102 protein-coding genes (2 of these 102 cut by a window edge) are annotated in these 115,343 nt (G+C 52.2%); 51 read left to right on the top strand and 51 right to left on the bottom strand.

The window, feature by feature from the left end:
- From nhaC to LY264_RS19225, 3 genes are all read right to left on the bottom strand, one after another.
- Positions 1-1,369: the 5' portion of a Na+/H+ antiporter NhaC gene (gene nhaC / locus LY264_RS19235; protein ID WP_048226419.1), read on the bottom strand. It extends 83 nt beyond the left edge of the window; only the first 1,369 of its 1,452 coding nucleotides appear in the window; its start codon is at positions 1,367-1,369; its stop codon lies beyond the left edge, outside the window.
- Positions 1,370-1,522: 153 nt separating this feature from the next.
- Positions 1,523-2,527 (bottom strand): LacI family DNA-binding transcriptional regulator, encoded by a 1,005-nt coding sequence (locus tag LY264_RS19230; RefSeq protein ID WP_008783828.1) that lies wholly within the window; start codon positions 2,525-2,527, stop codon positions 1,523-1,525.
- A 167-nt stretch (positions 2,528-2,694) separates the two neighbouring features.
- Positions 2,695-3,144 carry a GNAT family N-acetyltransferase gene (locus LY264_RS19225; RefSeq protein WP_008783829.1) on the bottom strand — a complete coding sequence of 150 codons (450 nt, stop codon included), beginning with the start codon at positions 3,142-3,144 and terminating at the stop codon, positions 2,695-2,697.
- 124 nt (positions 3,145-3,268) lie between these two features.
- Here LY264_RS19225 and pdxR point away from each other — a divergent pair, with 124 nt between their 5' ends.
- Both pdxR and LY264_RS19215 read left to right on the top strand, forming a co-directional pair.
- Positions 3,269-4,738: a MocR-like pyridoxine biosynthesis transcription factor PdxR gene (gene pdxR / locus LY264_RS19220; RefSeq protein WP_048226416.1), complete on the top strand. Its 1,470-nt coding sequence runs from the start codon at positions 3,269-3,271 to the stop codon at positions 4,736-4,738.
- A 192-nt stretch (positions 4,739-4,930) separates the two neighbouring features.
- On the top strand, positions 4,931-5,644 hold the full coding sequence (locus tag LY264_RS19215; protein ID WP_048226414.1) for a GNAT family N-acetyltransferase: 714 nt from the start codon (positions 4,931-4,933) through the stop codon (positions 5,642-5,644).
- A 52-nt stretch (positions 5,645-5,696) separates the two neighbouring features.
- On the opposite strand, the gene cbdX is transcribed toward LY264_RS19215, so the two are convergent.
- The 13 genes from cbdX to puuD all read right to left on the bottom strand — a co-directional run bounded on the left by cbdX (position 5,697) and on the right by puuD (position 18,559).
- Positions 5,697-5,786, bottom strand: coding sequence for a cytochrome bd-II oxidase subunit CbdX (cbdX, locus tag LY264_RS19210; RefSeq protein ID WP_071444626.1), 90 nt, complete (start codon positions 5,784-5,786; stop codon positions 5,697-5,699).
- A gap of 13 nt (positions 5,787-5,799) precedes the next feature.
- Positions 5,800-6,936 carry a cytochrome d ubiquinol oxidase subunit II gene (gene appB, locus LY264_RS19205; protein WP_048226412.1) on the bottom strand — a complete coding sequence of 379 codons (1,137 nt, stop codon included), beginning with the start codon at positions 6,934-6,936 and terminating at the stop codon, positions 5,800-5,802.
- A gap of 11 nt (positions 6,937-6,947) precedes the next feature.
- A complete protein-coding gene (appC, locus tag LY264_RS19200) occupies positions 6,948-8,492 on the bottom strand; it encodes a cytochrome bd-II oxidase subunit 1 (protein ID WP_048226410.1) in 1,545 nt (514 codons plus the stop codon).
- Between the two features lie 89 nt (positions 8,493-8,581).
- Positions 8,582-9,439, bottom strand: coding sequence for a hydrogenase expression/formation protein (locus tag LY264_RS19195; RefSeq protein WP_048226480.1), 858 nt, complete (start codon positions 9,437-9,439; stop codon positions 8,582-8,584).
- Positions 9,439-9,840, bottom strand: coding sequence for a hydrogenase-1 operon protein HyaE (gene hyaE / locus LY264_RS19190; protein WP_048226408.1), 402 nt, complete (start codon positions 9,838-9,840; stop codon positions 9,439-9,441). The genes LY264_RS19195 and hyaE overlap by 1 nt, the downstream gene beginning before the upstream one ends.
- 5 nt (positions 9,841-9,845) lie before the next feature.
- Positions 9,846-10,427 (bottom strand): hydrogenase 1 maturation protease, encoded by a 582-nt coding sequence (hyaD, locus tag LY264_RS19185; protein WP_048226406.1) that lies wholly within the window; start codon positions 10,425-10,427, stop codon positions 9,846-9,848.
- Positions 10,424-11,158: a Ni/Fe-hydrogenase b-type cytochrome subunit gene (hyaC, locus tag LY264_RS19180; protein WP_048226405.1), complete on the bottom strand. Its 735-nt coding sequence runs from the start codon at positions 11,156-11,158 to the stop codon at positions 10,424-10,426. The genes hyaD and hyaC overlap by 4 nt, the downstream gene beginning before the upstream one ends.
- A gap of 18 nt (positions 11,159-11,176) precedes the next feature.
- Complete coding sequence (hyaB, locus tag LY264_RS19175) at positions 11,177-12,970, bottom strand: Ni/Fe-hydrogenase large subunit (RefSeq protein ID WP_048226403.1); 1,794 nt, start codon at positions 12,968-12,970, stop codon at positions 11,177-11,179.
- The gene (hyaA, locus tag LY264_RS19170; RefSeq protein ID WP_103015322.1) at positions 12,967-14,094 is read right to left on the bottom strand and encodes a hydrogenase 1 small subunit; all 1,128 of its coding nucleotides are present in this window, start codon (positions 14,092-14,094) and stop codon (positions 12,967-12,969) included. The genes hyaB and hyaA overlap by 4 nt, the downstream gene beginning before the upstream one ends.
- A 208-nt stretch (positions 14,095-14,302) precedes the next feature.
- The gene (locus tag LY264_RS19165) at positions 14,303-15,583 is read right to left on the bottom strand and encodes an NAD(P)/FAD-dependent oxidoreductase (protein ID WP_048226399.1); all 1,281 of its coding nucleotides are present in this window, start codon (positions 15,581-15,583) and stop codon (positions 14,303-14,305) included.
- 2 nt (positions 15,584-15,585) lie between these two features.
- Positions 15,586-17,073, bottom strand: a complete 1,488-nt coding sequence (puuC, locus tag LY264_RS19160; RefSeq protein ID WP_048226397.1) for an aldehyde dehydrogenase PuuC — start codon at positions 17,071-17,073, stop codon at positions 15,586-15,588.
- Between the two features lie 138 nt (positions 17,074-17,211).
- The gene (puuR, locus tag LY264_RS19155) at positions 17,212-17,769 is read right to left on the bottom strand and encodes an HTH-type transcriptional regulator PuuR (protein WP_003830877.1); all 558 of its coding nucleotides are present in this window, start codon (positions 17,767-17,769) and stop codon (positions 17,212-17,214) included.
- A gap of 25 nt (positions 17,770-17,794) precedes the next feature.
- Positions 17,795-18,559, bottom strand: coding sequence for a gamma-glutamyl-gamma-aminobutyrate hydrolase (gene puuD, locus LY264_RS19150; protein ID WP_043015313.1), 765 nt, complete (start codon positions 18,557-18,559; stop codon positions 17,795-17,797).
- A gap of 212 nt (positions 18,560-18,771) precedes the next feature.
- Here puuD and LY264_RS19145 point away from each other — a divergent pair, with 212 nt between their 5' ends.
- Together LY264_RS19145 and LY264_RS19140 are read left to right on the top strand one after the other, a co-directional pair.
- Positions 18,772-20,190 (top strand): glutamine synthetase family protein, encoded by a 1,419-nt coding sequence (locus LY264_RS19145; RefSeq protein ID WP_003830879.1) that lies wholly within the window; start codon positions 18,772-18,774, stop codon positions 20,188-20,190.
- Positions 20,191-20,533: 343 nt separating this feature from the next.
- Positions 20,534-21,922, top strand: a complete 1,389-nt coding sequence (locus tag LY264_RS19140) for an APC family permease (protein ID WP_048226395.1) — start codon at positions 20,534-20,536, stop codon at positions 21,920-21,922.
- A gap of 186 nt (positions 21,923-22,108) precedes the next feature.
- On the opposite strand, the gene LY264_RS19135 is transcribed toward LY264_RS19140, so the two are convergent.
- Together LY264_RS19135 and LY264_RS19130 are read right to left on the bottom strand one after the other, a co-directional pair.
- Positions 22,109-24,331, bottom strand: coding sequence for an EAL domain-containing protein (locus tag LY264_RS19135; protein ID WP_071692500.1), 2,223 nt, complete (start codon positions 24,329-24,331; stop codon positions 22,109-22,111).
- A gap of 504 nt (positions 24,332-24,835) precedes the next feature.
- Positions 24,836-25,948, bottom strand: coding sequence for an agmatine deiminase family protein (locus LY264_RS19130; RefSeq protein WP_048226392.1), 1,113 nt, complete (start codon positions 25,946-25,948; stop codon positions 24,836-24,838).
- A gap of 402 nt (positions 25,949-26,350) precedes the next feature.
- Here LY264_RS19130 and LY264_RS19125 point away from each other — a divergent pair, with 402 nt between their 5' ends.
- Positions 26,351-26,914 (top strand): DJ-1/PfpI family protein, encoded by a 564-nt coding sequence (locus LY264_RS19125; RefSeq protein ID WP_048226390.1) that lies wholly within the window; start codon positions 26,351-26,353, stop codon positions 26,912-26,914.
- 56 nt (positions 26,915-26,970) lie between these two features.
- Here LY264_RS19125 and LY264_RS19120 read toward each other — a convergent pair whose 3' ends face one another.
- A complete protein-coding gene (locus tag LY264_RS19120) occupies positions 26,971-27,717 on the bottom strand; it encodes an SAM-dependent methyltransferase (protein ID WP_048226389.1) in 747 nt (248 codons plus the stop codon).
- Positions 27,718-27,727: 10 nt separating this feature from the next.
- Positions 27,728-27,985 (bottom strand): YjhX family toxin, encoded by a 258-nt coding sequence (locus LY264_RS19115; protein WP_003021255.1) that lies wholly within the window; start codon positions 27,983-27,985, stop codon positions 27,728-27,730.
- Positions 27,986-29,305: 1,320 nt separating this feature from the next.
- Between LY264_RS19115 and pepT the strand changes: the two genes are divergently transcribed.
- From pepT to LY264_RS19095, 4 genes are all read left to right on the top strand, one after another.
- Positions 29,306-30,562: a peptidase T gene (gene pepT / locus LY264_RS19110; protein ID WP_048226387.1), complete on the top strand. Its 1,257-nt coding sequence runs from the start codon at positions 29,306-29,308 to the stop codon at positions 30,560-30,562.
- Positions 30,559-31,920 carry a C4-dicarboxylate transporter DcuC gene (gene dcuC / locus LY264_RS19105; protein WP_048226385.1) on the top strand — a complete coding sequence of 454 codons (1,362 nt, stop codon included), beginning with the start codon at positions 30,559-30,561 and terminating at the stop codon, positions 31,918-31,920. Before pepT ends, dcuC begins: the two co-directional genes overlap by 4 nt.
- A gap of 322 nt (positions 31,921-32,242) precedes the next feature.
- A complete protein-coding gene (locus LY264_RS19100; RefSeq protein WP_048226383.1) occupies positions 32,243-32,872 on the top strand; it encodes a DUF2913 family protein in 630 nt (209 codons plus the stop codon).
- 98 nt (positions 32,873-32,970) lie between these two features.
- On the top strand, positions 32,971-33,207 hold the full coding sequence (locus tag LY264_RS19095; RefSeq protein WP_020996594.1) for a hypothetical protein: 237 nt from the start codon (positions 32,971-32,973) through the stop codon (positions 33,205-33,207).
- 101 nt (positions 33,208-33,308) lie between these two features.
- Here the strand turns inward: LY264_RS19095 and LY264_RS19090 are convergent, their stop codons facing one another.
- On the bottom strand, positions 33,309-33,938 hold the full coding sequence (locus tag LY264_RS19090) for a LysE family translocator (protein ID WP_048226381.1): 630 nt from the start codon (positions 33,936-33,938) through the stop codon (positions 33,309-33,311).
- A 109-nt stretch (positions 33,939-34,047) separates the two neighbouring features.
- On the opposite strand from LY264_RS19090, the gene LY264_RS19085 reads away from it, so the two are divergent.
- The 3 genes from LY264_RS19085 to foxA all read left to right on the top strand — a co-directional run bounded on the left by LY264_RS19085 (position 34,048) and on the right by foxA (position 38,290).
- Entirely contained in the window at positions 34,048-34,953 is a 906-nt protein-coding gene (locus tag LY264_RS19085) for a LysR substrate-binding domain-containing protein (protein ID WP_048226379.1), read from the top strand.
- A gap of 123 nt (positions 34,954-35,076) precedes the next feature.
- Positions 35,077-36,060: a helix-turn-helix transcriptional regulator gene (locus LY264_RS19080; protein ID WP_008783852.1), complete on the top strand. Its 984-nt coding sequence runs from the start codon at positions 35,077-35,079 to the stop codon at positions 36,058-36,060.
- A gap of 121 nt (positions 36,061-36,181) precedes the next feature.
- Positions 36,182-38,290 carry a ferrioxamine B receptor FoxA gene (foxA, locus tag LY264_RS19075; protein ID WP_100247269.1) on the top strand — a complete coding sequence of 703 codons (2,109 nt, stop codon included), beginning with the start codon at positions 36,182-36,184 and terminating at the stop codon, positions 38,288-38,290.
- A 431-nt stretch (positions 38,291-38,721) separates the two neighbouring features.
- On the opposite strand, the gene LY264_RS19070 is transcribed toward foxA, so the two are convergent.
- From LY264_RS19070 to LY264_RS19055, 4 genes are all read right to left on the bottom strand, one after another.
- Positions 38,722-39,231: a hypothetical protein gene (locus LY264_RS19070; protein WP_240498926.1), complete on the bottom strand. Its 510-nt coding sequence runs from the start codon at positions 39,229-39,231 to the stop codon at positions 38,722-38,724.
- A gap of 183 nt (positions 39,232-39,414) precedes the next feature.
- Positions 39,415-40,509, bottom strand: coding sequence for a 4Fe-4S binding protein (locus LY264_RS19065; protein WP_048214839.1), 1,095 nt, complete (start codon positions 40,507-40,509; stop codon positions 39,415-39,417).
- A 220-nt stretch (positions 40,510-40,729) separates the two neighbouring features.
- The gene (locus LY264_RS19060) at positions 40,730-42,118 is read right to left on the bottom strand and encodes a diguanylate cyclase (RefSeq protein ID WP_048226374.1); all 1,389 of its coding nucleotides are present in this window, start codon (positions 42,116-42,118) and stop codon (positions 40,730-40,732) included.
- Between the two features lie 79 nt (positions 42,119-42,197).
- Positions 42,198-42,830, bottom strand: coding sequence for a LysE family transporter (locus LY264_RS19055; protein ID WP_003830900.1), 633 nt, complete (start codon positions 42,828-42,830; stop codon positions 42,198-42,200).
- Between the two features lie 265 nt (positions 42,831-43,095).
- On the opposite strand from LY264_RS19055, the gene yahO reads away from it, so the two are divergent.
- Positions 43,096-43,371, top strand: a complete 276-nt coding sequence (yahO, locus tag LY264_RS19050; RefSeq protein ID WP_032942474.1) for a DUF1471 family periplasmic protein YahO — start codon at positions 43,096-43,098, stop codon at positions 43,369-43,371.
- A 32-nt stretch (positions 43,372-43,403) separates the two neighbouring features.
- On the opposite strand, the gene prpR is transcribed toward yahO, so the two are convergent.
- Positions 43,404-45,014: a propionate catabolism operon regulatory protein PrpR gene (gene prpR / locus LY264_RS19045; protein ID WP_048226372.1), complete on the bottom strand. Its 1,611-nt coding sequence runs from the start codon at positions 45,012-45,014 to the stop codon at positions 43,404-43,406.
- 253 nt (positions 45,015-45,267) lie between these two features.
- Between prpR and prpB the strand changes: the two genes are divergently transcribed.
- From prpB to prpE, 4 genes are all read left to right on the top strand, one after another.
- A complete protein-coding gene (prpB, locus tag LY264_RS19040; RefSeq protein WP_048226370.1) occupies positions 45,268-46,149 on the top strand; it encodes a methylisocitrate lyase in 882 nt (293 codons plus the stop codon).
- A gap of 80 nt (positions 46,150-46,229) precedes the next feature.
- Entirely contained in the window at positions 46,230-47,399 is a 1,170-nt protein-coding gene (prpC, locus tag LY264_RS19035) for a bifunctional 2-methylcitrate synthase/citrate synthase (RefSeq protein WP_032942476.1), read from the top strand.
- A 40-nt stretch (positions 47,400-47,439) separates the two neighbouring features.
- Complete coding sequence (locus LY264_RS19030; protein WP_048214832.1) at positions 47,440-48,891, top strand: bifunctional 2-methylcitrate dehydratase/aconitate hydratase; 1,452 nt, start codon at positions 47,440-47,442, stop codon at positions 48,889-48,891.
- 40 nt (positions 48,892-48,931) lie between these two features.
- Positions 48,932-50,818: a propionate--CoA ligase gene (gene prpE / locus LY264_RS19025; protein ID WP_048226368.1), complete on the top strand. Its 1,887-nt coding sequence runs from the start codon at positions 48,932-48,934 to the stop codon at positions 50,816-50,818.
- 94 nt (positions 50,819-50,912) lie between these two features.
- On the opposite strand, the gene LY264_RS19020 is transcribed toward prpE, so the two are convergent.
- The 3 genes from LY264_RS19020 to LY264_RS19010 form a co-directional block, all read right to left on the bottom strand.
- A complete protein-coding gene (locus LY264_RS19020) occupies positions 50,913-52,166 on the bottom strand; it encodes an MFS transporter (protein WP_048226366.1) in 1,254 nt (417 codons plus the stop codon).
- Between the two features lie 51 nt (positions 52,167-52,217).
- Complete coding sequence (locus LY264_RS19015; RefSeq protein ID WP_048226365.1) at positions 52,218-55,301, bottom strand: beta-galactosidase; 3,084 nt, start codon at positions 55,299-55,301, stop codon at positions 52,218-52,220.
- Between the two features lie 121 nt (positions 55,302-55,422).
- Positions 55,423-56,505 (bottom strand): LacI family DNA-binding transcriptional regulator, encoded by a 1,083-nt coding sequence (locus LY264_RS19010; RefSeq protein WP_020996590.1) that lies wholly within the window; start codon positions 56,503-56,505, stop codon positions 55,423-55,425.
- Positions 56,506-56,670: 165 nt separating this feature from the next.
- Between LY264_RS19010 and LY264_RS19005 the strand changes: the two genes are divergently transcribed.
- Complete coding sequence (locus LY264_RS19005; RefSeq protein WP_231912267.1) at positions 56,671-57,279, top strand: class I SAM-dependent DNA methyltransferase; 609 nt, start codon at positions 56,671-56,673, stop codon at positions 57,277-57,279.
- On the opposite strand, the gene LY264_RS19000 is transcribed toward LY264_RS19005, so the two are convergent.
- Together LY264_RS19000 and LY264_RS18995 are read right to left on the bottom strand one after the other, a co-directional pair.
- Positions 57,276-58,226 (bottom strand): GlxA family transcriptional regulator, encoded by a 951-nt coding sequence (locus LY264_RS19000; RefSeq protein ID WP_048226363.1) that lies wholly within the window; start codon positions 58,224-58,226, stop codon positions 57,276-57,278. The two genes, LY264_RS19005 and LY264_RS19000, sit on opposite strands and share 4 nt — an antisense overlap.
- Positions 58,227-58,244: 18 nt before the next feature.
- Complete coding sequence (locus LY264_RS18995; protein WP_048226361.1) at positions 58,245-59,021, bottom strand: MBL fold metallo-hydrolase; 777 nt, start codon at positions 59,019-59,021, stop codon at positions 58,245-58,247.
- Between the two features lie 383 nt (positions 59,022-59,404).
- Here LY264_RS18995 and LY264_RS18990 point away from each other — a divergent pair, with 383 nt between their 5' ends.
- The 3 genes from LY264_RS18990 to LY264_RS18980 all read left to right on the top strand — a co-directional run bounded on the left by LY264_RS18990 (position 59,405) and on the right by LY264_RS18980 (position 61,010).
- Entirely contained in the window at positions 59,405-59,650 is a 246-nt protein-coding gene (locus LY264_RS18990) for a YmjA family protein (RefSeq protein WP_003021350.1), read from the top strand.
- A gap of 86 nt (positions 59,651-59,736) precedes the next feature.
- Positions 59,737-60,213, top strand: a complete 477-nt coding sequence (locus LY264_RS18985; RefSeq protein WP_003830914.1) for a cold-shock protein — start codon at positions 59,737-59,739, stop codon at positions 60,211-60,213.
- A gap of 239 nt (positions 60,214-60,452) precedes the next feature.
- Entirely contained in the window at positions 60,453-61,010 is a 558-nt protein-coding gene (locus LY264_RS18980; RefSeq protein ID WP_230319988.1) for a hypothetical protein, read from the top strand.
- Between the two features lie 235 nt (positions 61,011-61,245).
- Here LY264_RS18980 and LY264_RS18975 read toward each other — a convergent pair whose 3' ends face one another.
- Complete coding sequence (locus tag LY264_RS18975; RefSeq protein WP_003830918.1) at positions 61,246-61,548, bottom strand: putative quinol monooxygenase; 303 nt, start codon at positions 61,546-61,548, stop codon at positions 61,246-61,248.
- A 135-nt stretch (positions 61,549-61,683) separates the two neighbouring features.
- The gene (locus tag LY264_RS18970) at positions 61,684-62,496 is read right to left on the bottom strand and encodes a DNA-binding transcriptional regulator (protein ID WP_048226474.1); all 813 of its coding nucleotides are present in this window, start codon (positions 62,494-62,496) and stop codon (positions 61,684-61,686) included.
- A gap of 191 nt (positions 62,497-62,687) precedes the next feature.
- On the opposite strand from LY264_RS18970, the gene LY264_RS18965 reads away from it, so the two are divergent.
- From LY264_RS18965 to mmuM, 9 genes are all read left to right on the top strand, one after another.
- Entirely contained in the window at positions 62,688-64,352 is a 1,665-nt protein-coding gene (locus LY264_RS18965; RefSeq protein ID WP_048226359.1) for a bifunctional 3-(3-hydroxy-phenyl)propionate/3-hydroxycinnamic acid hydroxylase, read from the top strand.
- A 1-nt stretch (position 64,353) separates the two neighbouring features.
- A complete protein-coding gene (gene mhpB / locus LY264_RS18960) occupies positions 64,354-65,298 on the top strand; it encodes a 2,3-dihydroxyphenylpropionate/2,3-dihydroxicinnamic acid 1,2-dioxygenase (RefSeq protein WP_048226357.1) in 945 nt (314 codons plus the stop codon).
- A gap of 28 nt (positions 65,299-65,326) precedes the next feature.
- Positions 65,327-66,193 (top strand): 2-hydroxy-6-oxonona-2,4-dienedioate hydrolase, encoded by an 867-nt coding sequence (mhpC, locus tag LY264_RS18955; RefSeq protein ID WP_048226354.1) that lies wholly within the window; start codon positions 65,327-65,329, stop codon positions 66,191-66,193.
- A gap of 9 nt (positions 66,194-66,202) precedes the next feature.
- Positions 66,203-67,012 (top strand): 2-keto-4-pentenoate hydratase, encoded by an 810-nt coding sequence (gene mhpD / locus LY264_RS18950; RefSeq protein WP_048226352.1) that lies wholly within the window; start codon positions 66,203-66,205, stop codon positions 67,010-67,012.
- The gene (mhpF, locus tag LY264_RS18945) at positions 67,009-67,959 is read left to right on the top strand and encodes an acetaldehyde dehydrogenase (protein WP_071692498.1); all 951 of its coding nucleotides are present in this window, start codon (positions 67,009-67,011) and stop codon (positions 67,957-67,959) included. Before mhpD ends, mhpF begins: the two co-directional genes overlap by 4 nt.
- Complete coding sequence (mhpE, locus tag LY264_RS18940; protein WP_001013515.1) at positions 67,956-68,969, top strand: 4-hydroxy-2-oxovalerate aldolase; 1,014 nt, start codon at positions 67,956-67,958, stop codon at positions 68,967-68,969. The genes mhpF and mhpE overlap by 4 nt, the downstream gene beginning before the upstream one ends.
- Before the next feature lie 69 nt (positions 68,970-69,038).
- Positions 69,039-70,250 carry a 3-(3-hydroxy-phenyl)propionate transporter MhpT gene (gene mhpT, locus LY264_RS18935; RefSeq protein ID WP_020996588.1) on the top strand — a complete coding sequence of 404 codons (1,212 nt, stop codon included), beginning with the start codon at positions 69,039-69,041 and terminating at the stop codon, positions 70,248-70,250.
- Positions 70,251-70,524: 274 nt separating this feature from the next.
- Complete coding sequence (mmuP, locus tag LY264_RS18930) at positions 70,525-71,928, top strand: S-methylmethionine permease (RefSeq protein WP_071692505.1); 1,404 nt, start codon at positions 70,525-70,527, stop codon at positions 71,926-71,928.
- A complete protein-coding gene (mmuM, locus tag LY264_RS18925) occupies positions 71,915-72,847 on the top strand; it encodes a homocysteine S-methyltransferase (protein WP_048226349.1) in 933 nt (310 codons plus the stop codon). Before mmuP ends, mmuM begins: the two co-directional genes overlap by 14 nt.
- 110 nt (positions 72,848-72,957) lie before the next feature.
- On the opposite strand, the gene LY264_RS18920 is transcribed toward mmuM, so the two are convergent.
- From LY264_RS18920 to LY264_RS18880, 9 genes are all read right to left on the bottom strand, one after another.
- Entirely contained in the window at positions 72,958-73,362 is a 405-nt protein-coding gene (locus tag LY264_RS18920; RefSeq protein ID WP_048226346.1) for a hypothetical protein, read from the bottom strand.
- Positions 73,337-74,803 (bottom strand): PAAR domain-containing protein, encoded by a 1,467-nt coding sequence (locus tag LY264_RS18915; protein ID WP_071692497.1) that lies wholly within the window; start codon positions 74,801-74,803, stop codon positions 73,337-73,339. Before LY264_RS18915 ends, LY264_RS18920 begins: the two co-directional genes overlap by 26 nt.
- 7 nt (positions 74,804-74,810) lie before the next feature.
- Positions 74,811-75,503 (bottom strand): hypothetical protein, encoded by a 693-nt coding sequence (locus tag LY264_RS18910; protein ID WP_048226342.1) that lies wholly within the window; start codon positions 75,501-75,503, stop codon positions 74,811-74,813.
- Between the two features lie 232 nt (positions 75,504-75,735).
- A complete protein-coding gene (gene fbpC, locus LY264_RS18905) occupies positions 75,736-76,782 on the bottom strand; it encodes a ferric ABC transporter ATP-binding protein (protein ID WP_000192349.1) in 1,047 nt (348 codons plus the stop codon).
- An 11-nt stretch (positions 76,783-76,793) separates the two neighbouring features.
- Positions 76,794-78,872, bottom strand: a complete 2,079-nt coding sequence (locus LY264_RS18900) for an ABC transporter permease (protein WP_008783887.1) — start codon at positions 78,870-78,872, stop codon at positions 76,794-76,796.
- Positions 78,873-78,940: 68 nt separating this feature from the next.
- Positions 78,941-79,972: an ABC transporter substrate-binding protein gene (locus LY264_RS18895; protein WP_003830932.1), complete on the bottom strand. Its 1,032-nt coding sequence runs from the start codon at positions 79,970-79,972 to the stop codon at positions 78,941-78,943.
- Positions 79,969-81,273, bottom strand: coding sequence for an MFS transporter family glucose-6-phosphate receptor UhpC (uhpC, locus tag LY264_RS18890; protein ID WP_048226339.1), 1,305 nt, complete (start codon positions 81,271-81,273; stop codon positions 79,969-79,971). Before uhpC ends, LY264_RS18895 begins: the two co-directional genes overlap by 4 nt.
- 85 nt (positions 81,274-81,358) lie before the next feature.
- Positions 81,359-82,900, bottom strand: a complete 1,542-nt coding sequence (locus tag LY264_RS18885; protein ID WP_048226338.1) for an MASE1 domain-containing sensor histidine kinase — start codon at positions 82,898-82,900, stop codon at positions 81,359-81,361.
- Positions 82,900-83,529: a response regulator transcription factor gene (locus tag LY264_RS18880; protein ID WP_048226336.1), complete on the bottom strand. Its 630-nt coding sequence runs from the start codon at positions 83,527-83,529 to the stop codon at positions 82,900-82,902. Before LY264_RS18880 ends, LY264_RS18885 begins: the two co-directional genes overlap by 1 nt.
- A gap of 337 nt (positions 83,530-83,866) precedes the next feature.
- On the opposite strand from LY264_RS18880, the gene tauA reads away from it, so the two are divergent.
- Genes tauA through tauD form a run of 4 tightly spaced genes read left to right on the top strand, consistent with a single transcriptional unit; the run spans position 83,867 to position 87,286 of the window.
- A complete protein-coding gene (gene tauA, locus LY264_RS18875) occupies positions 83,867-84,829 on the top strand; it encodes a taurine ABC transporter substrate-binding protein (protein ID WP_003830936.1) in 963 nt (320 codons plus the stop codon).
- Between the two features lie 14 nt (positions 84,830-84,843).
- Positions 84,844-85,611, top strand: a complete 768-nt coding sequence (tauB, locus tag LY264_RS18870) for a taurine ABC transporter ATP-binding subunit (protein ID WP_048226334.1) — start codon at positions 84,844-84,846, stop codon at positions 85,609-85,611.
- Positions 85,608-86,438, top strand: a complete 831-nt coding sequence (gene tauC / locus LY264_RS18865; RefSeq protein ID WP_048214813.1) for a taurine ABC transporter permease TauC — start codon at positions 85,608-85,610, stop codon at positions 86,436-86,438. The genes tauB and tauC overlap by 4 nt, the downstream gene beginning before the upstream one ends.
- Complete coding sequence (tauD, locus tag LY264_RS18860; protein ID WP_048226333.1) at positions 86,435-87,286, top strand: taurine dioxygenase; 852 nt, start codon at positions 86,435-86,437, stop codon at positions 87,284-87,286. Before tauC ends, tauD begins: the two co-directional genes overlap by 4 nt.
- Positions 87,287-87,363: 77 nt before the next feature.
- Here the strand turns inward: tauD and hemB are convergent, their stop codons facing one another.
- A complete protein-coding gene (gene hemB / locus LY264_RS18855; RefSeq protein ID WP_048226331.1) occupies positions 87,364-88,338 on the bottom strand; it encodes a porphobilinogen synthase in 975 nt (324 codons plus the stop codon).
- 500 nt (positions 88,339-88,838) lie between these two features.
- Here hemB and ehaB point away from each other — a divergent pair, with 500 nt between their 5' ends.
- Positions 88,839-91,763: an autotransporter adhesin EhaB gene (ehaB, locus tag LY264_RS18850; RefSeq protein ID WP_048226329.1), complete on the top strand. Its 2,925-nt coding sequence runs from the start codon at positions 88,839-88,841 to the stop codon at positions 91,761-91,763.
- A gap of 89 nt (positions 91,764-91,852) precedes the next feature.
- Positions 91,853-92,476: a hydrogen peroxide resistance inhibitor IprA gene (gene iprA / locus LY264_RS18845; RefSeq protein WP_048226327.1), complete on the top strand. Its 624-nt coding sequence runs from the start codon at positions 91,853-91,855 to the stop codon at positions 92,474-92,476.
- A 1-nt stretch (position 92,477) separates the two neighbouring features.
- Here iprA and ampH read toward each other — a convergent pair whose 3' ends face one another.
- Positions 92,478-93,635: a D-alanyl-D-alanine-carboxypeptidase/endopeptidase AmpH gene (ampH, locus tag LY264_RS18840; RefSeq protein ID WP_048226325.1), complete on the bottom strand. Its 1,158-nt coding sequence runs from the start codon at positions 93,633-93,635 to the stop codon at positions 92,478-92,480.
- 384 nt (positions 93,636-94,019) lie between these two features.
- Between ampH and sbmA the strand changes: the two genes are divergently transcribed.
- The gene (sbmA, locus tag LY264_RS18835; protein WP_003021430.1) at positions 94,020-95,240 is read left to right on the top strand and encodes a peptide antibiotic transporter SbmA; all 1,221 of its coding nucleotides are present in this window, start codon (positions 94,020-94,022) and stop codon (positions 95,238-95,240) included.
- Positions 95,241-95,255: 15 nt separating this feature from the next.
- Positions 95,256-96,359 carry a DUF1615 domain-containing protein gene (locus LY264_RS18830; protein WP_048214809.1) on the top strand — a complete coding sequence of 368 codons (1,104 nt, stop codon included), beginning with the start codon at positions 95,256-95,258 and terminating at the stop codon, positions 96,357-96,359.
- Here LY264_RS18830 and LY264_RS18825 read toward each other — a convergent pair.
- Positions 96,344-96,667: a DUF2755 family protein gene (locus tag LY264_RS18825; protein WP_032942507.1), complete on the bottom strand. Its 324-nt coding sequence runs from the start codon at positions 96,665-96,667 to the stop codon at positions 96,344-96,346. The two genes, LY264_RS18830 and LY264_RS18825, sit on opposite strands and share 16 nt — an antisense overlap.
- A 264-nt stretch (positions 96,668-96,931) precedes the next feature.
- Between LY264_RS18825 and LY264_RS18820 the strand changes: the two genes are divergently transcribed.
- Complete coding sequence (locus LY264_RS18820; protein WP_003830949.1) at positions 96,932-97,150, top strand: DUF2754 domain-containing protein; 219 nt, start codon at positions 96,932-96,934, stop codon at positions 97,148-97,150.
- A 23-nt stretch (positions 97,151-97,173) separates the two neighbouring features.
- On the opposite strand, the gene ddlA is transcribed toward LY264_RS18820, so the two are convergent.
- The gene (gene ddlA / locus LY264_RS18815) at positions 97,174-98,268 is read right to left on the bottom strand and encodes a D-alanine--D-alanine ligase (RefSeq protein WP_048216351.1); all 1,095 of its coding nucleotides are present in this window, start codon (positions 98,266-98,268) and stop codon (positions 97,174-97,176) included.
- Positions 98,269-98,569: 301 nt separating this feature from the next.
- Between ddlA and LY264_RS18810 the strand changes: the two genes are divergently transcribed.
- From LY264_RS18810 to adrA, 5 genes are all read left to right on the top strand, one after another.
- Entirely contained in the window at positions 98,570-99,766 is a 1,197-nt protein-coding gene (locus LY264_RS18810) for a multidrug efflux MFS transporter (protein ID WP_048226321.1), read from the top strand.
- A gap of 248 nt (positions 99,767-100,014) precedes the next feature.
- Positions 100,015-100,257, top strand: coding sequence for a sigma-S stabilization anti-adapter protein IraP (locus tag LY264_RS18805; protein WP_048226319.1), 243 nt, complete (start codon positions 100,015-100,017; stop codon positions 100,255-100,257).
- A gap of 104 nt (positions 100,258-100,361) precedes the next feature.
- On the top strand, positions 100,362-101,777 hold the full coding sequence (gene phoA / locus LY264_RS18800) for an alkaline phosphatase (protein ID WP_048226318.1): 1,416 nt from the start codon (positions 100,362-100,364) through the stop codon (positions 101,775-101,777).
- A 97-nt stretch (positions 101,778-101,874) separates the two neighbouring features.
- On the top strand, positions 101,875-102,195 hold the full coding sequence (psiF, locus tag LY264_RS18795) for a phosphate starvation-inducible protein PsiF (RefSeq protein ID WP_003830956.1): 321 nt from the start codon (positions 101,875-101,877) through the stop codon (positions 102,193-102,195).
- A gap of 91 nt (positions 102,196-102,286) precedes the next feature.
- Positions 102,287-103,402 (top strand): diguanylate cyclase AdrA, encoded by a 1,116-nt coding sequence (gene adrA / locus LY264_RS18790; RefSeq protein WP_122984024.1) that lies wholly within the window; start codon positions 102,287-102,289, stop codon positions 103,400-103,402.
- A gap of 17 nt (positions 103,403-103,419) precedes the next feature.
- On the opposite strand, the gene proC is transcribed toward adrA, so the two are convergent.
- Entirely contained in the window at positions 103,420-104,229 is an 810-nt protein-coding gene (gene proC / locus LY264_RS18785; protein WP_008783907.1) for a pyrroline-5-carboxylate reductase, read from the bottom strand.
- 207 nt (positions 104,230-104,436) lie between these two features.
- On the opposite strand from proC, the gene LY264_RS18780 reads away from it, so the two are divergent.
- From LY264_RS18780 to ppnP, 5 genes are all read left to right on the top strand, one after another.
- On the top strand, positions 104,437-104,892 hold the full coding sequence (locus LY264_RS18780; protein ID WP_048214806.1) for a YaiI/YqxD family protein: 456 nt from the start codon (positions 104,437-104,439) through the stop codon (positions 104,890-104,892).
- A 186-nt stretch (positions 104,893-105,078) separates the two neighbouring features.
- Positions 105,079-105,624, top strand: a complete 546-nt coding sequence (aroL, locus tag LY264_RS18775) for a shikimate kinase AroL (RefSeq protein ID WP_008783910.1) — start codon at positions 105,079-105,081, stop codon at positions 105,622-105,624.
- A 26-nt stretch (positions 105,625-105,650) separates the two neighbouring features.
- On the top strand, positions 105,651-105,842 hold the full coding sequence (gene yaiA, locus LY264_RS18770) for a protein YaiA (protein WP_003021472.1): 192 nt from the start codon (positions 105,651-105,653) through the stop codon (positions 105,840-105,842).
- Positions 105,843-106,088: 246 nt separating this feature from the next.
- Positions 106,089-106,766, top strand: a complete 678-nt coding sequence (locus LY264_RS18765; protein WP_003830963.1) for an AroM family protein — start codon at positions 106,089-106,091, stop codon at positions 106,764-106,766.
- Between the two features lie 71 nt (positions 106,767-106,837).
- Positions 106,838-107,122, top strand: coding sequence for a pyrimidine/purine nucleoside phosphorylase (gene ppnP / locus LY264_RS18760; RefSeq protein ID WP_003021477.1), 285 nt, complete (start codon positions 106,838-106,840; stop codon positions 107,120-107,122).
- Between the two features lie 50 nt (positions 107,123-107,172).
- Here the strand turns inward: ppnP and rdgC are convergent, their stop codons facing one another.
- Positions 107,173-108,084: a recombination-associated protein RdgC gene (gene rdgC, locus LY264_RS18755; protein ID WP_003021479.1), complete on the bottom strand. Its 912-nt coding sequence runs from the start codon at positions 108,082-108,084 to the stop codon at positions 107,173-107,175.
- Positions 108,085-108,175: 91 nt separating this feature from the next.
- Here rdgC and mak point away from each other — a divergent pair, with 91 nt between their 5' ends.
- On the top strand, positions 108,176-109,084 hold the full coding sequence (mak, locus tag LY264_RS18750; protein WP_048214805.1) for a fructokinase: 909 nt from the start codon (positions 108,176-108,178) through the stop codon (positions 109,082-109,084).
- 27 nt (positions 109,085-109,111) lie between these two features.
- Here the strand turns inward: mak and araJ are convergent, their stop codons facing one another.
- From araJ to sbcD, 3 genes are all read right to left on the bottom strand, one after another.
- A complete protein-coding gene (gene araJ / locus LY264_RS18745; RefSeq protein ID WP_071692504.1) occupies positions 109,112-110,284 on the bottom strand; it encodes an MFS transporter AraJ in 1,173 nt (390 codons plus the stop codon).
- Positions 110,285-110,476: 192 nt separating this feature from the next.
- The gene (gene sbcC, locus LY264_RS18740) at positions 110,477-113,620 is read right to left on the bottom strand and encodes an exonuclease subunit SbcC (protein WP_048226314.1); all 3,144 of its coding nucleotides are present in this window, start codon (positions 113,618-113,620) and stop codon (positions 110,477-110,479) included.
- Positions 113,617-114,819, bottom strand: coding sequence for an exonuclease subunit SbcD (sbcD, locus tag LY264_RS18735; RefSeq protein ID WP_048226312.1), 1,203 nt, complete (start codon positions 114,817-114,819; stop codon positions 113,617-113,619). The genes sbcC and sbcD overlap by 4 nt, the downstream gene beginning before the upstream one ends.
- Before the next feature lie 190 nt (positions 114,820-115,009).
- Between sbcD and phoB the strand changes: the two genes are divergently transcribed.
- Positions 115,010-115,343 carry the start of a phosphate response regulator transcription factor PhoB gene (gene phoB / locus LY264_RS18730; RefSeq protein ID WP_003830970.1) on the top strand. It continues 356 nt past the right edge of the window, so the window shows 334 of its 690 coding nt (coding positions 1-334); it begins with the start codon at positions 115,010-115,012; its stop codon lies off the right edge, out of view.

Below are 115,343 nucleotides of genomic sequence, written 5' to 3'. Positions count from 1 at the left end.
AGGCGAAGAAGATTGCGGCATAGCACTGAATCGCCCATGGCAATAAATCCAGCGTGCTCACTCCTAATGTCGTGGCCATATAAACTCCAGCAGCGGTCCACGGCAACAACGGCTCAATGACGGTGCCAGCGTCTTCAATAGTGCGGGACAGATTTTTGGTATCCAGTCCCATACGACGATATGCGTCTTTAAACAGTTCAGCTGGAACCAGAAGAGCCAGCTTGCCGTCGCTTGTCGCTCCGGTCACCAGAAGGGTGGTACCAATGGTTGCCGCAATTAACTGACCGACACTGTGAATGACCGTCAGTAAGCGGTTAATGATAATGTTGAGCGCGCCGGTTAACGTTAAGGCACCGGCAAAAGAGAATGCGCAAAATACCAGAAGGATAGTGCTCATCATTGAGAACATTCCGCCGCGGTTCAGCAGGCGCGGAACATCAGCAATAATGCCCTCACTCCCTTGCGGGAACATAGTAATGTTAAATCCATCTATAAAGGCATCCAGTCCCTGCTTGATGCTGAGTCCTTGCATGACAACGCCCAGAATCAGGGCTAATACGCATGCACTCAGCATTAAAGGAATGACTGGCTTTTTACGAATCGCGCCCCACAACACAATAACTGGCGGCAAAATCAGAATGATATTGAAGTGGTATAGCGACTCCAGAGCGTTGACAATATCGGTAACCCGTTGCGGCGTGGCGACCTCGCCGAGCATATTGCTGTGGCCGGCAATAAGATAAACCACGGCGGCAAGCAGAAAGCTGGGAATAGTGGTCCACAATAAGTGCTGGATATGCTCGAAAAGGGTGGTATCTGCAACAATGGCCGCAAAGTTGGTGGAGTCTGACAGCGGCGATATCTTGTCACCGAAGTAAGCGCCAGAAACAACGGCACCTGCCGCTGCTGCCATCGAGACATCCAGTCCGGCGGCAACGCCCATCAATGCTACGCCAACCGTTCCGGCGGAACCCCAGGAGGTTCCGGTACACACCGATACGACGCTGGTCAAAAAGAAGGCGGCGATGAGAATGTATTCGGGGCTGATGAGTTTAAGTCCCCAGTACACCATGTAAGGGATGGTGCCGCTGAACATCCATGTACCAATCAGGCCGCCGACACAGATAAGAATCATGATAACCGGCATTGCTTTGGCGAGTTTATCAACCACCGAATTAATGATGTCTTCCCAGCAATACCCTTGCCACCAGGCCATGCCCGCGGCGACTGCAGCAGAACATAGCAACAAAGGCTCAATACGTAGCCCCATGATGCCGTAGCCAATAATTAACAGCAGTAGCATGGCTAAAATAGGGATCACTGCCAGTCCAAATGAGAGTGTTTTTTTCTGATTTTGAGAGGCATTCATTCATGAATCTCCAGTCTGTAAGGTCGCTCAAGAGTAGAGAACACCCTTTTGCCTGACTGTGATCGCTCATTGGCCCTCATGTAAGCGATTACATGAAGACGTTAAACTTGAAGTCGATCACAATTCAGGGGCTTGACGATTTACGCATTGATTTCAGAGAGAGGGGGGAAGAACAGAATCGCGGATCACTAAATCCGCAGTGAAACTATTCACGCTGGGACGCTGAGTTGCGCCCTTAAAAAGCTGTATCGCCAGCTGCGAAGCGCAGCGAGCCATGCGCTCAACGGGATAATGCATTGTTGTGAGTGCGGGGTAGAGATAGCGAGCCATCACCACATCATCAAATCCAACGATCGAAAGCTGCTGCGGAAGTGTAATTCCCTGCTGATGGAGGATGCGCATAATCCCGGCGGCCATTACATCATTAAACGTCACTGCTGCGGTGAAAGGAATGCCGCAATTAAGCAGCTGGTGTGCAGCGCGTTCGCCACCTTCTTCATTAAAGGGCACGCTAATCACCCAGTTTTTATCTGGCGTAATGCCATATTCGGCCAGCGCCTGGCGATAGCCTTCCAGCCGCTCACGGCGATCGATAATCGGTAAATCACTTGTCACGCAGGCAATACAACGGTGCCCCTGTTCCAGGAGATGTAGCGTGGCTGTTTTAGCTGCCTGACTATTTTCCAGCCACACGCAGCGATTGGCCATCCCGGCAATATAGCGGTTCACGACCACCATGGCAGGAAAATGAGCGGCATATCGCAACAGTTCCTTTTCAGACAGTCTACTGGCATGGACCACAATAGCTTCACAGCCCTGGTTTATCAGAAAATCGAGTCCTGATTTTTCCATTCCTTCATCGTGGCCACCGCTGCATACCATCAGCCGAAATTGCTGCTGGCGTGATACTTCTTCCACGCCTCGGGCAAGCCTGGCAAAAAAGGGATCGGCAAGGTTGCCGGTCAATAACCCGAGCATGTCACCGCTGCGTTTCGCTAATGCAATAGCGGCGGCATTGCGATGATAGTTCAGTTCGCGCATGGCTTTTTCAACACGCTCACGCGTCACGGGTTCAACCCATGCGGTTTGATTAATAACACGTGAAACTGTTGCGGTGGACACTCCCGCTAACTCTGCAACATCCTTTATCGTTGCCATGCTGGCTCTTTACCTTTTTGATTCTTAAGAATTTGCTTATCGCTGGGCCTTTTCCTTATCTTATTCAGGTTGGGGGGATTTGTCACCGAGACATCCTCTGAGTATATCTACTCAGAGGCTTATTTTTAGTACTGAATAATTAAATACTATCCTGAGTATTATTATCCTTACATACGATATTCGATCATCCCGCTCTTTTGGGCCACCCAGTCATACAGACGTTGTCCACGGAGATTGGTTTCATGCGTATGCCAGTATAATCTTGACGCGTGGTGTTTTTTGGCTTGTTGTTGGACATACTCGATAAGCTGTTTACCGATATGTTGACCACGTACCTCTTCGCTAACAAATAAATCTTCGAGATAGCAATAGTTGGATTCTGCCCATGTTGAACGGTGAAAGAGATAATGCACCAGTCCCACTATTTTTCCATCATATTTGGCAACAGCACAATAAACAGGTTCGCTCGGGGTAAGGAAACGCTCCCACGTTAATTTTGTTACTTCATCTGAAATTTTAGTGCGATAAAATGTTTGATAGTTTATCCATAAAGGAAGCCAGCTGGCGTAGTCTTTTTGTTCTGCACTTTCAATAGTAACGGTATTCATGTTAATCATATATATCCTGATATTTTATACGAGTAATGTGTTAGTATGATGATACTAAGAACTTTATAAATTCTCGTAAAGAGACACTTTCGATATATTGATAGGATCCACTTTTAGTATAAAGGTTAATACAATGAAGAAAAACAATGCGCCTTTATTTCAAGGATTTGTTTTAGGAAAAGGCGCGGTTAAGGAGCAGGTTTACCACATCCTCCGCGATCACATCCTCGAAGGGCGATTGCCGCCAGGAACAAAAATGCCGTCAACCAGGGCATTGTCCGAGATGATGTCAATTTCACGAAACTCAGCGATCGCCGGTTATGACAGGCTATTAGATGAAGGGTATATCCAGACCCGTAAAGGGTCTGGAACATATGTCTCACATAATATTCCGGATCGGAGTATCAGCAATAGCTATCCAAAGATAGCGTCGGGGGGCGTCGTCTCGCCTGATGAACAGGTTCACAGCCGAAATAATCCTGTTCGCGATTTGTGGTCAAATGAGTATGAAGGGCGCGGCATGAACCGCCTATTTGCGGTTGGTGTCGGGTGTACGGATCTCTTCCCGCATGCGTTATGGGGAAAGCTACTGCAACGTGTCTGGAGACAATCCCGGCATCAACTGGGCGCTCACACTCATCCTTGCGGGTACCTTCCTTTGAGAAAAGCGGTTTGCCGCTACATTAAAACAACGCGTGGAGTGAACTGTAACGAAGATCAGATAATCATCGTAAATGGTATTCAACAGGCATTGAACATTACTGCACGAGCATTGCTGTCGGCAGGAAGTGACGTTTGGCTGGACGACCCGGGTTACAAAGGCGCTCGCGGAGCCTTCATGTCAGTTGGCGCGATGGTGAGGCCGGTACCGGTAGATAGCGAGGGAATGAACGTCCGCTATGGTATTGATCATTTTCCTGACGCTAAGCTGGCCTATGTCGTCCCGTCGGATCAATATCCATTAAGTGGAACGTTAAGTTTATCCCGGCGTTTTGAGTTGCTGGAATGGGCGAAGTCGAATCAGGCATGGATATTTGAAGATGACTATAATAGCGAGTTCCGTTATGCCGACCGTTCTTTACAAGCTCTGCAAGGATTAGATCAGAATCAACGCGTAATCTACGCCGGAACATTTTCTAAAATGATGTACCCGGAATTCCGTTTAGGTTTTTTAGTTGTCCCGCCGGGTTTACAAGAACAGATTATGGTGACGAAATATTTTTCCGATCTTGGCACCAGTTATCTTGAACAGGCTGTGATGGCGAATTTTATTGAGGATGGTCACTATGCCAGTCATGTGCGCCGAATTCGTAAGGCATGCTATGAAAGAAGAACTGCGCTGGTCAATGCTATTCAAGAATACCTGGCTGATAAAATGATTGTGCAGCCTTCTGACTCTGGCGTCCATATTGTGTGCTGGCTACAAAACGGATTAACCGGAAATGAAGTTGAGGAGCAAGCCAGATTACTAGGGATGGGAATACTATCACTAAGTCGTTATTACCAGAGAGATGTATCACGACAGGGGATTTTGATTGGTTTTGCAAATCATCCGGTAGAGGCAATTGTTGATGGGATTCGTCGTTTGGCTCAGGTTATTTAAATTATAATTTATTCAGCTCTTAGCATTAATGCAGTAAATACGTTTCTTTCGCTACGGGCAAAAATATAGAGTTTGTTTTTTGTACAATTAAATAGTGTGGATCCGTTAAAAACACGCATTGTGGTTCTTTTGGGCCGCTCAGTTTGATCATACCCTGCGCTGGTTTAGTTCTGTTTTGTAAGAGGTACAGATATGCCGGGCGTCTTTAATCAATTCCAACAACCCGTAGGTATGACTTTGTCTGACTGGAAAGGCGCACCCTTTCCACAGGCTCAGCAAATTACAGGTCGCTATTGTAAGCTTGAACGCATTAACACCGAACGCCATGCAAAAGAGTTGTATGAAGCGTACTGCGAAGCAAGCGATTGTCGCGACTGGACATATCTGGCGGTCGGGCCTTTTGAAACTTTTGATGCCTTCCTGGTTTATTTAAAAAACATGGAAGAACAGACAGATCCGATGCATTTTGCCGTGATCGATTTAACCAGTATGAAACCTGTTGGGACGTTTGCTCTTATGCGGATTGATCCCGCAAATGGTGTGATTGAGGTAGGGCATGTTTCTTACTCCGTACGCATGAAACGCACACGAATTTCAACGGAAGTCATCTCATTGCTTTTAAAGTACGTTTTTGAGGATCTGGGCTATCGCCGCTTTGAATGGAAATGTGATGCCTTCAATGCGCCTTCCCGTGGGGCGGCGGAGCGCTTTGGCTTCAGTTTTGAAGGCATATTTCGTCAGGCTGTTGTCACGCGGGGGCGTAATCGAGATACCGCATGGTACTCAATCATTGACGGTGAGTACCCGTCACTTCGACCGGCCTACGATATGTGGCTCGATGAACGTAATTTCGATCACCAGGGACGGCAGATTCGGCGCCTTGGCGAGCTGATGGAAAGGGGATAAAAACGCTCCCCGAATAAACCGGGGAGCCAGAAAGCGTAGCGCACGCGCAGTATTATTTCTGCCGCGACTCCAGCCAGACCAGCGCCAGCGTAGAGAGCACGCACATCAGCAGAATGCCGACAAACCAAAACAGATACCACATCGTACAGTCCTCCCTAGTAAAGTTCGTGATTGTGGCGGCGGATCGTTTCTACATTGATTCGTCCCAGCATTTTGTAATAGCTCCACGCGGTATAAAGCAGAACGATCGGTAGAAAAATCAGCACAATAACCAGCATGATACTGAGAGTCATCTGGCTGGAAGTGCTGTCCCACACCGTCAGGCTGGAGAGCGGATATGCGCTGGAAGGCATCACAAACGGAAACAGGGTTATTCCGGCGGTGAAGATCACGCAGGCCTGGGTCAGTGAAGCGCACAAAAATCCCCATACGGCCCGACGCTGCCCGCAGGCATAGATCGCGAGCATCGGGAAAATCATGCCAAGCAGCGGAATAATTAACAGCAGTGGTGATTGATAAAAGTGCGCCATCCATGCGCCCGGTGAGGTCGTTACCATTTTTAATAGCGGGTTGGAAGGACCATTCGGCTCCTGGCTAAGTAGCACATAGCCGTCGATCCCCGTCCATAGCCAGTAACCGGCTAACAGAAAGCAGAGCACGACCAGCATTGCGCTACGACGGGTAGCAGAGAGCGCGCGTTGGTGAAGAATGCCGTCGGTCTTCAACTGGATCCACATGCCCCCTTGCAGAATAACCAGCATCAGGCTTAATGCGCCGCACAGTAGCGCAAAGGGTGAGAGTAACTGCCAGAAAGTGCCCAGGTATTGCACATGAAGCTGTGGTGTGAAGATAAAAGGCACGCCCAAGAACAGGTTGCCGAACGCGACGCCGAAGATAACAGGAGGGACCAGGCTCCCGATAACCAACCCGGTGTCCCACATAGCACGCCAGCGTGCATTGGCTATTTTGCCGCGATAATCAAAGGCCAACGGGCGAAAGAAAAGGGCACACAGCACCAGGATCATTGCCACATAAAACCCCGAAAATGCGGCGGCATAGACCCGCGGCCAGGCCGCGAATAATGCACCACCCGCCAGAATGAGCCACACCTGGTTACCTTCCCAGTGCGCCCCGACGCTATTGATTAACACCCGTCGCTCATCATCGTTTCGCGCGATCAGCGGTAACAGGCAGCCGACCCCCATATCAAACCCGTCAGTGACCATAAAGGCCACCAGAATGATGCCAATCAGCAGCCACCAAATGAGCCGCAACGTTTCATAATCCAACATGATTGTCTCCTTTATCCCTGTTGTTGCGTTGGTTGCTGGTTATGCATTGCATCTGGACCAAGGCGCGCGTATTTCTGCATCAGGTAGACCTCAGCAATTAAAAACAGGGTGTAAAGCGTGAGAATTAGCCCCATCGAGAAGGCCAGTTGGCCTGCGCTCAGCGCGGAGTGGGCGTACCATGTCGGCAAAATATCCTGAATCGCCCACGGCTGGCGGCCAAACTCCGTCATAAACCAGCCAGCTTCGATGGCAATCCATGGTAGCGGCAGGCTCCACAGCGTCATGCGCAGTACCCAGCGATGCTGGTCGATACGCCAGCGTAAGGTCTGTATCAACGCAATCGCCATCACCAGTAGCAGCAGCGAACCGCAAGCAATCATGATGCGAAAGCTCCAGAACACGGGGGCCACTTGCGGAATGGCGCCGCGTTGCGCGGCCTGATATTGCGCGGGGGTCACATGATTCATATCAGGCGCGTAGTTCGCCAACAGGATGCCGTAACCCAGATCATTTTCTACGGCGTGGAAAGCCTTCAGCACCTGCGGCGTGCGGTTACCTTTGGCGATTTCCTGCATCAGCAGCCACGCCTCCCGACCCCGCTGCAGGCGGCGGAGTGCGTCCGCCATCAGATTTTTGAGTCCTGGAACCGGGGTATCTAACGAGTGAGTCGCCAGGATACCCAGCAGGGCCGGTATCTTCACGGCAAAGGCGTTACGCTCTTGCTCCTGCTGCGGCCAGGCGATGACATGAAAGGGCGCGGGGGCCGGTTCGGTTTGCCATTCGCCCTCCATTGCCGCCAGTTTTACCGGCTGGAGCTGGGCGACCTCATAGGCTGAGCTATCACCCAGTTGTAGCGTGCCGAGGATAGCCAGCGTGCCAAAGACGGAACCCACCGCGAAGGAGCGCCGGGCGAACTCGCGATTGCGACCATGCAGCAAATACCAGGCGCTGATGGACATCACAAACATGGCGCCGGTGACATAACCGGACATCACGGTATGCACAAATTTCACCTGGCTGACGGGGTTAAAGACCAGCTCGCTAAAGCTGGTCATCTCCATGCGCAGGGTATCAATATTAAAGTGAGCGCCAGTTGGATACTGCATCCAGCCGTTGGCGTTGAGGATCCACAGGGCCGAGATGTTAGAGCCAAACGCAACCAGCCAGGTCACCAGTAAATGCTGATACTTGTTTAAGCGCTGCCAGCCAAAGAAGAACAGCCCCACGAAGGTGGATTCAAGAAAGAAGGCCATCAAGGCTTCCATCGCCAGCGGGGCACCGAAAATATCACCCACATAGTTGGAATAGAGCGACCAGTTTGTACCGAACTGAAACTCCATGGTCAGGCCGGTTGCCACGCCGAGCGCAAAGTTAATACCGAATAACTTTCCCCAGAAACGCGTCATGTCGCGGTAGACTGTTTTGCCGGTCACCACGAACAGGGTTTCCATGATGGCCAGCAAAAAAATCAGCCCCAGCGTCAGGGGAACAAACAGAAAATGGTACAGCGCGGTTAGCGCAAACTGCCAGCGCGATAAGTCAATGACGTCCCACATGCGAACTCCATCAGGCATTAGAGAGTGAATAGGTAAGGAAGAAAACGCCAGACCCGCAGTAGAAAAGTACTCGGGTCTAAAGAGGGGGATCAGGCAGGCGGGCCGGATGCCAGCCAGCCGCAGACTTCATCCAGGCGCTCGAGCGAGTCGAGCAGATCTTCCGGTGCGGCCAACACCAGTTCCGGCAACGGACAGATCTCATAACTCTCAAGCAGAAGCCCTTTCAGGGTATCCAGACAGCGAACATGCCAGACATGGCGCAGCGCCGTGGCGTCGATTTGGCTCTCGCCGTAGCCGATGGTGCGGATCTGAATGTGCCCTTCGCCGCACAGGCGGACGAGGAACAGGCGATCCGCGTCGCTAATCGGCAGTTGGGTGAGGTTAATGCTATGGGGAAGTGTGGCCGGATCGCGCACGTGCGCCAGCAGTTCCTGGGCCAGCGTCAGGCCATTCATCAACCCATCTATGGGTGGAGGCAGCAGGCTATCGTCCGGCAGCGTATTGATTGTTGCCGCCTGCCACAGCGCCCGTGGCGCACTGCCTGCTTCCAGATGTTCCTGCCATTGCCCCTTGTCATTCTGGCAACGCACCCGCCAGATACCGCAGAAAATCGACTCCTGAATCTCGCCCGCCCTGCCGTCAGCATGCTGGATGCGCACGGAAACTTCGCCTTCGCCAAGCAGCGTATTCAGAAAGGTAAGATCGTCTGCATTGAGGGCGGATAAATCCCATCCCAGCACCTCCTGTTTAGTGGGAATTCTCCGGGCGAGCTGGTGGCGTACGTCGGCTAACAATGCCATCACCGCCGGGCTGTGCGGACAGTTTTCCAGTGTTGCCATGCTGGGGTCGCTGTTGACCTGGCAGGTGAGGGGCAAGGGATTCATGCTGAAGCTGTCATCACCCGGCTGCGTTCCCGGCCCCAGCAGATGAAAAAAGGAATCGCTCATCATGCAGACTCCGGCGGTATGCGTTGTTCAACGAGGGGACGCATCAGGTTGAGCAGGTCGGCCCACGGGTGGATACCGCTGAGAATGCCGCGCAGCTCACCCTGGGTAAACACCAGGGTAGCCGGAAAACGGAACACGCCAAAGCGATCGCCGATCGCCTCGCTGTGTTCAAGATCCGCCATGGCGATGTGCCAGTCAAACTGGGGAAACTCGCGGAGCAACTCGGCAATCATGACCGGGTTATCGCTGACTTCCGGTGTACGGCGAGGATCGCTACTGAGCAGGACCACGCCATCACGCACGCGGGTTATCCAGTCATCCAGTTCAGATGCGCTCAGCGGTTGCCAGCCCTTAGCCAGCATTCGCTGCCATAGCGCAGAAAACGGTTGGTCATTCAACATGTTAATTATCTCTCCAGCGTTACGCGATACTGGCGAATACGCACGCCTTCATAGTTTTCCATCGACAGACACTCATAGTTCAGGCAACGCGTTTCATCGCTTGTCTGTGGCGCAATGCCCCACGCGGCCAGTTGCGTAAGCGCGGCCTGTTCTGCCGCCGGGAGCTGAGCGCGCGCGATGTCGGTCAGGCTGCCGCCATAGTCGTCCAGCTGTACCGGCTGTAGTCCCACCAGAGCGATGTGTGCGGGCAGATGGCCGCGAATATCCGCCAGAGCCAGCACTTCAGAGAAGCTGTTCTGATGCAGACTCATTTTTTTGGCGCTGAGGTAGCTCGGGACTTTGTCTCCGGCGTAAGTTTGCAGGGTGCCCGGTTCAAGTCCGTAGTCGATGGCGTCCAGCAGCAGCAAATGGCTGGCCTGCTCAACGTAGCCCAGCAGATTCAGCCCCTGTGTGCCGCCGTCAACAATCTCTACCGATTCTGGCCAGTGATAGTGGGCGTACAGGCGCTCGGCGAGGCGAATACCAAACCCTTCATCAGCCCACAGCAGGTTGCCTAAGCCCATCACGATGACGTTAGGTTCGCTCATGATGCCTCCTTGTCGTGCTGACTTTTGGGAAATTTATGGCTACGAAAGCCGTTAATCATGGTTGAGATGACGGTCTCGTCAGACATGATGTCCTCACGAATCGCCATATACACATGGCCTACGATGAAGGCGGCGATGAGCCACATCCCCAACCGATGCCAGCTGTGGATGTCGAGAGAGTTCCCGCCAGTCCAGTAGAAAAACTCCGTCACATAGCGGAAAGGGGTAAAAATGGCGTACTGGCTATGTTCGCTGTATAAGGCAAAACCGGTGAGGATCATAAAAACGGAAAGCAGGAAATAACCGCACATCGCCGCCTGCGCGATGGGGTTATGACCGATATCATCTCCCGGTTTTTTTTCCAGAAACAGATACCAACGCACCACAGAATACGCACCCTGCCACCAACTGCGCCGCCAGATCGGCACGATAAACAGTTCGCGTGAATAGCGGTTACCGACGAAGGCCCAGTAAATGCGCATCAGCAGTATCACCGTGAACACCATGGCGGCGGCGAAATGCACCAGCCGGATGTCGCCCATATAGAACAGATAAGTGGCCTCACCGCTGACCGACGGCAGCGGTCGGCCAATGAAGTATCCGGTCACCATCAACACCAACATGCAGCCAACCGTCAGCCAGTGCCACAAGCGTACTGGCGCTTCAAACACATAGTGGCTGGTGGCGGTATCACGCGCCTCCCTGACGCGTGGGGATGTTTTTCCAGTCATCGTTCCGTTCCTTAACGCTTAGCGAACCTGGACGGCGATAAGTTCACTGCCGTCGTCGCCGAGTACGTGGGTTGAACATGCCAGGCAGGGGTCGAAGCTGTGCAAGGTGCGCAGGATCTCCAACGGTTGATCCGGTATCGCCATTTGGGTGCCCATCAGCGCCGCCTCGTAAGCGCCAATTTGTCCCTTTGGATCGCGCGGGCTGGCATTCCAGGTGGTCGGCACCACGCATTGATACAGGTCGATCTTCTGGTCGCGAATCGATGCCCAGTGGCCTAATGCTCCGCGCGGCGCTTCGGTAAAACCGATCCCGCGACAGTGCTGCGGCCAGCTTTCAGGCTCCCACTTTTCGGTATTTGCGGTAGCCAGATTGCCGTTTTTCAGGTTGGTCATCAGCTTGTCGAAGAAATATTGCAGCTTGCTCACGGCCCACTGCGCTTCGTGCGCGCGGCACAGAATACGTCCCAGCGTTGATTGCATACCCGATAGCGGCAGCTTGAGGGCGGACATCATGCGATCCACGGATTCAATCGTGGCGGCATCCCCTTTGTGATAGGCAATCAGCGTACGCGCCAACGGCCCAACTTCCATAGCGTGTCCCCGCCAGCGCGGGGCTTTAATCCACGAATAGCGTTCCTGTTCGTTGAGCTGCTTGATATCGGTATCGCTGCCTTTGACATCGCCCGGGTTGTACCAGGGTTCAGTAATCCCTTCGAACGGGTGGCGACCTAATTGATCGTCCGGATAACGATACCAGGCATGATCGACAAACTCCTGAATTTGCTGCTGATCGTCCAGGTCCACCGGCATGACGTTGTTAAAATCACCATTAATCACCGCGCCGCCAGGCATCAACAGGCTTTTCGCGCTGAAGTCATTGGCGATATCCGGGAACGCGCCGTAGCTTAGGACGCACTTATCAGAAAGCCCGGTGCCAATCTGGCTCCAGGGTTTATTGAACTGGCCGATAGCCAGTGCGTCAGGCACCATGACGTTGTTGATGAAATCAGCGGTACGGGTGATGATTGACTGCACCAGGTTCAGGCGTTCCATATCGACTGCGCCTACCGCGCCGCTCTGATCGATATTGATAGCGCACGGCATCCCGCCGACAATCCAGTTCGGATGCGGATTCTTACCGCCAAACACCGTATGGATTTTGATGATCTCGCGCTGAAAATCGAGCGCTTCCAGATAGTGGGCAAAGCCCATCAGGTTGGCCTCTGGCGACAGTTTGTACTGCGGATGTCCCCAATAACCGTTGCGAAAAATCCCCAACTGACCGCCTTCGACAAATTTCTTCAGGCGATTTTGAACGTCAAAGAAGTAGCCAGGAGAAGATATCGGCCAGGCTGAAAGGCTTTGTGCCAGTTGCGATGTGGCGCGCGGGTCTGCTTTCAGGGCATTCAGCACGTCAATCCAGTCCATTCCGGCTAACTGGTAAAAGTGCACCAGATGGTCGTGGCACCACAGCGTCGCCAGCATAATATTGCGAATGATGTTGGCGTTGTCGGGCACCTTTATGCCAATAGCGTCCTCAATGGCATAGACCGAGGCGAGCGCATGTACGCCGGTGCACACTCCGCAAATTCGTTCGACAAATGCCCAGGCATCGCGCGGATCGCGCCCCTGTAGAATGATCTCCAGCCCGCGGAACATGGTGCCGCAGGAAACCGCGTTGGTGATGATGTTTTGTTCATTAATGTTCACTTCACAACGCATATGGCCTTCAATGCGCGTAATGGGATCCACAACCAGACGGCGACCGGCATTATTGACTGTATATCCCTGGGTTTGATACGAATTGCTCATGCCTGTTTATCCTTATTGTCTGGAGACTGTTGTCCGGCGTCGGCTAGTTGCTGTTTGTGGCGGTTGTGTTGATTGACGGCGCTGGCGACTGCGTGAACACCGACACCGGCCGCCACGACGCCTAGCGCGGTGAGGCCCACGGTATCGGCGGTTGAATGCGTCCCCATTTGTGGAATATCAACCACGCGGCTGTAGAACGAACCGCGATCCCAGAAGCCGTTTTCCGAACATCCCAGACAACCGTGGCCGGACTGGATGGGGAAGGAAACGCCGCCATTCCAGCGGGTGGTGGAACAGGCGTTATAGGTGGTTGGCCCCTTGCAGCCCATTTTGTACAGGCAATAGCCTTTGCGGGCGGCGTCATCGTCCCAACTCTCAACGAACTCCCCGGCGTCAAAGTGGGCGCGGCGGTAGCATTTATCGTGAATACGCTGACCATAGAACATCAGCGGACGCCCAAGACGGTCGAGTTCAGGCAACCTTCCAAACGTCACCATGTAGGTAATGATGGCGCTCATGACATCCGGAATCGGCGGGCAGCCGGGCACTTTCACGATCGGCTTATCGGTGATCACCTTATCGATCGGCGTAGCCTGGGTGGGGTTAGGCCGGGCAGCCTGCACGCAGCCCCAGGAGGCGCAGGTTCCCCAGGCGATAATCGCGCTGGCTCCTGCTGCGGCTCGTTTTAACTTTTCAATAAAAGGGCGCCCGCTGCTGATGCAAAACATCCCTTGCTCGCCCAGCGGAGGGTTGCCCTCGACTGCCAGAATGTATCGGCCGTGGTAGCGGCTCAGAATGTCTTCAAATACCTCTTCGGCCTGCGTTCCGGCGGCGGCCATCAGCGTGTCGTCGTAATCGAGGGAAATCAGAGAGAGGATGACGTCTTTGGCGAGTGGGTGCGAGGAGCGAATAAACGATTCGGTACAGCAGGTGCATTCCAGTCCGTGGATCCAGACGACCGGGATCCGGGGTTTGTTCTCCAGCGCCCAGGCTATTCGGGGCGTCATTCCAGCCCCTAATCCCAGCGATGTTGCGGCGAGGCTACAGTATTTAAGAAAACTGCGTCGGCTCACTCCCTTCCGGCGCATCGCCTGATAAAAGGTCTCCTCATTATTCGTATTCATAACACGCGTTTCTTCCCCCGTTGAGTTCTGGCGCATGCCGCCAGCGATATCTAAAAAAGCGTATCCGATCGGAAGGGAGAAACAATGCAAAGAGTGTGGTTATGTCCTATTGCGATATTTTCGTACCTGTTACCTGTTTTTCGCTTTCCAGGAATAAAAAAACGCACAGGGGGAATCGCCCTGTGCGTCGGGTTTATCGCGGAAGAACTTAAACCCCAAGGCGATCGCGTAAGCTGTAATATGCCGCCCCCATGGCGGTAAACGGAATGCGCAGGCTGCGGCCTCCCGGGAACGGGTAGTGCGGCAGGTTGGCGAACGCGTCAAAGCGCTCGGCATCCCCGCGCAGCAGTTCGGAAATCAGGCGCCCTGCCAGGTGAGTACAGGTCACGCCGTGGCCGCTGTAGCCCTGCATATAGTAAATGTTGGTATCAAGACGGCCGAACTGCGGCATACGAGACAGTGTTAACAGGAAATTACCGGTCCAGCGGTAATCAATTTTTACCTCCTGCAATTGCGGGAAGGTCTTCAGCAGTTTCGGCATCACCAGACGCTCAATATCGTCTGGGTCGCGAGCGCCGTAGACTACGCCACCGCCGTACAGCAGGCGGTTATCGCCGGTCAGACGGTAGTAATCGAGCAGGTAGTTACAATCTTCCACGCAGTAGTTTTTCGGGATCAGCGAGCGCGCCATCTCCGCCGACAGCGGTTCGGTGGTTAATACCTGCGTGCCACACGGCATGCTGCTTTTTGCCAGCGCAGGTTCGAGTTTGTCTCCGAGATAGGCGTTGCCCGCGACGATCACAAAGCGGGCCGTCACCTGGCCTTTTTCAGTGCTGACCACCGCCGGGCTGGTGTGCTGAATACGGGTGACTGGCGACTGCTCAAAGACGCGTCCGCCGTTCAGACGAATGGCGTTAGCTTCGCCAATCGCCAGGTTCAGCGGGTGAATATGACCACCGCTGTGGTCGAGCAGCGCGCCGACATAACGATCGCTGCTGACTTCGCGACGAATTTCACTGCTGTCTAACAGTTCAAGCTGCGTGTTGCCGTAGCGTTCCCAGTTCGACTTCTGCTCTTCCAGCGTTTCCATCTGTTTGTGGTTCAGCGCGACAAACAGCCCGCCGGGACGATAGTCGCATTCGATCTGATAACGCTTGATGCGTTCGCGGATGATATTGCCGCCTTCAAACATCATTCCACCGAGCATTTTAGCGGCGTCCGGGCCATAGGTACGTTCGATGACGTCGATATCGCGACTGTAGGAGTTCACCAACTGACCACCGTTACGTCCGCTGGCCCCGAAACCAATACGCGCGGATTCCAGTAGCACCACGTCGTAACCCATTTCCGCTAAATGCAGGGCGGAGGAGAGTCCGGTATAACCACCGCCCACGACGCAAACATCACAGCTAACCGATTCGCTAAGGGTCGGAAACGGTTCGTACTGATTGGCGCTTGCGGCGTAATAACTGCTGGTATGTTCAGTCATGATTAAGACTCCAGGGAGATCCAGATGGTTTTCAGTTCGCTAAATTTTTCCAGCGCATGCAGGGATTTATCGCGTCCGTTACCGCTTTGCTTATAACCGCCGAACGGCACGGTCATATCACCGTCGTTGTAGTTATTCACGAAGACTGAGCCGGCTTTCAGGCGACGGCTCATACGATGGGCACGCGACAAATCGCGGGTCCAGACCGCGGCGCCGAGGCCGTAGTCACTGTCGTTGGCCAGCGCCAGGGCTTCGGCTTCACTGCTAAAACGGGTGACGACCAGTACCGGGCCGAAGATCTCATCGCGGCTGACGTGGGCTTGCGGCGCGGTATCGACAAAAATAGTCGGGCCGATAGCGGCCGGATGTACGTGGCTGCGGCCATCCAGCGCCAGCGTGCCTTGCGCTTCACCGTCGCGAATAAAACCGTGCACGGTGTCGGCATGCGCATTGTCGATAAGCGTGCCCATCGTGGTTTCCGGATCCAACGGGTTGCCAGGCTGCCAGTTTTTCGCCTGCTCTTTCAGCAGGGCGATGAACTCGTCGGCAATGCTCTCTTCCAGCAGCAGACGCGTACCGGCGATACAAACCTGGCCCTGGTTATAGAAGATACCTGCCGCTGCATTAGCGGCGGCTTTCGGCAGATCCGGACAGTCGGCAAAGACGATATTGGCGCTTTTACCTCCGGCCTCCAGCCAGACGCGTTTCATGTTGCTGTCGCCAGCGTCTTTGAGCAGTTGCTTGCCGGTACGGGTCGAGCCGGTAAAGGTGATCACATCAACATCCGGATGCTGCGACAACGCCTGGCCTGCTTCGTGGCCATACCCGCTAACAACGCTGAGAACGCCATCGGGCAAACCTGCTTTTTTAGCCAGCGCAGCCAGGCGAATGGCGGTCAGCGGTGATTTTTCGGAAGGCTTGAGGATCACGCTGTTACCCGCAGCCAGTGCCGGGCCGAGTTTCCAGCAGGCCAGCAGCAGAGGAAAGTTCCACGGTACGATGGCGGCAATCACGCCTACCGGTTCGCGCACAATCAGTGCCAGATCGTTCACCGAGGTGGTGGCAACTTCGCCATAGACTTTATCTATAGCTTCGGCATACCAGCGGATGGCGCGTGCCGCGCCGGGAATATCATCACGCAGGCTATGGCGAATCGGTTTACCGGTATCGAGCGTTTCCAGTAGCGCCAGCTCCTCGTGATGCTGCTCCATTAAATCGGCGAGTTTGTGCAGTACCGCTTTGCGCTCTGCGGGTGATGCTTGCGACCAGTCTCCGCGTTCAAAGACGGTACGGGCTGCGGTGACTGCGCGGTCCACATCCGCTTTTTTACCGCGGGCGACTTTAGCCAGAGGACGTTGTCCTGCCGGATCCAGCGTAATAAAGGTTTCGTTATCAGCGGCGGCACAATATTCGCCGTTAATAAATAAACGGGTCTCTGGTGAATAATGGCTGGCTTTCTCACGCCAATATTTAAGATTCTGAAAGTTCATAGCTACTCCTTTTATATCAATAAGATAAAGTTCGTTGCTGATCTTTTTCAGGCAAAATCAGGCTGCACGATGCCCCAGGGATGTACCCTGTTAATGCGCGTTATTTAAGAAGGCCTGAGAAACTCAGGCCGCTACTTATTAGAAAGTGGTGGGAGTGTGGGCACTGATGATGCGGCAGATCCCTGCCGAGGTGTTGCTGAAGCTGTGTGGTATGCCGGTGTTAATGGCATAGCTTTGCCCTGCAACAAGAGGATACGTTTGACCGTTGATGGTCAGTATCACTTCACCTTCCAGTATTGTGCCAATCTCTTCACCCTGATGTTTAATTCTCTCCCCGGTTGTCGTGCCTGGCTGATAGGTTTCAAACATCATTGCCAGCGTACGATTCGGATTTCCGTTGTGTACCAGCTTCATGGATACTCCCTGACTCCCGATCTCAATCAAATCATCCTGATTGATAACCACCTGCGGTTCGTCAGGCTTTTCCGGTTCCGCGAAGAACTCGGAGAGCGACAGCCCATATACTTTCAATAGCTTTTGCAGCGTACTGATGGCAGGACTGACTTTATCCTGCTCTATGGTGCTGATGGCGCTATGCGTTAACCCAGACAGTTCGGCGGCACGACGCTGCGAAAGACCCAATTGCTGGCGGATCTCTGACAAACGTTTACCCGGCGCCAGGCCGTCATCGCTCATAATTGCATTTCCTTAACTGTAGTGGTCAGAGTCGCTGTTTTTCAGCGAGGTGGTTCTGACAAGCGGTGATAAAACCTTCAAGTAACAAACGCGACAGGGCGTATTCGCTACTGTTCCATTCCGGGTGCCACTGCACGCCGAGCGCGAAAGGATGGTCATGGACGCTGGCAGCTTCCACTAATCCATCCTGCGAGCGTGCTTCCACGCGCAGCTGCGGGCCAAGGGTTTTTGCGCCCTGACCATGCAAGGAGTTAACCCAAAACGTGCTGCAACCTGGTATTAACTGAGATAGCAATCCTCCCTGTTGAACCTGGACTTCATGAGATGGTGCATATTGCTGCTCCACCGGGAGTTCCGCATCTTCACGATGTTCCAGGAACTGTGAGTGATCGCACAGGCGACGATACAGAGTCCCGCCAGTGGCGACAACTAATTCCTGCAAGCCCCGGCAGATGGCGAAAATGGGAATGCGCCTTTCGAGCCCGGCGGTAATTAGCGCCATGCTCAGAAGATCACGCCCGGGATCGGCGTCAGACTCATCGCCATTTTCACCATAGAGGTGCGGCTGCACATTGCTTGGGCTTCCTGGCAGGAAGATACCGTCCAGTTTCGGTAACAGCGCGTTCAACAATTCGGGTTCCGCAAGCGCATGGGGAAGCGCTATCGGTAATCCACCGGCATTTAATACCGCATTCAGGTACTTTTCTTGCAGAGTCTGGGTCTGGTGACCCTTAAGCCTGTTCCTACACATCACTACACCAATAACTGGCTTGTCAAATATATTGCCCATGATCGACCTCACGTTTTGGAATAAATTATTGCCAAACGGTTCCTTGTTGTGCCATTCCGTTCATTATTTTCTCAATCTAGCAGCGGAATAACCTTCTAGCAAACTTAATTTAACATTTGACAAACAATTTGTTTGCATCCAGAGTCGAAGGGTGGACATTATATTTAACAGTCAAATCACAGAACAGCTTACCAGGCCAACGGCGGTGAATCATGGAAACCAATATCGTAGAAGTTGAGAATTTTGTTCAGCATTCTGAAGAGAGACGAAGTAGCGCGTTTGCGCGCGAAGTTAAGCAGTATCTGGAACGCTATCCTAATACGCAGTATGTGGATGTGTTGTTAACCGACCTTAATGGCTGTTTTCGCGGTAAGCGCCTTCCCGTTGCGGGATTGCATAAGTTAGAGAAAGGCTGCTATTTCCCGGCATCCGTTTTCGCGATGGATATTCTGGGCAATGTGGTCGAAGAGGCGGGATTAGGCCAGGAGCTTGGCGAACCCGATCGGACCTGTGTACCCGTGGCAGGTACGTTAACCCCTTCGGCTGCCGATCCGGAATTTATTGCGCAGATGATGCTGACGATGCTGGATGAAGATGGCGCTCCCTTTGACGTTGAGCCGCGGAACGTACTAAACCGACTCTGGCAGAAACTTCGCCAGCGCGGTCTGTTCCCTGTCGTAGCGGTAGAGCTGGAGTTCTATTTACTCGATCGTAAGCGTGACCCCGAAGGTTATCTGCAGCCGCCATGCGCGCCGGGAACGGACGATCGAAATACCCAAAGTCAGGTTTATTCGGTTGATAACCTGAACCACTTTGCTGATGTGCTGAACGATATCGATGAACTGGCCCGTTTGCAGCTGATCCCGGCCGACGGCGCGGTGGCTGAAGCCTCCCCAGGGCAGTTTGAAATCAACCTCTACCATACCGACAACGTGCTCGACGCCTGCGATGACGCGCTGGCGCTGAAACGTCTGGTACGGCTGGTGGCGGAGAAACATAAGATGCATGCCACGTTTATGGCAAAACCTTATGAGGAGCATGCCGGTAGCGGGATGCATATCCACATCAGCGTCATGAATAACAAAGGTGAGAACGTGCTGGCTGATGCGAATGGCGATGATTCCGCATTATTAAAGCGTGCGCTCGCTGGGATGATTGATCTGATGCCCGCATCAATGGCGCTTCTGGCGCCGAATGTGAACTCCTATCGCCGCTTCCAGCCGGGGATGTATGTTCCGACCCAGGCGTCCTGGGGGCACAACAATCGTACGGTAGCGCTGCGGATTCCCTGCGGCGACCGTGATAACCATCGGGTTGAATATCGCGTAGCGGGGGCTGATGCCAACCCGTATCTGGTGATGTCGACCATTCTGGCGGGGATCCTTCACGGTCTGGATAACGAACTGCCGTTACAAGAAGAAGTTGAGGGTAACGGTCTGGAGCAGGAAGGGCTGCCGTTCCCGATTCGCCAGAGCGATGCGCTGTGGGAGTTTATGCAAAATGACAGTCTGCGTGAACTATTGGGTGAGCGGTTTAGCCATGTGTATCACGCCTGTAAAAACGATGAGCTTATCCAGTTTGAACGTCTGATTACCGACACTGAAATTGAGTGGATGCTGAAAAACGCCTGACCGTTGTACAGGTCATTGAAAAAGAAGTCGCATCATGCGGGCTGAGCGGAGCCAGCCCGTAAAAATTGCAGGAATACCTGCCATTTCCCGGATGTCGCGTAATGGAGCGCGGGCGACAACGGGTCTTCAGATAACCGACAGAGTTTGTGACGAGGAAATGTGATGATGCCAATGTTTAAAAACCCGCCCCGCGTGAGTATTCATGGCTCCCGCAGTAAATACGGACCGCATCTGCGCCGTACCACATTGACGCCTTTTTTATGCCATTCCTCCCCGACACGACCCAGGTCTGCTGTACCCACGTTTCGAACGCAGATCTGGACTCGTAGCGGGGAGGAAAATTATGTCGACTAACTCTTCTGCTGATCATTCTGCCCAGCCGGGCAAAGCACAGCTGCGTAAATCCCTGAAGCTGTGGCAGGTGGTGGTGATGGGGTTGGCCTATCTCACCCCGATGACGGTGTTTGACACCTTTGGCATTGTTTCGGGTGTCAGCAATGGCCATGTTCCGGCCTCCTACCTGCTGGCCCTGGCGGGAGTACTGTTTACCGCCATCAGTTATGGAAAGCTGGTGCGCCAGTTTCCACAGGCCGGTTCGGCCTATACCTATGCGCAGAAAGCCATCAATCCGCACGTGGGGTTTATGGTCGGCTGGTCGTCACTGCTTGACTACCTTTTCCTGCCGATGATTAACGTCCTGCTGGCGAAAATTTACCTTTCCGCGCTGTTCCCGGGGGTTGCGCCATGGATTTGGGTGGTGATGTTCGTCGCGATCCTCACCGCGGCCAATCTGAAAAGCGTTAATCTGGTAGCCAACTTCAATGCGCTGTTTGTACTGGTGCAGGTGGCGATCATCGTGGTGTTCATTTTCCTCGTGGTGCAGGGGCTGCACAAAGGGGAAGGGGTTGGGACCGTCTGGTCGCTGCAACCGTTTATCAGCCAGAATGCGCATTTGATCCCGATTATCACCGGGGCGACCATCGTCTGCTTCTCGTTTCTCGGCTTTGATGCGGTAACGACACTATCTGAAGAGACGCCGGATGCTGCGCGCACCATCCCGAAAGCTATTTTCCTCACCGCCCTGTACGGTGGGCTGATCTTCATTGCCGCCTCGTTCTTTATGCAACTGTTCTTCCCGGACATTAGCCGCTTTAAAGACCCGGATGCGGCGCTGCCGGAGATTGCGCTGTATGTCGGCGGCAAGCTGTTCCAGTCTATTTTCCTGTGTACCACCTTTGTGAATACGCTGGCTTCAGGTCTGGCGTCGCATGCCAGCGTTTCGCGTCTGCTGTACGTGATGGGTCGCGATAACGTCTTCCCGGAGAAGTACTTTGGTTATGTCCATCCCAAATGGCGTACTCCCGCGTTGAACGTCATCATGGTCGGGATTGTGGCGCTGTCGGCCCTGTTTTTTGACCTGGTGACTGCCACGGCGTTGATTAACTTTGGTGCGCTGGTGGCCTTTACGTTCGTTAATCTCTCCGTGTTTAACCACTTCTGGCGTCGTGAAGGACGCAAGCATACCTGGCAGGAGAAGCTGCACTATCTGGTATTGCCAATGGTCGGTGCCGCCACGGTTGCCGTACTGTGGGTGAATCTTGAGGTGACATCGCTGACGCTGGGACTGGTATGGGCCGGCGTTGGGCTGGTGTATCTTGCCTGGCTGACCGGACGTTTTCGCAAACCGCCGCCGCAGTTTGACGCCGCGAAATCTGAGCGCGCCTGGGAGTGATGGAAGCTGAATTGGCCGTAGCATTCGGCTGAGTTGAGTTAAAAATGAAACACGGTATGTCGCGGCAAACGGCCGCGGCATACCTGCTTTAATTAAAGTCCCGCTTGTTTTAGGGAATAAAAAAACCGGCACGGGAGCCGGTAAGTAAATCAATGTAGGAATATAATTATTATTATAATTACTGAATTATAATTCAGCCAACTCAATAGGAACGGGTTTCCCTATATGGTATCCCTGTAACCAACCAATACCCATCGTAATTAGCATCTTTTCAATTTCCTCATTTTCAACAAACTCAGCGACTACTTCCATGTTTTTGAGTTTTGCTACTTCGCAGAAGGATCTGACGGCGCATCGACTAAATTCATCGGTCAATATATTACGGATGAAGGAACCATCAATTTTCAGAATGTCTGCGTCTAACGTTCGTAGTCGTGAATAGCTTGATGCTCCTGTGCCAAAATCATCAATAGCAATTTTAGAACCGGCTTTACGTAGCGCTCTCAGAACATCAGTGACATTAGCGTTGTCAATAATATCTGATTCAATGACTTCAAATATTATACGTTCAGGTGCTATTGAGTATTTTCTAAACAATGTAAAAACATTATCAAGAAAATCAATTTTATTAAGCGAGTCAGGCGTCAGATTAATGGAGAAGTGACTGTTTGGGTCAGATTTCTGCCGTGACTGTATAAAACGAAATGTTTGCTCTATAACAGTGATATCCAGCGCAGGAAGTAATCCTGCCTCGCGAGCAACCGGTAGGATGGTGTCTGGAAAGATTAACTTACCATCAACCATTTTTATCCGAATAAGTATCTCGTGATAACGTGTCAGTCCCGTGGTTGAAACGATCGGCTGAACAACCAGCATCGTTGATACGATGGGTTGAGCCATAAGCTCAAACGACTTTCTGTCAATTGCCTTTTGCAACATATGACGAATGACAGCCTGGCTGACAATTTTATCACCTGGCACTTGCGGGCTGAGTAACAACGGTTGCCCCTGCATTAACGAGATGTAGCTTTGGGTATTAAGATGCTTAATTGCTTGAGATAAATTTTTAATCAGGTTTTTCTCGGTGGTATATGCCACACCACAAGATAGCCCTAATTGGTAGTCCTTCCAGATAAAACGAAAAGAGTTTAGGTCTTTGTAGAGATCAGGAATGTCAGGGACAGCATTAAGGCGAAGAATTATTCCATGACCTGGTGCGTAATAAATGTCACCTGTACCCTTAATCAATTTTCGTAGATATGCGCTTAGCGCTTTTACAAATTCAAAACGGAATTCTATTCCGTGAGTTTGCTCCAGCGTATTCAACTCTGTACAACGGATGTAACACAAGCACTCTGTTGCGTGTTTACGGATGTCCATTTGCAGGGCCTGAAAGTTAGGCAGTCCGGTGTTAGGCTCTGATCTAAAAAGTTGTTTGAGGCGGCGGAGATATTTTCGGTTATGAACCACAAGTACACCGGTAACAACAATCGTAATAGAAAAGACAAACACTATCGTGGAGGAAATCACGAGGCTATGTAAATAATTATTATAGTTAGCAGGTGGAATATAACTGTTTATATAATATCCCAACAGGATAAGCATTGTTACCCATACAGGGGATATCAAAGCATGGCCAATACAGATCACTCCCCATAGCATTACTGGAAGTAACCACAGTAATGAATAGTCTGTAAATATAAGAATATCCTCTCTGATGACGATCAAAGCGGACATAATGCACAGTAACAGCACCAGCCATAATACTTGATACAGAATAGGAGGGCCGGATTTTATCAGCGCCTTTACTTGTCTAATGTATAGAATGCACCATGCAGGATTTTGAACGCTTCTAAGCAACAGATAACAAAAAGGGATGCCAGTCAGGCAAGAGTTCATCAGCCACTGTAAGTTAATTAATGTTTGTAGTGTAAAAAGGTTTGCGATCGGTGCAGAGGCTGTGTTCGACTGGAACCAGTGATCAATCGAGATGAATAGTAAGGCGTTGCAACACACGAGCCAGACAATACGCAGGGTTGTAAGCTGGCTACGACCAAAGCTAACCGCGCCTCGTTTGCCTGTCGAGAAAAAGTAGAGTGTCTGGCTAATGAGAGCAGCTAGTAGCTGAGCCGTTAGTGTGAATACCGAAGATAAAGAGTAAGAGTAAAGCGCATACAAGAAAAAGGCAGCCAAAATTGGCAGCGCCTTTTGCCGGTATAAAACCAGCAATGCAGAAATGAGAGGTAAAGTGAGATCGTAAAAATGCAGTGTTATACCCGCAACATCCTCTTGCTTACTGAGATGATCAGCGACCAGCTGTAATGCAAAAAACGCGATGCCGACACAAAAATAGTCTCTAAATGTATTAATGAAATTTATATTTTCCGCTTTTCTTAGCAATATCATCATTCGCAATTCTCAGTGAGTTATCACCGTTCTCGATTTAAGTCATCTACTTAAAACAGGTTAGACTAGAGGTTCGAAATGTGTATTTTTGGATGTTTTCGCTAATTGAAAACCATTCTAAAATATGTTATGTGAATTTTTTAAAAGTAACCCTCGATAATTTCACTGTGTTTCACAACGCAGGGGAGAACAATCTTTGTGGCTGTGCTGATAATAAAAGTTCTGTCATTAGTCATTATTTAAGACAGAATATACGATCGATAATAACGATCAATATAAATCTTTTGATAGATTTTATCGATAGGTTTAGCAGATCATAAATACCATGAAAGATCGATGAAAGCTATTAAAGTGTTATCTTTTAATGGTATTTATTTCATAAGTGTTAATTAAGTGCTTTGTTTATTAAAATTTAACCTACGGAGGCATCTTTCTAAGGGAATCATTCTGTTATTGTCAGGAAAGTGAGTTTCCCCACCTTCCCACAACACACTCAATTGTTAATCATTAACGAGGCTGCTGCTGTGTCGCGCAGTGAATACCGCCGCCACCGGCAGCGATACCGTCGATATTCAACTGAATAATTTCACGATCGGCAAACAGCTCCTGCAAAATAGCATGGGTATTACGATCGGTGCGCTTATCGCCAAATTGCGGTGCAATGACGGCATCATTACACAGATAAAAATTGATATACCCCGCGGCGAAATCATCGCTCGCATAAGTATGGCGGATGGTAGAAGGTCCTTCCAGCGTGACTACCTCCAACCGTCGGCCTTTGGCATCCGTGGCGGCCCGTAATATGTCCAGATGACGTCGGGTGATCGCGTAATCAAAGGATGACGGATCCTGCTCAAGACCCGCCACCACCGTACCCGGATGCGTGAATCGGGCGTAAAAATCTGTATGGCCGTCGGTAATATCCTTGCCGGCAATACCCGGCAACCAGATGATTTTCTCCAGACCTAGCAGTCGCTTAAGTTCTTCTTCGCATTCGGCTTTGTTGACGCCAGGATTACGGTTGGAGTTAAGCACGCAGCTCTCGGTGATGATTGCTGTGCCTTCACCATCTACCTCAATACCGCCACCTTCCAGAGTCAGTACCGAGGGGATAAACTCGGCATGAACGTAATCAGTAACAAATTCAGCCACATCGGCATCTCGTTCGTGCTCTTGCTTATTGCCCCAGCCGTTGAAATTAAATCCCACTCCGCCGAGCGCGCCGCTGGCACTTTTCACAAACACCGGCCCGGTGTCGCGGATCCACAGATCGTCTATTGGGTGAACCAGAAGATTGACTGACGGCCCGCACAGACGCGCGGCGAGCTCGCTGTCTTCTTCGCGTACTAACATATTCACGGGTTCAAATGCGGCGATGGTTTTGGCAACTAACGCCAGGTTTTCCTGCACCACCGGTAGCAGATGAGGTTCCCAGATCTCCGCACTGGCACCAAACGCCATCCAGGTTGCCGTATGTGGTGCGCCTTCATCAGGCATTTGCCAGCGGCGGTTCTCTGTTGCGCGGGCAAATTGGCTAAAGCTGAAGCCCGTCATACCAGCGAGTAGCATACTCGTTGAAGTCACCAGGCCTTGTCTGACGAATGAACGTCTTGTCATCATAGGATTAACCTTTGCGTATTTTTACCTGATATCAGGTGAATAAAATAATAATAGATAATAAATATTCTGCGTATTTTAAATTTTGAATAATAAATAAAGTGATCGCGGGTAAATTTCACGCGAAATATAGCACAAGAGATATGCGTTGCAATCTCTTAGTTTTATATAATGAGTGAAACTGGCTACTATTAAAATTTCTCAACTATATATTTATATATAATTTATATTTATCAGCATGAACATATGTCACGCCGTTGGCTCTGAGCCCCGTCTGACGGGCCTTGCCGTGGATTGTGATCTGGCCGATTGTTCTGTTGTATTTATTAATGACATGAACCGTGTGGACTATAGTAAAGATGGCCGTTATTTCTCATCATTAATAACCGTGAGTGGGGGATGTGAATGAAGAAGATACTGATGCTGGTCGGAGATTATGTCGAAGATTATGAAACGATGGTGCCTTTTCAGGCTTTGCAAATGCTTGGGCATCGTGTGGATGCCGTCTGTCCGGATAAAAGTCAGGGTGACTACGTTCAAACCGCCATTCACGATTTTGATGGGGCGCAGACATACAGTGAAAAGCCGGGGCATCGTTTTACGTTAAATGCGAATTTTGCCGAGGCGCGGGTCGCCGATTACGACGCACTGTTGATCCCCGGCGGGCGTGCTCCGGAATATCTTCGACTGAATCCAGATGTCATTAAGCTGGTGCAAGATTTCAACACTGCCGGTAAGCCTATCGCCGCAGTTTGTCATGGGCCCCAGCTGTTAGCGGCAGCGGGGGTGTTAGAAAACCGGACCTGTAGCGCTTATCCGGCCTGTGCGCCTGAGGTTCGTCTGAGCGGTGGGCATTATGCCGATATTGGTATTGATCAGGCCCACGTTGATGGCAATCTGGTGACGGCACCAGCATGGCCCGCGCATCCGCAATGGTTAGCTAAATTTGTTGAAGTATTAATGAAGTAAGCGATGATGCGATGAAAAAGTCGGTATAACCTGCCAGGCTATACCGACTGCATATATTATCTCTTCATGAGTGCGAATACGCCCCACCCAATATATTCCCGGGTGAATGCAACGTGGCGCACTGGTGAACTTCTCAGTTGCTCTCTGACTTCGGCGGTAAACTCATCGTCCGGATTTGCCTCCAACCACCGGCGCATCGTCAACCATTTTGCCGCCTCGTATCTGTCCCAACCTTCCTGATCAGCCAGTACCATTTCAACCACGTCATAACCGAGCAGGTCGAAAGACGAAACAAGTTCTGGCAGAGAAAGAAAATCGGCTACTGAAGTCGCGCCGCAAGCCATAGCGATCTCCTCCGTTGCGGGCATCTGACGCCAGTACGGTTCGCCGATGAGCAGGATCCCGCCTGGTTTGAGACTTTGTTCCAGCTGTTTGACCGTTCCGGCAACGCCGCCAGCAATCCAGGTTGCACCAACGCAGGCGGCAATATCGAATTTTTCTTCGGCGATATAACCTGTTGCATCGGCATGAATAAAACGCACGTGCTCAGTGACGCCTAATTCACTTGCCCGCATGGTGGCTTGCTCACTGAATAACTGGCTCATATCGATACCAACGCCGGAAATTCCATGATCGCGTGCCCAGGTGCACAACATCTCGCCCGAGCCGCTGCCGAGATCCAGGATGCGAGTTCCTGGGGGCATCCGTAAAACCTGACCTAACGTCGCATATTTTTGCGCGGTGAACGGATTATGAATGCGATGTGCGCTTTCGCTGATCGTAAAAATCTTCGGGATATCCATCTCTCTCTCCTTAGCGATTATCCAGTTGGGCGCGAACGTTGTTCAGCCCGGTGGTATTGATGCGGTAGGGCTGACCATTAACGGATTTGATCAGTTTTTTCGTTCTGAGCTTTTTGAATACGTCGAGCGTGCAGTCGCAGAGCAGTAACCCTTCGCGGCTATAGCATTCGACGGAAGTGACACGACCAGATGCATCGCGGACGTGAGCAATACGGCCACCTTTGGCGAGAACGTGTAAGGTACGTTGTTCCTGACGGGATAAATTCATACTGGAAAACCTGTTTAATCATCATGTGCAAAACGTGCAAACACACAGCGGTGTCCGCATTCGATTTCGGCGCATTGATAACCAGTCCGGCCTGAAAAGGTCGGTAAGCTGATTATCTGATGATTACATTCTCCAGCATCAAAGCCTCGGGTTGAGTTGATAGGTATTTACCTGCTGAATCATACCAGCCTGGGCGAGTAGGGGAATCGTTCTGTCGGGAAAATGTGATCTATGACGAAAAATTGCGTTTAGCTTATTTTATAATTTTTTAACTCTCGTTAGCTGAGCGGTGTATGGATATATTAAATTTATTGAATATTCAGACATTGTCAGTAGCGGTATTGGCCGTAATGATGTGTTGTTAGCCCCACTTGCGTCATACTATAGATTAGTGATATTTAATTTTTCCCTATCCTAATTTTGTTTTATTTGATAAATATGTCTTTATTATAAAAAGGATTTTTAATGGTGTTTGCTTTTAATTCTTTTTAGGAATTTTCTTAACGTCGTGAAGTGTGTATACTCAATCCAGCAAGAAGCTCTTCTGTTATCATCAAAACTATAAAAATGTCCTTAACACCCGTATTACCTCTGCCCTGAATCTCTTCTCAGGGGAGAGGTTTTTTTTGCCTGTGTATAATTTTGATAATCGTCATAAATAGATAATTTAATATTATTGTTCTTGTTGTTTTGCATTAGTGATGACGACAGGTTTTGTTCTGTGAACCATACGGTAATGTTGAAATAGTATCGCTATGAATCTATTTCATGGTGAATAGTGTGATTTCATCTTTATTTATAGGGGTATTATATAGTTTTTCTTATAACTATCTGTTTTTAAGCGTTATGTTAATTTTCGCTTTTGAAGTAATTGTGATTTTGTTCACGGATTTTAGTGCGTTAAGTGGCTATTTGTAGAGAGGTGCAAACGGTTGCATGTTGCTGTTACAGCATTTGTTCATTAAAAAAATATAGCGATGGTATGTCTTGTGTCGGTATCGGGGGCAAGAATCTAAATGATTTTTATTATCCCTTAGACATACGAATGCCGTTTATGACTTCTGTTAGCTTAACACCATGGAAAATGTAGTAAAAACAGACAGGGTATATGATTTTATCAATCAAAAGGAGTTTTTAATCACTGGTGTAATTACTGGCCTTTTTTATCTTCCTTTATATAAATCGTTGTCGTAACACCCATAAAATCAGCGTTCTGGGATGAGCGCTGATTTTATTTTGTTCTCAGATTATTCAACCCACGCTGTATGCAGGTCTTCTCTTGCAGTACCTCGTAAATGATACATTAAAGGATCTCCTGGAATGGATATTGTTGAACGCTTTATTAACTACACGAAAATCAATACCACGACCTCAAGGGAAAATGGTGCTAATGGGATAATGCCTTCTTCACCTGGTCAAATGGAACTGGCAAAACTACTTGCAGTAGAACTTGAAGCATTAGGAATGGAAAACATTGAGGTCAGGGATACCGCTATTGTGACAGCGACCTTACCTGGAAATACCGATGCCACGATCCCTGTCGTTTCCTTTTTTGGCCATCTGGATACCAGCGCGGAACAGACCGCGGACACAAATGCGCAACGTCTTCACTACAGCGGTGGGGATTTGTGTCTGAATCAAGAGCTGAATATTTATCTGCGTGAAAGTGAATTTCCGGAACTGAAAAATTATGTCGGCGATGACCTGCTGGTGACGGATGGTACCAGTCTGCTAGGGGCTGATGATAAAGCCGCCATCGCCGCGATTATGAATGCTCTGGAGTACCTGATCGCGCACCCGGAGATTAAGCATGGGCCGGTGAAGGTCGGTTTTGTTCCTGATGAAGAGCAGGGATTACGGGGAGCAAAAGCGTTTGATGTTGCGGCGTTTGGCGCTGATTTTGGCTATACCCTGGACTGCTGCGGCATTGGAGAGTTTGTCTACGAGAACTGGAACGCGGGTGATGCGGAAATCATCTTTACCGGCCAGTCCGCGCACCCTATGTCGGCCAAAGGTAAGCTGAAGAACTCGCTGCTGATGGCGCATAAGTTTATTGCGATGCTGCCCGGAGGAGAGGCGCCTGAGTATACGGAAGGACGCGAAGGGTATTACTGGGTAAAACAGCTTCAGGGTAACAGCGCCCGTACGGTACTTAAGCTGGATATCCGGGATTTTACCGAAGAAGGGTATAAGGCGCGTATGGCATATATCCGCCAGCTTGCCGTCAGCACCTGCGCGCTGTGGGGAGAAAACAGCGTGGTCTGTCATTTAACCGATCGCTATGCCAATGTGTTCAATAGCTTGCAGGGCGATGCACACTACCCGATTGATATTGCGTTTCGCGCGTATCAGAAGTGTGGCATTACCCCGCAACCTGTCGCCATGCGTGGTGGGTATGATGGCGCAGTGCTATCGCAGAAAGGACTGCCTTGCCCGAATATTTTTACCGGTGCTCATAACTTTCATTCAATTTATGAATATCTACCGGTGCGTTCACTGCGAGCCGCCAGCGATGTGGTGGTAGCGGTCATTGAAGAAACCTTTGCTGAGTTCGCGCAGAGGAGAGCTCAGTCATGATTCAGGTGTTAATTGCCCTACTGGTTATCGTGGTGGTCGCGCGTCTGATACTGAAAGGTTATCGCGCTGAACCGGTGCTGTTCATTGCGGGCCTGGTGTTGATGATTTGTACGGCGTTAACCGGATGGGGTTCTGTATTACCGAAGGGCGTTGCCAGTACGGGGATTTCATTTCTCGATCCTTTCGAGGTGATGCGCGATCTCTTTAGTACGCGTGCTGCCGATCTCGGCCTGATGATTATGGCGCTCATGGGATTTGCGCATTACATGGATCATATCGGGGCAAATGAAGCTGTTGTGCGGGTCGTGACGAAACCTTTGCGCGCGCTGCGTTCGCCCTATGTGCTTCTATTTTTCTCCTATCTGCTCGCCAGCCTCCTGCAGTTGGCCATCCCATCCGCTACCGGGCTTGCCGTGTTGCTGATGGGGACGATGTTCCCCATTATGCTGGGGTTAGGGCTTTCTGCGGCCTCGGCTGCTGGGGTTATTGCCACCTCGCTTGGTGTGGCGTATACCCCGACGGCCATCGATGCTATCAGGGGATCTAAAGCGGTCAATATGGATGTGGTGGAATACGTTGTTTACCACCAGGGACCCGCAGCGCTGGCAACCGTGCTGGTCGTGGGCGTCTGCCATTTCTTCTGGCAGCGGCATTGCGACCGTAAAGCGGGAACGCTACCACGGGAAATCGGTAGCGCTGAGGTGACTGACTCAGGAAATGCCCCGGCTTTTTATGCGCTGCTCCCGATGCTTCCGATATTGATGGCGGTGGGATCATCGGAAATGTTCGTCAGTGGTATTAACCTGAATATTATCACCATTGTGCTCATTTCGATGGCTGTCTGCATGTTGATTGAGTGGTTGCGGGTGCGTGATTTAAAGTCAGTATGCGAAGGATTCAGCCATTTCCTTAAAGGCATGGGCACCGCCTTTACCGGGGTGGTTGGGCTACTGGTTGCGGCAGGTGTTTTTGCTCACGGAATTAAAGTCATTGGTGCCATTGATCAATTAATCCTGATGGCGGAGCACGTGGGATTACCTCCATTTGCTATGGCGGTGGTGTTTGCGCTGGTGACGCTGGCGGCAGCAATTATTATGGGATCGGGTAATGCGCCATTCCTTGCTTTTGTTGAGCTGATCCCGCAAATCGCGGCAAGTATGGGCGCTAACGCTGTTGCCATGATCCTGCCGATGCAGCAGGCATCACATATGGGGCGGGCAATTTCACCGGTTTCCGGCGTGGTGATTGCCGTTTCCAGTGGGGCGAAAATAACGCCATTTGATGTGGTTAAACGTACCGCCGTACCGTTGATTGTGGGCTTTGTAACTCATACCCTGATCATCGGTATTTTCTATTAACTTCGTCTGTAATAAGCAAACTTCCGGGTTGCTGAATGCCCGGTAGTTTGCTTTTTCTGTTTACAGGTCTCATCACAAAAGGTGATATTGATTACTGGTGATTATTATTAACCTTTATCTTTATCGCATTATTCTTATTAGTCATTGTTGAGCCACCCCAGATTAATGATTAATAAGTATGATGTATTATATTTGCACGTTTATTACATAGGAATAAGTTAATCTGGATCATATTTTGGCGATTTTAGTTGTAGTAATTTTTTAATAGAGTAATACAAGAATGACGTGGAATAACAATGATGATTTATTTGGGCAGGTTTAAGTGGTAAGGGATTCTGGAAGAGTTAGTACGTTACGACATCATTATCAGGATGATCTGGAAGCCTTTACCTGGAGTGCGTTAGTCGCAATTGGTATCGCAATAAAGGATCATAAAATCTACTCTAAAATGTCAGAGCATCTATTCATTATGCATTGGCTGGCTATTGCCAAAAAAAGGAAAATCTTTTCGAAGAGCATTGTCAGTGAGCTTCAGTGGTTAATTGATGAGGGGAAGAAAAAAAGCCTCAATGCACAACTTAAATTTAAAATAGAATATTTGTACGCCACATCGAGTGGTGATGTGACAATGCAAAACGACTATTTTAAATTTACTCACACGATTGAAGTGTTGAGAAATAATGGATGGGAGAGCTTTCTGCTCACTCCGGAGAAGTGGCAAGGCCTTCATGAGAGTATTAAGGTCAGAAAAGGTGACTTTATTTTTATGGATGACACTCGGCTTCAGGAGTGCTTTGGCGTGCAGGGGGAGATAGTCAAACCTTTCTGTATTCGAGTGTACGGCGATATTGAGTTTGCAAAGTTAACGTTCATCAAACATAACCTGCCGGTTGAATTTGTGAAACATATTTCGAATGAGTTTTATTACTTCAATTTTCTTTCTGTTAAGTAATGCTTAACTGATATGGGGGACAAATTTCTGTTTGTTCAAAGAGTGTATTGATCTACCTGTGAAGTTATCGGATATATACCACGCGCAAAGGACAGCGAATGTTTACTCGAAAGTTAGTGATTACAACCGAATGGATAAGGTTGTCGGATACGCCAGACAATGTATCCATTTCTTTTCGGGGCGTTCTTGAGATCGGTGAAAGCACGGTTGTGCCAGATGGCAACACGCCTCTACTTCGCTTAGAAAATGAAATGGCACCTGTCGCCGTTGATGCATTGTCATGGGTGAGGGTGCCAGTTGAACGCCAGGAAAATGTTATCGTCTATATTTTCTGAATCCTGGTTTATAAATCCATTAATAATATTAATGTCGATTTGTTCTTATTTTATTCCTCCCGGTGCAAGATGAGATGTCTGGCTGAACAATTCGTTGGGGATCACATCGCGGGTGAGAGCATTTGTAGCGCGTGTACATTATAAATAATGCCAAACACCGCCACCGCGAGCAGAAACAGGGAGGAGATAAAAACGCTGCGTCTGGCAAACCGCTCTGGCATCCAGCGTTTGAAAACCATGATGTAAAAAGACAACACCGTAACATCAAAAATAACCCACACCAGCGTTAGCGTCAGAATGCTGGTGGTGAAATCTTGCGTAATGGCAATGAACTGGGGAAAAAATGCTACGAAAAACAAAATGTCCTTTGGGTTAGCGACCCCTGTCAGAAATCCATGGATAAGCCCGCTGTTATCGCGTTTTGGCGCACACAGTCCGGGTTTTGAGTCCCTGGCCCGCAGGCCGTTAATCGCCATCACACCGATATACAACGATCCCACAAGACCCAGTACGCCAAGCCATATCGCAGAGATTGAAACCACGCCAGCTAGCATCAGTGCAGCCAGAGCAATCAATACTAAAGAAGCTCCGTTAGTGCCAATCAGCGTGATAAAGGCCCGGCGATAGCCGTGCTGCGACGCGGTGGTGGTAATCAACGCCACGACAGGACCCGGAGTTAACAGCAGGGTTACTACGCTGAGGCTATAGGTAGCCAGTAAAGTGAAATTCATACCTGATTATCCTGATGATATTTTCCATCAGTATTCCGCCTGCGTGGCGCATTGAAAAACGAATAAAACTGCGCTCTACTGTGAGTAAAACTCAACATAGAAGCTGAGAATGACGCTACCTCCGTTGTATGCCCTGAGGGCTTTTGAAGCCGCAGCCCGTCTGGGATCGTTCAGTAAAGCCGCTATTCAACTTAACGTGACGCCGGGCGCGGTAAGCCGTCATATTCGCACGCTGGAGGCATGGTTTGGTTGTGAGCTATTTGTCCGCAGCGGCCCGCGTATCGAGATAACGCCTTCTGGCCAAGGGCTGGCGCAGCAGTTGACGGCTGGGTTTCAGAGTCTGGAACACGCGTGTCATGCCTTTCGCAGCAGCAGTCATGAGCTACGGCTGAAAGCGCCGTCTACGTTGACGATGCGCTGGCTTCTGGACGTGCTGCGTCATTTCCGTGAAGCGCATCCGACCCCGGTTGTCGAAATTTCCAGCGTCTGGATGGATACCGATTCGGTATCCTTCGGTCGTGAACCGTATGACTGTGCGATCCTGTTAGGGAATGGCCATTTTGGTGACGATACCGACAGCCGGTTGCTGTTTCAGGAGTGGCTTATCCCGGTGTGCTCAACCGCACTGCTGGTGCAGGCGCAGCGCGATCTTTCTGCCTGTGAACTGATTCATCCCTCAGCGGATCGCCGTGACTGGCGTCGGTGGCTGCAACGCACCGGGAAGTTTCCGGCGTTGAATCTTGCGCGAGGCAAAGTGTTCGACACCCTGGAGCAGGGCAGTCTTGCCGCGATGAGCGGTCATGGCGTGTCCGTTGCCGACCTGCTGTTAAGCCTGTCGGCCATTCAGGCAGGGATGTTGGCGTTACCGTTTAAAGATGCGGTAGCGACTGGCGAGGGGTATTACCTTGTCTGGCCAAAGACTTCAACACGGCTCAGAAATATTGAGCTGCTGTATCGCTGGTTAAAAGAGGCTGCGCCGTGTGTCTCCTCGGCAGATCTAAACTGGCTGGATTAAGCTGTTTATTCTGCTAATCATCATATTGATAATGGTTCTCATTATTATTGTCGTATTGCGCAGGTAATGGTAATGTTGCTTCAGTTATAAACCGTTAATCCCATTTCCTGTGCAGAAGACAGCATGAACAATACCACCGCCCTGAATGCCTCCGGACGCGTCGCTCGCACTTTCTCCGTCAGCGAGTTTATGGATTTTGGTGAGCGCTACGGGATCGATTACCGCTTTCCCCAGTTGGCACAAAGGCCGGATTTACCGTCTGGCAGCCCTGTTCTGCAAGGTGAAATTGAGGAGATGACTCTCCCATGTGGGATGTGCGTGACGCACTCCGACGTACAGGTATTGCAACCCTACGAAACCACCTCTCGTCACGACAGCCCTCTGTATATGCTGGTGGTACTGGAAGGCTGCGTGATCCTGACGCTTAACGGACAGGAGCATGTGGTGCGCTCCGGCATGGCGTTTAGCTCACGCCTGAGTGAGCACCAGACGATGCGTGCCCGTCATCATGCTGATTGTAAACTGCGGACATTATCGCTCGGTTTGTATCCCGACGGCGCGTGTCGCACGGGGTTGCTCGAATCGTTGATGCGTGAGTGGGAAAGATGCCAGACGCCGACGCTTATCTGGCAGGTGCCGGGGTTTTTACTCAGCGGACTACAGTACGCGCAGCAGAGTACGATTAGCCATATTTCTCGTCAGCTGATGCTGGAAGGGCTGATATTACAACTGTTTGGTCATGGCCTCAGCGTGTGTCAGGTCGAGAGCGGTAAACGTCTTGCGGCGAGCGGTGAGCAGCAGCGGCTGGAGGTCGTTCGCCGACTGCTGGAGCAGAGTCCCGAAAAAGACTACACCCTTAATGAACTGGCCCAACGCGCAGCGATGAGTCCCAGTAGCCTGCGCAGTAAGTTTCGCGCAGCCTATGGCTGTTCGGTATTCGACTACCTGCGCGATTGCCGTCTGGAACGTGCGCGCGGCTATCTACTGGAAGGATATAGCGTACAACAGGCGGCCTGGATGTCGGGTTATCAGCACGCCACTAACTTTTCTACTGCTTTTCGTCGCCGTTACGGCTTTTCGCCCGGCGATTTGCTCAAACTTTGCTAATCCATATTTGCGTTTTACGCACGTGATTTCCTGACAATTTGGCACTGCGCATAGGCAACCTGGCATCCGGCATAGCTATCTCCGTCAGCAAAAAGGTAATAATTCTCACTTACAATTAGACATGCCTTTGGAGATATTCATGTTCGCGAAGACTCGCTTGGCGCTGCTGGTGGGATGGGTTACCGGCAGCGTGGCTTTTCCTCTGCTGGCGCAGGAAACAACAAAAAACGATACGGTGGTTGTCACGTCGCAGATGCAGAGCGGGGCCACGAAGCTTGCCACGCCGGATATTGAAACACCGCAGTCGGTATCGATCGTAACCCGTGAACAGTTTGAAGAGCAGGGCGCAACCAGCGTGCGCCAGGCCGTCAGCTATACGCCGGGGGTGTACAGCAATCAGATTGGCGCTTCCAACCGCTTTGACTACATCGTGCTGCGTGGCTTTTCTGACGGTAGCCTGGATAACGTCTATCTCGATGGTCTGAAGATGATGGGCGACACCAACTCACACAGCTCGCTGGTGGTCGATCCGTGGTTCCTCGAAGATATCGAAGTCGTACGCGGTCCGGCTTCCGTACTGTATGGTCGTTCCTCCCCGGGTGGCATTGTGGCGCTGACCTCACGTAAGCCATCGTTTGATGCGGGCGGCGAAGTGAAGCTGTTTGCCGGCAACAATAACCAGCGCGGCGCGGCGTTTGACGTCACCGGAGCGCTGGATGATAACGATCGCGTGGCGGCGCGACTGAGCGGGATGACGCGTTACGCGGACTCGCAGTTTGGTCCATTGAAGGAAGAGCGTTACGCGCTGATGCCCAGCCTGACATGGCGTATCACCGATCAGACGCGTCTGGATCTGATGGCCTATCTGCACCGTGACCCGGAAGGCGGTAGCCACTCCGGTCTGCCGTATGACGGCACCGTGGTTCCGCATTACGGGCAAAAGATCTCCAACACCTTTTACGAAGGCGAGGATGATTACGACAAATACGATCGCCGTGAAAACATGGTGGGCTACAACATTGAGCATATGTTTGATAGCGGTTGGTCGGTGCGGCAAAAGCTGCGCTATCTGCATACCGACGTTGAGCTGAATCAGGTGTATGCGGCGGGCTGGCTGAATGAAACCGAGCTTAATCGCGGTTACTCCGGCTCTGATGAAAAAATGTCGGCGATTACGCTGGATAACCAGCTCGACGGCAGCTTTGATACCTGGCAGGTAAACCACCGTCTGCTGGTGGGGATCGACTATCAGGATCGCAGCAACAATACTACCGGTTACTACGGCGCTTTCCCGCCGATTGACGCTTTTAACCCGGTGTACGGCGCGAAGCCTGATTACATCGACATGTATGCGCGTGAGAAACACAAGTTGCGCCAGACGGGTTACTATTTGCAGGATCAGATGTCATGGGATCGCTGGCGTATTACGCTCGGTGGTCGCTACGATCAGGTCAGCGTTTCTAACATTGATAAGATCAAGGATACTCGCAGCGATCTGGATAAAAACAACTTCAGCACCCGCGCCGCGCTGCTCTATTTATTCGATAACGGCTTTGCGCCGTACGTGAGTTATTCCACTGCCTTTACGCCAACCAGCTTTGCCGATGAGAACGGCAATCTGCTGGATCCGATGAAAGGCAAGCAGTGGGAAGCGGGGCTGAAATATGAGCCGGAAGGACTTAACAGTCAGTTCAGCGCGTCGGTGTTCCGTATCAATCAGACGAATATTGCCACCAAAGAAGAGCCGACCGATCCGTACCGCTCGATTGGGGAAATTGAATCTGAAGGGGTGGAGCTGGAGGCAATTAGCCAACTGACGGATAGCTTCCGTTTGCAGGCGGCGTATACCTATACCGACATTCGCTATAAGAAAAGCAGCCCGGAAGAACAGGGCAAGCGCGCAGTGTACGCCCCGCGTAACCAGGCCAGTACCTGGCTGAGCTACGATGTGAAAAGCGGTCCGCTGGACGGCCTGACGTTGGGTTCAGGCGTGCGCTACGTTAACGGTATTACCAGCGATCGCCTGAATACTCACACCCTGCCGTCCTACACACTGGTGGATATGGTGATTGGTTACGACTTAACGAATATCGGCATTAAAGGGTTGAGCGCGCAGTTGAACGTTAACAACCTGACCGACAAGCGCTACGTTGCAGCCTGTAACTCGCTCTCATACTGCTACTTCGGCGCCGAGCGCAGCATTGTCGGCAGTGTGTCCTGGAAATTCTGATGTTTTAGCCGGATGCGGCGCTGGCGCCTTATCCGGCCTACGGCAGCGTGCAAATCGTAGGCCTGATAAGCGCAGCGCATCAGGCTTTGTGATTGCGGCTATTGTGTAAAACCGTTCTGCAGACAAATCTGCACGCTGGTGCCTTATCCGGTCTACGGCAGCGTGCAAATCGTAGGCCTGATAAGCGCAGCGCAACAGGCATAGTAGATTGCGGTTATTGTGTAAAACCGTTTTGCAGACAAATCTGCGCGCTGGCGCCTTATCCGACCTACGGCAGCGTGCAAATTGTAGGCGCATCAGGCATAGTGGATTGCGGTTATTGTGTAAAACCGTTTTGCATACAATCTGCGCGCTGGCTCCTTATCCGGCCTACGGCAGCGTGCAAATCGTAGGCCTGATAAGCGCAGCGCATCAGGCATAGTGGATTGAGGTTATTTTGTAAAACCGTTTTGCATACAAATCTGCGCGCTGGCTCTCAGCGTAAAGGCGACTTTGTCTGGGTACTGGCTGTAATAGTTATGCTCTTCTTCCAGCCCTTTTGCCTGCGCCAGACGTACCGTTTCCAGCGAGCAGGTACGGTAGATCAGGTCTTTATTCATATTGGTCTGCTTCTCGCGCTGTTTATCTGCGGACAGCGCCAGCCAGCTTTCGGACAGTGAGTAATCGTAGACCACCCGATTTCCTTTCGCCTGCACGTTCTCAATGGTAATGAATTCGTCGATTTTCAGTCTTGGCTGCCCACGCATTTTTTTCTTATCTTCCGCGGCGGCATATTGGGCCAGCGCATGAATATCCATACTGGCTATTTTCTGTTTATAAGCATCTACATAAGCGGTAGGTTGCTGATAATGCTGAGCGTAAGCGTTTCTTAATTCCCCGTCATTCATCGTACAACCTGCCAGAAACAGAGGTAATAGCAGTGCCAGTTTTATTTTAGTCATGATGTTATCCCGTTCATTATTTTGATCCCAGTCGCCCATAACAAAATAGAAAAATTATTACAGATGATATTTAAGGTTGTATAAACGAGAGCGCGATGGCACAAGTTCAATTGTCTTAAAATGGCAGGACAGGCGGGAAACCCTGCCAGAATTGGCAGGGTTTTGAACATACTGATAAAAAAATTAATGGCCGATCATCTTTGCCTTCGGGATCAGCTGGAAATACATATGATCAGGCACTGGTGTATCCCAGACATTGGCATAAACGGCATAACCAATGGTGGCAAACAGAATGCCAAGCACCAGTAGCGTCATGGCAACACCTGATAGCGTCTTCTGTCGCCATAACGGTTTACCGTTGTCTTGCGCCCCCGGCGGTGTTTGCAGTGAAAAGCTCAGCGTTGAGGCCACCGGGCAGGATTCAACGCAGGTCATGCAGCCAGTGCATTCCACGGTACGCACCTGAATCAGTCTGTCGACCTGGATATTCGACGGGCAGTTTTTCGCGCATTTTCCGCAGTCGATGCAGCTGTCTGCGTTACGGCGGATTTTAAACGGCGAGAGCAGCGAGAACAGGCCGAGCAGCGCACCATAAGGGCACAGATAGCGGCACCAGGCATTGCGAATAAACAGGCTCAGGACGCTGATAACGACAACAAAGATGAGCGTAGCGGGGCCAATATGGCGAAAGAAATCGAGCATCTTTACGTCGATAATCATGCCATAGGCCGACATTAGAAAATACTGAATCCCCTGCGCAGGCATCGACAGGGCGATATACAAAAAGAAACTCAGCAACAAATACTTCAGACTGAGCAGCGGGATATCCAGCCAGCGCGGCAGCGTGAAGTTGCGACCAAATACTTTCTTCCCCAAATTGCCGAGCAGTTCGGATAGCGTGCCCACCGGGCATAACCACGAACAGAAGGCTTTTTTTAACAACAGACTAATCAGGATAAACGCAACTAACAGCAGCATGGAGGCGGCATGGATAGGCGGAAGAAAACCAGTCTCCAGCGTATAGCGGATATTCATCAAACCCGCGATTGGTAGCCATCCCTCAATACCGCCAGGCCTTGGAATATAGACGCTGGTGCCGGCGGTTTCGAAATAGCGGACCCAGTAATAGAACGTTACGCCAATATAAATATTAATAGCCAGCAGGAGAAACTGGGTGGCTTTTCGCCAGCTGCTGGCATTGCGCCAGTCATTCCACGGCAGCTTGCCTCCGATCGTGCCAGGACGGCGCTGCCAGCGTGTTCTCTTCTTCCCGTTCATGGTTTTATACTATCCCTCATATTTCCCCTTCTGCATTCAGAAGGCGTCATCACCGGGATATGCTAGCGCTATTCAGATTTGGTGTATTTGATTTGCATCTTATTATGTGGCTGTTATTTTTATCACGCAAATAGACTTGAATAAAAATAACAGCTCGGTATTTATCGCCGATCAGATAAATACCCTGAACGGGGTATTTATTTCTCTGTGGCGGAGAAGATTATTCCTGATATACCTCTATGCGATCGCGGCCATTACTTTTCGCCAGATAAAGCGCGCGATCGGCTTTATCAACCAACTGTTTATAGTCGGGGTGATAGTCATATTCGGCGATGCCAATGCTGACGGTAATAGAAAATGATTCTGCCGCCGATGCCGCCATGCACATCCCGGCAATCTTCATACGCAGCGTTTCGAGAATGATACTGGCCTGCGACTTGTCTGACTCGACGAGCAGGATCATAAATTCTTCACCACCGTAGCGGAACACGTAATCGCTGCTACGGATATGATCATAAATGACTGCTGCGACGTTTTTGAGCGTCAGATCGCCGGTATTATGCCCGAAGTTATCGTTAATTTGCTTGAAGTAGTCGATATCCAGCATCGCCAGGCTAAAAGGCTTCCGCGCATGTAACGCTAACGAAATCTCACGCCGCATGATGGTTGGAATAAAGCGGCGGTTAAGTAACTGGGTCAGCGAGTCTTTACCATTTTCCTGTTTCACCAGTGCGTCAAACATTGAGGCGAGCAGGAAATGGATTTTTGCCGACAGCTGGCGGACATCCTGCAACAGGCTCATCCTCTCAGGTTCTGTCGGCTGATGCTGAGGTGACAGGGTGGTCGTCATGCGGTTGTCGATCTCTGCTATCAGCGATTCCATTTCATTCAACAGATTGCTGTTGCCGAGAATGTGTTTTCCTTTATGCGAGAACCACATACCAAAATCAGAATTTGCCAGAAATACCATCTCACCGAAAGGCATACCGATGGCGATGTTATAGATAAACTGATTTTCCCAGTCGGTAAATGAGCGAATTTGTCGTTCGCGTTCGACGTTAACGTCATCGTAAATGGTCTGCAGGCGATACTGCTCCTGCGTATGCAGGGAGTTTTGGTGGCTTGGGGAATAAGAGACGGTCATGGCCTCCAGCGCAGTATCCATTGCCAGACTGCTGAAACAGATAGCATTGCTCAGCAGGGAAGACGAGTCGTCAGCTTTGGTTTTCAATACCCGATACAGCTCATCCTTGAGCTTACGCGCGCCGCGGTTTACCAGATCGATGGGCAGACCGATACGGGCATGCACCACGCCAATTTTGCGTTGTTTGGCCAGCAGCTGCGGTAGATCTTCGTGCGCGCTGCCGAGCACGCTGCGTAACCAGTCAAACATACTACCACTGAGGCGGGTACTGACCTGTTCTGTATTAAGGAACAATGCGCTCTGGGCATGGGAGAGCATATAGTCATAAAAAACGGTCACTAAATGGCGGATCTCTTCATCGCTTAACGATGTGAGGAGCATATGAACTTCAGGCGATGTTTGTCGTATCAGCGCCTGCCATTCTGTAAGGAGTAATGTGTCGTTTACCGGTTCAACCTGTTCCATCTCACTGCCACTCAACCTGCGATTAAAAATTCAGGCGGTATTACGGACAATTACCTCACGATGGTCAAGTTAAACTCTCTTATCGATGGCTAATACCTTCATAAATAAGTCTTAGCGCGAAAACACCTATTATTGCGCCAATCACCCGGCTGGCAACACGTTGGATACGACCATACGCCCGTCGCACGGCAGGCAAAGAAAATGCCTGGCTGAGAAATATACGCCAGATAACGGAAGACAACACAATGCCTGCCCAGGCCATCAGTCTGGCCCACGTAGGTGTGTCTGCGCTTAAGGTGACCGAGAAGATACTAATGAAAAACAGCACGGTTTGCGGGTTTGATAAATCCGTTAGTAATCCACGGCGGAAAAACACATACCAGGGGGCGGAAAGCGGCTGCTGTAGCGTGGGCATTTGCGGCGTGGCCTGATGGCGGATGCTGTTCCAGGCAAACCACAGCAGATAGGCGCCGCCGACAATCTTAATCAATGAAAATATCTCTTCACACTGGGTGATTAGCGTTGCCATACCAAAGAGCCCAAGGCCGGAGTAAAACGCATCACCCAAGGCAACACCCAGACCGGTCATCACGCCTGCGCGTCGTCCGGATGCCAGGCTAGTTTGTACCACCACGAACAGATTTGCGCCGGGGTTAAAAAAGGTTAAAACAAAGAGGCTGACGGTGAGTACAACGGCGTGCAAAGGTTCCATAGACAACGTTTCCATTAGTAAACACGGGAAAGACAGCTAACACTATAATTTTAGTGCGCACACCATTCTGCGCATTCACTCACACTGCGCGTTAAAATGCAGCGCCACTGCGTTTTTCGTAATTAACGATTCGCAAAATCTCTTTATATTTCCGCCTGCTCTGGATCTTTTTGTCAGCCTGAACTACTTATTAATCATCCTTGACTCGCATGTCGAATGTTCAGGGGGCGATGATGGCATATATAACAAAATCTGGAGCTTTTATATGAAAACTGGAATTAAAGTACTTATTGGTGCGTTAGCTTTTGTTGTGACCAACGCGTATGCCGCGGAATTTATGACGAAGGTTGAGTTTGAAAAGGTTGAGTCTCAGTATACAAAAATCGGCGATATTTCAACGAGTAATGAAGTCTCTACTTCGGATGCGAAAGAAGACCTTCTGAAGAAAGCTGAAGAGAAAGGCGCTGACGTGGTGGTATTAACCTCCGGCCAAACGGATAACAAAATCCATGGCACAGCCAATATTTACAAGAAAAAATAACGTGCAGCTGTAAAAAATACGACACCCGTCGGTCATTGTACCGGCGGGTTTTCTTTTAATCTGCGCCAGAACGTGGTTCTGCTAATTCCGAGATACCGTGCGGCGGCAGTTTTGTCACCATCAAATTGTGCCAGCACCTGCTGTGGCGTCAGTGATGATGATATGTGCGGTGTAGTGGTAACAACGGACAGTTCCGGTAACAGCTGCTGTAAAAAATCTACGTTCAGCTCTGGCTGCGGTTCGACGCTTAAAAACAGTGCCAGGCGCTCCATCATATTACGCAGTTCGCGGATATTCCCCGGCCAGCCATAATTCAGCAACGTCGGCTGACTTAACCCCAGCCCCTTGCGAACAGGCTCAGAAAACGGCACGTCCAGTTCCGCCAGCGACTGTTTTAAAAAGCCTTCCGCCAGTGGCAGGATATCGGGCAACCGCTCGCGTAGCGGCGGCAGCTTGAGGCGTAAAATGCTCAGGCGATAAAACAGATCGGTTCGAAACTCCCCCTGTTTCATCTCCTGCTCCAGATTACAGTGCGTGGCGCTAATCACCCGGACATCAACCGGAATCGGCTGATGTCCACCGACCCGGGTAACCTCTTTTTCTTCCAGCACGCGTAGCAGTCGGGTTTGTAACGGCAGCGGCATCTCGCCTATCTCATCAAGAAACAGGGTTCCGCCGTGAGCGATTTCAAACAGGCCCGCGCGCCCCCCTCGGCGAGAGCCGGTAAAGGCGCCATCCTCATAGCCGAACAGCTCCGCTTCCAGCAATGACTCGGTGATTGCCCCGCAGTTGACGGCAACAAACGGCGGTGAGGGTTTACCGCGCCGATTCTCCTGACGGGTGAAAAACTCACGGTGAATGGCCTGTGCGGCCAGCTCTTTACCCGTTCCTGTTTCGCCCTGAATGAGGACCGGCGCACGCGAACGGGCGTACAGCATAATGGTGTGCCGTACCTGTTCCATCTGCGCAGAGTGACCGCGCATATCTCCGAGCGCATAGCGAGTGCGCAACGTATCGCCAGAGGCGTACTGACCGTTTCTGCGTAATGTCAAGCGGGTCATATCCAACGCATCGACAAAGGCCTGGCGCACGGTGGCCGCCGAATAGATAAAGATGCCGGTCATGCCTGCTTCTTCTGCCAGATCGGTAATCAACCCCGCACCAACTACCGCTTGTGTACCGCCAGCCTTCAGCTCGTTGATTTGCCCACGAGCATCTTCCTCGGTGATATAGCTGCGCTGTTCAAGCTGCAAATTGAAGGTTTTTTGAAACGCGAGAAGCGCCGGGAGGGGTTCCTGATAGGTAATGACGCCAATCGACGAGGTGAGTTTTCCCGCTTTTGCCAGCGCCTGTAGCACGTCGAATCCGCTGGGTTTAATCAGGATCACCGGAATCGATAAACGGCTTTTCAGATATGCGCCGTTGGAGCCCGCCGCAATGATGGCATCGCAACGCTCGGTAGCCAGCTTCTTACGGATATAGGCCACCGCTTTTTCGAAACCAAGCTGAATGGGGGTGATGGTCGCCAGGTGGTCGAACTCCAGACTGATGTCGCGAAACAGTTCAAACAGGCGGGTGACTGAGACTGTCCAGATAACCGGTTTGTCGTCGTTCACACGCGGCGGTAGATGTGTATCTGCCATAACTAACCCAAAAAAGTAAGGAACCGAGTATTAGGGTTTAGTTGTGTTTCATAAATGTTGCAATGAAACGTGAAGGAACGTTTCATGAAACGATAGCTGACACGCTTTTGTGTAACAAAAATAGGAGTATTGGATTTAATGTATTGTTTTAAAAGATAAAAAATTAAATTGAAGAGAAAATAAGCTCCCTGGCATACCCCTTGCTTTAGAAATATCAACGAACGATAACAAGTTGATAACAAGAGGACGGGATATGTCTCTACACTCCCCAGGGCTGGCGTTTCGCGCTGCGCTCACTAAAGAAAACCCATTACAAATCGTTGGCACCATCAACGCCAACCACGCTCTGCTGGCTCAACGTGCCGGGTATCAAGCGATTTATCTCTCCGGCGGCGGTGTCGCGGCGGGGTCGCTGGGGCTGCCGGATCTCGGCATTTCTACCCTTGATGATGTGCTGACTGATATTCGTCGCATTACGGATGTTTGCCCGCTGCCATTGCTGGTGGATGCGGATATTGGTTTTGGATCGTCTGCATTCAACGTGGCGCGTACCGTCAAGTCGATTTCCAAAGCGGGTGCTGCTGCGCTGCATATTGAAGATCAGATCGGCGCCAAGCGCTGCGGTCATCGCCCGAACAAGGCGATCGTCTCGAAAGAAGAGATGGTCGACAGGATCCGCGCAGCCGTTGATGCGCGCACCGATCCCAACTTTGTGATTATGGCGCGGACCGATGCGCTGGCGGTGGAAGGGTTAGAGGCTGCCATCGATCGTGCCCAGGCGTATGTCGAAGCGGGCGCTGACATGCTGTTCCCGGAAGCCATTACCGAACTTGAGATGTACCGCCAGTTTGCCGATGCGGTACAGGTACCAATTCTCGCCAACATTACTGAATTTGGCGCCACACCGCTGTTTACCACCGATGAACTGCGCAGCGCGAACGTTGCGATGGCGCTATACCCGCTGTCAGCTTTCCGCGCCATGAACCGCGCGGCGGAGAAGGTTTACAACGTGCTGCGTCAGGAAGGTACGCAAAAGAACGTTATCGACATTATGCAGACGCGCAACGAGCTGTACGAAAGCATCAATTACTACCAGTTCGAAGAGAAACTCGACGCGTTGTACACAAAAAAGTAACCGTCGTAGGCCGGATAAGGCGTAGCCGCCATCCGGCAATAAATTAGTACCCTACATATTACAATAATGACGAGGACAACATGAGCGACACAACGATCCTGCAAAATAGTACCCATGTCATTAAACCCAAAAAATCGGTTGCGCTGTCAGGCGTCGCTGCCGGAAATACTGCCTTATGTACCGTGGGTAAAAGCGGTAACGATCTGCACTATCGTGGCTACGATATTCTTGACCTGGCACAACAGTGCGAATTTGAAGAAGTTGCGCATCTGCTGATTCACGGGAAATTACCCACCCGCGATGAGCTCACCGCCTATAAAAGCAAACTGAAAGCGCTGCGCGGATTGCCCGCTAACGTGCGTACCGTACTGGAAGCGCTGCCTGCCGCCTCGCATCCGATGGACGTGATGCGCACTGGTGTTTCCGCGCTGGGTTGTACGCTGCCGGAAAAAGAAGGACATACCGTCTCCGGCGCACGCGATATTGCCGACAAACTGCTGGCATCGCTCAGTTCTATCCTCTTGTACTGGTATCACTACAGCCATAACGGCGAGCGTATTCAGCCGGAGACCGATGATGATTCTATTGGCGGTCACTTCCTGCATTTGCTGCATGGTGAAAAGCCATCACAAAGCTGGGAAAAGGCGATGCACATTTCGCTGGTGCTGTACGCCGAGCACGAGTTTAACGCTTCCACCTTCACGGGGCGTGTGATTGCGGGAACGGGCTCTGATATGTACTCCGCGATTATCGGCGCGATTGGCGCACTGCGTGGGCCGAAACACGGCGGCGCGAATGAAGTGTCGCTGGAAATTCAGCAGCGCTACGAAACGCCGGATGAAGCCGAAGCGGATATCCGTAAACGCGTTGAAAACAAAGAAGTGGTGATTGGCTTTGGTCACCCGGTTTACACCATCGCCGACCCGCGCCATCAGGTGATCAAGCGTGTGGCGAAACAGCTTTCTCAGGAGGGCGGTTCGCTGAAAATGTACAACATTGCCGACCGTCTGGAAGAGGTGATGTGGGAAACGAAAAAGATGTTCCCTAACCTCGACTGGTTCTCGGCAGTCTCTTACAACATGATGGGCGTCCCCACTGAAATGTTCACACCGCTGTTCGTTATCGCCCGCGTCACTGGCTGGGCGGCGCACATCATCGAACAGCGCCAGGACAACAAAATTATCCGTCCTTCCGCCAACTATACCGGCCCGGAAGATCGCGAATTTGTCCCGATTGAAAAACGTTGCTAATGCAAAACCTCTAAAGATAAAAAAACAGGAAATGTACCCTATGTCTGCACATATTTCGAACGTCCGCCCTGAATTTGACCGTGAAATCGTTGATATCGTTGATTATGTCATGAACTACGAGATCACCTCGAAGGTGGCGTATGACACCGCGCATTATTGCCTGCTTGATACCCTTGGCTGTGGCCTGGAAGCGCTGGAATATCCGGCCTGTAAAAAACTGCTGGGGCCGGTTGTACCGGGTACCGTCGTCCCGAACGGTGTGCGCGTACCTGGTACCCAGTTCCAGCTCGATCCGGTGCAGGCGGCGTTTAACATCGGTGCGATGATCCGCTGGCTGGACTTTAACGACACGTGGCTGGCCGCAGAATGGGGTCATCCTTCCGATAACCTCGGCGGTATTCTGGCGACGGCTGACTGGCTGTCGCGCAATGCGGTGGCGGTGGGTAAAGCGCCGTTAACTATGAAAAAAGTGTTAACCGGAATGATTAAAGCCCATGAAATTCAGGGCTGTATCGCGCTGGAAAACTCCTTCAACCGCGTCGGTCTGGATCACGTCCTGCTGGTAAAAGTCGCTTCCACGGCGGTGGTTGCCGAGATGCTCGGCCTTAACCGGGATGAAATTCTCAACGCCGTCTCGCTGGCGTGGGTCGACGGTCAGTCGCTGCGTACCTATCGTCATGCGCCGAATACCGGCACGCGTAAATCCTGGGCGGCTGGCGATGCCACCTCACGTGCTGTGCGTCTGGCGCTGATGGCGAAAACCGGTGAAATGGGATATCCATCTGCACTGACGGCGAAAACCTGGGGCTTCTATGATGTCTCTTTCAAAGGCGAATCTTTCCGCTTCCAGCGCCCGTACGGTTCGTACGTGATGGAAAACGTGTTGTTTAAAATTTCCTTCCCGGCAGAGTTCCACTCGCAGACCGCGGTAGAAGCGGCGATGACGCTGTACGAGCAGTTACAGGCTGCAGGTAAGACCGCTGCCGATATCGAAAAAGTGACCATTCGTACGCACGAAGCCTGTATCCGCATCATCGATAAAAAAGGCCCGTTGAATAACCCGGCGGATCGTGACCACTGCATCCAGTACATGGTGGCTATCCCGCTGCTGTTCGGACGCTTAACGGCGGCAGATTACGAAGACGGCGTGGCGCAGGATAAACGCATTGATGCACTGCGTGAAAAGATTAACTGCTTCGAAGATCCGGCCTTTACTGCCGATTACCACGACCCTGAAAAACGCGCCATCGCGAATGCCATCACGCTTGAATTCACCGACGGCTCACGCTTTGAAGAAGTGGTAGTGGAATACCCAATTGGCCACGCGCGCCGTCGTAACGACGGTATGCCGAAGCTGGTCGAGAAGTTCAAAATTAACCTGGCGCGTCAGTTCCCGACCCGTCAGCAGCAGCGCATCCTGGATGTCTCCCTGGACAGAGCCCGCCTGGAGCAGATGCCGGTCAATGAGTATATGGACCTTTATGTAATCTAAACCTGCGTGCGGCAAGGCGTAAGTTCAACAGGAGAGCATTATGTCTTATAGCGAGTTTTATCAACGTTCTATTACGCAGCCGGAGTCGTTTTGGGCCGAACAGGCCCAGCGTATTGACTGGCAGCAGCCGTATACGCAGGTGCTGGATCACAGCAACCCGCCGTTTGCCCGCTGGTTTTGCGGCGGCAAGACCAATTTGTGTCATAACGCCATCGACCGCTGGGTGGAGAAACAGCCTGAGGCGCTGGCGCTGATTGCGGTGTCATCGGAAACCGAAGAAGAACGTACCTTTACCTTTCGTCAGCTGTACGACGAAGTGAACGTGGCGGCGGCAATGTTGCTGTCGCTGGGCGTACAGCGTGGCGATCGGGTACTGGTTTATATGCCGATGATCGCCGAGGCGCACATTACGCTGCTGGCCTGCGCGCGCATTGGGGCGATCCATTCGGTGGTGTTCGGTGGCTTTGCCTCGCACAGCGTGGCGGCACGCATCGACGACGCCCAACCGGTGATTATCGTTTCGGCGGATGCCGGCGCGCGCGGGGGCAAGATCCTGCCGTATAAAAAGCTGCTCGATGATGCAATCAGTCAGGCGCAGCACCAGCCGCGTCATGTGGTATTGGTTGATCGCGGTCTGGCGAAAATGGCGCGGGTGGAGGGGCGCGACCTTGACTTTGCCGCGCTGCGCCAACAGCATCTTGGCGCGCGGGTGCCGGTGACGTGGCTGGAATCGAATGAAACCTCCTGCATTCTCTATACCTCCGGGACAACCGGTAAACCGAAGGGCGTCCAGCGTGACGTTGGTGGCTACGCGGTCGCGCTGGCGACTTCAATGGACACCATTTTCGGCGGTAAAGCGGGCGGTGTGTTCTTCTGCGCGTCGGATATCGGCTGGGTAGTTGGGCATTCGTATATCGTGTATGCCCCGCTGCTGGCGGGGATGGCGACGGTGGTGTACGAAGGGCTGCCAACGTACCCGGACTGCGGCGTTTGGTGGAAAATTGTTGAGAAGTATCAGGTCAGCCGGATGTTCTCCGCCCCAACCGCCATCCGCGTGCTGAAGAAATTCCCGACCGCGCAAATCCGCAATCACGATCTCTCCTCGCTGGAGGTGCTGTATCTGGCCGGGGAACCGCTGGACGAACCGACCGCCAGTTGGGTAACGGAAACGCTGGGCGTCTCGGTTATCGACAACTACTGGCAGACTGAATCCGGTTGGCCGATTATGGCGATCGCCCGCGGGCTGGACGACCGCCCGTCGCGGCTGGGTAGCCCGGGCGTGCCGATGTACGGCTATAACGTGCAGTTGCTCAATGAGGTAACCGGTGAGCCCTGCGAAGCGAATGAAAAGGGCATGCTGGTGATTGAAGGGCCGCTGCCGCCGGGCTGTATCCAGACTATCTGGGGTGATGACGCGCGGTTTGTGAACACCTACTGGTCGCTGTTTTCTCGTCAGGTGTACGCCACCTTTGACTGGGGTATTCGCGATGCGGACGGCTATTACTTCATCCTTGGTCGTACGGATGATGTCATCAACGTGGCCGGGCATCGGTTGGGGACGCGTGAGATAGAGGAGAGTATTTCCAGCTATCCGAACGTTGCCGAAGTGGCTGTGGTCGGAGTGAAGGACGCGCTGAAGGGGCAGGTAGCGGTCGCGTTTGTCATTCCGAAACAGAGCGACAGCCTTGAAGATCGCGACATCGCACATTCGGAAGAGAAGGCGATTATGGCGCTGGTGGACAGTCAGATTGGTAATTTTGGCCGCCCGGCGCATGTCTGGTTTGTATCGCAGTTGCCGAAAACGCGCTCTGGCAAAATGCTCAGACGGACGATCCAGGCGATCTGTGAAGGCCGCGATCCTGGCGATCTAACGACCATTGACGATCCCGCGTCGTTGCAGCAAATCCGTCAGGCGATCGAAGAGTAACATCGTGTGATGCCCGGTGGCGCAATGCTTACCGGGCCTTTTAGTATCGTAGGCCGGATAAACCACGTGAGTGGTGCATCCGGCAAAGAGGCTTTTACAGCGCGACGCTTTCGCGACGACGCCGCAGGGAAAACGGCCCCGGACCGCTAAGGGTAAATACGGAAATCAGCGTGAAGCTCAGCGCAATAATCCCCAGCACCAGATAAGCTCCCTGGAAACCAATACTCTCATACATTTTCCCGGCCAGAACTGACATGAAAATCATGGCTAACTGTTTGAAGAAACAGAAACACACCAGATAAATCGTGGCCGAGAAACGTACTTCGAACTGGCTGGTGATGTATTTGAAGCAGCCGACGATCAGGAACGGTATCTCAAACATATGCAGCGTTTTGAGAATAACGACCTCCAGTGCAGTGGTGGCGAATGACGAGCCAATAATCCTTACCGACATAATCGTACCGGCCAGCAGCAGGGCGTTCTTTCCGCCAATGCGGTTCACAATCAGCGGTGCAAAGAACATGATAGAGGCGTTGAGTAATTCTCCCATCGTCGTGACGTAGCCAAACACGCGGGTACCCTGTTCGCCGGTGGCAAAGAATGAGGTAAAGAAGTTGGCGAACTGCTGGTCAAACACATCGTAAGTACAGGAAACGCCGACCACATACAGGGAGAGGAACCAAAGTTTCGGTTGTTTAAATAACTCCAGCGCCAGCTTCAGGCTGAATGCCGAGTTATTGGCGCCTACCGCATCCGCGACTTTTGCAGAAGAGGGGGCATCTGTTTTTGAAAATAACAGCAGCAATGCCAGAATGACCGCACAGCCAGAGCCTAACCAGAAGACGAATTGGTTATTGATGGTGAACATAATTCCGGCAATCGAGGCGCACAGCGCCCAGCCCACGCAGCCAAACATGCGCGCGCGACCAAATTCAAAGTTACTTCTGCGGCTGGCTTTTTCAATATAGGCTTCAATCGCTGGGGCGCCGGCATTGTAAATAAAGCCAAGGTAAATCCCGCCGACAATTGAACCCAGTAAAATATTAACCTGCAATAATGGGCCAAATACGTAAATAAAGAACGGGGCAAACATTACCAGCATGCCGGTAATTACCCACAGCAGATGTTTACGCAGGCCAAGCTTATCGGACAGCAGTCCGAAAATTGGTTGGAATAACAAAGAAAACAGTGAGATACAGGCGAAGATGATGCCGGTATCGCCTTTACTGATATGGTTTACATCGTGTAACCAGATAGGGAAGAAGGGGAAATACGCACCCATAATAAAAAAGTAAAAGAAGAAGAAAAAGCCGAACATCCAAAAGTTAGTGTTTTTTAAATAATACATAACAGACTTCCTATAAATGCGGGCAGGTATCAACCTGCCCTGCTTATATTATTATTTTTGGCCCCAGACGAACTGGAAGTGGTAGCGTCCGGCGCTCAGCTGGAATTCCGGCGACACGGAAGGACTCCACGAATCATCGCCGCCGACGCCCATATGGAAGCCATCAATATTGAGCCAGGTGCCTGCCTCAGGTTGCAGCAGATGGCGGTGGCTGGTTTCCATCAGTTGCTGCTGGCTAAAGCGGCTGATGTTGAACTGGAAGTCTCCGCGCCACTGGTGCGCACCGTAGTACAGTTCGCGCGTGCCGCAGCGCAGACCGTTTTCGCTCGGGAAAACATACGGTGTGTACATCTCATCAAGCGACAGATCCCAGCGATCGAAACAGGCGGCGCCCAGACGGTCCGGGTAGTTCTCATGCGGGCCAAGACCTAACCAGTTCACTCGCTCCGCAACCTGCGCCAGCTGGCAGCTCAGGCCGATGCGGGCCGGATGCGGCGTACCGCTGGCAACGTCGACATCCACCGTTATCTGCATTTCACCATTGCCGTCAATACGATAGCTTTTTCGGCTGACGAACAGCGTTTCGCCCCGATACTGCCACGCATGTTCGGTGGTGATCAGTGCCGCACTGCTCAGCGTATCGGCAGCACAGTGCAGTAACGTTGCTTCAGCCTGATAGTGACCGGCGGCCTTCCAGCGTTCAACCCAGGCGTTAGGGTCGATGCGGGTTGACTCGCTCACGCCGATGTCGTTGTCCAGCGGCGCGCGGGTGAACTGGTCAGTAAGCGGGCTTACCAACTGGGCTTCATCGCTAATCCAGTATTGTGTTAGCAGGCCGGACTGACGATCGAATTGCCAGCGTGTGTTGTTGGCCACCACGGTAAAATTGCTCTCACTAACATCCAGCTGTGGTGCGCTGCTGCCGTGTGATGGACGTACCAGGCTGAGCTTCTCTTCCAGCTTCCACTGTTGCCAGGCGCTGATATGCCCGGCTTCTGACCATGCGGTCGCCTGAGGCTGCTCTACGCTCACCGTCAACCACAGTTCACCTGCGGTGTCCGGCATCGGAACGTTCGGCAGGGTAATCACCTGGCGGCCCTGTGGGGCGATATCCAGAACGATTTCTCCGGCGGCCAGCGGGTTGCCGTCCAGGGCAATCGACCAGTGCAGAACTTCGTTATCGCTGCGGCGGAACAGATATTCGCTGGTCACTTCAATCTGGCGTTCAGCGCCCGGCAGTAACGTGAACTGGAAAAACTGCTGTTCATGTTTGGCCTCATATAACGCCGGATGCGGAGTGCGATCGGCGAACACCAGCCCGTTCATGCAAAACTGACGATCGTTAGGCGTGTCGCCAAAATCGCCACCGTAGGCTGACCATGCTTTGCCGTTCTCATCATATTTGGTCAGTGACTGATCCACCCAGTCCCAGACAAATCCGCCCTGCAGGCGCGGATACTGACGGAACGCTTGCCAGTATTTGGCGAAGCCGCCAAAGCTGTTGCCCATAGCGTGGGCGTATTCACAAAGGATCAGCGGACGCTGTTCGCCGGGCATCGACAGCCACTTTTTAATCGACCATTTGGGTACTGCGGGGAAGGGCTGATCCTGATCGACGCGGGCGTACATCGGGCAAATAATGTCGGTGGCGGCAGTATCAGCTCCACCGCCCTCGTACTGCACCGGACGTGACGGGTCTTCTGATTTTATCCAGCGGTAGAGCGCGTCGTGATTGACGCCATGGCCGGATTCATTGCCCAGTGACCAGATAATAATGCTCGGGTGGTTGCGATCGCGCTGCACCATGCGCGTGACGCGTTGGCTCATGGCAGGCAACCATGCGGGATCGTCGGTGAGGCGATTCATCGGCACCATGCCGTGGGTTTCAATGTTGGCTTCGTCGACTACATACAGGCCGTAACGATCGCACAGGGTGTACCACTGCGGATGGTTCGGGTAATGGGAACAGCGCACGGCGTTGAAGTTATTCTGCTTCATCAGGATGATGTCCTGCACCATCGTCGCCTCATCCATCACCTGGCCGTTGACCGGATGGTGCTCATGGCGGTTGGTACCGCGAATCAACAGCGGCTTGCCGTTTAACAGCAACAGGCCGTTTTCGATACAAACCTGACGAAAACCAACATCACAGGCTTCCGCTTCAATCAGTACTCCGCCTGCGGTGTGTAACTGCACAACGGCGCGGTACAGATTGGGCGTTTCGGCACTCCATAGCGCCGGTTTTTCGACGTTCAGACGCAGAGTCACCCGGTCATGATAAGCGCCGCGTTCATCAATTATCTCACTGCCGAGCGGCGAGGTCGTTTCGTGGGTGAGCGTTTCACCTTCCCACAATTGCAGGGTGACGCGTAAATCTTCGCTCTCGTTGCCACCCACTCTGACTTCCGCTTCCAGCGTGGCGCGGCTGAAGTCGTCATTAAAACGGGTATTAATACGCAGGTCGCGGATTTGCGTAGTGGGCTTATGCCGCAGGGAGACATCGCGAAAAATACCGCTCATGCGCCACATGTCCTGGTCTTCCAGATAGCTGCCGTCGCTCCAGCGCAGCACCATCACAGCCAGACGGTTTTCGCCGCGCAGCAGATAATCGCTAAGATCAAATTCAGACGGCAGACGGCTATCCTGACCGTAGCCGACCCAGCGACCGTTGCACCACAGATGAAACGCGGAGTTCACGCCGTCAAAAATAATGCGCGTCTGACCTTCCTCTAACCACGCGTCTTCAATATTAAATGTGAGCGAGTAACATCCTGTCGGGTTCTGTGCCGGAACGTACGGGGGATTCACCGGGATTGGGTAGGTGACGTTGGTATAAATTGGCGCATCATAACCGGCCATCTGCCAGTTAGAGGGGACGTTGATGATGTCTGCCTGTGGCAGAACGTTTGTCAGCCAGCTTTCTGGGACAGCCTCCGGCGCGGCAAACCAGGCAAATTGCCACTGGCCATTCAGCGAGCGTAACTGACTCGAACGCTGATTGGTACGTGCATCATCCGCTGAGCGCCAGCTACAGAACGGCGGATGTGCTTCCAGCCGGTTGAGCTGCGTGACGCCGGGATTTTCCCAGTCGCGGCGGGCCAGAACAGCGGAGAGTGAATCTGTGTTCAGGTTCATAACGGTATCCTGTTTGAATTTGTTACTCGCTCACAATTTCAATCAAAATACGAACAAGCGCTCCTTGATGTAAAGGATGGGGCGTTCAATAAGTGAACTGACTCACACAATTGTTATGCGTTCACAATTTGGGGGTGAGCTGAGAAACTTGCCGCGCCAGCTGGATCAGTGAATCAGCCAGCGCCTGGGGAGTGGTGGTTTGCGTATCGGGAGGCAGAACCGTTTTGCGCTTGACCAGGGTGACGGGAAGCAGTTGGTTACCCACGCTGGAGCCGCCACGGGGGAGTTGCAATAGCCTGTCGACGCTGGTTTCACCCAGCAACGGAAAATCCTGCCTGATGGTGGTCAGCGGTGGGATGTAACATGCGCTGTCTTCGGTGTCATCGTAGCCAATTACCGATATATCCACTGCAACCCGCAGACCGAACTCGCTGATTGCCCGCATCGCGCCCAGCGCCATTTGATCGTTAGCGACCAGCATGGCGGTAGGGAGGTTACCGTTATTCAGCATGTGCATCGTTTGCTGAAAACCAGACATCGCGCTCCAGTCGCCTTCCAGCTCCACAACGGGTTGTAGCTGGTAATGTGCCAGATATTTGTGCCAGCCTGCATGCCGAAGCCTTGCCGAAACGGAAGTGTGCGGCCCGCTCAGCAGGGCGATCCGTTGATGTCCGTGCTGCACCAGATGTTCAACGCCAAGGCGCGCGCCGTCGTCATGAGAGAAAATCACGCTGTTAATTGGCGTCAGGTCAGAGACATCGAGAAACAGCACCGGCACCGTACCGCAGGCAGCGGCCACGGCAATGGCATCTTCTTCATCCAGCGGATAGTTGATGATAAGCCCGGTTACGCGTTGAGAAAGCAGATTGTGGACCGCGGCTTTACAGGACTCAACGCCGCTGCGCTCGACCATGGCGATCACCACGCTGGCACCGGACTGGTCGGCGCGGGATTTTATGGCAGCAACGATTTGTGAGGGGGCATGCAGAGCTAGGTTTGCCGTCACAACGCCAATCAGTGGCGTCTGTTTGCCAGCCAGCTGCTGTGCAACGCGGTTAGGGATGTAATTGAGTTCCGCCATCGCGGCCTCAACTTTCTGTCGGGTTTTTGCGGAAACGTGGCTGGCCTGGTTCACGACGCGAGAGACGGTCTGGTAAGAGACACCTGCATGGTCTGCCACATCGTATAGCGTTACCGGTTTCACGTTTATCACCCCTGTAATGACGTTATCTGTGCGCTATGATGCCACAGCGGGACGGTTTTGGGGTATTTGCGCATGGGTTCTGCGAGGCGCATTCCAGGGTTTGAGGATAGCGTGCTGAAGGATTTATCGGCGTTATACCTAACAGAAGAAAAAAGTGAGGACATTGTGAGCGATTCTGCGGCAAAAAATATTCTGTCCATCTACCGACGCCATGCGGATGCTTTTGCCAGCCAGCGCTCGCGCACCTTGTTCGAGAAAAGCTGGCTCGATAAATTTATTTCCGTGATGGGCGGGCAGGGCAGCATTGTGGATATTGGCTGCGGCAACGGTCAGCCGATCGCCGGTTATTTTATCCAGCAAGGTTTTCAGCTTACCGGCGTTGATGGTTCCCCGGCGATGCTGACGCGGGCCCGAAACACTTTTCCCGCACAGCGCTGGCTGGAACAGGATATGCGCGAGTTGGCACTCAATGAGACTTTTGATGGACTGATCGCCTGGGACAGCTTTTTCCATTTAACTCAGCAGGACCAGCAAAAGATGTTCCCGATTTTTGACCGCCTCAGCCATCCCGGTAGTGCGCTGATGTTTACCAGCGGTACGGACAACGGCATCGCGATGGGGCAATTTGAAGGTGAGCCGCTGTTTCACGCCAGCCTCGCGCCGGATGAATACCGCGCACTGCTGTCAGCACACGGTTTTGCGGTGGTCGAGATGGTGATGGAAGATCCGCAATGCACCGGGCACACCATCTGGCTGGCGCAAAAAAGAGGCTAATCGCCGCGAAAGGTTTTACGCCATTCAGCCGGGCTAACGCCAAAGTGGGATTTAAAATGCTGGCGCCAGGTGACGGGCGACTGAAAACCAACCTGTTCGGCGATGCGTTCAACGGGTAACTGGCTGGACTCCAGCAACGTCTGGCTACGGCGCAGGCGCTCGGCAATCAACCATTCGGCCACGCTTGACCCTGTGGCCTTCATAAAATGACGGGTGAGGGTGCGACGGCTCATCATCACCCGTTGCGCCAGCTCGTCAAGATTATGCGGTTCATGGAGATGCTGGCGCAAATAGTCGAGCAGGACGTTGATGCGCTGATCTTTGGTATTTTTCGCCACCGGTTGCTCGATAAACTGTGCCTGGCCGCCCTCGCGATGTGGCGGTACAATCATCCGTCGGGCAATCTGATTCGCCACAGTGCTGCCAAAACGCTGGCGGATGACGTACAGGCAGCAATCCAGCGCGGCGGCGGTGCCTGCCGAGGTAATAATACCGTCGTCATCCACGTACAGCGCGTTGATATCCAGATGAGCTGCCGGAAAGCGGGCCTGAAAATCCTGCTCGAACTCCCAGTGCGTAGCCGCCCGTTTGCCATCCAGCAGACCGGCGTAGCCGAGAACAAACGCACCCAGGCATAACCCAACAATCTGCGCGCCGTTTTGTCGCGCACGATTGAGCGCATCAAGCAGGCTTTGTGGTGGCCGATGTGCCGTGGTACCCCACCAGGGGATCACCACGATGTCGGCGGCCTCCACCGCTTCATAGCCGTAGGCTGCGTGAATGGAGAAGCCATCCTGCGAGGAAACGATGCCCGGCTGTTCGGCGCACAGTTGCACCTCAAAACGCTTTTTCGCCGCCACTTTGTCACTGAAAATAATGCACGGCACCGAGAAGTGAAACGGGCTGAATTCTTCCACGGCAACAATGGCGACGTTAAGCGGTTGCATACGAGTCCTCTGTGGAGTTTAAAACGTCAGGGTTTCGCCATCTTCCGGCACGTTAACAAATTGCGCAATCTGGTTGTCGCAGGCGTACTCTTTCAAGGCCGCGCGGGTCAGCAGACAGTGGTTAATCGCCTCCATGTGGGTCGCCACAATTTGTGCTTCGGGCAGCGTGAAGTGGATTTTTAGCACATCTTCCGCGCCCATGATAATTGGGCCAAACCCGATAACGTGAGCAAAGCCTGCGTTCAGAATGACCACGCCTGGCTGGAAAGTCCGCATGTTGGTTTCCACCTCGTCGCGCCAGATGGTGTCCCCGACCAGATACAGCGTTTTTTCCGCCGGATGCTGGAAGATAACTCCGCAGGCATCACCCAGACGCTCAGCCATTTGCGGGACGGCGTAAGCGCGATCCGAACCGTGCTGGCCGCCGGTTTTACGCAGGGTGAGATCACCAAGCGCAGTGTTTTGCGTCAGTACGGTCAGTTGCGTGAAACCTTGTTCCCGCAGTACCTGCGCATCGCGATCGTTTTGCACATAAATCGGTTTGTCTTTCGGCACGACACGAGCCGCGGCTTCATCCCAGTGGTCTTCATGCAGATGGGTCACGATCAGCGCATCAACGTTGAGCAGGGTGTCGATATCGACAGGCAGATCAACGGTCGGGTTGCGGATCTCGGCGCGTGCCGTACCGGCAAAGCCCGGATAAGTACCTTTTGCCGCCAGCATAGGGTCGATCAGAAAGGTTTTGCCACCAAAAGTGATGTGCTGCGTAGCGTTACGGATTTGCGTGATGTTCATGGTGTTTGCTCCACGTGTTGGGTCAGTGGTGTCATCGTAGAGTGTTGTCCAGAAGATGAATGCGGGCAAATGGGCGACTAGCGATGGGATTGGGCCAACTGCGGATTACAGATGTCGATAATGTAATTAGAATTAAAGTAATTTAATATTTCCTTGGTGGCTCGTTATTTAATACGCAGTTGTTTTTATCGAGCTGAATAAGAATGCTGTTATTTAAATACGGAAAGGTTGATTAAATGCGAAGTGGTGCCAGAAAACATTATTGATATATGTAATGCATAGTGACCAATAAAACAGATCGCGAACCATGAAATAAGAATGCTATCATTCACACCAGACGCGGCAGGCAACTGCTGGCACATGCATTTACCCCGGAGCAACTGATGAACAACGACATTCCGCTAAAATATTATGATATTGCCGACGAGTACGCGACCGAGGCCGCAAAGCCGGTGAGCGACACAGAACGTGACGCGCTGGCGCACTACTTCCAGCAGCTGATCACCCGTTTGATGAACAACGAAGAGATCAGCGAAGAAGCGCAGCAGGAGATGGCTACCGTGGCAGGTGTCGACGCTCAGCGTATCGATGATATTGCGGAGTTCCTCAATCGTTGGGGTAACGAGTAGCCAAAGACATGGCCTGTGTTTTACACTGCGCGCAAATTGAGTAGGTATACTCTACGAGTAATAGGTTTAATCAGGCGGAAACAGCAATGAACGGAACAATCACAACGTGGTTTAAAGATAAAGGCTTTGGATTTATCAAAGATGAAAACGGCGACAACCGCTATTTTCATGTGATTAAGGTTGCTAATCCTGAGCTGATCAAGAAAGACGCGGCGGTGACTTTTGAGCCCACCACCAACAACAAAGGCTTGTCTGCCTACGCGGTAAAAGTCATACCAGACAGCAAGTACATCTATATCGCAGGCGAGCGTCTGAAGCTCACCTCGATCAAGTCATTCCTGGTCTACAGCGAAGAAGTCCCTGTAGAGACCCGTATCGACAAAGAAAATGCTGTGCTGTCTGTCGGCGTGCTGATGAACAGCATCCGACCGAAATCAGACGTGAAGCCTGGTGAAATGCGCACGCTGAAAAAGCTGGCCATCACTACCTTCCAGGGCACGACGCTGATCTTCTCGGAAGATGAAATCGACATCGACGCGACGGTGAAACTGCTTAAAGTCTGAAACCCTTCGGACTGAATAAAAACCGGAACGCTGCTCTTTTCAGGAGCGGGTTTCGGTTTTTTTTTGATATGTGTAATTTACGTGATTCAGGTATGTAGTGATAAAATTAGTAGGTAGCAATCCGTTTCTGAATAGGTATATATTATCCGTATTAAATAAATATGATCGCCAACTATTTGCAGATTAGTAGCACGGTTAACTAATAGTGATTCACCGATATAACTAATGGGGTAATATAAGTGATTTTTAAAAAAATATGGAAAGCTATATCTTCTGAATATGTACCATCGGCCATTTGCTTTTTTCTCCTTGCAAAAATGGATTATGAAATAATATCTATCTGGCCACAGAATGAATCGGTTGATGACAGAATTAAACTTTCTTTACTATTCATTCATTTGGTGATGATTTTAGTGATGTTTACTCCGCTAATTAACCGGTTTTTGTCACGAGTAGACAATGAGAAACTTGAAAAGTTTATAGCTCTTCCGCAGAAAGATAAAAACATCACATACATCGATTATTATGATTTTCTGAGCGGGCTTGCTTTATCAGCATTTTACTTATCTATCCTTATTTTTACAATGAAGAGTATTTACGAAGAAGCAGGATGGATAATTTCAGGTATTTATATATTTACAATGTTTGTGTCTTCTATTTCTATTGCTGCATTGTCATTACTTAGGTTTATCTGGTTATTTACAAAGTTTAATAATTATATATATTGGTTTATTGTTTTACTTGCGAGCAGTATGTGTATGGCAGTTATTGGTGCCGCGATGAAAATGGCCTCATAAAAATGCGCTTAATATCTGAAAAAGTAATAATGGAGTATAAACTCTAAATAATAATACAGCTGGAACAGTGATGATTCCGCTTTGTAATCCGCGTGATGCATTGTTGCAAAGCTTAAAGTCTCTTTCGAAGAGGCTTTAAGCCCTCAGCGACCAGTGAAGTAAAAGACTGTCTTTCCTGGTGTTGAGCATTCTGCCAAAAACATAATTAACAGTAATCCCAGTACTTTCTTCATTATCACGAGACAGCCGGATTTACCACGTCATCCATCAGTATGTAACGTGCTTCCTGGCGAGTGTATTGATCGATTAATGGTACAAGTCGCTGGAAATGCTCGCTGGCACAATGTTCATCGAGAGCCGCGTGGTTTGGCCATTCTTCGATAAAAATAAAATGGCCCGGATCTTTTTCATCAATATAGAGGTCGTAAGCAATGCAGTGCGGTTCTTTCTTCGTTGCCGATATTAGCTCCCGATACAACGGGAGAACAGTTTCAATATACTCAGGTTTGATGAAATCCTCAGCAATGACCTTTAACATGCAGCCTCCTGGCAGAAAACGAATGCACACTATGTAATGAAGATATTTTTTGGGCAAGAGGTCACAGAGTTTTATCGGCCGGTTAGTGAGTTATGCCAGCTATCAATCAGATAATCCGCATAACTGTGATCCATCTCACCTCCCGGCAACCAAAATCTCCTGCGATTCGACGCCGTCCTCTATCTGTTTCGCCACCTTTTGTAAGGCCGGAAGATGCTTTTCCGCGGCTTGTTCGATGGTCATGGCGCTGGCCATATACACCAAATTCAGGCAGCCGATCACCCGCTGTTCGCTGCGGATGGGGACGGCGATAGAAGCGATTTTCTCTTCCTGATCCCAACCGCGAAAGTTCTGGCCAAAACCGTCTTTTCGCGCGCGGGTCAAAATGGCATTGAGCTTCAGCGGTTCGCGCGCAAGCTGGAACTCTTCTCCCGATCGGGAGGCAAGCATTTCAATCAGTTCCTGCCGTTCATTCTCCGGGCAAAATGCCAGCCAGGTCAGGCCGGATGCGGTTTTCAGCAATGGCAAACGACGCCCGACCATCGCCCGGTGAAACGACAGGCGGCTGAAGCGGTGGGTGGTTTCACGTACCACCATCGCGTCCACATCCAGCGTGGAAACGTCGGTCGGCCAGATGACCTCGCGCAGCAAATCCCCCAGCAGCGGGGCGGCGAGTGCAGAAATCCACTGCTCGTCACGAAACCCCTCGCTGAGCTGGCGGACTTTAATGGTTAAGCGAAAGCTGTCATCGGACAGGCTGCGCCGGACGTAACCCTCATCCTGCAGGGTTTCCAGCAGCCGTCTGACCGTGGTGCGATGCAGGCCGCTTAACTCAGCAAGCAAGCCAACACTGGCCCCACCATCGAGCCGGTTTAACATATTTAATAACATTAATCCGCGCGTTAATCCGCGTACGGTTTTGTACTCAGTGCTCTCGTCATTTTTCATATTCATTGACAAATCTACAGGTAAAACAACGTTGTGCACTTAGTGCACATCCTGGCATGTTTTGATTGTAGCGCAAAAACTCGCTTCTATACTGACCGCACAACAAAAAATTATTCACATATTTTTAACAAAACAAGTTGCGCCTCACCAGGGTCCGCAATTGCGTTTTGTCCGAGTCGTGAGGTTCTGAAATGACAACAATAAACCCGGATATCCAACCCGCTGTGCAGCATACCGCGCAGGTGGCGATTGCCGGTGCTGGTCCGGTAGGGCTGATGATGGCCAACTATCTTGGGCAGATGGGCATTGAGGTGTTGGTAGTGGAGAAGCTCGACACGCTGATCGACTATCCTCGCGCCATCGGCATTGACGATGAAGCGCTGCGCACTATGCAGTCTGTGGGGCTGGTCGAGAACGTTTTGCCGCACACCACACCGTGGCACGCAATGCGCTTTCTCACCCCAAAAGGCCGTTGCTTTGCTGATATCCAGCCGATGACCGACGAATTTGGCTGGTCGCGTCGTAATGCGTTTATTCAGCCGCAGGTGGACGCGGTGATGTTGGAAGGGATGTCGCGTTTTCCCAACGTGCGCTGCCTGTTCTCCCGCGAGCTGGAGGCCTTCAGCCAACAAAACGGCGAAGTGACGCTAAATCTGAAAGCGCCAGACGGTCAACGTGAAACTGTGAAGGCTCAGTGGCTGGTGGCCTGCGACGGCGGCGGCAGCAACGTCAGACGTTCTCTGAACGTGTCGTTTGAAGGTAAAACCGCGCCGAATCAGTGGATTGTGGTGGATATCGCCAACGATCCGCTCAGCACGCCGCATGTGTATTTATGCTGCGATCCGGTGCGCCCGTATGTCTCTGCCGCGCTGCCGCACGCGGTGCGCCGTTTTGAGTTTATGGTTATGCCGGGGGAAACCGAAGCGCAGCTTAGCGAGCCGCAGAATATGCGCCAGTTACTGAGCAAAGTGCTGCCGAACCCGGACAACGTCGAGCTGATCCGCCAGCGCGTGTATACCCATAATGCTCGTCTGGCCGAACGTTTTCGTATTGACCGCGTGCTGCTGGCGGGCGATGCGGCGCACATTATGCCGGTCTGGCAGGGTCAGGGATACAACAGCGGCATGCGCGATGCTTTCAACCTGGCATGGAAACTGGCGCTGGTGATTAACGGTAAAGCCGACGATGCGCTGTTGGATACCTACCAGCAGGAACGCCGCGACCACGCCAAAGCGATGATCGACCTCTCCGTGACCGCTGGCAACGTACTTGCGCCGCCCAAACGCTGGCACGGCGCGGTACGCGATGGGGTTTCCTGGCTGTTGAACTATATTCCGCCGGTCAAACGCTACTTCCTTGAAATGCGGTTTAAGCCGATGCCGCAGTACCACGCCGGGGCGCTGGTGCGTGAAGGCGACGCGAAAACTTCACCGGTCGGCAAGATGTTTATCCAGCCGAAGGTGACGCTGGAATCGGGCGAAGTGACGTTGCTCGACAACGTCATCGGACCGAATTTCGCGGTGATTGGCTGGGGCTGTAACCCACTATGGGGCATGAGCGAGGCGCAGATCCAACAGTGGCAGGCGCTGGGGACGCGTTTTATCCAGGTCGTGCCGGATACGCAGATACATACCGATCAGGATAGCCACGACGGCGTTACCCGCATAGGCGATACGCAAAACCGCCTGCGCGCGTGGTTTGCCAAGCACAACGCCGCGCTGGTAGTCATGCGCCCGGACCGCTTCGTGGCCGCCATCGCCATTCCGCAAACCCTGGGCAGCACCCTGAATAAACTGGCGTCGGTGATGACGCTCACTCGCGCTACTGCCGACATTCCTGTTGAAAAGGTTGCCTGATATGCACGCTTATCTTCACTGTCTTTCCCACTCGCCGCTGGTGGGCTATGTCGACCCGGCACAGGCTGTGCTCGACGAGGTTAACGGCGTGATCGCCAGCGCTCGGGCACGTATTGCGGCGTTCGAACCTGAACTGGTCGTGCTGTTTGCCCCCGATCACTACAACGGATTTTTCTACGACGTGATGCCGCCGTTCTGTTTAGGCGTTGGAGCTACGGCGATCGGCGATTTTGGTAGCGCGGCGGGGGAACTGCCGGTGCCGACAGATCTCGCTGAAGCCTGCGCCCACGCGGTAATGAAAAGCGGTATCGATCTCGCCGTGTCCTACAACATGCAGGTCGATCATGGCTTCGCGCAGCCGCTGGAGTTTTTGCTCGGCGGCCTGGGTAAGGTGCCGGTGCTGCCAGTGTTTATTAACGGCGTCGCCACGCCGCTGCCGGGCTTTCAGCGTACCCGCATGCTCGGTGAAGCGATTGGCCGTTTCGCCAGCTCGCTGAATAAGCGCGTGCTGTTTTTAGGCTCCGGTGGTCTGTCGCATCAGCCGCCGGTACCGGAGCTGGCGAAGGCTGATGCCCATATGCGTGACCGCCTGCTCGGCAGCGGCAAACAGTTACCTGAAAACGAGCGCGAGCTGCGCCAGCAGCGGGTGATCAGCGCCGCCGAGAAGTTTGTGGTCGATCAAAACACGCTACACCCGCTTAACCCTGTCTGGGATAACCGTTTTATGTCCCTGCTTGAGCAGGGGCGTTTGCAGGAGCTGGACGCGGTCAGTAACGAAGAGCTGTCCGCGATGGCGGGCAAATCAACGCACGAAGTGAAAACCTGGGTTGCCGCCTTCGCCGCTATTTCTGCTTTTGGCAACTGGCGCAGCGAAGGCCGTTATTACCGCCCGATCCCGGAGTGGATCGCCGGATTCGGCTCCCTGAGCGCCACTACGCAGAACTAAAACAGAACTGAATATGCAGGAGAACATCATGACTTACCAACCGCAAACCGAAGCCGCTACCAGTCGTTTTCTGGAGGTGCAGGAAGCAGGCGAAACCCTACGCGTGCATTTCAATGATTGTGGGCAGGGCGATGAGACCGTCGTGCTGTTGCATGGCTCTGGTCCTGGCGCGACGGGCTGGGCAAACTTCAGCCGTAATATCGATCCGTTGGTACAGGCCGGATACCGGGTGATCCTGCTGGATTGTCCTGGCTGGGGCAAAAGCGATGGGATCGTTAACCGCGGTTCGCGATCCGATCTCAACGCCCGCATCCTGAAAAGCGTGGTCGATCAATTGGATATTCAAACAGTCCACCTGTTGGGTAACTCGATGGGCGGTCACAGTGCTGTGGCGTTTACCCTGAGCTGGCCGGAGCGCGTGGGCAAACTGGTATTAATGGGCGGCGGAACGGGCGGCATGAGCCTGTTTACCCCGATGCCGACCGAAGGTATCAAGCGCCTGAATCAGCTGTATCGTGAGCCGACCATCGAGAACCTGAAGCTGATGATGGAGATCTTTGTCTTCGACACCAGCGACCTGACCGAGGCGCTGTTCGAAGCGCGTTTGAACAACATGCTGTCGCGTCGCGATCACCTGGAAAACTTTGTCCTGAGTCTGGAAGCCAACCCGAAACAGTTCCCGGATTTCAGCCCGCGTCTGGGTGAAATCAAAGCCCAGACCCTGATTGTCTGGGGACGCAATGACCGCTTTGTGCCGATGGATGCCGGTCTGCGCCTGCTTTCCGGGATTGCCGGTTCTGAACTGCACATCTACCGCGACTGCGGGCACTGGGCGCAGTGGGAACATGCGGATGCCTTTAACCAACTGGTGCTGAATTTCCTCACACGCCCTTAAGGAACGGACATGACGAATCGTAATCTTGAGCAGCTAGCCGCCGATTTACGTCAGGCTGAAGAAAAAGGGGAAGCCATCGCCCCACTGCGTGAATTGATTGGTGTGGATAACGCCGAAGCGGCCTACGCCATTCAGCGCATCAACGTGCAGTACGACGTGGCGCGCGGCCGTCGCGTGGTCGGGCGCAAAGTGGGGCTGACGCACCCGAAAGTGCAGCAACAGCTGGGTGTCGATCAGCCGGATTTCGGCACGCTGTTTGCTGACATGTGCTATGGCGATAACGACACCATCCCGTTTTCCCGTGTTCTGCAACCGCGTATTGAAGCCGAAATTGCGCTGGTGCTGAACCGCGATCTGCCCAATACCGACACCACTTTTGACGAGCTTTACAACGCCATAGAGTGGGTACTTCCCGCGCTGGAAGTGGTCGGCAGCCGTATCCGCGACTGGTCGATCAAATTTGTTGATACCGTGGCGGATAACGCCTCCTGTGGCGTGTATGTGGTCGGCGGTCCGGCACAGCGTCCGGCAGGATTAGATCTGAAAAACTGCGCGATGAAAATGACGCGCAACAACGAAGAGGTCTCCAGCGGGCGCGGCAGCGAATGCCTGGGACATCCGATCAACGCCGCCGTCTGGCTGGCGCGCAAAATGGCCAGCCTCGGCGAGCCGCTGCGTGCCGGAGACATTATTCTCACCGGAGCGTTAGGTCCGATGGTGGCGGTGAATGCGGGCGATCGTTTCGAAGCCCATATCGACGGTATTGGTTCAGTCGCCGCCACCTTTTCAGCGGCGGTTACAAAAGGAAGTCAGTCATGAGTAAGCGTAAAGTCGCCATTATCGGCTCCGGCAACATCGGTACCGATTTGATGATAAAAATTCTGCGTCACGGCGTGCATCTGGAAATGGCTGTGATGGTCGGTATCGATCCAGAATCTGATGGCCTGGCGCGTGCTCGACGCATGGGCGTTGCCACCACCCATGAAGGGGTGACAGGGCTTATCGCCAAGCCGGAATTCGCCGATATCGACATCGTGTTTGACGCCACCAGCGCAGGCGCGCATGTGAAGAACGACGCCGCGCTACGTGCCGTTAAACCTGGCATCCGCCTGATCGACCTGACGCCCGCGGCAATCGGTCCTTACTGCGTGCCGGTGGTGAATCTGGCAGCCAACGTTGATCAGCAGAACGTCAATATGGTGACCTGCGGCGGACAGGCGACCATCCCGATGGTGGCGGCAGTTTCTCGCGTGGCAAAAGTCCATTACGCCGAGATTATCGCCTCGATCGCCAGTAAATCGGCGGGGCCGGGTACCCGTGCCAATATCGACGAGTTTACCGAAACTACCTCGAAGGCGATTGAAGTGGTCGGCGGCGCGGCAAAAGGCAAAGCCATTATTGTCCTTAACCCGGCCGAGCCGCCGCTGATGATGCGTGACACGGTGTATGTGCTGAGCGAAGCGGCCTCTGAGGTTGAAGTTGAAGCGTCGATTAATGAGATGGCGGCGGCGGTGCAGGCCTACGTGCCGGGCTATCGCCTGAAACAGCGTGTCCAGTTTGAAGTCATCCCGGAGGATAAACCGGTGAATCTGCCGGGTATCGGCCAGTTCTCTGGGCTGAAAACCGCGGTGTATCTGGAAGTGGAAGGCGCGGCGCACTATTTACCTGCCTATGCGGGCAACCTCGACATTATGACCTCCAGCGCGCTAGCGACCGCTGAGAAGATGGCGCAGTCCCTCGCTCGTCAGGCAGGAGAAGCAGCATGAACGGTAAAAAACTCTATATCTCTGACGTGACCCTGCGCGACGGTATGCACGCCATTCGTCATCAGTATTCGCTGGAGAATGTGCGCCAGATAGCCAAAGCGTTGGACGACGCACGGGTTGATTCTATTGAAGTGGCCCACGGCGACGGTTTACAAGGTTCCAGCTTTAACTACGGCTTTGGTGCGCATAGCGACCTGGAGTGGATTGAAGCGGCGGCGGACGTGGTGAAGCATGCCAAAATTGCCACGCTGTTGCTGCCGGGGATCGGCACTATTCATGACCTGAAAAATGCGTATCAGGCTGGCGCGCGGGTAGTACGCGTGGCGACCCATTGCACCGAAGCGGACGTGTCGGCCCAGCATATTCAGTATGCGCGTGAGCTTGGCATGGATACCGTCGGTTTTCTGATGATGAGCCATATGACCACACCGGAGAACCTGGCACAGCAGGCGAAGCTGATGGAAAACTACGGCGCGACCTGTATTTATGTGGTCGATTCCGGCGGCGCAATGAACATGAGCGATATTCGCGCCCGCTTCCGCGCACTGAAAGCGGTGCTGAAGCCGGAAACAGAAACCGGAATGCATGCGCACCACAACCTGAGTCTCGGGGTGGCGAACTCGATTGCCGCAGTAGAAGAGGGGTGTGACCGTGTCGACGCCAGCCTGGCAGGGATGGGCGCAGGCGCGGGCAACGCGCCATTGGAGGTATTTATCGCCGCTGCGGATAAGCTTGGTTGGCAGCACGGAACCGATCTCTACGCACTGATGGACGCCGCCGACGATTTAGTGCGTCCACTACAAGACCGCCCGGTGCGGGTGGATCGTGAAACGCTGGCGCTGGGCTATGCCGGGGTGTACTCCAGTTTTCTGCGTCATTGCGAAGTGGCGGCAGCACGTTATGGCCTGAGCGCAGTAGATATTCTGGTGGAACTGGGCAAACGTCGAATGGTGGGCGGCCAGGAAGATATGATCGTCGACGTAGCGCTGGACCTGCGCAACCGCAAATAAAAAATGATTACGCGGCTGGCAACGTATCAGCCGCGATTCACCTGCATCGTGACCTCAGAGGGACATCTTATGACGACCCGTACCCCCGCATCTTACCGCCTGACGTTGACCGTTGGGCTTTGCTTTTTAGTTGCCCTGATGGAAGGGCTGGATTTACAGGCCGCCGGTATCGCTGCCGTCGGTATCGCCCACGCGTTTGCGCTGGATAAAATGCAGATGGGCTGGATCTTCAGTGCGGGCATTCTCGGGCTGCTGCCCGGCGCGCTGGTGGGCGGCATGCTGGCCGACCGCTATGGCCGCAAGCGTATTCTCATTGCCTCTGTGGCGCTGTTCGGCCTGTTCTCGCTGGCGACGGCGATTTCCTGGGATTTCTCATCGCTGGTGTTTGCCCGTCTGATGACCGGCGTCGGGCTGGGCGCGGCGTTGCCGAATCTGATCGCGCTGACTTCCGAGGCGGCGGGCCCGCGTTTTCGTGGTACGGCGGTGAGCCTGATGTACTGCGGTGTGCCGATTGGCGCGGCGCTGGCGGCAGCGCTCGGGTTTAGCGGCCTGGCCTCCGCCTGGCAAACGGTGTTCTGGGTAGGCGGGGTGATCCCGCTGCTGCTGGTGCCGCTGTTGATGCGCTGGCTGCCGGAATCTCAGGTTTATACCCAACAAACGCAGGTGGCCGCCGCACCGTTGCGCGCCCTGTTTGCGCCAGCGACGGCGAGTGCCACGCTGCTGCTGTGGTTGTGCTATTTCTTCACCCTGCTGGTGGTGTATATGCTGATCAACTGGCTGCCGATGCTGCTGGTGGAGCAGGGCTTTCGGCCATCGCAGGCGGCAGGCGTAATGTTTGCTCTGCAAATTGGCGCGGCCAGCGGCACGTTAATTCTCGGGGCGTTAATGGATAAACTGCGCCCGGTGGTGATGTCGCTGCTGATCTACACCGGGATGTTGGCTTCACTGCTGGCGCTGGGTACGGTGTCGTCATTGAGCGGCATGCTAATGGCGGGATTTGTGGCGGGGATGTTCGCCACCGGCGGGCAAAGTGTGTTGTATGCGCTGGCGCCGCTGTTTTACAGCACGCAGATCCGCGCTACAGGCGTGGGAACCGCCGTCGCAGTCGGGCGTCTGGGGGCGATGAGCGGTCCGCTGCTGGCAGGGAAAATGTTAGCGCTCGGTACCGGAACGGTAGGGGTGATGGCGGCTTCTGCGCCGGGCATTTTGCTGGCAGGCCTGGCGGTATTTATTCTGATGAGCCGCAAATCGCAGATGCCGATCCCGGCCAGCGGTGCTTAAGCATTCATCCGGTTGTGGGAGTGGGGAGATTTGATTCCCACTTCCGGGTTAACGCCGTCAGTCAACTGTGTTGCCAAAGTTTAGATAAAACATGGCAACGGAGGCGTTATGAGCTGGCGGCCCTTTTTGTATCTGATTATTAATCCCCACCCGCTATTAAGCGCCCGACGCGGGCATCTGCGTCTGGTGCAGGGTTGACTTTGCATTCTGTTAACAAACGCGGTATAACAAACCTTCTTTGGATGTTTAGATGTCCATACGTTTGGAAGGTTATATGCAAACAACACAACAAAATGCGCCACTGAAGCGCACAATGAAAACGCGTCACCTGATTATGCTTTCCTTGGGCGGCGTGATTGGCACAGGATTATTCTTCAATACCGGGTACATCATTTCCACCACTGGAGCGGCGGGAACGCTGCTGGCCTATCTGATTGGCGCGCTGGTGGTCTGGCTGGTTATGCAGTGTCTGGGCGAGCTGTCGGTCGCGATGCCGGAGACCGGAGCGTTTCACGTTTATGCCGCGCGCTATCTTGGTCCGGCTACCGGGTATACCGTGGCCTGGCTCTACTGGCTGACCTGGACCGTGGCGCTGGGTTCGAGCTTTACCGCCGCTGGATTCTGTATGCAGTACTGGTTTCCACAGGTGCCGGTATGGGTCTGGTGCGTGGTGTTCTGCGCGATTATTTTTGGTCTGAATGTTATCTCCACGCGCTTTTTTGCCGAAGGGGAGTTCTGGTTCTCGCTGGTCAAAGTGGTCACTATCATCGCCTTTATCATCCTCGGTGGGGCGGCGATTTTCGGCTTTATTCCGATGCAGGATGGCTCGCCCGCGCCGGGGCTGAGTAATATCACGGCAGAAGGCTGGTTCCCGCACGGTGGCTTACCGATTCTGATGACTATGGTGGCAGTGAACTTTGCTTTTTCGGGTACCGAGCTTATCGGCATTGCCGCCGGTGAAACGGAAAACCCGCGCAAAGTTATCCCGGTAGCGATTCGTACTACCATCGCGCGACTGATTATTTTCTTTATCGGCACCTTGTTTGTGCTGGCAGCGCTGATCCCGATGCAGCAGGCGGGCGTGGAGAAAAGCCCGTTTGTGCTGGTGTTTGAGAAAGTAGGGATCCCGTACGCCGCTGATATTTTTAACTTCGTGATCCTGACGGCTATTCTTTCTGCAGCGAACTCCGGGTTATATGCCTCCGGGCGCATGCTGTGGTCGTTGTCGAATGAACGTACGCTACCGGCCTGTTTTGCGCGAGTAACGAAAAACGGCGTGCCACTGACGGCGCTGTCGGTCAGTATGCTCGGTGGTGTGCTGGCGCTGTTTTCCAGCGTGGTGGCCCCGGACACGGTATTTGTTGCGCTGTCGGCAATCTCCGGATTTGCGGTGGTGGCGGTGTGGCTGAGTATCTGCGCCTCGCATTTTGTTTTTCGTCGCCGTCATCTGCAACAAGGTAAGGCATTGAGTGAATTACATTATCGCGCGCCGTGGTATCCGCTGGTGCCGGTATTAGGTTTTATGCTGTGCCTGGTGGCCTGTGTAGGGCTGGCATTCGATCCAGCGCAGAGAATTGCGTTGTGGTGCGGGTTACCGTTTGTTGCGTTGTGCTATGGTGCTTATTTCCTTACTCAACCCCGAAACGCAAAACAGGAGCCAGAACATGTCGCAGAATAATCCGTTACGCGCTCTCCTTGATAAACAGGATATCCTGCTGTTGGATGGCGCGATGGCGACGGAGTTGGAAGCGCGAGGGTGTAACTTAGCCGATAGCCTGTGGTCAGCCAAAGTGCTGGTAGAAAACCCGGAGCTTATCCGCGAAGTGCATCTTGATTACTACCGGGCGGGGGCGCAATGCGCGATCACTGCCAGCTATCAGGCGACGCCGGCGGGCTTCGCCGCGCGAGGTCTGGATGAAGCGCAGTCGAAAGCGCTGATTGGCAAAAGCGTGGAGCTGGCGCGTAAAGCCCGTGAAGCGTATCTGGCAGAGAACCCGCAGGCGGGAACGCTTCTGGTGGCGGGATCCGTCGGGCCTTACGGCGCGTATCTGGCGGATGGCTCTGAATACCGTGGCGATTATCATTGTAGCGTTGAGGCATTTCAGGCGTTTCATCGCCCGCGCGTGGAAGCCTTGCTGGATGCCGGGGCCGATCTGCTGGCCTGCGAAACCCTGCCGAATTTTGCCGAGATTGAGGCGTTGGCTGAGCTGTTGACCGCATATCCGCGTGCGCGGGCGTGGTTCTCATTTACCCTGCGCGACAGCGAGCACCTGAGCGACGGTACGCCGCTGCGTGACGTGGTTGCGTTGCTGGCGGGTTATCCGCAGGTGGTGGCGCTAGGCATTAACTGTATTGCGCTGGAAAACACCACCGCTGCGTTGCAGCATTTACACGGTTTAACGGCGCTGCCGCTTGTGGTGTATCCGAACTCGGGCGAGCATTACGATGCCGTGAGCAAAACCTGGCATCATCACGGTGAACATTGCGCGCAGCTGGCGGATTATCTGCCGCAGTGGCAGGCCGCTGGCGCACGGTTAATTGGCGGGTGCTGTCGCACCACGCCTGCGGATATCGCCGCGTTAAAAGCGCGAAGCTGAGAGTTTATCGGGTCTACAGTGAATGATGTGGCGATACGGCTGGATTGTTGACCAGATATAGGGTGCATTGAAGTAAAATTAAAGAAGGGACTCCAATGGAGTCCCTTTATTCAAAATGCAATAAACATACTTAGCAACACAGGAATAGATAAAATCCATAGCATTGCTTCAATTTTAAATCCTAGTTTTAATTTGCAAGGCAAGCCTCTTATTAAATTATAACCCTCTATGCTCATACCATAATTAGAAATTTTATTATATTTGAAAATTAAAGTCTCCATAATAAACGCGACTTTAGTGAGATATAATCCTGGTGTGGTAAATAGACTTGCATTTTTACATATTATTGCTGTAACAGGCAATGGTCCGATTTCCTTTTCATATATGTCAACAATTTTTTTATATGCTATCTTGTTGTAAAAATAAAAGATTATTATTAATAATTCATTAAGCATTAAAGCAAAGCTAATAATAATTTTTATATTATCTTCATTTTGAATGAAAAAAGTTTTCATAGATAATATGATCTCCTACATAATTACCTAATTTTTTACCAGCGTCCTCGCCATATTTTTCTGCAATCTTACCTGCCGCAATAGTAACACCAACCCCTGTAACAAAACACAGAGTAGCACCGATTCCGCCTGCTTCTATAGTAGAAATCCCTAATACCCATGTACAAAGCGCAGTTGCAGCACGCCCGGCAGTACCTCCTACCAGTAAACTACTCCCCTGTTTTAATCCAAACTTACTATACTCTGTTATCGCCGCTTTTTTGCATGCACTTTCACGGCCTTTTGCACAGGCATCATAAACATTTGATGTATATCCGGCAAAATCTAAACCTATGCCAACAAAACCAACAGTTTTCATTAGATTCATTAGTTTTGCCGAGCGCTCAATATATGTAGCATAACCTTCAATGTTATCTATTCCCGTTTTATCCCATTTATACATAATTGAACTTGTAGATAAACCTAATGCTTTTTTAATACTATCATATTCTTCTAAATTAAGCTGGGTTTTTGAAAATTTGTTTAAAACAGCATCTAGGTTTTTAAACAGTCTTGCTCGTTGACCAAAGAACTCTTCCCCAGATATAATTCCTTTGTTATGACTGTACGTATCTTTATATAACTCCTGAATTTCAATTAATATTTGTTTTATTTCTCCGTAATAACTTTTACCTATCTCACTAATATATCCAAAACCATCTCCAGCATTTCCTAAATAATCACCGAAAAGTTGATATGAAAATGCATCCACGGCTCCTCTGTTATCATGCAATAACTTTGCATCCTGCAAGGTAAGTGGGGCCAGAGCTTTATCAATTCGATCACGCGCTTTTTGCAATGTTTCAATCTGTTGCTGATCTTGCTTTTCAGGATCAACAACAATCAGAATTGAACCAGGTTGTTTTTTCATATCAGGGTTCAGTTTGTGATACAGCTCTCTCGTACCCTCGGGGGGGTTAACGAAAATATACGGCTCATATGTTGATGGTTTTGACTCATAGGGCAATACACAAAATCCCCCATCGACAGGCTCACGAGGCGGTTTATCCTCTTCACCCGGACAATATGGTCCAGGTGCCATCGTGAGCGGTTTTGGCGCGTTCTGCGGAGCTACAGAGACCACTCTGTTTGTGACTGACTTAGGTGCGGAGAGAACTTCACTCTCATAGAAATAAGTGACATTTGAAATTGAGTTAATAAATCTGCATTTGCAGGGGCATGTGCCAACGCTATGTGCTGTTCCGGCAGCTTGAACACCATGTATAAAATAACCCGGTTGTCCTCCTACTATGTGGTAGAGTTTTTTATCTTTACCGCATATATAGCTATCGCCATGTCGTGCCGTTGGCTGTCCGTCGAGTATATGATTAGTACAGCCTGTTAAAATAGTACCGCCGCAGGTTGTTTTATCACCGACCCTTAAAAAATATGCAATTCCCATACAATTCTCATTTTAATAAACTTAAACTTTCCGGATTACAAAAAATCCAGTCATTTTTCCATGTTGCCATATAAACACAATCTTCGATTTTATTCGATTCTTTGAATTGCATATTATTATAAGCGATTAGACTTTGTTCTTTTAAATAGTCATTATGATAATTACATTGCGATTGAGTATGACTTAGAAAATCAGGGAATCTTTTCTTCCACATTTGATGAAATCTATCTGTAACTTTTTCAGGTATTTTTAGGATAGGAAATTTTCCATTTTCACTGAAACTGCTAAAGGTATATTTGACGGGGATTACAACTTGAGCTAAATGATAACCATGATATATAATATTGCATTGTTTATCAGCCCATAATCCTGCACTCAACAGCAGATAATAATCATCGCTATTTTTGATGGTTTTATTGTTTTTTACCATTTCCCCAATGTTAAAATCATTCAGTGCATATACGCTCCACTTTTCATTAAATTTTTTCTCTAGGTAAACAGAGTAAATTGATGCTTCCATCTTTGAATAAAAGATTAAAATCCCCTCGATACTTCGATCGTATCTCCTCCACAACGGTTCTAACATTTTTTCGTTTTTATGTGTTGTTTTGTTGTATATCCCGCTGACACGACCCAATACCCATAATTCGTGCTCGCTTATATATTGAGTGATTTGGTTTTCTTCCTGGTAAAAATACATTTTTGAATCTCTCTCATCCGTTGAAAACGTGATGACATACTATTTTCTCTGTAAAAGTTGTGCGGCTGATCGCATAAGTAATAAAAAAGCCTGAATCCAATTAAGGATGATTCAGGCTTGGAATAATTAAGTTTATATGTATTTACTTAATAAATATTTTATAAGGATTTTTCCTTCTCTATAATCAAATTAATTTTATCTGGTCCGTTGTTTGATCGTAGCCCGGCACAAATTATGCCGCATCCGCCAGAACAAACATGCCGTACGGATGGATTTCGAGATAATACTGCTCGCCGACGTCCGGTTGCAGACGCGTAGCGTTGACCTGCAATAATATCTCCTGCCCGTGCCATTCCACCGTCACTTCATACTGCGGCCCCATATAGGCGACATGGCGGATCACGCAGCGCTGGCTCTCTTCGCCGCGATCGCTGAGCGTGATCGCTTCCGGGCGCACACCGACCATCCCTTCACCCTGTGTACCAAAGTGCAGCGGGCGCGGCAGATGATAGCCGTAGATATCAACGTATCCGTCGCTGAAGGTTGCCGGGAACAGGTTGGCATCGCCCATAAAGCTCGCCATAAAGCGGGAGGCGGGCTGGCGGTAAAGATCCTGCGGTGAGCCGATCTGCATGATGTGTCCCTTGTTCATCACCAGCACAGTATCAGAAACCGCAAAGGCTTCGCTCTGATCGTGGGTGACGTACAGCGAGGTGATATCAAACTGCTTTTGCAACTCGCGGATCTTGTCGCGCATGCTGCGACGCAGGTTGGCGTCGAGGTTACTCAACGGCTCATCAAACAGCAGCACTTTCGGCTTGAGGATCAGCGCGCGGGCCAGCGCCACGCGCTGCTGCTGCCCGCCGGAGATCTGATCGACAAAGCGGTCTTCGAATCCTTCCAGATCCACCATCGCCAACGCCTCTTTGACGCGGGCTTTCAGCTCTGCGCGCGGTACGCCGAGCATTTTCAGGCCATAACCGACATTCTCTCCCAGCGACATATGCGGGAACAGGGCATAGGACTGAAACACCATGCAGATATCGCGCTGCTGAATAGAGCGATGGGTGACGTCTTCGCCATCAATGAAAATTTGCCCTTCGCTCGGTTTTTCCAGCCCGGCAACCAGGCGCAAAATAGTGGTTTTGCCGCAGCCGGACGGGCCGAGCAGCGTCACCATTTGCCCCTGCGGGATGGTGAGGTTGATATTGTCGATTACCGTATTACTGCCAAATCGTTTAGTGACGTTGCGCAGTTCAACGAAATTTTTCTGAGTCATAGTGCGCTCCATTACGCCTGGTTTTTGGCTTTTGAACGGGAGGTTCGTGATTCACCGATCAGCCAGTCAAAGATGAAAATAATCGCCAGCATCACCACGATCAGAATGGAACCGTAGGCAATCGCCACACCGTATTCGCCATCTTCCACGCGGTTGAGGATGTAAGCCGTCGCTACGCGGGTATCCGGCGTGACGAGGAACACAATGGCGCTGACGGTGGTAATGGCGCGCACAAAGCTGTAAATCAGCGCCGAGAGGATCGCCGGGCGCAGCAGCGGCAGCAGGATGTGCGTAATAGTACGCAGAGAACCGGCGCGCAGGCTGAGTGAGGCTTCATCCAGTGATTTATCGATTTGGCCCAAGCCCGCGATGCCCGCGCGAATGCCGACCGGGACGTTACGCATCACCATCGAGATAATCACGATGGCGGCGGTGCCGGTGAGATACACTGGGGCGCTGTTAAAGGCCAGAATGTACGACACGCCCGCGACGGTGCCCGGAACGGCAAAGCACAGCATGGTGGTGAACTCGATGGTCTTCTTGCCTTTAAACTGCTGGCGCACCACGATCCATGCGATCAGCAGACCGAAGATCGCGGTGATCGGCGCGGCAATCCCGGCGTAGAGCAGGGTGTCGAGCAGTGAAGGCCACGCGCCGTCGCTCATCCCCTGACCGAACAGTTTGGTAAAGTTCGCCAGCGTCAGGGTGTAGTCCACGCCCCAGTTGACGGTGAAACTGCCGTAGAAAATGCTGCCGTAGAGCAGGGCGTTAAAGGCAATCCACACTGCCAGCAGCGCGACCACACTCCATACCAGCGTTACCGGCAACGGCTGTACGTCGCCCCGGTAGGATTTGCCGGAAACGGTGACGTATGAGCGTTTACCAATCCACATATACTGCACGCAGAACACCAGCAGCGAAAACAGCAGCAGGAAGGCACCCAGCGTACTGGCGGCCTGGTAGTCAAGCTGCGAACCGGTGATGTAGAAGTAGATTTGCGTTGCCAGCACGTCGAAGTTTCCGCCGAGCACCAGCGGGTTACTAAAGTCGGCCAGTGACTGCACGACCACAATCAAAAAAGCGTTAGCCAGTGCGGGTTTCAGCAGCGGGACAAACACGCCGTTAAAGGTCTGCCAGCGGCTGGCACGCAGGGTGTATGACGCTTCTTCCAGCGACGGATGAATGGTTTTGATTGCTCCGTCGAGGATCATAAACGCCATCGGCGTAAAGGCCAGAACCTGAGCCAGCCAGATGCCGGTAAAGCCATACAGCCAGTTGGTGTTGGTTAAACCAAACCATTCGACCATAAACTCGGTGATGTAACCGGAGCGTCCCATCATCAGCGTGACGCCTAAACCGACGACAAACGGCGGAGTGACGATCGGCAAAATCGAGAAGATACGTCCGATTATGGCGCTGCGTCTGGCGATACGGGTGGTGTAGATAGCCAGTACCAGACCAAAGAAGGTACAGCCGACGCCGACGGCAATCGACAGCATAATCGAGTTGAGGATCACCTGAATGATATGCGCCTGCGACAGCACATTCATAAACGCCAGCGGGGCAAATTCCCCGGCGTCGTTGGTGAACATCGGAATGAAAATGGCGATGCTCGGCCAGACGATAAAAATACCGATCAGCGCGACAATCGCGGTAAGCGAGCCGATGACGAAACGGTCACCGCCCAGCCATTCGAGGCGGGTGAGCGCCAGGGTCATGATTGCGCCAAGCGCGACAAACAGCACGATGGTGGCATAGCCTAAGCCGCGACCCTCAAGGGTGGCGCTGGCGACAATAAAGGCCATACAGAAAAATGCCCAACCCGCGTCAAGATAATGGCGGCTGCGCTGTTCGCGCCTGGCTTCATGGAATGGGCGCACCAGCAGCAGGCTTGGCAGCAGATACCACAGCCAACTGATATTAAACTGCGACCAGCCGTAGGCGGCGAGTATTTCTTCCCGCGTTGACTCCAGCAGACCGTAGTCCAGGCTCCAGCTAGGCAGCAGGGCAAACGCCAGCCAGCCGAGCAAAACCCAAAGAAATATCGCATCCCGTTTTTTCACGGGATGGAGTGCAAGTGTGTGTGACATAGCGTTTCCGGTAATGTAGGCCGGGTAAGGCGTTTACACCGCACCCGGCAAATGAACGCAACGTGGGCTTATTTACCCATCTTAACTTCGCTAACCCACTTATTGATCAACGCCTTACGTACGTCAGTCGAGCCGTACTTATCCATGTCGTAATTGATAAGCTTCAGGTCGTCGAGCTTCAGCGAGTTAGGAGAGGTCTCGGCGGTGGTGTTGGTCAGGATCTGATAGGATTTCCCTTTCTTCCACGCCAGCTCCTGTGCGTCTTTCGACAGCACCCAGTCAACGAACAGTTTGGCGTTGTCGACGTTGCGCGCACCTTTCAGGATGCTGACGCCGCCGATTTCATACCCGGTGCCTTCGCAGGGGGAAATCAACTCCAGCGGTGCGCCCTGTTCTTTTTCCAGCGAGTAGTCGTGCAGGAAGCCAATGCCGATAGCCGTTTCGCCGCGAGCGGCGTTACGCGCCGGGGCAATGCCGGATTTGGTGTATTGAGAGACGTTGGCATTGAGCTGTTTCAGGTAATCAAAGGCCTGATCTTCACCCCACAGTTGAGCAAAGGTCGCCAGCGCGGTGTAGGCGGTACCGGAGCTTTGCGGGTCAGCAATCTGGATTTCGCCCTTGTATTCCGGTTTGGTCAGATCCTTCCAGCATTTTGGCACCGGCAGGTTTTTCTCTTTCAGGCGCTGGGTGTTGACGCCAAAGCCCAGAATACCGACGTAAACCGCCGAAGAGAGGTTACCTTTGACCTTCGCGGGATCGCGGAATTTCTCCATGATCTGTTCGAGGTTTGGTGATTTATACGGCTGCAGCAGACCCATTTCACCGGCCTGGGATTGCGGATCCAGCGTACCGCCGTACCACACATCCGCCTGCGGGTTTTTCTTCTCGGCATCCACTTTCGCCAGCGTACTGCCCGAGCCGTTGCGAATGAATGAGGTTTTCACATCATATTTTTCACCGAAGGCTTTGGTTTCGGTTTCGCACATCTCGTTGGTGGCGCTGCAATACACCACCAGACGGCCCTGCGCCTGGGCTGCGTTGCTGAAGGCCGCCAGCGTCAGAGCGGAAGCAATCAGGGTAGAGGTAAGCGTCAGTTTCATTGTTTTATCCTTTGACTGAGAGAAGGGGTAATGCCCGCAATGAGCAACGGCATCAGCAATAAACCCATAAAGACAGCGGCAACCGAGAGCAAACTGAACATTCCCGACCAGCCGTAATGTTCTATGACCAACGACAGCGGCCAACCCGCCAGCGCGGCCCCCAGATAGGCGAACAGCCCGAGAAAACCGGTAATTGAACCTGCCGCCGCTTTGTGTCCGCATTCAACGGCTGCGAGGCCAATTAGCATTTGTGGGCCAAACACAAAAAAGCCCACGGTAAAGAAACACACTGCCAGTAGCGCGTAGTGGTGCACTGGTGCCAGCCACAGTGCGGCGACGGAAACCATCAGCCCCAGCGTGAACAGCAAAATCATCGGCGCACGCTGACCGCTGAACAGCAGATCCGATCCCCATCCGGCAAACAGCGCCCCCAGCAAGCCGCCAACTTCAAACAGCATCACCGTGGCATTGGCGCTGAGCAGATTCACGCCGTGGCTTTCCGTCAGCCAGATGTTGCCCCAGTCGTTGAGCGCAATGCGGATCAAGTAGACCAATACATACGACACGCCGAGCAGCCAGATCATCGGGTTTTTCAGCATGGTGGTGCGCAACATTTGCCACAGCCCCATCGGCGGGCTTTGCTGTTCCTGACGCAGCTCCAGCGGGTCATGCCGCCATTCCCCAACCGTGGGTAATCCTTCTTCCTGGGGCGTGCCTTTCAATTGCAGGGTGAGCCAGATTCCCAGTGCCATACTGATTATCCCCGGTGCCAGCATGGCCGCCTGCCAGCCCCACCAGTGGGCGGCAAAAGCGCTAATCAGCGGGATAATGGTGCCACCGATGTTGATCGACATATTCCAGCAGCCCCACCAGAAGCCACGTTCGTTGCGCGAGTACCAGTGGGTCAGCAGTCGGGCACAGGGCGGCCAGCCCCAGCCCTGAAAAAATCCGTTCAGCGTCCAGACCACCAGCAGCAGCGTCAGCGATTCACCAAAGGCGAACAGCACGTTTAAAACGCCGGTGGCAAACAGACCAATACCCATAAACGCGCGCTGTCCGTGGCTGTCGTGCCACAGCCCGGCGGTAAATTTCGACAGACCATAGGTCAGATAAAACAGTGACCCGAGCAAGCCGATATCGCCCTTATCCAGACCCAGGTCTGTTTGTAGCGCCGGGAGGACATAGTTAACGCTTTTGCGCGTCAGATAAAACGCGGCGTAACCAATTACCATACACATCAGCAGCCGGGGGCGTAGCGCCCGGTATTGTTGGTCTGTTTCGCTGGCTGAGCGTGTATGCATGGCAGTCTCCGTTTGTGCTGACTATAGGAAAGTGAAAGCAAAAGGGGATGAGAGAAAGTCCGCAGTGACTAAGACTTTTTCCTGGTTAGCGACTGGTTTGTTGCAAATTTGTGGGCAGGTTAACAATTACTCGCGTGCCATTGTTTGATTCGAGCGTCAGTTCACCGCCAAGGGCGCTCACCCGCTCACGCATCCCCTGGATACCGAAACCGGGAATTTTTTCTGGCAGAATACCAACGCCGTTGTCAGCGACGTCCAGAAACAAGCAATTTTCCCGCTGGCGCAGCGTAATCGACACATCGCTGGCATCGGCATGTTTACAGACGTTATTGAGTAACTCCTGCAACAGGCGATACAGCGTGAAGCGCACCGTTTCGTTTTCTGGCGTATTTTCTAGCTGATAATCAAAGCGGCAGCGAATACCCCGTTCAGCAAAAGCAAATTCATTCACCAGATGATGTAGTGCATCTTTAAAAGACAGTTCATCGAGCGCGGGGGGGCGTAGTTGGCGCAGCAACTGACGGGTGGAGTGATGAATACGCCGGGCCAGGTCGTTGATTTGATTCGCAGCCTCAAGCGTTTGCTCACGACCCGGTGCGCGTTTGACCAGTTGCGACTGAATTTGAATGGCGGTGATGTTCTGACCAATTTCGTCGTGCAGTTCCCGCGCCAGGCTTTTGCGCGTGTTTTCTTCGGTGCGGATCAGCTGTTCGGTCAGCGCGCGACGCGCCGCCAGTTCGGTTTCCAGACGCTGGCGATAATGGTGCAGGTTTTGCGCCAAATGCTGCTGGCGGCTGATGGCGATCCCCAGCCCTATACCCAGCAGAGCCTGGGTGGCGAGGAAAATCTCCAGCTCCAGTAAATTACTGAACCCGACACCGATTTGCCGGGCGATGGTGATCATCATACTGCCGAGCAATCCTGACAACACGCCACCCTGCCAGCCAAATTTCCACGCCATCACCACGTTCGGTAAGAACACCACGATCAGCAACAGGCGCTCGATCTCTGGCGACAGCACCATCTGAGTACCGATGCCAATAATAAAAAACAGGCTACACCAGATAATAAGCGAAGTGCGCAGCGGGGGATTGGTGGTATCCAGCCCGAGCAGATGATAGCGGTGCTGTTGGCGCAGAAATTCATAGATCAGATAGACAAACGGCGTCAGCAACACGCCGCCGGTAAACGACGCCAGGCCAATCAGCGTTGCCGGGCTCTGGATAAACGGTGAAAGCAGGGCAGTATTGAGCAATGAGGTGAGCGTTACGGCGGCCAGCAGCAGCGTTAAGCGTTGCCAGTAAAGGGGAAAGCGGTGCCAGTATGACTGGCCGATGCTCGCTGGAATCAGGCTAATTAACGGCGCAGCCAGCAGGATATAGCCATTCAATAATTGCTCGCTGTGCAGCCAGAACAACATCAACACCGGCGGTAGTATCAGCGCGGGCCAGTAACGGCGAGAAAGCAGAATTAACAGCGCGAGATAGACGCCGTGTGGCAGAAATAGCGCCGCCTGCTGGCCGTTGTGGGTCAGGTAAAACCCCAGCGTCCACAGCATCAGCCAGCCCGATCCCCAGGCCAGCAGAATAAACAGAGAAATAACCCAATGCCGAAGGTTACGCGACATTAATGCCCCGTCAATAGCTGGTGGTCGAGGGCAAAATGCACCAGATCGATGGTGCTGTGGCATTGCAGTTTGCCCAGCACGTTCGCGCGATGAACGTGCACCGTCTTGTGGCTGAGGTCGAGCTTGAAGGCGATCTCTTTTACGCTGTCGCCTTTGACCAACAGATCAAACACTTCACGCTCGCGCGGGGTCAGAACTTCCAGAACCTGCGCGGGCTGCTCGCCGCCGCGTAGCGCACGCAGCGCATCGGCGCACAGGTAATGGCCGCCCATGCCTACTGAGCGTACAGCCTGCACCAGTTCTTCCGGGCCGCAGCGTTTGGTCAGGTAGCCGCTGGCGCCTGCGTCCAGCGCGCTTTGCACAAACGTGGGCGAGTCATAAATGCTGAGAATAATGGCGCGAAAACCGGGCTTTTGTGTCCGCAGTCGTTTTAACAGGCTCAGGCCATTTTCATCCGGCATGGCGATATCCATTACCGCGACGCTGACATCATCATGCAGAAGTGCAGGCCAGGCTTCCGCCGCGCTGCTGTACTGACCGGTAACGTTCAGATCGTCTTCGAGACTGAGTAATTGCGCAAAGCCGGAACGCACCACCACATGGTCATCCACCAGCACAACATGAATCATGATATTGCTCTCTTGCTGACAATGGCCTCTATGATGCCTGCCAGCGCCGCGCTGGCAATCATCGTGGCGCGGATATGTAACGAATGTAACAAAATCGCAATAATTTGCCGGGTGTTGTAGCGAGTGTAGGCCTGATAAGCACAGCGCATAAGGCATTGATTGCCGGATGGCGGCGCAAGCGCCTTATCCGGCCTACGTTCTGTAATGAGCGAAATAGCTAACTATTGCCGTTTTTTTTCTAAAAACGCTTTGTTCTTAGCCAGAATTTTTAATTCCTTTATCAAATTGTGCCGCAACGAAATACTGCCCCTATAACAAGACAGGGGAGCAGACAATCATGGCTATTTCATCGCGTAACGCACTTCTTGCCGCACTGGCATTCATCGCATTTCAGGCGCAGGCAGTGAACGTCACCGTTGCTTATCAGACCTCCGCCGAACCTGCCAAAGTGGCGCAGGCGGACAACACGTTTGCCAAAGAGAGCGGGGCGACCGTTGACTGGCGCAAATTCGACAGCGGGGCGAGCATCGTTCGTGCGCTGGCATCCGGTGATGTGCAGATCGGTAATCTTGGCTCCAGCCCGCTGGCGGTCGCTGCCAGTCAGCAGGTGCCTATTGAGGTTTTCCTGCTGGCATCAAAGCTCGGCAATTCTGAGGCGCTGGTGGTGAAGAAAAACATCAGTAAACCGGAAGATTTGATTGGCAAACGCATTGCCGTGCCGTTTATTTCCACCACCCATTACAGCCTGCTGGCGGCGTTGAAACATTGGGGGATTAAACCCGGCCAGGTGGAGATTGTGAACCTGCAACCACCGGCGATTATTGCCGCATGGCAGCGCGGAGATATTGATGGTGCGTATGTCTGGGCACCTGCGGTCAACGCGCTGGAAAAAGACGGCAAGGTGTTAACCGACTCCTCGCAGGTTGGCGAGTGGGGGGCACCGACGCTGGACGTGTGGGTGGTGCGCAAAGATTTTGCCGAGAAGCATCCTGAGGTGGTGAAAGCCTTTGCCAAAAGCGCTATCGATGCCCAGCAGCCTTATATCGCTAATCCTGATGAATGGCTGAAGCAGCCGGAGAATATCAGCAAACTGTCACGTTTGAGCGGCGTACCGGAGGCGGATGTACCGGGGCTGGTGAAAGGTAACACTTACCTGACACCGCAACAGCAAACCGCTGAGCTAACCGGCCCGGTGAACAAAGCGATTATCGACACCGCGCAGTTCCTTAAAGAGCAGGGCAAAGTCCCCGCTGTCGCGACAGATTACAGCCAGTACGTGACCGATCGCTTCGTGCAATAAATAAGGAGGCGATGATGCTGCAAATCTCTCATCTTGCTGCCAGCTACGGTGGAAAACCGGCGCTGGAGGATATCAACCTGACGCTCGATAGCGGTGAACTGCTGGTGGTACTCGGGCCTTCCGGTTGTGGGAAAACCACGTTGTTAAATCTGATTGCCGGGTTTGTGCCGTATCAGCATGGCAGCATCACGCTGGCAGGTCACAGGGTTGACGGTCCGGGGGCAGATCGCGGGGTCGTGTTCCAGAACGAAGGTCTGCTGCCCTGGCGTAACGTGCAGGACAACGTGGCTTTTGGTCTGCAACTGGCGGGCGTGGACAAGCCGCAGCGCCAGCGTATTGCCCTGGATATGTTGCAGAAAGTCGGACTGGAGGGCGCGGGCAAACGCTTTATCTGGCAGCTTTCCGGTGGACAACGTCAGCGTGTCGGCATTGCGCGGGCACTGGCGGCCAACCCGCAGCTGTTGCTGCTGGATGAACCTTTTGGCGCGCTCGACGCCTTTACCCGCGAGCAGATGCAAACCCTGCTGCTGAAGCTGTGGTATGAGACCGGGAAACAGGTGTTGTTGATTACCCATGATATCGAAGAAGCGGTGTTTATGGCGACAGAGCTGGTATTGCTGTCGCCAGGTCCTGGTCGGGTGCTGGAACGACTGCCGCTTAATTTTGCCCGTCGTTTTGTGGCCGGAGAGTCGAGCCGCAGCATTAAGTCCGATCCGCAGTTTATCGCCATGCGCGAGTATGTGTTAGGTCGGGTCTTTGAACAACGGGAGGCATTCTCATGAGCGTGGTGATTAATGATAAACCCCGTCGCCAGCGGGTGCTGAACTGGCGCTGGCCGTTCTCGCGGCAGATTACCTTAAGCCTTGGTACGTTGGCCGTCATTCTGGCGGTGTGGTGGACGGTGGCGGCGCTGCAGTTAATCAGTCCGCTGTTTTTACCGCCGCCGGGACAGGTTTTACAAAAGCTGATCGTCATTGCCGGGCCGCAAGGGTTTATGGATGCCACGCTGTGGCAGCATCTGGCGGCGAGTCTGACGCGTATTGTTATCGCGCTGCTGGCGGCAGTGCTGCTGGGCGTTCCGGTTGGGATCGCGATGGGGCTGAGTCCTACGATGCGCGGCATTCTCGATCCGATCATTGAACTGTATCGTCCGGTTCCTCCCCTGGCCTATTTACCGCTGATGGTCATTTGGTTTGGCATCGGTGAAACCTCCAAGATCCTGCTGATCTATCTGGCGATTTTCGCCCCTGTGGCGATGTCGGCTCTGGCGGGGGTAAAAAGTGCGCAGCAGGTGAGAATCCGGGCCGCGCAGTCGCTGGGGGCCAGCCGTGCGCAGGTGCTGTGGTTTGTGATTTTACCGGGTGCCTTGCCGGAAATTCTTACCGGGTTGCGTATTGGACTGGGCGTGGGGTGGTCGACGCTGGTGGCAGCTGAACTGATCGCGGCCACGCGAGGGTTAGGATTTATGGTGCAGTCAGCCGGTGAGTTTCTGGCAACGGATGTGGTGCTGGCAGGGATTGCGGTCATTGCCGTTATCGCATTTATTTTAGAGCTGGGTCTGCGCGCGCTTCAGCGTCGCCTGACGCCCTGGCATGGAGAAGTACAATGAGTGAACGTCTGAGCATTACCCCGCTGGGGCCGTACATTGGCGCACAAATCACTGGTGCGGATTTGACGCGTCCGCTGAGCGATAATCAGTTTGAACAGCTTTATCATGCGGTACTGCGCCACCAGGTGGTGTTTTTGCGGGAGCAGGTGATTACGCCACAACAGCAGCGGGCACTGGCGCTGCGTTTCGGCGATCTGCATATTCACCCTGTCTATCCGCATGCCGAAGGGGTAGAGGAAATTATCGTACTGGATACCCATAACGATAATCCGCCGGATAACGACAACTGGCACACCGATGTCACCTTTATCGACACGCCGCCTGCCGGGGCGATTCTGGCAGCAAAAGAGCTGCCATCGGCCGGGGGAGACACTCTATGGACTAGCGGAATTGCCGCTTATGAGGCATTGTCTGAGCCGTTTCGTCAGCTGTTGAGTGGCCTGCGGGCAGAGCATGATTTCCGTAAGTCATTCCAGGAATATAAATACCGCAAGACACCAGAAGAGCATCAGCGCTGGCTGGAGGCCGTCGCTAAACATCCACCGTTGCTACATCCGGTGGTGCGGACCCATCCGGTAAGCGGTAAACAGGCACTGTTTGTGAATGAGGGATTTACTACGCGAATTGTCGATGTGACGGAAAAAGAGAGCGAGGCGTTACTAAGCTTTTTATTCGCGCATATCACCAAACCGGAGTTTCAGGTGCGCTGGCGCTGGCAGCCCAACGATGTGGCGATTTGGGATAATCGCGTCACGCAACATTATGCCAATGCGGATTATCTGCCGCAGCGGCGTATTATGCACCGGGCGACGATCCTTGGGGATCAGCCTTTTTATCGGGCGGGTTGATTGTTGGTGGGGTTTTACTTATCGGGCCTGGAACTGTCGGCCCGATAAGGTGAAGTCGCCATTCGGCAACAAAGTGGTTAGCGCAGGATTTTTTTCTCAGCCAGATCCAGTGCGAAGTAGCTGAAGATCAGATCCGCGCCAGCGCGTTTGATCGAGCCTAGGCTTTCCAGAACCACTTTCTCTTCATCTATTGCACCTGCCATCGCCGCGAATTTGATCATCGCGTATTCACCGCTGACCTGATAAGCGCCAATCGGCAGCTCGGTGCGCTCGCGGATATCACGCAGAATATCGAGATACGCGCCAGCCGGTTTGACCATCAGGCAGTCTGCGCCCTGGGCTTCATCCAGCAGCGATTCGCGAATCGCTTCACGGCGATTCATCGGGTTCATTTGATACGTTTTACGATCGCCTTTCAGCGCCGTGCCTGCGGCTTCACGGAACGGGCCGTAGAAAGAAGAGGCAAACTTGGTGGAGTAGGACATGATCGCAGTATCGGTGAATCCCGCGGCGTCCAGCGCCTGGCGAATCGCCTGTACCTGGCCGTCCATTGCGGCGGAAGGGGCGATGAAATCTGCGCCCGCTGCGGCGGCAACAACTGCCTGTTTGCCGAGGTTGGCAAGGGTTAAATCGTTATCAACGCCGTGATCGCATAACACGCCGCAGTGACCATGCGAGGTGTATTCACAGAAACAGGTGTCGGACATGACGATCATTTCCGGTACGGTCTGCTTACAGATACGCGACATGCGCGCCACCAGACCGTCTTCTTTCCAGGCATCGCTGCCGGTCTCATCGGTGTGATGAGAAATCCCGAAGGTCATGACCGAGCGGATGCCTGCATTAGCAATACGTTCGATTTCGCGCGCCAGGTGTTTCTCTGGTATGCGCATCACGCCGGGCATGGCGTCGATAGCTTTGTAATCGTCGAGTTCTTCTTCAACAAAGATCGGCAACACCAGGTCATTTAAGCTGAGTGTTGTCTCTTCAAACATAGCGCGCAGCGCAGGGGATTTGCGCAGGCGACGAGGGCGTTGGATTAGGTCTGTCATGGTATGCCTGATGTTTGTGGAATCGAAGGCCGTAGTATACCCGAACCTGAGGGCGAGAGGTTTACGAAAGTTGGCGTTATGCCGAGGTTATGGTGATGTTACCAATGCTTGGTATTATGTGTTATCTCTATTTTTGCAATTATGACTATTTTAAATAGTGATTAGTTTTATGGTGAATTTAGTTTAATTTAATTTTTAATTAAGTGGCGGGATTTAACGGTATTTATTTGCTGACGTTTGATTTTTAAGTTAATCATAAGTTCAATATATTGTTTTGCCAATGGTTTTACATGTAACTGTCTAAAATAAAAAAGATTTTTACGTTTATTTTCCGTTTCGAATAATTTGCATATCTATTGTCCGTAATCGGACTTAAGCCAAAGAATAATTGAACCTTTCCTTTGTGAAACCGCATAATCCTTCCCGCGAAACATAAAATGTTTTCTTTGCATTGATAATTGATGGATCAACTATATTACGTCCCTGAGGAGGGATGACAAATGCACACTTGGAAAAAGAAGCTTGTAGTATCACAATTAGCATTAGCCTGCACTTTGGCAATCACTTCTCAGGCGAATGCTTCAACTGATATCTCTGGGACCACCTACACAACGTTTGCTCATTATAATGACGCATCTTATGCGGATGGCGTCTATTATGATGGATATGTCGGTTGGAACAATTACGATACCGATAGTATTTATAACGGTGATATTTATCCGGTAATCAATAACGCCACTGTCAACGGCGTTATTTCTACTTATTATCTGGATGATGGGCTGTCTACTAACACCAATAATAACAGCCTGACGATTAAAAACAGCACCATTCACGGTATGGTGACATCCGAATGTATGACCACGGATTGTACTAACCGTACGGGGACTGACTATTACTACGATCGCCTGGCGATGAACGTCATCAACTCAACTATCGATGACAACTACGAACATTATACCTACAACGGTACGTATAATGACGCAGCTGACACGCACGTTGTCGACGTTTATAACCTGGGTACGGCTATCACGCTGGATCAAGAAGTTGATCTGTCTATCTCCGCCAACTCTCACGTCGCTGGCATTACCCTGACTCAGGGTTACGAGTGGGCAGATATTGACGATAATACCGTCAGCACTGGCGTAAACAGCAGTGAAGTATTTAACAACACTATCGCTGTCAGCGATTCTACCGTGACCTCTGGCTCATGGTCTGACGAAGGTACCACCGGCTGGTTTGGTAACACCAGCAATGCAAGCGACTACAACGGTAATGGCTGGAACGCTGACGATATTGCATTAGCGGTTATTGCACATCCGGATGCGGATAACGCGATGCAGACCACTGCCACGTTTGATAATTCCACGCTGATGGGTGACGTGCTGTTCTCCAGCAACTTCGATGAGAACTTCTTCCCGAACGGTGCTGACACTTATCGTGATACCGATGCTGACCTGGATACCAATGGTTGGGACGGTACTGACCGTCTGGATCTGACCCTGAACAATGGCAGTAAGTGGGTCGGCGCGGCAATGTCCGTGCACCAGGTTGACACCGATGGTGACGGCGTTTATGACAGCTACGCTGCAGGCACTGAAGCCACCGCTACGCTGATCGACATCACCGCTAACAGCCTGTGGCCGGATTCAACCTACGGTATTGATAGCGACACAACTTCTTATGACGAAAATGGTCATGTAGTGGGCAACGCTGTCTACCAGAGCGGCCTGTTCAACGTCACGCTGAACGGTGCTTCACAGTGGGATACCACCAAAACTTCCCTGATTGATACCCTGAGCATCAACAGCGGTTCTGTCGTCAACGTGGGTGATTCTATCCTGATCTCCGACACTATTGGCCTGACCGGTGGTTCTGCACTGAACATCAACGAAGATGGTCATGTTGCAACGGATACGCTGTCTATTGACAACAGTACTGTTACGATTGCTGATGATGTTGCTGCTGGCTGGAGTGTAGGTAGCGCTGCCCTGTATGCAAATACCATCAACGTTACTAACAACGGTGTTCTGGATGTTGGTAACAGCACTGGTGATGCGCTGCAGGTTGATACCCTGAACCTGACCAGCTATACCGATGCATACAACAATGTTAATGCAGGCGTTTTCGACATCAACAGCACCAACTATGTGCTGAATGCTGACCTGACTAACGACCGCACTAACGATAAATCTCAGTCTAACTACGGTTATGGCGTGATCGCGATGAACTCTGATGGTCATCTGACTATCAACGGTAACGGCGATTCCGACACCTCAGGCGATCAGTCTGAAGTTGATAACTATGGTGACCATGTAGCGGCGGCAACCGGTAACTACAAAGTCCGCATCGACAACGCGACTGGCGCAGGTTCTGTTGCGGATTACAAAGGTAACGAGCTGGTCTACGTTAACGACGCGAACAGCACTGCGACCTTCTCTGCAGCCAACAAAGCTGATCTGGGTGCTTACACCTACCAGGCGCAGCAGCAGGGTAACACCGTTGTTCTGCAGCAGATGGAACTGACAGACTACGCGAACATGGCGCTGAGCATTCCGTCTGCTAACACCAATATCTGGAACCTGGAACAAGATACCGTTGGTACTCGTCTGACTAACGCGCGTCATGGTCTGGTTGATAACGGTGGTGCATGGGTTAGCTACTTCGGTGGTAGCTTCGATGCAGATAATGGCACCATTAACTACGATCAGGATGTTAACGGCATCATGGTCGGTGTTGATTCCAAAATTGATGGTAACAACGCTAAGTGGATTGTCGGTGCTGCAGCAGGCTTCGCGAAAGGTGATATGAGCGACCGTACCGGTCAGGTGGATCAGGATAGCCAGACTGCCTACATCTACTCTTCTGCTCACTTTGCCAACAACATCTTTGTTGACGGTAACTTAAGCTACTCTCACTTCAACAACGATTTGACTGCTAACATGAGCAACGGTCAGTATGTTGATGGCAGCACCTCTTCTGATGCCTGGGGCTTTGGCTTGAAACTGGGTTACGACCTGAAGCTGGGTGACGCAGGTTACGTAACGCCATACGGCAGCGTATCCGGTCTGTTCCAGTCTGGTGATGATTATAAGCTGAGCAACGACATGAAAGTTGACGGTCAGTCTTATGACAGCATGCGCTATGAACTCGGTGTCGATGCAGGTTATACCTTCGCCTACAGCGACGACCAGGCGCTGACTCCGTACTTCAAACTGGCCTACGTTTACGACGACTCTAACAACGATTCTGACGTAAACGGCGATTCTATCGACAACGGTGTAGAAGGTTCTGCAGTACGTGTTGGACTGGGTACTCAGTTCAGCTTTACCAAAAACTTCAGCGCATACACCGATGCTAACTACCTCGGTGGTGGCGATGTAGATCAAGACTGGTCTGCAAATGTTGGTGTTAAATATACCTGGTAAGACATCTCTCGTTGTTAAAGAAAAGATAATCTAACTCAGAAAAATGCCCGTCACGGATTTGACGGGCATTTATTGCAAGGAATGCCCAGATGTTGTCTGCAAATAAACCGCTTGTGGAATTTGGTAAGCTTGATAAATGTTTGTCGAAATATGGCAAACACTTTGAGTGTGATAACGATAAAGAAATAATTTATTCCAGTGATATAAACAGTGACGATACCTTTATCATTTTAAATGGTGTAATTTCTCTGAGGCGAGGGGAGAATGTGCTGGTCGGTATTGCGCAGGCACCGTTTATTATGGGGCTTTCAGATGGTGTGATAAAAACAGATATACAATACAGATTAATCACGGAAAGCGATTGTACGGGATACCATCTACCTGCCTCGCAAACAATTAATATAATTGAAGAGTGCCAGCTTTGGCGTGAAGCTTTTTGTTGGTTGGCATGGCAAAACTCCATGCTTGAATTACGCGATCTGCAGTTGATCGGCAATAACTCCTACGATCAGATTCGCGCGACATTGATCTCTATGACGAAATGGGATGAAGCCCTTCGTTCACGCATTGGCGTTATGAACTATATTCACCAACGCACACGAATTTCACGCTCGGTTGTCGCTGAGGTTCTCGCAGCATTGCGTAAAGGCGGTTACATTGAAATGAATAAAGGCAAACTGGTGTGCATTAACCGTTTGCCTTCTGAGTATTGAATCAGGATGCAGGAACGACCTGTGGTTTGTACCCACTCAACTCTGCAACCAGTTCGTTGATACCGTCGCTCATATTGGTAAAACGGGTCAGCGGAGAGCGCGTCACTACGACAAATGCCCCAACGTTTTGCTGTGGGATCATCGCCATATAGGTAATGAAGCCACCGCCGCCACCGGTTTTTTGAATAATTCCCGGTCTGCCATTCTTCGGCGCCATGTAAACCCAGCCCAAACCAAGCGCATCGGCTCTGCCTGGAACATCCATTCCCACCACTTTAGTTAACTGCGTACGTTGATAAATCAGCGTCTGCATCCGGTCGGCCTGCTGGCTACGATGATAAAAGTCAGAGGAGAGATACTGCTGCATCCAGCGCATCATATCGCCAGGCGTTGAATAGACGCCGCCGCTGCCCATCGCTGCCAGCGTATTGTTACAAGGGCTGGCGCCTTTTTCCGCGACCATCAGGCGTCGGCACTGATCGGGAGATGGCGTAAAGGTGGTGTCTTTCATCCCCAGCGGACGGGTGATTTTTTCTTCAAACAGCTGCGGATAAGGCTTACCTGACGCGGTACCCAGCGCATCGGCCAGCAGATCAAACGCCAGGTTGGAATAAGAAGCCTGCGATCCTGGTGCGGCTTTAAGCGTAGCCGTTGAGAGATAGCTCCAGCGCTGCTCGCGGGTTGGCCAGACAAACACCGGGCGCTTGGCCGCGCCGCCTGGCTGTTCGCGCGGCAGTGCGCTGGTATGCGTCGCCAGATTCACCAGCGTAATTGGTGTTCCTTGATAAGTGGGTACGCGTGCGCCAGGAGGTGCATATTTACTCAATGGATCGTTGAGTTTGACCGTGCCCTGATCGAGTAATTTCACCAGCATTTCGCTGGTCATTAATTTGGTAATTGAGGCAATGCGGATTACGGAATCCAGTTGCGGGTGAACATTATTGCCGGGGCGTGTTTCACCAAAACTGCGAAATACACGCTGATTACCATCAATCACCACGAGCGCCATCCCCGTAGCACCACTGCCGTAAAATATATGGTCGGCATAACGATCAACGATATCAGAGGCGAAGACCGGATCGGTTATAGGCTGTGCCGCCTGGACAGATGTCAATGACGCCGCACACAGCGCGGCAGAAAAAAGCAGACTACGTTTCAACGGTGGTGTCCATGAGTTAGAGAAAGTGAAAAAGGATGTCGTGCGTATGCGTATTTATACTACTCATCGGCGTATTGCAAAGCGCTTATCAACCAATGATAGTGGGAAAAACGTAACGATGAGTAAACACAGGAGTTTCCTGGATTGCGGATGTTCGCTTTTGTGATCTCACGCTGTGATAATCTGCACATACTGGAACGTTGTCGAGTGTGAAAACCACAGAAACAATTCTTCATAACCGAGGTGCGAACTAAGTGCCTCGGTTTTGGTCACAATTGTCGGTTTCAGCTTGTGTTTTTGGGCGTAAGCCGTCTGGCCTCCGCACTCTACGGTGGCAAATGCACAGCAGTCGTCATAACGATAAGAAGTTAGCAGGAGAGCACTATGTTTAAGTCTTTTTTCCCAAAGCCGGGGCCGTTCTTTATTTCGGCATTTATTTGGGCACTGGTCGCCGTTGTATTCTGGCAAGCAGGTGGGGGAGCCTGGGTTGCACATATTACCGGCGCGTCGGGAGACGTACCTATTAGCGCAGCGCGTTTTTGGTCGTTGGATTACCTGATTTTTTATGCGTACTACATTCTTTGTGTCGGGGTGTTCGCGCTGTTCTGGTTTCTCTACAGTCCACACCGCTGGCAGTACTGGTCTATTCTGGGCACATCGCTGATTATTTTTGTGACCTGGTTTCTGGTTGAAGTCGGCGTCGCCGTCAACGCCTGGTATGCGCCATTTTATGACCTGATTCAAACTGCGCTCAGCGCACCACACAAGGTGAAGATTGAGCAGTTCTATCATGAAGTGGGCATTTTTCTCGGTATTGCGCTGATAGCCGTAGTCATTGGCGTGATGAACAACTTCTTCGTCAGCCACTATGTGTTCCGCTGGCGTACCGCGATGAACGAACACTATATGGCGCACTGGCAGCATTTGCGTCACATCGAAGGCGCAGCACAGCGTGTACAGGAAGACACCATGCGTTTTGCTTCTACGCTGGAAGATATGGGCGTCAGCTTTATCAACGCGATTATGACGCTGATTGCCTTCCTGCCTGTACTGGTAACGCTCTCTGCCCATGTTCCTGACCTGCCGATTGTTGGACATGTGCCTTATGGCCTGGTGATTGCCGCGATTGTCTGGTCGCTGATGGGAACCGGTTTACTGGCCGTGGTCGGGATAAAGCTTCCCGGGCTGGAGTTTAAAAACCAGCGCGTGGAAGCGGCCTATCGTAAAGAATTGGTCTATGGCGAAGATGATGGCAACCGTGCGACGCCACCGACGGTGCGTGAACTGTTCCATGCGGTACGGCAAAACTACTTCCGTCTCTATTTTCACTATATGTACTTCAATATTGCCCGTATTCTTTACCTGCAGGTTGATAACGTTTTCGGCTTGTTCCTGCTGTTTCCGTCGATTGTTGCCGGTACGATTACGCTCGGCCTGATGACGCAAATCACTAACGTGTTTGGCCAGGTGCGCGGCTCGTTCCAGTATCTGATTAACTCCTGGACAACGTTAGTAGAACTGATGTCTATTTATAAGCGTCTGCGCAGCTTTGAACGAGAGCTTGATGGTCAGGATATTCAGGAAGTTACCCATACGCTGAGTTAATAATAAGGAGATGTTATGTCGACGGTTTCCCGTCTTTACCCCTTGTCTGGTCTGGCAGCACTGGTGCTGGTGGGATGTAGTAGCCAACCTGCGCAGCCGCTAAAAAAGGGGGAGAAAGCCGTCGATGTGGCGAGCGTGGTGCGCCAGAAAATGCCCGCCAGCGTGAAAGACCGGGACGCGTGGGCGCAGGATTTGGCAAAGACCTTTGAAAGCCAGAAGCTGGCACCGACGGTTGAAAACATCTGTTCGGTGCTGGCGGTAGCGCAGCAGGAGTCAAACTTCCAGGCCGATCCGGCTGTTCCTGGTTTAAGCAAAATCGCCTGGAAAGAGATTGACCGTCGCGCAGAACGCATGCATATCCCGCTGTTTGTCGTGCATACCGCGCTAAAGATTAACTCGCCAACGGGGAAAAGCTACAGCGAGCGTCTGGATACGGTGAAGACGGAAAAACAGCTTAGCGCCATCTTTGATGATTTCATCAACATGGTGCCGATGGGGCAGACATTGTTTGGATCGCTTAATCCGGTACATACCGGTGGTCCAATGCAGGTCAGTATCGCGTTTGCTGAGCAGCACACCAGCGGGTATCCGTGGAAAATGGCGGGGACGGTACGTCAGGAAGTGTTTAGCCGCCGTGGTGGGTTGTGGTTCGGTACGTATCATCTGCTCAACTACCCGGCGAATTACAGTGCGCCAATCTTCCGCTTCGCCGATTTTAATGCCGGATGGTATGCGAGCCGCAATGCAGCTTTCCAGAATGCGGTCAGTAAAGCCAGCGGAGTGAAGCTGGCGATGGACGGGGATCTGATTCTCTATGGCAGCAGTGAGCCGGGCAAAACGGAGCTGGCGGTACGTAAACTGGCCGGGAAGCTAGGGATGAGCGAGAGTGAGATCCGCCGTCAACTGCAAAAAGGTGACAGCCTGGCCTTTGAAAAAACCGCATTGTACGAAAAGGTTTATAAGCTGGCGGAAGCGAAGACCGGGAAAACGTTACCCCGTGAAATGCTGCCGGGCATTCAACTGGAAAGCCCGAAGATCACGCGTAATCTGACTACTGCGTGGTTTGCTAAACGGGTGGACGATCGTCGGGCGAAGTGTATGAATCAGTCATCTTTATGATGACGGTGACGCCAGCGCATGACCGCCGCTATGACGCCAAGAATCAGGCTTCCGGCCAGGAAGGGGATCAGTCCAAAGAGGGTACCGACGCCTAAACCGATTTCAACCCGCGGGCGTCCTGTCTCCTGCATTTGCAGCTGCATCAGTTCTTCATAGATGCCGGGCGCGTGGGCCAACAGATTTAAAATCTGTGCACCCGCCCAGAAGCAAAACAGCACAAATACGGCATACGCAATGTTGCCGGGCAGGGAGGAGGGATCCCGATGCTTGCCCTTAAACAGGGATTTTGAGAGCGTAAAATCAGCCATAAAGACCTCCGGAAATAACCTGCTTTTTTTGACGTAATGCCTGGAACTGAGAGTGAGTCTGACAGGTGATCGGCAATGTCAATATCAGAATGATGGTAATTTCAGGTAGAGATTATTCCTGGATTTCGGTTTTTTGTTGGCGGTCACAATTATGTAACCTTAAGTTAAACTGAGTTACATTTAAGAAATTCCGCACAGGCCACAGACGCCCTCGGGGAAATGTGCGAGGATGCCTTACTGTGTTGTATTTCCACCGGAGCTGTTATGAACCTGCCTGTAAAAATCCGCCGAGACTGGCATTACTATGCTTTCGCTATTGGGCTTATCTTTATTCTGAATGGCGTGGTGGGGTTATTAGGTTTTGAAGCGCAGGGATGGCAAACTTATGCGGTGGGGCTGGTGACCTGGGTGATTAGCTTTTGGCTGGCCGGATTAATCATCCGTCGCCGCGTTGAAGATGATGAAGCAAAGGATGCCCAATAGCTCTATCAGGCATCCTGACGGGTTTACATACTGGTTTTCAGCGCGCTATCCGCAGCATGGCGTTCCAGCGCCAGTTCGATCAGGCGAGTGATCAAATCGGTATAGCCTAAACCGCTCGCTTGCCACAGTTTCGGATACATACTGATGTTGGTAAAGCCTGGCAGCGTGTTGATCTCATTGATCACAACGTCGTTTTCAGCAGTTAAGAAGACGTCCACGCGCGCCATGCCGGCACAGCCCAGAGTCTGGTAGGCCTGAATGGCGATTTCGCGGATCTTATCGTTAATCTCTGGCGCAATTGCTGCCGGAACGACAACTTTGGCACCGTTATCGTCAATGTATTTAGTGTCGTAAGCGTAAAAATCGCTGTTCAGCACGATCTCACCACAGGTACTGGCCTGCGGATGATCGTTGCCCAGTACCGCACATTCGATCTCGCGGCCTTTGATCCCTTGCTCCACAACGACTTTATGATCGAATTCAAATGCCAGCGCGACGGCCTGATCGTATTGGACTTCGCTGGTTACTTTACTGACGCCAACGGACGATCCCTGGTTGGCCGGTTTTACAAACAGCGGCAGACCCAGGCGGGATTCCACTTCGGCAAAGCTGATGCTGTTGCGATTCGCGCGAGTGAGCGTAATAAATGGCGCGATGTTTAACCCGGCATCACGCAGCAGACGTTTGGTCACGTCTTTATCCATACAGGCAGCAGAACCCAGCACATCAGAACCGACAAACGGCAGGTTCGCCACGCGCAGCATGCCCTGCAGAGAGCCATCTTCACCCAAAGTACCGTGTACGATTGGGAAAATAACATCGACCGTCGGCAGCGGTTGACCGTTTTGTGCATCGATCAACTGGTGCTCTTGTTTACCCGGTACCTGCGCCAGGCTGGTCTCAGAAGGTCGCAACGCAATATGCGCCGGATCGTCTGAATTGAGCAGATAGTTACTGGCATCGCTGACGTGCCATTGCCCTTGTTTATCAATACCTAACAGCACAACGTCAAAGCGAGTCTTGTCGATGGCATCGACAATATTTTTTGCCGATTGCAATGACACTTCATGTTCCGCTGATTTACCACCAAATACGATTCCTACCCGCAACTTTGCCATCTTAAAAACCCATTCCATGAATGCAAAGCACATACATTACCACGACAAAACGCAGGTTTCCTCGGCTTCTGGCAGATTGTTTTGGCGAATGACAGGGGATTAGAAGGGGACAGACACGCAGATCGCGCGGGAAGCACAATCCCCTGTTTATATTATGGGTTTGATGTGAGCTATATCACAAATATGATGAGCGGGAAGATAAAATCCTAAACTGTGATTTATCGCACCTGTAGACCCTTATTCGGCTAAGTAATTTGTTAAGCTGCTCGCAGTTTTCAGCTACTTATCGTTATGAGTCCTTATGGAATCCTGGAGAGTTAACCTTATTTCCGTTTGGTTCGGATGCTTTTTTACCGGACTGGCGATTAGCCAAATCTTGCCTTTTTTACCACTCTATATCTCCCAACTGGGCGTGACCTCGCATGAAGCGCTATCAATGTGGTCCGGATTAACGTTCAGCGTCACCTTCCTGATTTCAGCCATTGTTTCTCCGATGTGGGGCAGTCTGGCCGACCGCAAAGGACGCAAGCTGATGCTGCTGCGGGCCTCACTGGGGATGGCCATTGCGATTTTGCTACAGGCATTTGCCACTAACGTCTGGCAGCTTTTTCTGCTGCGCGGGGTGATGGGGTTAACCTCCGGCTATATTCCTAATGCGATGGCGCTGGTTGCGTCCCAGGTTCCACGCGAGCGCAGCGGCTGGGCGCTGAGTACGCTCTCTACGGCGCAAATTAGCGGCGTCATTGGCGGACCGCTGATGGGAGGCTTTATCGCCGATCATGTTGGCTTACGGGCGGTATTCTGTATTACCGCCGCCTTGCTGGTGGTGAGTTTTCTGGTCACACTGTTCTTGATCAAAGAGGGCGTTCGCCCGACGATTAAAAAAAGCGAACGTCTGAGTGGGAAGGCCGTGTTTGCCTCGCTTTCGCATCCGGCGTTGGTGATCAGCTTGTTTTTTACCACCATGGTGATTCAACTGTGTAACGGCTCAATTGGGCCTATTCTGGCGCTATTTATTAAATCAATGGTCCCGGACAGTTCGAATATTGCTTTTCTCAGTGGGCTGATTGCCTCAGTACCGGGCATTTCTGCTCTGATTTCCGCGCCTCGACTTGGTAAATTAGGCGACCGTATTGGTACTGAGCGGATTTTAATGGCGACGTTAATCTTCGCGGTGGTGCTGTTTTTCGCCATGTCGTGGGTCACCACGCCGTTGCAGTTGGGAATTTTACGTTTTCTGCTCGGCTTTGCTGATGGTGCGATGTTGCCGGCGGTGCAGACGCTGCTGGTGAAATACTCCAGCGACCAGATAACCGGACGCATCTTTGGCTATAACCAGTCATTTATGTACCTTGGCAACGTCGCCGGGCCATTGATGGGTGCAACGGTATCGGCAATGGCGGGATTTCGTTGGGTGTTCATTGCTACAGCAAGCATTGTGCTTATCAATATCTGGCAACTGGCTATCGCGTTGCGACGTCGGCGCGAGGCTCGTTGAGTTCCTGATTAACAACGCTGCCTGTCAGCGTTGTTAATTCATAAGTGTGTATTATATATTTGTGTGATTATTACTTTTCTTACCTTTTAATATTGAATCATTCTGCATCCAGACGCATTTACCCTTATTTTGTGTTGTGATTGTTTTCTCAAATCTTTTTATTCCTTATAAAAATACAACTTTCATCCTCTAGGCAGTCGTGAGCCTTAATGATAACGTGGCCCATATTTTGTTAAGGGAATAGGCAAATGAAAAACCTCGTCACTGAGTTGTTACTTAAGCTCGCGCAAAAAGAAGAAGAATCGCAAGATCTGGCGGCACAGGTCGAAACGTTAGAGCGGGTAATCATCGAAATGCTGCGCAATATGGCGTGGAACGATCGGCAAATATTTATTCGTCAAATTGAGGGGGCGCTGGCTGGCGGAAACCGCATGCCCGCGTTTCTGACGAACATACATAATGCTGGCAAGTGCGTACCAAAAGCGTTGTGATCCATCTGTGGTGGGGTAACCACAAATTATCATAAAAGTGTCACATCAAATACTTATAGTCGCTTTGTTTTAATTTTACCGTATTTATACATGGAGAATATAAAGTGAAACAAAGCGCTCTGGCTATTGCCCTGTTACCTTTGCTGTTTACCCCGGTTATTAATGCAGAAACATCTACTGTAGCGGTTATGGATAATCGTGCTGCTCAGGGAGATATCACCACGCCGGGTGGCGCTCGCCGATTGTCTGCCGATCAAACGGCGGCTCTGCGCGAATCCCTGAACGATAAACCGGCCAAAAATATAATTTTACTGATTGGCGATGGGATGGGCGACTCCGAAATAACGGCAGCGCGAAATTATGCTGAAGGCGCGGGCGGCTTTTTTAAAGGTATTGATGCTTTACCGTTGACCGGACAATACACACATTATGCGTTGGATAAGAAAACGGGCAAGCCCGATTATGTGACAGATTCAGCAGCATCTGCGACAGCATGGACAACCGGCGTGAAGACCTATAACGGGGCGCTGGGTGTGGATATTCATGAAAAAGATCACACCACGATTCTGGAAATGGCCAAAGCGGCAGGTCTGGCGACAGGCAACGTTTCCACGGCTGAATTACAGGATGCCACGCCGGCCGCACTGGTTGCCCATGTCACTTCGCGTAAATGCTATGGCCCGAGCGTGACGGCTGAAAAATGCCCGACGAACGCGCTGGAAAAAGGCGGTAAAGGGTCAATTACCGAACAATTATTGAATGCTCGTGCGGATGTTACGTTAGGCGGCGGGGCAAAGACTTTTACTGAAACCGCTACGGCAGGTGAGTGGCAGGGTAAAACGCTGCGAGAACAAGCCCAGGCCCGTGGTTACCAGATGGTGAGTGATGCCGCGACGCTGGCGACTGTTAGCGAAGCGAATCAGGATAAACCGCTGTTGGGTCTGTTCTCAGACGGTAATATGCCAGTGCGTTGGGAAGGGCCGAAAGCGTCTTATCACGGCAACCTGGATAAGCCGGTAGTGACCTGTACGCCAAATCCAAAACGTAACGACAGCGTGCCAACGCTGGCGCAGATGACGGATAAAGCGATTGAGCTGTTAAGCAAAAATGAGAAAGGTTTCTTCCTGCAAGTAGAAGGCGCGTCAATCGACAAACAAGATCATGCCGCTAACCCGTGTGGACAAATTGGTGAAACGGTCGATCTGGATGAAGCAGTGCAGCGTGCACTTGCCTTTGCGAAGAAAGATGGCAACACCCTGGTTGTGGTAACCGCTGACCACGCGCATGCCAGCCAGATCGTCGCACCGGATACCAAAGCGCCAGGTTTGACGCAGGCGCTGAACACTAAAGATGGCGCGGTGATGGTCATTAGCTATGGCAACTCTGAAGAAGAGTCCCAGGAGCACACCGGCAGCCAACTGCGTATTGCAGCCTATGGCCCTCATGCGGCGAATGTGGTTGGCCTGACCGATCAAACCGATCTGTTTTACACCATGAAAGCGGCGTTAGGACTGAAATAAGCTGATACCCGGCGGCAATACTTTTGCCGTCGGGTGGTATTTTTATCGTTAGCAGCCAAACTTACCTGTGTGTCGTCGTTCAGAAAAGGATGGTGCTATGAAAATTACATTATTAATGACGTTACTTTTTGGTCTGATTTTTTTAACTACCGTCGGTGCTGCCGAGAAGACGTTAACCCCGCAACAACAGCGTATGACCACCTGCAATCAGCAGGCCACGGCGCAGACCTTAAAAGGAGATGCGCGTAAGACCTATATGAGTGATTGCCTGAAAAACAGTAAATCTGCACCTGAGGAAAAGAGCCTGACGCCGCAGCAACAGAAAATGCGTGAATGCAACGTCAAGGCGACGGAACAGTCTCTGAAAGGCGATGATCGTAATAAGTTTATGAGCGCTTGCCTGAAAAAATCTGCTTAGCACTTCCGGGTGAGCAGGTAAAATCGCTCACCCGAAATATCATACTTCCGCCACCAGACCCCTTCCTATAATTTGGGAAATTTGTTTCAGAATATTCCCAAATACGATGAATGATGAAAACTTTTATCAAAAGAAGGTCGTCCCGAATGAAGCATTTATATTGCTTCATCAAAATGACCACCAACGTTCCGGTCTGCGATTTGCCCGACGAATCAGGCTGCCGCGAGCGGTGGGACTGGGGGGAATGTTTTTCCCTATCGCGTCGGTATTAGTTTCTCAGCCAATAACCGGAGGCTGGTGGCTTTTGCTGGTGGGATGGGCGTTTGTCTGGCCGCATCTGGCATGGCAATTGGCAAGTAAAGCTATCGATCCACTGCATAGCGAATATACCAACTTAAAAGCCGATGCCATCCTCGCCGGGATGTGGATGGGGATTATGGGGATAAACTTGCTGCCATCCACGGCGCTGTTGATGATTATCTGTATCAACCTGATGGGCGCAGGGGGTATGCGTGTCTTCATTGCAGGCGCCGTGTTGATGGTGGTTTCCTGCCTGGTGACGTTACAGTTAACGGATATTCCCGTGGCTTTTAGCAGTACGCAACTGAGTGTGCTGCTGTCGCTGCCGGTGTTAGTGGTTTACCCGTTGCTGTTTGCCTGGGTGAGTTACCAGACGCTCATCAGGCTGGCAGAACATAAACGTCGCTTACAGGTTATGAGTACGCGAGATGGGATGACCGGGGTTTATAACCGACGTCATTGGGAACTGTTGCTGCGGAATGAATTTGATAATTGCCGCCGCCATCAGCGTGATGCCACGCTCCTTATCATCGATATCGACCATTTTAAGAGTATCAATGATACCTGGGGCCATGACGTCGGGGATCAGGCCATTGTTGCACTGACCCGCCAGTTACAGATGACCTTACGCGGTAGCGATGTGATTGGTCGCTTTGGCGGTGATGAGTTTGCGGTAATCATGTGTGACACGTCAGCGAGCAGCGCGATTGCAGCGATGTCTCGTGTTCACGAACGGCTTACCCAACTGCGTTTATCTTGCGCGCCGCAGGTTGACCTGCGCATTAGCGTGGGCGTTGCGCCGCTGACGTCTGAAACTGAACACTATCGAGAATGGTTAAAATCAGCAGATATGGCTCTTTACAAAGCAAAGAATTCCGGACGTAACCGCACTGAAGCGGCGGCCTGACGTCCGGCGGTGTTAACTCAGGAGCGGCTGAGTTTTTCCGACTGCTCCATGCACTTAATCATCGCTTCAATCACCGATGAACGGAAACCGCGTTCTTCCAGGACGCGTACCGCCTCAATGGTGGTTCCACCTGGCGAGCACACCATATCCTTCAATTCGCCAGGATGTTTACCCGTTTCCAGAACCATTTTCGCCGAACCCATTACCGCTTGTGCTGCAAATTTATAAGCCTGCGCGCGGGGCATCCCCCCCTGAACGGCGGCATCAGCCATCGCTTCGATAAACATAAATACATAGGCCGGTGCTGAACCGCTGACGCCAACGACCGGATGAATCATTGCCTCCGCAATGACTTCTGCTTCACCAAAGCAGCGGAAGATATTCAGCACGTCGGCTGTTTCTTCTGGCGTGACTAAGGCGTTCGGCGTGACGGAGGTCATTCCGGCGTTCACCAGCGACGGCGTGTTTGGCATCGCGCGAATGATTTTACGGTCGTGACCCAGGGCACGGGCCAGCTGATCGAGAGTGACGCCTGCGGCAATCGAGACGACCAGGGAATCTTTGTTCAGGCTGGAGGTAATTTCACTCAGCACCTTAATCATGATGCCTGGTTTTACGGCCCCAAAAACAATATCAGCGATTTGCGCGACTTCTTGTGCAGACTGCGCCGCATTAATGCCGTACTGGTCGTGTAGCGCGGCGACCTTATCGGGGGAAGGGGTGTAGACCCAGATTTGTCCGGGGAGAACCTGGCCGCTGGCGATCATGCCGCCAAGAATGGCTTTGCCCATATTACCGCAGCCGATAAAACCAATTTTCTTGTCCATCTTGTCACTCCCTATGGATGATATTCATTGTTTTATACCCGTCATACTTCAAGTTGCATGTGCGTTGGCTGCAACCCGAATTATTTAGGGTAAATCTGGGAAAGCTAAGCTTAGCGCGGAATGAATATGTTCAGAAGGAGAAACAGCACTTTGCCTGAAAGTAAAAGCACGCGACAATGTGCGACAGCACACCAGTGGGGAGAAGCTATGACAATATGGGTGGATGCCGATGCGTGTCCGAATGTGATTAAAGACATTTTGTACCGCGCCGCTGAGCGCATGCAAATGCCGCTTGTTTTGGTGGCCAACCAAAGCCTGCGCGTCCCGCCTTCGCGTTTCATCAGCACATTACGTGTGCCTGCGGGCTTTGACGTGGCTGATAACGAGATTGTGCGTCAGTGCAGCGCCGGTGATTTAGTGATAACGGCAGATATTCCGCTGGCGGCTGAAGTGATTGAAAAAGGTGCGGCGGCGCTTAACCCGCGCGGCGAACGTTATACCGAAGCGACGATCCGTGAGCGTCTGATGATGCGTGATTTTATGGATACACTGCGTGCCAGCGGTATCCAGACCGGGGGGCCGGACAGCCTTTCGCCCCGCGACAGACAGCATTTTGCGGCTGAACTGGATAAGTGGTGGCTGGAAGTTCAGCGTAGAAAATAGAGTGTGTAATTTATTATTTACACTTTATTCATTGTGAATTCTTGTTATAGTAGGGGTTAACTCATCTTGCCATTCTTTCTGTAATTTTTTCTTTACGGTTTTGGCGATGTACTAGTTTGATGATATGATTATATTTTTAACCGCATCAGATCCCGCTTGTTGGCGGCTCTCTGGGGAAATTCTGTGATGACGCAACCTCTTTTTCTTGTTGGCCCCCGGGGGTGTGGTAAGACGACAACCGGTATGGCGTTGGCAAAGGCTATTGATTTCCAGTTCGTTGATACCGATCGCTGGTTGCAATCGCACGTGCAAATGACCGTGGCGGAAATCGTCGAAAGAGAAGGATGGGAAGGGTTTCGTGCCCAGGAAACGACCGCTCTGCAGGCTGTTACAGCTCCTGCCACGGTTGTTGCGACCGGCGGCGGTATCATTCTTACCGAATTTAATCGTCATTACATGCGCAGCCACGGCGTGGTTATCTATCTAAGCGCACCGGTATCGGTACTGGTTGATCGTCTGGAGGCCACGCCTGAAGAAGGATTGAGACCGACTCTAACCGGCAAACCGTTGACCGAAGAGGTTCAGGAAGTGCTCGCCCAGCGCGATGTTTTGTATCGTGAGGCTGCGCACTATATCGTTGATGCCACCAATCCACCTTCGCAGGTAGTGGAAGACATTCTTGGGATACTGGCGCAGGCAGCGCCACGGTTGCAGGGCGGTGTCTATACTTAATGTTCATCCAGTGAAAAGGAAGAATTATGCCGACACAACCACCTTACCCACGTCAAGCGACCATTGTTACGGTTGAAAAAGGGACGCCAGGTCAGACGGTAACCTGGTATCAACTTCGTGCCGATCACCCTAAACCGAATTCGTTGATCAGTGAGCATCCTTCAGCTCAGGAAGCGATGGATGCTAAAAAACGCTACGAAGACCCCGATAAAACCTGATATGAAGACCGCTCTGGCACGAGTCTTAAAAGTGCCAGTCCGGGCGCGCATCACATTTTTTTAAATTTCGCCGTATACAGTAAAAATTGAAAATTAAACAATAACAATCCAGTACTGGAATGATCTGGAATCTTTACACAATACACCGCCGATCTACTGCTACGCTTTTGAGCATTTGTAGCACAGGTCAGCGCCCGGCTCTTATCCGGGATTTCACAGCAAAGTAAGAAGACGGTGGAGCAACAAATGAGTACGTCGTTGGCTATCCTCACGATTGGCGTTGTGCCGATGTGTGAGATGTTACCGCTCCTGACGGAATATATTGATGAACAGCACATTACTCACCACAGTCTGCTGGGGCAGATGCAGCGAGAAGATGTGATGGCCGAGTACGGGGCTTCACCCGGTGACGAGCTGTTATTAACGCTGCTTAGCGACCACCAACTTGCTCATGTCTCACGCCAGAAAGTGGAACGCTCGCTGCAAAGCATTGTGGAGGTTCTCGATAATCAGGGATTTGATGTGATCCTGCTGATGAGTACCGCCTCAATCACCCGTCTGACCGCCCGCAATAGTATCTTGTTGGAACCCATACGCATTATTCCCCCGTTAGTGGCTTCAATTGTCGAAGGGCATCAGGTTGGGGTCATTGTACCTGTTGCTGAATTGCTCAAAGCCCAGACACAAAAGTGGCAGGTGTTACAAACTCCGCCAGTGTACGCCGTGGCGAATCCAGTAGAAGGTTCTGAACAACAGCTGATTGATGCCGGGAAATATCTCCTTGAGCAAGGTGCTGATGTTCTTATGCTGGACTGCCTGGGGTTTCATCAGCGTCATCGTGATTTACTGCAAAAGTCGCTGGATGTCCCGGTTCTGCTGTCCAATGTGTTGATTGCTCGACTGGCTTCGGAATTGCTGGCGTAATTTTGCGTGACAGGTGGAACATCAGCCCCCTATATTGGTTCCTAACTTAATCACGAGATAGGGCCAGTTGTATGCTTCAAAGTAATGAATACTTTTCCGGCAAAGTAAAATCGATCGGTTTTACCAGCAGCAGTACTGGCCGCGCCAGTGTAGGCGTGATGGCTGAAGGTGAATATACCTTTGGTACTGCGGCGCCTGAAGAGATGACGGTAGTAAGTGGCGCACTGAACGTGCTGCTGCCAGGGGAAACCGAGTGGAAAGTGTATGCCGCAGGAGACGTGTTTAACGTACCGGGCAACAGCGAGTTTCATCTGCAGGTAGCAGAGCCAACATCCTATCTTTGCCGTTACCTGTAAGCGTAAAAATGACGAATGGCGATATTGAGTCGCCATTCGCTAAACACGGCTTAACGTTGCGCTTCGCCGCCTAATCCTTCCACCAGACTTTTAATCAGCGCCGCCAGTTCACCTGTCATCAGGATGAAATCGGCATCAAAACGCTGAGCATAATCTTCGCGGTCGATATCTTCGTTCTGATCGCGCAGCTCGTCGCTGAACTTCAGACGCTTAATGGAGCCGTCGTCACACATAACGAACTGAATGCGCTGCTGCCAGTCGAGGGCCAGCTTAGTAACCAGTTTTCCCGCTTCGATATGCACGGCGATTTCGTCGCAGACCAGATCCTGCTTTTTCGCGCGGATCACACCGCCGTCTTCAAGGATCGCTTTCAGTTCAGCTTCATCCAGCAGTTGGAAGCCCTGTGCCGTGGTGCCGGAGCGAACCCATTCGGTCAGCGTCAGCTCAATAGGGTTTTCCATCGTCAGCGGAACGACCGGCAGCGAACCGAGACTCTTACGCAGCAGCGCCAGCGTATCTTCGGCTTTTTTCGCGCTCGCACAATCAACCATGATCAGATCGTTGACGGTATCGATCCACATCATTGTCTGGCTGAAGCGGCTAAAGGCGCGCGGCAGCAATGAGTGCAGAACTTCATCTTTCAGCGAGTCTTTTTCGGTCTTCTTAAGTTTGCGACCTTGCTCAGCTTCCAGTTTGAATATTTTGGCTTCCAGCGCCTGTTTGATAACCGGCGACGGCAGAATTTTTTCTTCTTTGCGGGCGCAGATAATAATTTGGCCATTGGCGGTATGCGTTAATGCATCGCTGTGCGATCCCATCGGCGGAACCCAGCCCATTTTTGCCATATCCTGGCTACCGCAAGGGGTGAACGTCATTGATGCCAGCTGTTTTTCCATCTCTTCGGCACGCAAAGAAACATCGCGGCTAAGACGGTAAACCATTAAATTTTTGAACCACAGCATGATAATTTCCACGGCCTTGTCGTTAAATCCAGCGGGCATGATAGCGAATTGTCGCTATGCTTGCATTGTTAATCGGGAAGAGGAGCAAACAGTGCGTATAGGTATCGATTTGGGCGGTACGAAAACGGAAGTTATTGCGCTTGGCGAGGCGGGCGAACAGCTTTTTCGCCATCGCCTGCCCACGCCGCGTGATGATTATCGGCAAACGATAGAAACCATCGCCACGCTGGTGGAGATGGCGGAAAACGCCACCGGGCAGACGGGAACCGTGGGAATGGGCATTCCAGGTTCAATCTCGCCTTACACCGGGGTGGTAAAGAATGCCAACTCGACCTGGCTTAACGGACAACCTTTTGACAAAGACCTGAGTTCGCGTCTGAATCGTGAAGTGCGGTTGGCAAATGATGCCAACTGTCTGGCGGTTTCAGAAGCGGTGGATGGTGCGGCGGCGGGGGCGCAAACCGTGTTTGCGGTGATTATCGGCACCGGATGTGGCGCAGGCGTGGCACTGAATGGTCGGGCGCACACGGGTGGTAACGGTACCGCGGGCGAGTGGGGGCATAATCCGCTGCCATGGATGGACGAAGATGAGCTGCTGTTCCGACAGGAAGTCCCCTGTTATTGCGGTAAACAAGGCTGCATTGAAACCTTCATTTCCGGGACCGGCTTTGCCACCGACTACCAGCGTCTGAGCGGTAAGCAGCTCAAAGGCAATGAAATTATCAGCCTTGTTACTGCGCAGGATGCTCTTGCGGAGCAGGCGTTGAGCCGCTATGAGCGTCGTCTGGCGAAATCACTGGCACATGTGGTGAATATTCTCGATCCGGACGTCATTGTGCTGGGGGGCGGAATGAGCAATGTCGACCGACTGTATCAAAACGTTCCGGCGTTGATTAAGCAGTTTGTCTTTGGTGGCGAGTGCGAAACGCCTCTACGCAAGGCGCTACACGGGGATTCCAGCGGTGTACGCGGTGCGGCCTGGCTGTGGCCGCAGGAGTAAGGTTCGCGTAGCCGGGTAGCGCAGATGCTATCCGGCAGCGTGTGTCATCTGGGGGACTGCGCGCTTCAGGCGACCGTACAGCAGCAGTGACGACATCGCAGAAAACGACAGCAGTGCCGCCGGCAGCGTCACGTAGTTGTAGGCAAAGCCCAGCGTCAGCATCATGCCACCGCAGTAAGCGCCAATCGCGCTACCGAGATTAAAGGCAATTTGCCCGCCAGCCGCACCCAGCAGCTCCCCTCCTTTAGCATTTTGCAGCAGCAAAATTTGCAGCGGTGCCGACAGGGCAAACAGGCCCGCGCAGCAAATAAAGGCGAAGGTCAGCGACGCGGCTTTGATCCCGCCAAAGGCAAAGAGCAACAGCAGAGCCAGCACAATCACGAAGTCGGTTATCACCGCAATGCGCAGCGGCGTATAGCGACCAGACAGCCGACCGCTCAGCAGATTTCCCAACACCATTCCTAATCCTACCAGCATCATGATGAAGGTCATCAGCGCTTCGGAAAAGCCGGAGATGAACATCATGTATGGTTTGACGTAGCTGAACCAGGCGAAAACCCCGGCGTTACCAAACATGGTGGCGGAGAAAATGAGCCACGGGGCGGGGCTTTTCAAAAAGTGAAATTGTTCGCGCAGGTTTCCTTTTGCTTCATCGCTGATGATGGGTACCCAAAAAGCGACCGAGACCATCACGGCGATATTAAAGACGGCAATCAGCAGGAACGTATAGCGCCAGCTAAATTCCTGACTCAGCCAGGTGCCGACGGGAATGCCAACCAGATTGGCAACGGTCATCCCCGAAATCATGCCCGCGACAGCGGCGGTGACTTTTCCCGGGCGGGCGAGCTTCGACAGGATAATTGCGCCAACGCCAAAAAACGCGCCGTGCGGGAAGCCTGAAACCAGCCTGCCCACCGCCAGCATAAAATACGAGGAGGAGAGGGTGAAAATGGCGTTGCCAATCACACACAGTGTGACCAGAAACAGCAGAATATGCTTGAGCGAAAAGCGGCTGGAAAAGAGTGCAATAATGGGAGCGCCCAGCACTACGCCAAAGGCGTAAAACGAGATCATATGGCCAGCGGCAGGAATAGAAATACCCACGTCCTGCGCCAGCTCGGTGAGAACGCCCATGATGCCAAACTCGGCCATGCCCAGCCCAAATGTTCCCAGCGCTAAAGAGAAAATGACTTTTTTCATACCACCTGCCAACAAGAAAGACGCAGGATGTGCGTCATAGCGGCGAACGTTCGCCGCCAATAGCGATAGCTTGCGGATAAGCGAAGTGGAATGCCATTTCATATCCGTCCCTGAGTATGCATTATTGTGCTACATAGCGTGCCGGATAGCGATGACGCTTATCCGGCCTGTGACACCACATCCGCTGGCCGATTACTCCACCGCAAACATTTTGTCGAGTTTGCTGTAGCCCAGACCGTTGATTTTTTTCACCTTGATCTGCACCGGAATGCGTTCTTTCATTGCTTCGACGTGGCTGATCACGCCAATGGTTTTACCGCTAGCGTTGAGCGCATCCAGCGCGTCCAGAGCGGTATCCAGCGTTTCGCTGTCCAGCGTGCCGAAGCCTTCGTCGAGGAACAGGGAGTCAATTCGTGTTTTGTGGCTGACCAGATCGGACAATGCCAGCGCCAGCGCCAGACTCACCAGGAAGCTCTCGCCGCCGGAGAGCGTACGCGTGTCACGCACCGCATCGGCTTGCCAGGTATCGACCACCTCCAGCTCCAGCGCTTCGCTGGCCTTGCGCTGCAACAGATAGCGACCGTGTAGACGGGTTAACTGGTTGTTGGCAAGCCAGACCAGGTTATCCAGCGTCAGTCCCTGGGCAAATTTGCGGAACTTATCTCCCTCTTTCGAGCCGATCAGCGCATTCAGATAGCCCCAGTCTTCGACCTGTTGCGCGACGTTATCAATCTCCTGCATCAGCGCCTGCTGTTGCTGGCGGTTTTCAGCATCCTGCCTGAGTTGCTGGCGAATTTCTCCCTGACGAGTGGTGTTATCCCGCAGCAGTTGGGTGAGCTGCGCCAGCGTGTCGCGAAGATGTTGTGCCGTGAGCGTGAGATCCACCCCGGTTGGTTGCTGCTGTTGATGAGTCGCCAGCGCCTGCTGGGCCTGATTAAGCAGCGTTTGTGCCTGTTGTTGCTGGACTTCCAGCGATTGTTTCAACTGCTCAAGACGGTTGAAGGTCTCTTCATCCAGCAGGGCGGCGATAAAGGCGTCACGATTGTCAAAGATGCTGGCCTGCAATGCGGCATCAAATTGTGCCTGAATTTCTGCGGCGTGCTGAACGTCCTGTGCTTCTTGCTGCTGCAAGGTTTGCCACTGTCCCTGTAAAGAGAGGCAATCGTCGTGCACCTGCCGCCAGTTTTCCAGCGACAGATCCTCAATGTTTTCAGAAAGCACCTCAGATTCTGGCAGCGTTTCCAGCAGCGGCGCAAGCTGGGCAATCCGGGCCTGTAACTCAGTCAGTTCATTCTGGCGCTGTTGCCACATTTGCGCTTCGTTCGCCCGTTCGCTTAACCATGAGGAGACTTCATCCTCGGGCGGAAGGGCCAGGCCATGACGGTCCAGCTCTGAGGTTAACGTCGCCTGGCGCTGGTCAATATGCTGTTGGAGTTGAGTAATCTGTTCGGTATGCGCGGCGATTTGCGCCTGCAGGGTATGACGCAAGCTTAACTGGTGAAGCTGTTGTTCGTACTCTTCCTGAGCGGCCAGCCACGGGGCAATGTCATCCTGCGGTTGTAGCGATACGTTGAGGCTGGCGGTAACGGTCAGCCACTCTTGAGTAAGTGCTTGCTCCTCCTGAGAAAGCCTCTGTGCTTCATGTTCATCGCGCTGAAGTTGCTGCGTTATCGCCTCAAGCTGCCCGCGCAGGGTTGAGCCCTCATCGGCCAGCGTTTTGACCTCTTTTTCCAGCGCTTCACGTCGTGCCTGATTTACGCTCAGCTCAAGCGTCTGGTAACGCTCGATAGCCGGATGTGTAGTAGAGCCACAAAGCGGACAAGGTTTGCCGGATTCCAGTAATGCCCGATGGCTTTCCAGATCTTTGATGCGGGCTTCCTGCTCGCAAATGAGTCTCACATCGGTAAGCTGCTGGTTTTTATCTTTATAGCGCTGACGTTTCTCGGCAAGTACCGCGTTGCGCTGGGTCAGCTCTTGCTGGCGCTGCACCAGTGAAGCGCGTAGCTGTGCCAGCTGCTTTTGCTTCGGGGCGATTTGCCCGTGCAGATTACTGAGGCGCTGGCGTAGTGGACGAAGCTGCACATGTTGCGCCAGCGCTTCTGTCACTTCCTGCGGCGAAAGGGTCAGCGCAGGAAGCGCCAGCGCATCGAGCTTAAGTGTGTCGTTCTCCCGCAGCTGCTGCCACTGGCGTAGCTGGGCGCTGGCGTCGGACTGTTGCGCCAGCAGCGCTTTCCATCCTGCCAGTTCGCTACTCCATAAGCGGAAGCGGTCATGTTCGTTCAGCCAGTCGGTTAAGGTCTGTTGTTCGGCGAGTATCGCGGTCGATTGCGTGTGCGCCTGCTGACGGATGCGCCCGCGCAGCGCTAATCTGCTTTGTAAGCGAGCATTCACTTCCTGAATCTTCTGGCGAGTACGCTCGATAGTAGCCGTTTGTTCCTGGATTCGCTCCCAGTGAGGGCGCAATGCTCTGGCCGGCTGCGCCAGGCTCAGCGCTGCCAGCTGCGGCTGCGCGTCTTCTTGCGCCTGAAGTGCTGCCTGTAATGCCTGCTGGTGGCGGTTTATGTCCGTCTGAAGCTCATTTTGCCGAATAAGCCAGTTGAAGTGCTGTTGCTGGGTTTGTTGGCTGGTAAGGTATTGTTTTTCTTCGTCAGTAAGTACCTGCAAACTTTCCGTCAGGGACTGCACCTGCTCTGGTGCTAACAGCGCCACGCCGCTGGCCTGGGCCTGCAGTTTTTCCAGCTCCGTACGCGCTGACTTGTGCTTTTCAAACACCATGGCGGAGATTTGGCCGTAGATCTCAGTACCAGTTAACTCTTCCAGAAGCTCGGCGCGCTCTTTCGGTTTGGCATTAAGAAAGGCGGCAAACTGGCCCTGAGACAGCAGCATCGAACGGGTAAAACGCCCGTAATCCAGCCCGGTAAGCTCGGCGGTCATCTCCAGCTTGTCTTTGACTTTATCGGCGAGGATTTTACCGTCCGCGCAGCGGGCCAGCTCTACGCGTGGGACCTGCAGATTGCCCTCAGGTTGGTTGCGTGCCCGGTTCTGGCTCCAGAATGCGCGGTAGGCTTCGCCGCGCACCTCAAACTCGACCTCGGCCAGACACTCCGCGGTGTCGCGGGTCATCAGGTCGTTTTGCGACTGTGACACGGTATTCAGGCGCGGCGTTTCGTGGTACAGGGCGAGGCAAATCGCGTCCAGCAGGGTGGTTTTCCCCGCGCCCGTTGGCCCGGTGATGGCGAATAACCCGTTACTGGCAAAAGGTTCTGCCGTGAAATCGACTTTCCATTCTCCCTTCAGGGAGTTGAGGTTCTTCAGGCGCAGGCTGAGAATTTTCATGCTTCACTCTCCCTGGCAAGCGTGTGTAAGGTTGCGCTAAACAGCTGATTCAGCCGGTTGCGCTGAGGCTCCTCGATCTCTTCCAGCGCCAGGCGGCGGTCAAAAACTTCCGTTACGCTTAGCTCGCTTAACGTTTCGCGTCGTTCATTGGCCATAATACGTTCACGTTGTTCCCGACTGCGGCGCACCAGTAACACCTCGACCGGTAAATCTTCGGTTAAGGCCTGGATCTTACGTTGCATGTCATGCAGATAGTCGTCGGTGGTGATTTCAATATCCAGCCATACCGGCGGCTCTTGCTGTACGTCGCGCCACTGCTCAAGCTGGGCGGTAATGGCGGCTAAATCGCCTTTCAATACTGCAAGCGGCTGGGTGACCGGTACGGTGAGATTTTCAACGGCCCTGAGTTTCCCCGCTTCGAAACTCACCAGATGTACACATTTGCTTTTGCCGCACTCGTCAAAACTGAGGGCAATCGGTGAACCGCAGTAGCGAATATGTTCCGTGCCGCCGATAATCTGCGCCCGGTGAATATGCCCCAGTGCGATGTAGTCCGCGGGTGGAAAGTTTTGCGCCGGAAAGGCGTCCAGCGTACCGATATAAATGTCACGTACAGCGTCACTTTTACTGGCGCCAACGGTGGTCAAATGCCCGGTCGCAATGATGGGCAGGTTTCGATCGCCACGCAGCGTGCAGGCGTCCTGATACTGCTGCTGGTAATAGTCGGTGATCGCCCCCAGCAGATGCTGCTGTTTTTCTTGTCCGGTTAGCCCTGCCTGGCTGGTAATGATGTCACGTGGTCGTAAGAAAGGAACCGGACACAGGATTGCTCCCGGCGTGCCATCACGTTGCGGCAGCACCTGCGGCGCATGGCCGGCGCTGGCAACGACCGTGGTGTTGAGAAACGCCAGAATATCGCGGGATTCATTGAGCGTGGCGACGGAATCGTGGTTGCCTGCCAGCACGACCAGATGACAACCGGTTTGCTGCAGATTGACGACAAAACGGTTATACAGCTCACGGGCGTAGCTTGGCGGTGAGCCGGTATCGAAAATATCGCCCGCCACAATAATGGCATCCACCTGCTGGGATTGTGCCGTCTCCAGCAGCCAGTCGAGAAAGGCCTGATGTTCAGCGGCGCGGCTCTTGCTGTAGAAATTTTGGCCCAGATGCCAGTCAGACGTGTGAAGGATGCGCATAAGAGTTCCATGACGATAAAACAGTGGCGGGGATTATAACCTTTCAAGGACGGTAATATCTTGTCTCCGGGCTGTCATAATTCGTCTGGCTGCGTTAAACCTGGACTATCTTTTCATAAATCTGTCATAAAACTGACGCATAATGGCACCGTATTGATGGCAAACGATTTAATTATAAACAGGGCAAATCATGGCGAGACGTATTCTGGTCGTAGAAGATGAAGCTCCAATTCGTGAAATGGTCTGCTTCGTGCTCGAGCAAAACGGTTTTCAACCCGTAGAAGCCGAAGACTATGACAGTGCTGTGAACCAACTCAATGAACCCTGGCCGGATCTCGTCCTGCTTGACTGGATGCTTCCCGGCGGCTCGGGTCTACAGTTTATTAAGCATCTCAAGCGCGAAGCCATGACGCGGGACATCCCCGTGATGATGCTGACGGCGAGGGGAGAAGAGGAAGATCGCGTCCGGGGTCTGGAAACCGGTGCGGATGATTATATTACCAAGCCGTTTTCTCCCAAGGAGC

It is taken from the genome of Citrobacter portucalensis, assembly GCF_023374935.1.
Classification (GTDB): domain Bacteria; phylum Pseudomonadota; class Gammaproteobacteria; order Enterobacterales; family Enterobacteriaceae; genus Citrobacter; species Citrobacter portucalensis.
Note: the sequence above shows the minus strand (reverse complement) of the source record. Positions and strands in the feature narration are given on the sequence as shown.

What these genes read in the sequence shown, in the direction of transcription:
- LY264_RS19230 (WP_008783828.1), bottom strand. Translation starts at nt 2,527, where the DNA reads ATGGCAACGATAAAGGATGTTGCAGAGTTAGCGGGAGTGTCCACCGCA.
- LY264_RS19225 (WP_008783829.1), bottom strand. Translation starts at nt 3,144, where the DNA reads ATGATTAACATGAATACCGTTACTATTGAAAGTGCAGAACAAAAAGAC.
- pdxR (WP_048226416.1), top strand. Translation starts at nt 3,269, where the DNA reads ATGAAGAAAAACAATGCGCCTTTATTTCAAGGATTTGTTTTAGGAAAA.
- LY264_RS19215 (WP_048226414.1), top strand. Translation starts at nt 4,931, where the DNA reads ATGCCGGGCGTCTTTAATCAATTCCAACAACCCGTAGGTATGACTTTG.
- cbdX (WP_071444626.1), bottom strand. Translation starts at nt 5,786, where the DNA reads ATGTGGTATCTGTTTTGGTTTGTCGGCATTCTGCTGATGTGCGTGCTC.
- appB (WP_048226412.1), bottom strand. Translation starts at nt 6,936, where the DNA reads ATGTTGGATTATGAAACGTTGCGGCTCATTTGGTGGCTGCTGATTGGC.
- appC (WP_048226410.1), bottom strand. Translation starts at nt 8,492, where the DNA reads ATGTGGGACGTCATTGACTTATCGCGCTGGCAGTTTGCGCTAACCGCG.
- LY264_RS19195 (WP_048226480.1), bottom strand. Translation starts at nt 9,439, where the DNA reads ATGAGCGATTCCTTTTTTCATCTGCTGGGGCCGGGAACGCAGCCGGGT.
- hyaE (WP_048226408.1), bottom strand. Translation starts at nt 9,840, where the DNA reads ATGTTGAATGACCAACCGTTTTCTGCGCTATGGCAGCGAATGCTGGCT.
- hyaD (WP_048226406.1), bottom strand. Translation starts at nt 10,427, where the DNA reads ATGAGCGAACCTAACGTCATCGTGATGGGCTTAGGCAACCTGCTGTGG.
- hyaC (WP_048226405.1), bottom strand. Translation starts at nt 11,158, where the DNA reads ATGACTGGAAAAACATCCCCACGCGTCAGGGAGGCGCGTGATACCGCC.
- hyaB (WP_048226403.1), bottom strand. Translation starts at nt 12,970, where the DNA reads ATGAGCAATTCGTATCAAACCCAGGGATATACAGTCAATAATGCCGGT.
- hyaA (WP_103015322.1), bottom strand. Translation starts at nt 14,094, where the DNA reads ATGAATACGAATAATGAGGAGACCTTTTATCAGGCGATGCGCCGGAAG.
- LY264_RS19165 (WP_048226399.1), bottom strand. Translation starts at nt 15,583, where the DNA reads ATGACTGAACATACCAGCAGTTATTACGCCGCAAGCGCCAATCAGTAC.
- puuC (WP_048226397.1), bottom strand. Translation starts at nt 17,073, where the DNA reads ATGAACTTTCAGAATCTTAAATATTGGCGTGAGAAAGCCAGCCATTAT.
- puuR (WP_003830877.1), bottom strand. Translation starts at nt 17,769, where the DNA reads ATGAGCGATGACGGCCTGGCGCCGGGTAAACGTTTGTCAGAGATCCGC.
- puuD (WP_043015313.1), bottom strand. Translation starts at nt 18,559, where the DNA reads ATGGGCAATATATTTGACAAGCCAGTTATTGGTGTAGTGATGTGTAGG.
- LY264_RS19145 (WP_003830879.1), top strand. Translation starts at nt 18,772, where the DNA reads ATGGAAACCAATATCGTAGAAGTTGAGAATTTTGTTCAGCATTCTGAA.
- LY264_RS19140 (WP_048226395.1), top strand. Translation starts at nt 20,534, where the DNA reads ATGTCGACTAACTCTTCTGCTGATCATTCTGCCCAGCCGGGCAAAGCA.
- LY264_RS19135 (WP_071692500.1), bottom strand. Translation starts at nt 24,331, where the DNA reads ATGATGATATTGCTAAGAAAAGCGGAAAATATAAATTTCATTAATACA.
- LY264_RS19130 (WP_048226392.1), bottom strand. Translation starts at nt 25,948, where the DNA reads ATGATGACAAGACGTTCATTCGTCAGACAAGGCCTGGTGACTTCAACG.
- LY264_RS19125 (WP_048226390.1), top strand. Translation starts at nt 26,351, where the DNA reads ATGAAGAAGATACTGATGCTGGTCGGAGATTATGTCGAAGATTATGAA.
- LY264_RS19120 (WP_048226389.1), bottom strand. Translation starts at nt 27,717, where the DNA reads ATGGATATCCCGAAGATTTTTACGATCAGCGAAAGCGCACATCGCATT.
- LY264_RS19115 (WP_003021255.1), bottom strand. Translation starts at nt 27,985, where the DNA reads ATGAATTTATCCCGTCAGGAACAACGTACCTTACACGTTCTCGCCAAA.
- pepT (WP_048226387.1), top strand. Translation starts at nt 29,306, where the DNA reads ATGGATATTGTTGAACGCTTTATTAACTACACGAAAATCAATACCACG.
- dcuC (WP_048226385.1), top strand. Translation starts at nt 30,559, where the DNA reads ATGATTCAGGTGTTAATTGCCCTACTGGTTATCGTGGTGGTCGCGCGT.
- LY264_RS19095 (WP_020996594.1), top strand. Translation starts at nt 32,971, where the DNA reads ATGTTTACTCGAAAGTTAGTGATTACAACCGAATGGATAAGGTTGTCG.
- LY264_RS19090 (WP_048226381.1), bottom strand. Translation starts at nt 33,938, where the DNA reads ATGAATTTCACTTTACTGGCTACCTATAGCCTCAGCGTAGTAACCCTG.
- LY264_RS19085 (WP_048226379.1), top strand. Translation starts at nt 34,048, where the DNA reads ATGACGCTACCTCCGTTGTATGCCCTGAGGGCTTTTGAAGCCGCAGCC.
- LY264_RS19080 (WP_008783852.1), top strand. Translation starts at nt 35,077, where the DNA reads ATGAACAATACCACCGCCCTGAATGCCTCCGGACGCGTCGCTCGCACT.
- foxA (WP_100247269.1), top strand. Translation starts at nt 36,182, where the DNA reads ATGCCTTTGGAGATATTCATGTTCGCGAAGACTCGCTTGGCGCTGCTG.
- LY264_RS19070 (WP_240498926.1), bottom strand. Translation starts at nt 39,231, where the DNA reads ATGACTAAAATAAAACTGGCACTGCTATTACCTCTGTTTCTGGCAGGT.
- LY264_RS19065 (WP_048214839.1), bottom strand. Translation starts at nt 40,509, where the DNA reads ATGAACGGGAAGAAGAGAACACGCTGGCAGCGCCGTCCTGGCACGATC.
- LY264_RS19060 (WP_048226374.1), bottom strand. Translation starts at nt 42,118, where the DNA reads ATGGAACAGGTTGAACCGGTAAACGACACATTACTCCTTACAGAATGG.
- LY264_RS19055 (WP_003830900.1), bottom strand. Translation starts at nt 42,830, where the DNA reads ATGGAACCTTTGCACGCCGTTGTACTCACCGTCAGCCTCTTTGTTTTA.
- yahO (WP_032942474.1), top strand. Translation starts at nt 43,096, where the DNA reads ATGAAAACTGGAATTAAAGTACTTATTGGTGCGTTAGCTTTTGTTGTG.
- prpR (WP_048226372.1), bottom strand. Translation starts at nt 45,014, where the DNA reads ATGGCAGATACACATCTACCGCCGCGTGTGAACGACGACAAACCGGTT.
- prpB (WP_048226370.1), top strand. Translation starts at nt 45,268, where the DNA reads ATGTCTCTACACTCCCCAGGGCTGGCGTTTCGCGCTGCGCTCACTAAA.
- prpC (WP_032942476.1), top strand. Translation starts at nt 46,230, where the DNA reads ATGAGCGACACAACGATCCTGCAAAATAGTACCCATGTCATTAAACCC.
- LY264_RS19030 (WP_048214832.1), top strand. Translation starts at nt 47,440, where the DNA reads ATGTCTGCACATATTTCGAACGTCCGCCCTGAATTTGACCGTGAAATC.
- prpE (WP_048226368.1), top strand. Translation starts at nt 48,932, where the DNA reads ATGTCTTATAGCGAGTTTTATCAACGTTCTATTACGCAGCCGGAGTCG.
- LY264_RS19020 (WP_048226366.1), bottom strand. Translation starts at nt 52,166, where the DNA reads ATGTATTATTTAAAAAACACTAACTTTTGGATGTTCGGCTTTTTCTTC.
- LY264_RS19015 (WP_048226365.1), bottom strand. Translation starts at nt 55,301, where the DNA reads ATGAACCTGAACACAGATTCACTCTCCGCTGTTCTGGCCCGCCGCGAC.
- LY264_RS19000 (WP_048226363.1), bottom strand. Translation starts at nt 58,226, where the DNA reads ATGCAACCGCTTAACGTCGCCATTGTTGCCGTGGAAGAATTCAGCCCG.
- LY264_RS18995 (WP_048226361.1), bottom strand. Translation starts at nt 59,021, where the DNA reads ATGAACATCACGCAAATCCGTAACGCTACGCAGCACATCACTTTTGGT.
- LY264_RS18990 (WP_003021350.1), top strand. Translation starts at nt 59,405, where the DNA reads ATGAACAACGACATTCCGCTAAAATATTATGATATTGCCGACGAGTAC.
- LY264_RS18985 (WP_003830914.1), top strand. Translation starts at nt 59,737, where the DNA reads ATGAACGGAACAATCACAACGTGGTTTAAAGATAAAGGCTTTGGATTT.
- LY264_RS18975 (WP_003830918.1), bottom strand. Translation starts at nt 61,548, where the DNA reads ATGTTAAAGGTCATTGCTGAGGATTTCATCAAACCTGAGTATATTGAA.
- LY264_RS18970 (WP_048226474.1), bottom strand. Translation starts at nt 62,496, where the DNA reads ATGAAAAATGACGAGAGCACTGAGTACAAAACCGTACGCGGATTAACG.
- LY264_RS18965 (WP_048226359.1), top strand. Translation starts at nt 62,688, where the DNA reads ATGACAACAATAAACCCGGATATCCAACCCGCTGTGCAGCATACCGCG.
- mhpB (WP_048226357.1), top strand. Translation starts at nt 64,354, where the DNA reads ATGCACGCTTATCTTCACTGTCTTTCCCACTCGCCGCTGGTGGGCTAT.
- mhpC (WP_048226354.1), top strand. Translation starts at nt 65,327, where the DNA reads ATGACTTACCAACCGCAAACCGAAGCCGCTACCAGTCGTTTTCTGGAG.
- mhpD (WP_048226352.1), top strand. Translation starts at nt 66,203, where the DNA reads ATGACGAATCGTAATCTTGAGCAGCTAGCCGCCGATTTACGTCAGGCT.
- mhpF (WP_071692498.1), top strand. Translation starts at nt 67,009, where the DNA reads ATGAGTAAGCGTAAAGTCGCCATTATCGGCTCCGGCAACATCGGTACC.
- mhpE (WP_001013515.1), top strand. Translation starts at nt 67,956, where the DNA reads ATGAACGGTAAAAAACTCTATATCTCTGACGTGACCCTGCGCGACGGT.
- mhpT (WP_020996588.1), top strand. Translation starts at nt 69,039, where the DNA reads ATGACGACCCGTACCCCCGCATCTTACCGCCTGACGTTGACCGTTGGG.
- mmuP (WP_071692505.1), top strand. Translation starts at nt 70,525, where the DNA reads ATGCAAACAACACAACAAAATGCGCCACTGAAGCGCACAATGAAAACG.
- mmuM (WP_048226349.1), top strand. Translation starts at nt 71,915, where the DNA reads ATGTCGCAGAATAATCCGTTACGCGCTCTCCTTGATAAACAGGATATC.
- LY264_RS18920 (WP_048226346.1), bottom strand. Translation starts at nt 73,362, where the DNA reads ATGAAAACTTTTTTCATTCAAAATGAAGATAATATAAAAATTATTATT.
- LY264_RS18915 (WP_071692497.1), bottom strand. Translation starts at nt 74,803, where the DNA reads ATGGGAATTGCATATTTTTTAAGGGTCGGTGATAAAACAACCTGCGGC.
- LY264_RS18910 (WP_048226342.1), bottom strand. Translation starts at nt 75,503, where the DNA reads ATGTATTTTTACCAGGAAGAAAACCAAATCACTCAATATATAAGCGAG.
- fbpC (WP_000192349.1), bottom strand. Translation starts at nt 76,782, where the DNA reads ATGACTCAGAAAAATTTCGTTGAACTGCGCAACGTCACTAAACGATTT.
- LY264_RS18900 (WP_008783887.1), bottom strand. Translation starts at nt 78,872, where the DNA reads ATGTCACACACACTTGCACTCCATCCCGTGAAAAAACGGGATGCGATA.
- LY264_RS18895 (WP_003830932.1), bottom strand. Translation starts at nt 79,972, where the DNA reads ATGAAACTGACGCTTACCTCTACCCTGATTGCTTCCGCTCTGACGCTG.
- uhpC (WP_048226339.1), bottom strand. Translation starts at nt 81,273, where the DNA reads ATGCATACACGCTCAGCCAGCGAAACAGACCAACAATACCGGGCGCTA.
- LY264_RS18885 (WP_048226338.1), bottom strand. Translation starts at nt 82,900, where the DNA reads ATGTCGCGTAACCTTCGGCATTGGGTTATTTCTCTGTTTATTCTGCTG.
- LY264_RS18880 (WP_048226336.1), bottom strand. Translation starts at nt 83,529, where the DNA reads ATGATTCATGTTGTGCTGGTGGATGACCATGTGGTGGTGCGTTCCGGC.
- tauA (WP_003830936.1), top strand. Translation starts at nt 83,867, where the DNA reads ATGGCTATTTCATCGCGTAACGCACTTCTTGCCGCACTGGCATTCATC.
- tauB (WP_048226334.1), top strand. Translation starts at nt 84,844, where the DNA reads ATGCTGCAAATCTCTCATCTTGCTGCCAGCTACGGTGGAAAACCGGCG.
- tauC (WP_048214813.1), top strand. Translation starts at nt 85,608, where the DNA reads ATGAGCGTGGTGATTAATGATAAACCCCGTCGCCAGCGGGTGCTGAAC.
- tauD (WP_048226333.1), top strand. Translation starts at nt 86,435, where the DNA reads ATGAGTGAACGTCTGAGCATTACCCCGCTGGGGCCGTACATTGGCGCA.
- hemB (WP_048226331.1), bottom strand. Translation starts at nt 88,338, where the DNA reads ATGACAGACCTAATCCAACGCCCTCGTCGCCTGCGCAAATCCCCTGCG.
- ehaB (WP_048226329.1), top strand. Translation starts at nt 88,839, where the DNA reads ATGCACACTTGGAAAAAGAAGCTTGTAGTATCACAATTAGCATTAGCC.
- iprA (WP_048226327.1), top strand. Translation starts at nt 91,853, where the DNA reads ATGTTGTCTGCAAATAAACCGCTTGTGGAATTTGGTAAGCTTGATAAA.
- sbmA (WP_003021430.1), top strand. Translation starts at nt 94,020, where the DNA reads ATGTTTAAGTCTTTTTTCCCAAAGCCGGGGCCGTTCTTTATTTCGGCA.
- LY264_RS18830 (WP_048214809.1), top strand. Translation starts at nt 95,256, where the DNA reads ATGTCGACGGTTTCCCGTCTTTACCCCTTGTCTGGTCTGGCAGCACTG.
- LY264_RS18825 (WP_032942507.1), bottom strand. Translation starts at nt 96,667, where the DNA reads ATGGCTGATTTTACGCTCTCAAAATCCCTGTTTAAGGGCAAGCATCGG.
- LY264_RS18820 (WP_003830949.1), top strand. Translation starts at nt 96,932, where the DNA reads ATGAACCTGCCTGTAAAAATCCGCCGAGACTGGCATTACTATGCTTTC.
- ddlA (WP_048216351.1), bottom strand. Translation starts at nt 98,268, where the DNA reads ATGGCAAAGTTGCGGGTAGGAATCGTATTTGGTGGTAAATCAGCGGAA.
- LY264_RS18810 (WP_048226321.1), top strand. Translation starts at nt 98,570, where the DNA reads ATGGAATCCTGGAGAGTTAACCTTATTTCCGTTTGGTTCGGATGCTTT.
- LY264_RS18805 (WP_048226319.1), top strand. Translation starts at nt 100,015, where the DNA reads ATGAAAAACCTCGTCACTGAGTTGTTACTTAAGCTCGCGCAAAAAGAA.
- psiF (WP_003830956.1), top strand. Translation starts at nt 101,875, where the DNA reads ATGAAAATTACATTATTAATGACGTTACTTTTTGGTCTGATTTTTTTA.
- proC (WP_008783907.1), bottom strand. Translation starts at nt 104,229, where the DNA reads ATGGACAAGAAAATTGGTTTTATCGGCTGCGGTAATATGGGCAAAGCC.
- LY264_RS18780 (WP_048214806.1), top strand. Translation starts at nt 104,437, where the DNA reads ATGACAATATGGGTGGATGCCGATGCGTGTCCGAATGTGATTAAAGAC.
- aroL (WP_008783910.1), top strand. Translation starts at nt 105,079, where the DNA reads ATGACGCAACCTCTTTTTCTTGTTGGCCCCCGGGGGTGTGGTAAGACG.
- yaiA (WP_003021472.1), top strand. Translation starts at nt 105,651, where the DNA reads ATGCCGACACAACCACCTTACCCACGTCAAGCGACCATTGTTACGGTT.
- LY264_RS18765 (WP_003830963.1), top strand. Translation starts at nt 106,089, where the DNA reads ATGAGTACGTCGTTGGCTATCCTCACGATTGGCGTTGTGCCGATGTGT.
- ppnP (WP_003021477.1), top strand. Translation starts at nt 106,838, where the DNA reads ATGCTTCAAAGTAATGAATACTTTTCCGGCAAAGTAAAATCGATCGGT.
- rdgC (WP_003021479.1), bottom strand. Translation starts at nt 108,084, where the DNA reads ATGCTGTGGTTCAAAAATTTAATGGTTTACCGTCTTAGCCGCGATGTT.
- araJ (WP_071692504.1), bottom strand. Translation starts at nt 110,284, where the DNA reads ATGAAAAAAGTCATTTTCTCTTTAGCGCTGGGAACATTTGGGCTGGGC.
- sbcC (WP_048226314.1), bottom strand. Translation starts at nt 113,620, where the DNA reads ATGAAAATTCTCAGCCTGCGCCTGAAGAACCTCAACTCCCTGAAGGGA.
- sbcD (WP_048226312.1), bottom strand. Translation starts at nt 114,819, where the DNA reads ATGCGCATCCTTCACACGTCTGACTGGCATCTGGGCCAAAATTTCTAC.